General features: G+C 58.3%; 97 protein-coding genes and 7 pseudogenes. 66 read left to right on the plus strand and 38 right to left on the minus strand.

Annotation, left to right across the window (positions count from 1 at the left end; translation table 11 throughout):
- Positions 1-65 precede the first annotated feature (65 nt).
- The 27 genes from ATB1_RS00455 (at position 66) to ATB1_RS00580 (ending at position 20,121) form a co-directional block, all read left to right on the plus strand.
- Positions 66-932 (plus strand): DNA-binding protein, encoded by an 867-nt coding sequence (locus ATB1_RS00455; protein WP_042661768.1) that lies wholly within the window; start codon positions 66-68, stop codon positions 930-932.
- Between the two features lie 255 nt (positions 933-1,187).
- Positions 1,188-3,260 carry a hypothetical protein gene (locus tag ATB1_RS00460; protein WP_042661769.1) on the plus strand — a complete coding sequence of 691 codons (2,073 nt, stop codon included), beginning with the start codon at positions 1,188-1,190 and terminating at the stop codon, positions 3,258-3,260.
- A gap of 97 nt (positions 3,261-3,357) precedes the next feature.
- Positions 3,358-4,635: a hypothetical protein gene (locus ATB1_RS00465; protein ID WP_042661770.1), complete on the plus strand. Its 1,278-nt coding sequence runs from the start codon at positions 3,358-3,360 to the stop codon at positions 4,633-4,635.
- 291 nt (positions 4,636-4,926) lie between these two features.
- Positions 4,927-5,853, plus strand: coding sequence for a transcription initiation factor IIB family protein (locus ATB1_RS00470; RefSeq protein ID WP_042661847.1), 927 nt, complete (start codon positions 4,927-4,929; stop codon positions 5,851-5,853).
- 98 nt (positions 5,854-5,951) lie between these two features.
- Positions 5,952-6,836, plus strand: a complete 885-nt coding sequence (locus ATB1_RS00475; RefSeq protein ID WP_042661771.1) for a hypothetical protein — start codon at positions 5,952-5,954, stop codon at positions 6,834-6,836.
- Positions 6,837-6,977: 141 nt separating this feature from the next.
- Positions 6,978-7,166 (plus strand): hypothetical protein, encoded by a 189-nt coding sequence (locus tag ATB1_RS00480; protein ID WP_042661772.1) that lies wholly within the window; start codon positions 6,978-6,980, stop codon positions 7,164-7,166.
- Positions 7,167-7,272: 106 nt separating this feature from the next.
- On the plus strand, positions 7,273-7,653 hold the full coding sequence (locus tag ATB1_RS00485) for a hypothetical protein (RefSeq protein WP_042661773.1): 381 nt from the start codon (positions 7,273-7,275) through the stop codon (positions 7,651-7,653).
- A gap of 67 nt (positions 7,654-7,720) precedes the next feature.
- Entirely contained in the window at positions 7,721-8,383 is a 663-nt protein-coding gene (locus tag ATB1_RS00490) for a DUF6735 family protein (protein WP_042661774.1), read from the plus strand.
- A 75-nt stretch (positions 8,384-8,458) separates the two neighbouring features.
- A complete protein-coding gene (locus tag ATB1_RS00495) occupies positions 8,459-8,881 on the plus strand; it encodes a hypothetical protein (protein ID WP_042661775.1) in 423 nt (140 codons plus the stop codon).
- A 60-nt stretch (positions 8,882-8,941) separates the two neighbouring features.
- Complete coding sequence (locus tag ATB1_RS00500; RefSeq protein ID WP_042661776.1) at positions 8,942-9,748, plus strand: hypothetical protein; 807 nt, start codon at positions 8,942-8,944, stop codon at positions 9,746-9,748.
- On the plus strand, positions 9,745-10,251 hold the full coding sequence (locus ATB1_RS00505; RefSeq protein ID WP_042661777.1) for a hypothetical protein: 507 nt from the start codon (positions 9,745-9,747) through the stop codon (positions 10,249-10,251). The genes ATB1_RS00500 and ATB1_RS00505 overlap by 4 nt, the downstream gene beginning before the upstream one ends.
- Positions 10,251-11,186 (plus strand): hypothetical protein, encoded by a 936-nt coding sequence (locus ATB1_RS00510; RefSeq protein ID WP_042661778.1) that lies wholly within the window; start codon positions 10,251-10,253, stop codon positions 11,184-11,186. Before ATB1_RS00505 ends, ATB1_RS00510 begins: the two co-directional genes overlap by 1 nt.
- Positions 11,179-13,215, plus strand: a complete 2,037-nt coding sequence (locus tag ATB1_RS00515; protein ID WP_042661779.1) for an AAA family ATPase — start codon at positions 11,179-11,181, stop codon at positions 13,213-13,215. The genes ATB1_RS00510 and ATB1_RS00515 overlap by 8 nt, the downstream gene beginning before the upstream one ends.
- Before the next feature lie 197 nt (positions 13,216-13,412).
- The gene (locus ATB1_RS00520) at positions 13,413-13,904 is read left to right on the plus strand and encodes a hypothetical protein (RefSeq protein WP_042661848.1); all 492 of its coding nucleotides are present in this window, start codon (positions 13,413-13,415) and stop codon (positions 13,902-13,904) included.
- Between the two features lie 3 nt (positions 13,905-13,907).
- Complete coding sequence (locus ATB1_RS00525) at positions 13,908-14,273, plus strand: hypothetical protein (RefSeq protein ID WP_042661780.1); 366 nt, start codon at positions 13,908-13,910, stop codon at positions 14,271-14,273.
- Between the two features lie 78 nt (positions 14,274-14,351).
- A complete protein-coding gene (locus ATB1_RS00530) occupies positions 14,352-14,747 on the plus strand; it encodes a hypothetical protein (protein WP_042661781.1) in 396 nt (131 codons plus the stop codon).
- A gap of 79 nt (positions 14,748-14,826) precedes the next feature.
- Positions 14,827-15,228 (plus strand): DUF6166 domain-containing protein, encoded by a 402-nt coding sequence (locus tag ATB1_RS00535; RefSeq protein ID WP_042661782.1) that lies wholly within the window; start codon positions 14,827-14,829, stop codon positions 15,226-15,228.
- A gap of 23 nt (positions 15,229-15,251) precedes the next feature.
- The gene (locus tag ATB1_RS00540) at positions 15,252-15,530 is read left to right on the plus strand and encodes a hypothetical protein (RefSeq protein WP_042661783.1); all 279 of its coding nucleotides are present in this window, start codon (positions 15,252-15,254) and stop codon (positions 15,528-15,530) included.
- A gap of 49 nt (positions 15,531-15,579) precedes the next feature.
- Entirely contained in the window at positions 15,580-15,801 is a 222-nt protein-coding gene (locus tag ATB1_RS00545; RefSeq protein ID WP_042661784.1) for a hypothetical protein, read from the plus strand.
- 53 nt (positions 15,802-15,854) lie between these two features.
- The gene (locus ATB1_RS00550) at positions 15,855-16,154 is read left to right on the plus strand and encodes a hypothetical protein (RefSeq protein WP_042661785.1); all 300 of its coding nucleotides are present in this window, start codon (positions 15,855-15,857) and stop codon (positions 16,152-16,154) included.
- Positions 16,155-16,156: 2 nt separating this feature from the next.
- Positions 16,157-16,522, plus strand: a complete 366-nt coding sequence (locus ATB1_RS00555) for a hypothetical protein (protein ID WP_042661786.1) — start codon at positions 16,157-16,159, stop codon at positions 16,520-16,522.
- Positions 16,523-16,622: 100 nt separating this feature from the next.
- The gene (locus tag ATB1_RS00560) at positions 16,623-16,886 is read left to right on the plus strand and encodes an AbrB/MazE/SpoVT family DNA-binding domain-containing protein (protein ID WP_042661787.1); all 264 of its coding nucleotides are present in this window, start codon (positions 16,623-16,625) and stop codon (positions 16,884-16,886) included.
- Positions 16,883-17,296, plus strand: a complete 414-nt coding sequence (locus ATB1_RS00565; protein ID WP_042661788.1) for a putative toxin-antitoxin system toxin component, PIN family — start codon at positions 16,883-16,885, stop codon at positions 17,294-17,296. The genes ATB1_RS00560 and ATB1_RS00565 overlap by 4 nt, the downstream gene beginning before the upstream one ends.
- A 120-nt stretch (positions 17,297-17,416) precedes the next feature.
- The gene (locus ATB1_RS00570) at positions 17,417-18,103 is read left to right on the plus strand and encodes a DUF6166 domain-containing protein (RefSeq protein WP_042661789.1); all 687 of its coding nucleotides are present in this window, start codon (positions 17,417-17,419) and stop codon (positions 18,101-18,103) included.
- The gene (locus tag ATB1_RS22200; protein ID WP_198526005.1) at positions 18,103-18,258 is read left to right on the plus strand and encodes a hypothetical protein; all 156 of its coding nucleotides are present in this window, start codon (positions 18,103-18,105) and stop codon (positions 18,256-18,258) included. Before ATB1_RS00570 ends, ATB1_RS22200 begins: the two co-directional genes overlap by 1 nt.
- Positions 18,255-18,791, plus strand: coding sequence for a hypothetical protein (locus ATB1_RS00575; RefSeq protein WP_042661790.1), 537 nt, complete (start codon positions 18,255-18,257; stop codon positions 18,789-18,791). Before ATB1_RS22200 ends, ATB1_RS00575 begins: the two co-directional genes overlap by 4 nt.
- 169 nt (positions 18,792-18,960) lie before the next feature.
- Positions 18,961-20,121: a hypothetical protein gene (locus ATB1_RS00580; RefSeq protein WP_042661791.1), complete on the plus strand. Its 1,161-nt coding sequence runs from the start codon at positions 18,961-18,963 to the stop codon at positions 20,119-20,121.
- 1 nt (position 20,122) lies between these two features.
- On the opposite strand, the gene ATB1_RS00585 is transcribed toward ATB1_RS00580, so the two are convergent.
- On the minus strand, positions 20,123-20,710 hold the full coding sequence (locus ATB1_RS00585) for an NAD(P)/FAD-dependent oxidoreductase (RefSeq protein WP_042661849.1): 588 nt from the start codon (positions 20,708-20,710) through the stop codon (positions 20,123-20,125).
- A gap of 130 nt (positions 20,711-20,840) precedes the next feature.
- On the opposite strand from ATB1_RS00585, the gene ATB1_RS00590 reads away from it, so the two are divergent.
- Positions 20,841-21,257 carry a CoA-binding protein gene (locus tag ATB1_RS00590; protein WP_042661792.1) on the plus strand — a complete coding sequence of 139 codons (417 nt, stop codon included), beginning with the start codon at positions 20,841-20,843 and terminating at the stop codon, positions 21,255-21,257.
- A gap of 135 nt (positions 21,258-21,392) precedes the next feature.
- On the plus strand, positions 21,393-21,551 hold the full coding sequence (locus ATB1_RS22205) for a hypothetical protein (RefSeq protein WP_198526006.1): 159 nt from the start codon (positions 21,393-21,395) through the stop codon (positions 21,549-21,551).
- A gap of 44 nt (positions 21,552-21,595) precedes the next feature.
- On the opposite strand, the gene ATB1_RS00595 is transcribed toward ATB1_RS22205, so the two are convergent.
- The 5 genes from ATB1_RS00595 to ATB1_RS00615 all read right to left on the minus strand — a co-directional run bounded on the left by ATB1_RS00595 (position 21,596) and on the right by ATB1_RS00615 (position 24,818).
- Positions 21,596-22,111: a redoxin domain-containing protein gene (locus ATB1_RS00595; protein ID WP_042661793.1), complete on the minus strand. Its 516-nt coding sequence runs from the start codon at positions 22,109-22,111 to the stop codon at positions 21,596-21,598.
- A gap of 3 nt (positions 22,112-22,114) precedes the next feature.
- Complete coding sequence (locus ATB1_RS00600; protein ID WP_042661794.1) at positions 22,115-22,390, minus strand: glutathione S-transferase N-terminal domain-containing protein; 276 nt, start codon at positions 22,388-22,390, stop codon at positions 22,115-22,117.
- Between the two features lie 55 nt (positions 22,391-22,445).
- Positions 22,446-22,940 (minus strand): peroxiredoxin, encoded by a 495-nt coding sequence (locus ATB1_RS00605; protein ID WP_042661795.1) that lies wholly within the window; start codon positions 22,938-22,940, stop codon positions 22,446-22,448.
- Positions 22,941-23,016: 76 nt separating this feature from the next.
- A complete protein-coding gene (locus ATB1_RS00610; RefSeq protein WP_042661796.1) occupies positions 23,017-23,652 on the minus strand; it encodes a DsbA family protein in 636 nt (211 codons plus the stop codon).
- 143 nt (positions 23,653-23,795) lie between these two features.
- Positions 23,796-24,818, minus strand: a complete 1,023-nt coding sequence (locus ATB1_RS00615) for a succinylglutamate desuccinylase/aspartoacylase family protein (RefSeq protein ID WP_042661797.1) — start codon at positions 24,816-24,818, stop codon at positions 23,796-23,798.
- A 273-nt stretch (positions 24,819-25,091) separates the two neighbouring features.
- Here ATB1_RS00615 and ATB1_RS00620 point away from each other — a divergent pair, with 273 nt between their 5' ends.
- The 4 genes from ATB1_RS00620 to ATB1_RS00635 all read left to right on the plus strand — a co-directional run bounded on the left by ATB1_RS00620 (position 25,092) and on the right by ATB1_RS00635 (position 28,939).
- Positions 25,092-26,321, plus strand: coding sequence for a RimK/LysX family protein (locus ATB1_RS00620; protein ID WP_241767976.1), 1,230 nt, complete (start codon positions 25,092-25,094; stop codon positions 26,319-26,321).
- Between the two features lie 177 nt (positions 26,322-26,498).
- Positions 26,499-26,711 carry a hypothetical protein gene (locus ATB1_RS00625; protein WP_128081354.1) on the plus strand — a complete coding sequence of 71 codons (213 nt, stop codon included), beginning with the start codon at positions 26,499-26,501 and terminating at the stop codon, positions 26,709-26,711.
- Between the two features lie 79 nt (positions 26,712-26,790).
- Complete coding sequence (locus ATB1_RS00630) at positions 26,791-27,393, plus strand: helix-turn-helix domain-containing protein (protein ID WP_042661799.1); 603 nt, start codon at positions 26,791-26,793, stop codon at positions 27,391-27,393.
- 682 nt (positions 27,394-28,075) lie between these two features.
- Entirely contained in the window at positions 28,076-28,939 is an 864-nt protein-coding gene (locus tag ATB1_RS00635) for a hypothetical protein (protein ID WP_052367615.1), read from the plus strand.
- A 6-nt stretch (positions 28,940-28,945) separates the two neighbouring features.
- Here ATB1_RS00635 and ATB1_RS00640 read toward each other — a convergent pair whose 3' ends face one another.
- Both ATB1_RS00640 and ATB1_RS00645 read right to left on the minus strand, forming a co-directional pair.
- On the minus strand, positions 28,946-29,560 hold the full coding sequence (locus ATB1_RS00640; RefSeq protein WP_042661800.1) for a hypothetical protein: 615 nt from the start codon (positions 29,558-29,560) through the stop codon (positions 28,946-28,948).
- A gap of 422 nt (positions 29,561-29,982) precedes the next feature.
- Complete coding sequence (locus tag ATB1_RS00645) at positions 29,983-31,392, minus strand: FAD-dependent oxidoreductase (RefSeq protein WP_042661801.1); 1,410 nt, start codon at positions 31,390-31,392, stop codon at positions 29,983-29,985.
- 132 nt (positions 31,393-31,524) lie between these two features.
- Here ATB1_RS00645 and ATB1_RS00650 point away from each other — a divergent pair, with 132 nt between their 5' ends.
- A complete protein-coding gene (locus ATB1_RS00650) occupies positions 31,525-32,886 on the plus strand; it encodes an NAD(P)/FAD-dependent oxidoreductase (RefSeq protein ID WP_042661852.1) in 1,362 nt (453 codons plus the stop codon).
- A 68-nt stretch (positions 32,887-32,954) separates the two neighbouring features.
- The gene (locus ATB1_RS00655) at positions 32,955-33,839 is read left to right on the plus strand and encodes a hypothetical protein (protein WP_042661802.1); all 885 of its coding nucleotides are present in this window, start codon (positions 32,955-32,957) and stop codon (positions 33,837-33,839) included.
- 25 nt (positions 33,840-33,864) lie between these two features.
- Here the strand turns inward: ATB1_RS00655 and ATB1_RS00660 are convergent, their stop codons facing one another.
- The 5 genes from ATB1_RS00660 to ATB1_RS00680 form a co-directional block, all read right to left on the minus strand.
- The gene (locus ATB1_RS00660) at positions 33,865-34,830 is read right to left on the minus strand and encodes a patatin-like phospholipase family protein (protein WP_042661803.1); all 966 of its coding nucleotides are present in this window, start codon (positions 34,828-34,830) and stop codon (positions 33,865-33,867) included.
- Positions 34,823-35,686 carry an SDR family oxidoreductase gene (locus ATB1_RS00665; protein ID WP_042661804.1) on the minus strand — a complete coding sequence of 288 codons (864 nt, stop codon included), beginning with the start codon at positions 35,684-35,686 and terminating at the stop codon, positions 34,823-34,825. Before ATB1_RS00665 ends, ATB1_RS00660 begins: the two co-directional genes overlap by 8 nt.
- A gap of 103 nt (positions 35,687-35,789) precedes the next feature.
- The gene (locus tag ATB1_RS00670) at positions 35,790-36,779 is read right to left on the minus strand and encodes a sulfite exporter TauE/SafE family protein (protein ID WP_082256213.1); all 990 of its coding nucleotides are present in this window, start codon (positions 36,777-36,779) and stop codon (positions 35,790-35,792) included.
- A 122-nt stretch (positions 36,780-36,901) separates the two neighbouring features.
- The gene (locus ATB1_RS00675; protein WP_042661805.1) at positions 36,902-37,459 is read right to left on the minus strand and encodes a carboxymuconolactone decarboxylase family protein; all 558 of its coding nucleotides are present in this window, start codon (positions 37,457-37,459) and stop codon (positions 36,902-36,904) included.
- Between the two features lie 77 nt (positions 37,460-37,536).
- Complete coding sequence (locus ATB1_RS00680) at positions 37,537-37,962, minus strand: hypothetical protein (protein WP_042661806.1); 426 nt, start codon at positions 37,960-37,962, stop codon at positions 37,537-37,539.
- A gap of 241 nt (positions 37,963-38,203) precedes the next feature.
- Between ATB1_RS00680 and ATB1_RS00685 the strand changes: the two genes are divergently transcribed.
- The 4 genes from ATB1_RS00685 (at position 38,204) to ATB1_RS00700 (ending at position 42,645) form a co-directional block, all read left to right on the plus strand.
- Positions 38,204-39,478: a YncE family protein gene (locus ATB1_RS00685; protein WP_042661807.1), complete on the plus strand. Its 1,275-nt coding sequence runs from the start codon at positions 38,204-38,206 to the stop codon at positions 39,476-39,478.
- A 68-nt stretch (positions 39,479-39,546) separates the two neighbouring features.
- The gene (locus ATB1_RS00690; protein ID WP_042661808.1) at positions 39,547-40,572 is read left to right on the plus strand and encodes an NAD(P)/FAD-dependent oxidoreductase; all 1,026 of its coding nucleotides are present in this window, start codon (positions 39,547-39,549) and stop codon (positions 40,570-40,572) included.
- 377 nt (positions 40,573-40,949) lie between these two features.
- On the plus strand, positions 40,950-42,059 hold the full coding sequence (locus ATB1_RS00695) for a DUF3179 domain-containing protein (RefSeq protein WP_128081355.1): 1,110 nt from the start codon (positions 40,950-40,952) through the stop codon (positions 42,057-42,059).
- Positions 42,046-42,645, plus strand: a complete 600-nt coding sequence (locus ATB1_RS00700; RefSeq protein WP_042661809.1) for a hypothetical protein — start codon at positions 42,046-42,048, stop codon at positions 42,643-42,645. The genes ATB1_RS00695 and ATB1_RS00700 overlap by 14 nt, the downstream gene beginning before the upstream one ends.
- Positions 42,646-42,969: 324 nt before the next feature.
- Here the strand turns inward: ATB1_RS00700 and ATB1_RS00705 are convergent, their stop codons facing one another.
- The 6 genes and pseudogenes from ATB1_RS00705 to ATB1_RS00730 all read right to left on the minus strand — a co-directional run bounded on the left by ATB1_RS00705 (position 42,970) and on the right by ATB1_RS00730 (position 49,208).
- Positions 42,970-43,491, minus strand: coding sequence for a helix-turn-helix domain-containing protein (locus tag ATB1_RS00705; protein ID WP_042661810.1), 522 nt, complete (start codon positions 43,489-43,491; stop codon positions 42,970-42,972).
- Positions 43,492-43,603: 112 nt separating this feature from the next.
- A pseudogene (locus tag ATB1_RS00710) lies at positions 43,604-45,069 on the minus strand (Coenzyme F420 hydrogenase/dehydrogenase, beta subunit C-terminal domain).
- On the minus strand, positions 45,059-46,765 hold the full coding sequence (locus ATB1_RS00715; RefSeq protein ID WP_042661811.1) for a nitrite/sulfite reductase: 1,707 nt from the start codon (positions 46,763-46,765) through the stop codon (positions 45,059-45,061). Before ATB1_RS00715 ends, ATB1_RS00710 begins: the two are co-directional and overlap by 11 nt.
- Positions 46,766-47,317: 552 nt before the next feature.
- Positions 47,318-47,790, minus strand: a pseudogene (locus tag ATB1_RS22705) (DUF6789 family protein).
- A gap of 107 nt (positions 47,791-47,897) precedes the next feature.
- Entirely contained in the window at positions 47,898-48,413 is a 516-nt protein-coding gene (locus tag ATB1_RS00725; protein WP_042661855.1) for a redoxin domain-containing protein, read from the minus strand.
- A gap of 75 nt (positions 48,414-48,488) precedes the next feature.
- Positions 48,489-49,208 carry an NAD(P)H-hydrate epimerase gene (locus tag ATB1_RS00730; RefSeq protein WP_042661812.1) on the minus strand — a complete coding sequence of 240 codons (720 nt, stop codon included), beginning with the start codon at positions 49,206-49,208 and terminating at the stop codon, positions 48,489-48,491.
- A gap of 120 nt (positions 49,209-49,328) precedes the next feature.
- Here ATB1_RS00730 and ATB1_RS00735 point away from each other — a divergent pair, with 120 nt between their 5' ends.
- The 5 genes from ATB1_RS00735 to ATB1_RS19645 all read left to right on the plus strand — a co-directional run bounded on the left by ATB1_RS00735 (position 49,329) and on the right by ATB1_RS19645 (position 54,933).
- Complete coding sequence (locus ATB1_RS00735; protein ID WP_042661813.1) at positions 49,329-50,330, plus strand: DUF3179 domain-containing protein; 1,002 nt, start codon at positions 49,329-49,331, stop codon at positions 50,328-50,330.
- Positions 50,331-50,765: 435 nt separating this feature from the next.
- Complete coding sequence (locus ATB1_RS00740) at positions 50,766-52,187, plus strand: dihydrolipoyl dehydrogenase (protein WP_042661814.1); 1,422 nt, start codon at positions 50,766-50,768, stop codon at positions 52,185-52,187.
- A 146-nt stretch (positions 52,188-52,333) separates the two neighbouring features.
- Positions 52,334-52,639, plus strand: coding sequence for a putative quinol monooxygenase (locus ATB1_RS00745; protein ID WP_042661815.1), 306 nt, complete (start codon positions 52,334-52,336; stop codon positions 52,637-52,639).
- Between the two features lie 304 nt (positions 52,640-52,943).
- Positions 52,944-53,300, plus strand: coding sequence for a DsrE family protein (locus tag ATB1_RS00750; protein WP_042661816.1), 357 nt, complete (start codon positions 52,944-52,946; stop codon positions 53,298-53,300).
- A 391-nt stretch (positions 53,301-53,691) separates the two neighbouring features.
- Positions 53,692-54,933, plus strand: coding sequence for a histidine kinase dimerization/phospho-acceptor domain-containing protein (locus tag ATB1_RS19645; protein WP_052367620.1), 1,242 nt, complete (start codon positions 53,692-53,694; stop codon positions 54,931-54,933).
- A 33-nt stretch (positions 54,934-54,966) separates the two neighbouring features.
- Here ATB1_RS19645 and ATB1_RS00760 read toward each other — a convergent pair whose 3' ends face one another.
- Complete coding sequence (locus tag ATB1_RS00760; RefSeq protein WP_042661817.1) at positions 54,967-56,202, minus strand: nitrate/nitrite transporter; 1,236 nt, start codon at positions 56,200-56,202, stop codon at positions 54,967-54,969.
- Between the two features lie 111 nt (positions 56,203-56,313).
- On the opposite strand from ATB1_RS00760, the gene ATB1_RS00765 reads away from it, so the two are divergent.
- The 7 genes from ATB1_RS00765 (at position 56,314) to ATB1_RS00790 (ending at position 64,242) form a co-directional block, all read left to right on the plus strand.
- Complete coding sequence (locus ATB1_RS00765; protein ID WP_082256214.1) at positions 56,314-57,393, plus strand: nitrogen regulation protein NR(II); 1,080 nt, start codon at positions 56,314-56,316, stop codon at positions 57,391-57,393.
- A 119-nt stretch (positions 57,394-57,512) separates the two neighbouring features.
- Complete coding sequence (locus ATB1_RS22210; protein WP_198526007.1) at positions 57,513-58,571, plus strand: thiamine pyrophosphate-binding protein; 1,059 nt, start codon at positions 57,513-57,515, stop codon at positions 58,569-58,571.
- The gene (locus ATB1_RS22215) at positions 58,460-59,497 is read left to right on the plus strand and encodes a thiamine pyrophosphate-binding protein (RefSeq protein ID WP_241767979.1); all 1,038 of its coding nucleotides are present in this window, start codon (positions 58,460-58,462) and stop codon (positions 59,495-59,497) included. Before ATB1_RS22210 ends, ATB1_RS22215 begins: the two co-directional genes overlap by 112 nt.
- Positions 59,498-59,614: 117 nt before the next feature.
- Positions 59,615-61,309, plus strand: a complete 1,695-nt coding sequence (locus ATB1_RS00775; RefSeq protein ID WP_042661857.1) for a glutamate synthase-related protein — start codon at positions 59,615-59,617, stop codon at positions 61,307-61,309.
- A 380-nt stretch (positions 61,310-61,689) separates the two neighbouring features.
- The gene (locus ATB1_RS00780) at positions 61,690-62,172 is read left to right on the plus strand and encodes a dihydrofolate reductase (RefSeq protein WP_042661819.1); all 483 of its coding nucleotides are present in this window, start codon (positions 61,690-61,692) and stop codon (positions 62,170-62,172) included.
- Positions 62,173-62,191: 19 nt separating this feature from the next.
- Entirely contained in the window at positions 62,192-63,460 is a 1,269-nt protein-coding gene (locus ATB1_RS00785) for a M20 family metallopeptidase (RefSeq protein WP_042661820.1), read from the plus strand.
- Complete coding sequence (locus ATB1_RS00790; RefSeq protein WP_042661821.1) at positions 63,457-64,242, plus strand: sulfite exporter TauE/SafE family protein; 786 nt, start codon at positions 63,457-63,459, stop codon at positions 64,240-64,242. The genes ATB1_RS00785 and ATB1_RS00790 overlap by 4 nt, the downstream gene beginning before the upstream one ends.
- Positions 64,243-64,259: 17 nt before the next feature.
- Here ATB1_RS00790 and ATB1_RS22710 read toward each other — a convergent pair.
- Together ATB1_RS22710 and ATB1_RS00795 are read right to left on the minus strand one after the other, a co-directional pair.
- Positions 64,260-64,521: pseudogene (locus ATB1_RS22710) on the minus strand (MarR family transcriptional regulator).
- 81 nt (positions 64,522-64,602) lie between these two features.
- The gene (locus tag ATB1_RS00795; protein WP_042661822.1) at positions 64,603-64,950 is read right to left on the minus strand and encodes a helix-turn-helix domain-containing protein; all 348 of its coding nucleotides are present in this window, start codon (positions 64,948-64,950) and stop codon (positions 64,603-64,605) included.
- A 77-nt stretch (positions 64,951-65,027) separates the two neighbouring features.
- Here ATB1_RS00795 and merA point away from each other — a divergent pair.
- From merA to ATB1_RS19650, 3 genes and pseudogenes are all read left to right on the plus strand, one after another.
- Positions 65,028-66,484: pseudogene (gene merA, locus ATB1_RS00800) on the plus strand (mercury(II) reductase).
- Positions 66,485-66,617: 133 nt separating this feature from the next.
- Positions 66,618-66,857 carry a glutathione S-transferase N-terminal domain-containing protein gene (locus ATB1_RS00805; RefSeq protein WP_042661823.1) on the plus strand — a complete coding sequence of 80 codons (240 nt, stop codon included), beginning with the start codon at positions 66,618-66,620 and terminating at the stop codon, positions 66,855-66,857.
- A gap of 60 nt (positions 66,858-66,917) precedes the next feature.
- Positions 66,918-67,694, plus strand: a complete 777-nt coding sequence (locus ATB1_RS19650; RefSeq protein WP_198526009.1) for a DUF63 family protein — start codon at positions 66,918-66,920, stop codon at positions 67,692-67,694.
- 75 nt (positions 67,695-67,769) lie between these two features.
- On the opposite strand, the gene ATB1_RS00815 is transcribed toward ATB1_RS19650, so the two are convergent.
- From ATB1_RS00815 to ATB1_RS00835, 5 genes are all read right to left on the minus strand, one after another.
- Entirely contained in the window at positions 67,770-68,888 is a 1,119-nt protein-coding gene (locus ATB1_RS00815) for a redoxin domain-containing protein (protein ID WP_042661824.1), read from the minus strand.
- Between the two features lie 68 nt (positions 68,889-68,956).
- Positions 68,957-69,640 carry a haloacid dehalogenase type II gene (locus ATB1_RS00820; protein ID WP_042661825.1) on the minus strand — a complete coding sequence of 228 codons (684 nt, stop codon included), beginning with the start codon at positions 69,638-69,640 and terminating at the stop codon, positions 68,957-68,959.
- A 127-nt stretch (positions 69,641-69,767) separates the two neighbouring features.
- On the minus strand, positions 69,768-70,751 hold the full coding sequence (locus tag ATB1_RS00825; RefSeq protein WP_042661826.1) for a glutathione S-transferase family protein: 984 nt from the start codon (positions 70,749-70,751) through the stop codon (positions 69,768-69,770).
- 89 nt (positions 70,752-70,840) lie between these two features.
- Positions 70,841-71,560, minus strand: a complete 720-nt coding sequence (locus ATB1_RS00830; protein WP_042661827.1) for an SDR family NAD(P)-dependent oxidoreductase — start codon at positions 71,558-71,560, stop codon at positions 70,841-70,843.
- A gap of 46 nt (positions 71,561-71,606) precedes the next feature.
- Entirely contained in the window at positions 71,607-72,161 is a 555-nt protein-coding gene (locus tag ATB1_RS00835) for a winged helix-turn-helix domain-containing protein (protein ID WP_042661859.1), read from the minus strand.
- 131 nt (positions 72,162-72,292) lie between these two features.
- Between ATB1_RS00835 and ATB1_RS00840 the strand changes: the two are divergent.
- A pseudogene (locus tag ATB1_RS00840) lies at positions 72,293-74,568 on the plus strand (heavy metal translocating P-type ATPase).
- Here the strand turns inward: ATB1_RS00840 and ATB1_RS00845 are convergent.
- Positions 74,565-74,771 (minus strand): heavy-metal-associated domain-containing protein, encoded by a 207-nt coding sequence (locus ATB1_RS00845; RefSeq protein WP_042661828.1) that lies wholly within the window; start codon positions 74,769-74,771, stop codon positions 74,565-74,567. The pseudogene ATB1_RS00840 and the gene ATB1_RS00845 overlap by 4 nt on opposite strands.
- Positions 74,772-75,002: 231 nt before the next feature.
- On the opposite strand from ATB1_RS00845, the gene ATB1_RS00850 reads away from it, so the two are divergent.
- From ATB1_RS00850 to ATB1_RS00860, 3 genes are all read left to right on the plus strand, one after another.
- Positions 75,003-76,004, plus strand: coding sequence for a DUF6610 family protein (locus ATB1_RS00850; RefSeq protein ID WP_042661829.1), 1,002 nt, complete (start codon positions 75,003-75,005; stop codon positions 76,002-76,004).
- 76 nt (positions 76,005-76,080) lie between these two features.
- On the plus strand, positions 76,081-76,428 hold the full coding sequence (locus ATB1_RS00855) for a hypothetical protein (RefSeq protein WP_042661830.1): 348 nt from the start codon (positions 76,081-76,083) through the stop codon (positions 76,426-76,428).
- A 406-nt stretch (positions 76,429-76,834) separates the two neighbouring features.
- Positions 76,835-77,764, plus strand: a complete 930-nt coding sequence (locus ATB1_RS00860) for an ArdC-like ssDNA-binding domain-containing protein (protein ID WP_042661831.1) — start codon at positions 76,835-76,837, stop codon at positions 77,762-77,764.
- 100 nt (positions 77,765-77,864) lie between these two features.
- Here ATB1_RS00860 and ATB1_RS00865 read toward each other — a convergent pair whose 3' ends face one another.
- The 3 genes from ATB1_RS00865 to ATB1_RS00875 form a co-directional block, all read right to left on the minus strand.
- Positions 77,865-78,500, minus strand: a complete 636-nt coding sequence (locus ATB1_RS00865; protein WP_042661832.1) for an IS6 family transposase — start codon at positions 78,498-78,500, stop codon at positions 77,865-77,867.
- Between the two features lie 93 nt (positions 78,501-78,593).
- Positions 78,594-79,289 (minus strand): nucleotidyltransferase domain-containing protein, encoded by a 696-nt coding sequence (locus ATB1_RS00870; protein WP_042661833.1) that lies wholly within the window; start codon positions 79,287-79,289, stop codon positions 78,594-78,596.
- The gene (locus tag ATB1_RS00875) at positions 79,286-79,957 is read right to left on the minus strand and encodes a helix-turn-helix domain-containing protein (RefSeq protein WP_042661834.1); all 672 of its coding nucleotides are present in this window, start codon (positions 79,955-79,957) and stop codon (positions 79,286-79,288) included. The genes ATB1_RS00870 and ATB1_RS00875 overlap by 4 nt, the downstream gene beginning before the upstream one ends.
- Positions 79,958-80,185: 228 nt before the next feature.
- Here ATB1_RS00875 and ATB1_RS00880 point away from each other — a divergent pair, with 228 nt between their 5' ends.
- Positions 80,186-81,004 (plus strand): hypothetical protein, encoded by an 819-nt coding sequence (locus ATB1_RS00880; RefSeq protein WP_042661835.1) that lies wholly within the window; start codon positions 80,186-80,188, stop codon positions 81,002-81,004.
- Between the two features lie 146 nt (positions 81,005-81,150).
- Here ATB1_RS00880 and ATB1_RS23730 read toward each other — a convergent pair whose 3' ends face one another.
- Both ATB1_RS23730 and ATB1_RS23735 read right to left on the minus strand, forming a co-directional pair.
- Entirely contained in the window at positions 81,151-81,720 is a 570-nt protein-coding gene (locus ATB1_RS23730) for an IS630 family transposase (RefSeq protein WP_042661836.1), read from the minus strand.
- Positions 81,717-82,199: an IS630 family transposase gene (locus ATB1_RS23735; RefSeq protein ID WP_082256218.1), complete on the minus strand. Its 483-nt coding sequence runs from the start codon at positions 82,197-82,199 to the stop codon at positions 81,717-81,719. Before ATB1_RS23735 ends, ATB1_RS23730 begins: the two co-directional genes overlap by 4 nt.
- Positions 82,200-82,296: 97 nt before the next feature.
- On the opposite strand from ATB1_RS23735, the gene ATB1_RS00895 reads away from it, so the two are divergent.
- Positions 82,297-82,620, plus strand: a complete 324-nt coding sequence (locus ATB1_RS00895; protein ID WP_042661838.1) for a hypothetical protein — start codon at positions 82,297-82,299, stop codon at positions 82,618-82,620.
- A gap of 74 nt (positions 82,621-82,694) precedes the next feature.
- On the opposite strand, the gene ATB1_RS00900 is transcribed toward ATB1_RS00895, so the two are convergent.
- A complete protein-coding gene (locus ATB1_RS00900) occupies positions 82,695-83,105 on the minus strand; it encodes a helix-turn-helix domain-containing protein (RefSeq protein ID WP_042661839.1) in 411 nt (136 codons plus the stop codon).
- A 121-nt stretch (positions 83,106-83,226) separates the two neighbouring features.
- On the opposite strand from ATB1_RS00900, the gene ATB1_RS00905 reads away from it, so the two are divergent.
- The gene (locus ATB1_RS00905; protein ID WP_042661840.1) at positions 83,227-83,823 is read left to right on the plus strand and encodes a hypothetical protein; all 597 of its coding nucleotides are present in this window, start codon (positions 83,227-83,229) and stop codon (positions 83,821-83,823) included.
- 453 nt (positions 83,824-84,276) lie between these two features.
- On the opposite strand, the pseudogene ATB1_RS00910 reads toward ATB1_RS00905, so the two are convergent.
- Positions 84,277-85,532 (minus strand): annotated as a pseudogene (locus ATB1_RS00910) (Cdc6/Cdc18 family protein).
- A 709-nt stretch (positions 85,533-86,241) separates the two neighbouring features.
- On the opposite strand from ATB1_RS00910, the gene ATB1_RS00915 reads away from it, so the two are divergent.
- The 5 genes from ATB1_RS00915 (at position 86,242) to ATB1_RS00940 (ending at position 91,878) form a co-directional block, all read left to right on the plus strand.
- Positions 86,242-87,582 carry a type I restriction enzyme HsdR N-terminal domain-containing protein gene (locus ATB1_RS00915; protein ID WP_042661841.1) on the plus strand — a complete coding sequence of 447 codons (1,341 nt, stop codon included), beginning with the start codon at positions 86,242-86,244 and terminating at the stop codon, positions 87,580-87,582.
- Positions 87,546-89,357: an Eco57I restriction-modification methylase domain-containing protein gene (locus tag ATB1_RS00920; protein ID WP_042661842.1), complete on the plus strand. Its 1,812-nt coding sequence runs from the start codon at positions 87,546-87,548 to the stop codon at positions 89,355-89,357. The genes ATB1_RS00915 and ATB1_RS00920 overlap by 37 nt, the downstream gene beginning before the upstream one ends.
- A 4-nt stretch (positions 89,358-89,361) precedes the next feature.
- The gene (locus tag ATB1_RS00925) at positions 89,362-89,883 is read left to right on the plus strand and encodes a hypothetical protein (RefSeq protein WP_042661843.1); all 522 of its coding nucleotides are present in this window, start codon (positions 89,362-89,364) and stop codon (positions 89,881-89,883) included.
- A gap of 310 nt (positions 89,884-90,193) precedes the next feature.
- Positions 90,194-91,051, plus strand: coding sequence for a hypothetical protein (locus tag ATB1_RS00935; protein ID WP_052367626.1), 858 nt, complete (start codon positions 90,194-90,196; stop codon positions 91,049-91,051).
- Positions 91,052-91,065: 14 nt separating this feature from the next.
- Positions 91,066-91,878, plus strand: coding sequence for a hypothetical protein (locus tag ATB1_RS00940; RefSeq protein WP_198526010.1), 813 nt, complete (start codon positions 91,066-91,068; stop codon positions 91,876-91,878).
- Positions 91,879-91,971: 93 nt separating this feature from the next.
- On the opposite strand, the gene ATB1_RS00945 is transcribed toward ATB1_RS00940, so the two are convergent.
- The 3 genes and pseudogenes from ATB1_RS00945 to ATB1_RS00955 all read right to left on the minus strand — a co-directional run bounded on the left by ATB1_RS00945 (position 91,972) and on the right by ATB1_RS00955 (position 94,268).
- Positions 91,972-92,664 carry a helix-turn-helix domain-containing protein gene (locus ATB1_RS00945; protein WP_042661845.1) on the minus strand — a complete coding sequence of 231 codons (693 nt, stop codon included), beginning with the start codon at positions 92,662-92,664 and terminating at the stop codon, positions 91,972-91,974.
- Between the two features lie 113 nt (positions 92,665-92,777).
- Positions 92,778-93,276, minus strand: a pseudogene (locus ATB1_RS00950) (acyl-CoA dehydrogenase).
- A complete protein-coding gene (locus ATB1_RS00955; protein ID WP_042661846.1) occupies positions 93,273-94,268 on the minus strand; it encodes a ParA family protein in 996 nt (331 codons plus the stop codon). Before ATB1_RS00955 ends, ATB1_RS00950 begins: the two are co-directional and overlap by 4 nt.
- Between the last annotated feature and the right edge of the window lie 122 nt (positions 94,269-94,390).

Here is a 94,390-nt window from a genome sequence, read left to right on the forward strand (position 1 = left end):
AAACCGCGATGTAGCAGCATCGCGGTGTCGGCGCGTGAGCGCCTTCGGAACTTGGTGAAGTCCCAATGTCAAGTAACAGCTCTAGTAGCAAGGTCGTTACGGTGGATGAACAGGCATTCGAGAACGCGGGCGGTCAGGCGGTCGATGAAGACGGCTTCCCGGTCGTCGACGAGACGCCGGAGTTCGAGGCCACGGTCGAGCAGGAGACGCAGGCGAAGGTAGATGCGAACCACCCGGACGGGATCGCGGACACGAGCGAAGACCGGATTCACGGCGTCACCCTCGAACAGGAGGAGCGCATTCAGGCGCGGGAAGCCGAACTGGAGCGCATCAGTGCCCAGGCCGAGCTGGGAACGCAGGATGGTCGTGAGCAGCGCACGCGAGAGGTCGTCAGCGAGCTGTGTGGCCGTGACGAGCCGGACTCGGTGGAGCGCACGGATCCCCGGGAGAAGCTGACGCAGGAGGAACTCGCGGAGGTCAACGAGCAAGCGATGCGGATCAGCGACGAAGTGCAGGGCGGCTGGTCGAGAGCGGTTGTCGCGAAGCAGCTGGCTGAGAAGGTGGCACGCGGTCGGGACGTCACGAAGGCGGTGCTGGAGACCCTCGAGGAACTGAAGGCGGCGCCGGGGGCAATCGTGCCCATCGCGGACGTGCCGGACGTCCCGGTCGGTGAGGTGACGGTTGAAGGAACTGTGCAGACCCTTTGGGAACCGAGCAGTAGCGCGATTCAGCAAGTCGGGCTGATAGCGGATGACAGCGGGAAGATCAAGTTTACCTGCTGGGAGAAATCCGGGCAGACGGTGGTGCGTGAAGGTCAAAAGGTGCGGTTCAGGGCAGCAGCCAAGAACTGGTACGAAGGTCGGTGCTCAATCGCGCTGACCGGGTGGTCTGATATCCACTTCCCAGAGCGCGGTCGGTGGTGGGAAGCATAGCCAGTCGGAGCAGTCTTCTTTTTTGCTGTGTGCCGGGCCGACCCAGACCCCTCCGCCCCACCCTCCGCTCCGTGCTCGCTTCGCTGCGCGCGCAGCCACGACCTTGATCATAAATGGATGGTCATCGCCAATCCCCCGTCGATTGTCTTTCAGTCAAATTTGGAGTGAATGGCAGTGTTATCTACCACACGTGCAGTAGACACAGTGGTGCGGTCGGGCGTAGGTCTTTGTAGGTTAACCCGTATCAACATAGTAATGACAGATCGAGGGTACTTCAACCGGACAGAGTTCGGAAGTGACGGTGAGTGGCAGTCACCGGAAGAAGCAATTCGTGACCGCCACAACCCGGAAATCGCGTATCACCACATTGTGAAACTCGCTGGTTCAATCGACGCCGGAGTGGACAATCTCCCGGACGAGAAAAAAGCCGAAGCAATCACGTATGCGACGGTTGACCTATTCCGCGCGACCGTACAGTACGTCGAAGAGTTCGGGACGTATATGTACTCAGAAATCAAGTCCGACGAGAACTTCATAGAACTCTTGATCCGAACCAGCGCCGGAAATTTAAAACCGTTCTTCGAAAATTGCCGGGAAGGGGAACTTGACGCATACCTCGCTGGGGAAGGCCAAGGAGATGCAGCTGCATTCATCGACAAGGTCTTCGGGTATGAACCGATCCAGTCCGGCGACGTGACACTCCACGCAGAGTCCAAGGGTGCGGAAACCCTAGACGACGAAACCCTTGATACGTTAATTCAGAACTCAGAAGCGTTCATCGAATCTGAACTTCAAGCGATAGCGACGTACTATTTGAATATCCGTGAGGCGTATAACGCTGTGAAGCACGGGAACCGCGTCATGGTGAATGATACGTCCGTCTTCGCTATGGAGCCCGAGCACGGCAGCGACACGTCCACGTTCGACACAGCCAGTCTGAGATCTGCCACTGGCAGTGACGATGGAAATAATGAGGGCAATCCCGAGTGTGGTAGTACCAGTACGGTCGACACGGACCCAACGAGCAATTCAGAACATGACGGGGACGCAGGCGGTGAGAGGGAGGATCCCGGAGAGAATGATTCGGCGTCTGCGCCAGTAAACGTGTCCGTGGACGACCCGTACATCTCATTTCTCTGCAAAACCACCGGCGATGAAGGCGGTGACCCGTACATCCTCACCGTCCCAGCATCATTTCTAGAACGCTGGTCACTCGATATTGCCGATCGTGTCCACCGACTCTACCAGCACGTGTACGAATCAACAACTAGCAGCACTGGTGAAGGAACACCACCCGAATTTTACAAGCATCCGGACGAGCAACGATCGAACGACGACGAGTACTACTTAATCCAGAACCCGGACAGTACCGTCATTATTCCGAGCGACGCGGTCCCAGACACGATCCGAGAGTTCGAATTAGAAGACGGAGCAACCGTCGAACTCGTGTGCTCAGTTTCCCACTCCAGTGGCATCGTAAAATTCGATTTCGTTCTCGCTGCAGAACCAACCGAGGATCACCCGATCCGTGTCACCGGGGAATTGGAAACAATCGACCGCGTATTCCGTGAGCTCGGGACCGGTCACTTCCACTTCAGCGTTGAACCGGAACTTCTGAGCGTCGGGCAGTACCTTGACTTACTCGAAATCCGCGAATCTGACGGGTTCACAGAAATCGAAGTTGATCCACCGGGGCCGGACAACGTGGAAACCGGAACAGTTGACACGCCGTTCGAAGGGATCCAAGTCCCTGAACCGACTGACCGAGAATTCATCGAATACATTCATAGAATCAAAAAAGCCACGCAGATTCGTATCCCATTCCCCCCGTTGTACACAGACAAGCATTACCACCTCTACGAGGAGTACCAAGACGCGGATTTAGACAGGGACACAGCCGAGGAATTCTTAGCAGAATTACGCGGTATCGGTGAAGAAACCGGGCACATACAAGTTGTCGTGAGAAACTGGGCAGCACCGTTACAAAACATCAGAGGAAACGCTAACCGAGACCCGGAGCAAGAAGAACGGTTACTGCTCTCCGGAGCACGCCTCGAACTTGATGTGGACGGAGTCGAACAACGGCGAGGTGATGACGGTGAAACGTGGGAGTTCGCACCAGCCCCCTCCACGTTTACCGTGGATGAAGCAATCGAAGCAATCGAATCCGACGGGATTGACGGTGTTACCGAACTCCGCGATCCGGAATTAGATTCGAGTGAGGCTTCGTCATGGATCGGTGTGAAAATTCAGTTCGGAGAACGAGAGCCGTGGGGGGCGTTCGACGGGATTAACGTCGGGTTCTTTACCGAACCACAGAACGGGTAACACTGCTAGTATGAGTCCGAAGACAGGTGCGTTCTTCCAAGAGTGCTACCGCGTATATTTACAGCGATACAGGTCTCAGATCCAGTAGATACGTTGGATGTTCACCGACGCAATCGACGAGCGAACGATTGACATCGCCGAGCACGACTATTTTGACACGGTTCGCGTTGTCCTCACGGAAGACGGGCGTATAACCGGTGCAGTCACGGACACAGCCGGGGGAGAGCGTGGGATGGAGTTATTCCTACAGCACCGAGCAGACGGGACAGACTTGGAAATGCATGATGCAACCGGAACCGACCAACAGACCGGTGGCCGAATCGAAATCACGGATGGGTTCATCACACCAAATATCCCCGACCAGCACCACGAGCAGGATGATGAAATAGGATTCCGAGCCGGGACTGTTACGACGACGACCGCACCGGACGACGAAGCGATCGTTGGAAGTCCCGTGACAATCCGGTTCGATATGCTAAATTTCGATCCGCCGAGTGCATATTTGCCGCGTAGTAACGACACTCCGCTACTCGAACGTGATCGGTTTGAAGTATACGCAGCTGAACTCCCGGATACTGAAGACCGGATCGGGAAAATTAAAGAATGGCATCGACAGCTCCGCACTGGGACGTTGACGATCACGCAGGAAGTCAACGGTTCGCCAGTACACCAAGTCAATCACGCGGCCTGTACAATCGAACCGATTGCGTGGTTACTCGGATTCACGCAAGGTACCATGCCAGCCCCAATCCGAGCAACTATTACAGCTATTGACGGCGAGGAACCAGCATGGCAGTTCGAGAAATGGTTCTCAACGTGGCGGGCTGACATCGGCTCGGCATTCACTGGGCGGAATATTGTACGGGCGAACGATCCGTTCGTGTTCCTCGACCACGGATATGACCGGTTTGTAGGCCGCGTAGAAGAGTACAAGTACCGTGAGTGCCTGTCATGGTACTTCGATGCGTTACTCCAGGAACGGACAGTAAATGCGAAGACCGCATCAATCGCGTCTGCTATCGAAACGCTCGCCCGGCGGTACGCTGCCTTCGACGAAGATGTTGAGAGTGACACTGATGCGGTGATTGCGAATCTAGCAGACGAGCTCGGTGTCCCGGTGGATGACCTCGCATCATTCTCAACCGGATTCGATGAGTCAACGGAGTGGAATAACGCATATTTTTACGTCGGAACACGGAACGCTGTTGTGCATAATGACCGCGTGAACGTCCCGTTCGACGACCTTTTCACTGATTTCGAGGCAGCGCTCACGATGTTTCGGCGCCTCATCTTCCACGAATTCACACCGCCAGGTGAACGTGACCGTTACACTGAGTTGAACAACCTCGAACCGCGTGATAATAGGTTCGAGTAACAGTCTCAACTGGAATTTTCGGAGCTAGTAGACGTGGGGGGTGTCACAGCACCTGAGGAATCGAATGGCTAAATGGCTATTTTTTGGATGATCTCGGATTCGCCCTGAGTCGTTCCATATTGTCCAAAAGTATCATAAATAGTACGTACAATTGATTGTAGAGAGACAAGGCGGTGCGATTCAATCAGCTCAACTCTCGGCGTAGATCCTTCGGCCTTGTGAGTGTCTATTGTCCCCTCAATGGGTGAGGGGCTCGCCGTACTGGCGAGTTCCCTGAACACGGTGAGAAACATGGCAATCAGAGACATCTACGAAACTGGCTTCGACGAGGACGTTCAGACGGAGTCGAACCCTAACCAGTGTCCCGAATGCGACGGCCGGGTCACCACCAACACAGTCGAGACCGTCTGCGAGGACTGTGGCCTCGTCATCGACGAGCAGCGGATCGACCACGGGCCAGAGTGGCGGGCATTCGACGAAGACGAGCGCGAACGGACTGGCGCTCCGTTGACGGCGGCGCGGCACGATCGTGGGTTGTCGACGGAGATCGGCCGTGGGACCGATGCAAACGGGAACGAACTCTCAGGACAGAAGCGACGGCGGCTCGCTCGGATGCGGCGTGAACAGACCCGTGGGCGGTTTCAGTCGAAAGCTGAACGCAACCTCGCACACGGGCTTAGTGAAGTCCGCCGGATCAGTAGTGCGCTCGAACTATCCGAGACGATCCGTGACCAGGCCTGCCAGCTCTTCCGCAGCGCCCAGAACGAGGACCTCCTGCAGGGCCGGTCGATCGAGGCGATGGCCACCGCGAGCGTTTACGGCGCGTGTCGGTGTAACGGGCGGCCGCGAACGCTCGACGACATCACCGAGTCGGCGCGCGTCGAGCAATCACGGGTGACGAACGCGTACACGACGCTAAACACGGAGCTTGGACTGCTGGCCCAGCCCGTGACGCCCAGTGCGTTCGTCCCGCGATTGGCATCGGAGCTCAACGTCTCCGATCAAATCCGGCAGCGGGCTCGGCAGCTGGCGGAAGCATCCGAATCGACCGGGGCAACCACGGGGGTTCGGCCATCCGGGTTCGCCGCAGCCTGTCTCTACAAGGCCGGACGCGAAGACGGGCGGTGGCTCACCCAGTCGGACGTCGCTGACGTTGCGAACGTTTCGGTGGTCACCGTGCGGACCCACCGCGACGCGCTGGACGAACTGGCTGTGTAGTGCCCACATGCGATTTTCGATTGTGTGCCTGTAGACTGATTGATGTGAGGACCATTGTTTAAACCCGAAGACGAAGCATGATACGGCCAGACCACTCTATGACCGACCAGTACGCCGACTATGAAGCTCTCCGGCCGCTCGGCGAAGCGACCCACGTTCCCGACGACCAGCTTACCAGTAGTGGCGAGCCTCGGCGGCAGCGAATAGGAGACGTCGACGCCGGCTATCCAGACGACCCGACAGTAGTTGCGACTGAGTGTGAGTCCTGTGGAGCGTCGATCCCCGCCGACCGGTCGAAGTGCCGGTTCTGTCTCACGAACCATCTCGAAGCTGCCGACGAGCAGGGCACGTCGAATGCCGAACGGACACTCCTCCACGTCATCCAGCTGCTCGTCGAGGCGTCGACGTTCTACAGCGCCGTGGCAAAGGGATCTGCTGCGGCCACGCTCCTCGCGAAGGCAGATGGTGACCCAGTAGTCGATAACTGCAAGTTGATCTACGACCTCGATGAGGAACCTGCTCCACAGCTCGCCGACCAGTGGCCCTCGCTCCCCTCAGCGGTACGGGTCGCGTCTGAATGTGGTGAGCAGGTACTCGCGGCCGCAAGTGAGCGGACATCATGGACAGAGACGACACCGTCGCGTCAGAACGACGAACACGCGACGTTCCTCTACGACGAAACCGGGAGCGGAGTTCACGCCGAATCTCGTCTTGCAAGCCTTCGTAAGCGAGCAGACGATGACCTCTGGCTGGTGCCAGCGATTGCGCTCCAGCAATCCGCTGCAGAGACCAGTAGCGAATACTCACGACACGAGCGAGCGAACAGAACCCATCTCGAGTGCCGGGAGTGCGGTCGGGAGACCGAACATCGGTTTCGTGAGTTCGAGGACGTGCCCGACAACGACTGGACTGGCCAGCCACTGTGGGGCTGTCAGCGGTGCGGGACGCCCCGCTACGGGCCCGAACCCGAAGCCGGTCAGTAAAGACGGTGGCGGATTAACCAACAATTCTGGTCTCGGCTCGGTTTTGTTGGTTAACATAAGCCAGCTTGCGACCACCCTCAGACTGCCCTGCTGACTGCCCACCAGTGTTTTTCGACGCCGAGGATCGGCGGAGACGCACATATGGACCCACGAGACACACCCGGCTACAGGCTACACCGCGCGCTCAGCAATCTCACCAGTATCGACGGCGAGCAATTAGAACCGGGCGACCGAGATCGGATCAGCACAGCAACGACGCTTCTAGAGCAGGTAGAACTCCTCACCCGACCAGATACGATGGCGGACAGCGACACCAACGGAGAGTCCTGACCGCACGACGCATCGGCAATGCGGCGTCCTGTGGCCGCCACAGCCTGAGCAGTTGTTTACCCCCTGAAGGGATGCGGGGGCGCGAGACCGCTCCCGAGAACAACCCATGGCAACACTCCAAGCTGCAACGACATCGACCGGCGCGATTGTATCGGATCCACAGGCAGTCCGCGAACTCTGTGAGAACCACTGCTTCGGGACGCTCAACTGGGAGGTGGACGACGACGGCGAACTGATCATCTGGGGCTACGACAGCTTCGACGTGTACGAGGCCCGTGAGAACGGGCTTCCTGACTACGACGGTGGCATCGTCACCCACGAGTTCCTCCGGTCGCTCGCGGAGTATCTCGAGCCGGACGAAGAATTCGACATCCAGACAGCCGGATTTACCAAGTGCCGATTTCCCGTGCTGGCGAAACGGTACGTCATCTGCGACGGTGAGGTCCTTCACGCGGACCTCAGTTCTCCCGAGCCGATCGACGAGTAGCGTTGTTCGTCCCCCGGGAGGGGTGCGGGGCGTCCAGTCGTGGGTCGTCCTGCGAGGTGATTGTTCAATGGGCCACCGCGCACTCGTTGCGTACGAACGAACCGATGGACAGTACACGCTCCACTACTCTCATTGGGGTGCAGCGAATCTCAAGCTCAAGCGCCGAATCTCGCCTGAGTCGCCGTTCGGTGGCGAGGACACCGACTCCAAGTGGGCGAAACAACTGCTGGCAGAGCTGGCCGATGGCCTCGAGGCAGATGCCGTCGACGGCTACCTCGCCGGCGAAGACCGCCCGTCGACGGTCGTCGAGCCGAAGCCACGCGCCACCGGGCTTACCCTCGACGAGATCGTCGCGGACCACCTCGACTACCTCCACCACGAGGCGTTCTTCGTGGTGTCACCCACCTTCGAGGTGACCGCCTATCGGACGCTGTGGTTCGGCCTGCAGTACGATTCGGAGACAATCGACCACGGCGAGACGGTCGGGAACGGTGCGCTCGCGACCGTTCGGTGGCACGACGGCGAGCCGGTCGGCGACGGCCATCTGAAGGGGCAGTTCCGGGCACTGAAAGACGTCGTTGGCGATATGGTCAACAAGGGTGTGTTCACCCGGTCGACGGCTCGCCAGTACCTCACACAGAAGCTCGGCGAGTGGATCGGGAAGCGCCAAGAGTTGCGCATCCCGAGCGGTGAAGCACCGTCTCCGGACGCGACACTCAGCCGCTCGTAGGGCGATTTGCGTCGAAGCAGATGGTGGTTTTTCTGGGGCAGAAAGGACTGAGCCCCATCGTAGGCTCGTGATTTGATGCCCGAGAAACCAGACGACGACCCATTCCACGATTGCGAGTTAGGTCCCGCCGCTGTCCTCGGGACACGCACCTTCGAAGACATCCTGTTCACCGACGACACGGAAACACCGGTGAACGTGCTAACCGGCGAGACGCCTGCACATTCGCAGGCGACCGTCGAGGAAGCGAAGAAATTCGCTGCGAGTATCGACACGGACACACCACAAATCGCGCTCCCGGCCTCTGTCGAGACGCAGGTCGAGACCCAGAGCAAGCCCTACACCTCAGCTGCGTTCTTCCACTTCAAGGCGACGGGGTCGCTCGAACGACACCGTGCCTACCACGCCGCGTACGACTCGGATGCGTTCACCGTCGACTTCGAGGCCGACTACGAATCGGGCAACCTGACCATCACTGTCGAACGAGTGGAGGAGGCCTGAGAAAGGAAACTCTGGGGCAGGTCCACTTTTTTATATGTCAGGTGCATCCATGGAATCCATATGGAGGCTCAGCGGACAATCCAACGCCTCATCGATCACATAACATTCGGTCACGGGATCCATCTGTTCCTTCAAGTTCTTCTCCTTGAATTCGCCTCCGTCTTTCTTACCTTCCAGTTCTCCAGCTCCCTCCTCCTCCAAATATCAAACCCCAATTTCTTCATTGGCGTCTACGCCGCTACTTCTGTCATCTTCCTTGGCATCCTCATCCTGTTCACAGCCAAAATGAGGAAACGCACCTTTTCCCCACCACTCCAACAAGTGCGTCGCCTCGCCATTTCCATCCTTTGCTACATCGCCGCATCAGGCGTTGTCATCACATTTGGCTACCTCCTCCTCATTCTCGCCACAACCGGTAGAACTGGTATCGGCCGTCTGGATTACATCTTCTCCGTAATGCTCACTACCCTATTCGCCGCCTTACTCGCCGTCGGGTACCACGCACGGGTCGTTGACAAACAACCCGACCGCGAGACTATCACAGGGACAGTCACAGCGTGGCAAGACTCCCTCGCATGGGTCAGCGAGGACGATCGTAGCCACGCCAAGCAAGACGCATATGATGAATTCACTGATCGGATGAACGATTTATCAGAACTGTTATCGAACGCAAAGACGGTCCACGGGAGAGAGCTACGACGTGATTTCGAGGCATGGAGAGACGATTTTGAGACGCACAGTGAACTGTCGAAGGAAACCATTATCAAAGGACAAGGAGAGAACAAGAATGAACGTTTGGAGCAGGAGCATCAAAAACTGGAATCGATCCAACGAAGGCTCCGGATTATCGCTGGAGAACAGAAATGATTACCCGGTATAACTCGCCACAAGATGCCGTCCCGCACGAAGAAAATCTACTGATTCTCACCAAGAGCGGCGGCTGCTACGGCCAAGACTTCACCGACATCGTGCAGGAGATCCGGGACGGAATCCACGGCGACAAGCTCCTGATCCAGGAATACTTCCACTCACTAGACAACCTCGTAGACCGAGACAAATTGATTCAGAACAGCGTCTGGATCATCCATTGGCAGGAATGCCTTGAAAACGAACCGTATCCTCATCTCAAGCACTATCTTGAGACGCGGAGTTACCCAAATGAAGGCGAGATTATTCTTTGCGTCAACGGCTCTGACAAGGCGGAAACAGTTGGATCTCGCTATCCGCGAGTTTCCGTCGCTCCGTCAAAGGAATACCTCGTGGCGTACGCGCTGGGCCACCTGAACACGGCGAATCCGGCCTGTTCAGGTGGGACGAAAAAGGTGATCGAGTGGAACAACGAGGTTTGTGATGAACTGGGGGTGCCCTGATGCCGAACGAATGGAAAGTCCTCGAACGCGCAGTTGACCGGTTCGAATTGGATCCCGAGCAACGGCAGGAATACGTCCGGACCATCACCGAAGTCTACGGCGAGGCCATGGCGACTAGGAGCGAGTTTGAGGAATTCGGAGAGGAGTACTACTCGTTCCTGAATCGAGAGGTGTTCTCGGACGACCGCGTCATCTCAACCCTCAGCAGTTTCGGGCTCTCGGAGGAGCAACTGGCTGCATTCCGCGACGGGACGATCGCCAGCGACGAATTGGTGAAAACGTGGAACGAGCTCCGGTTCCGGATTGACGAGCTCATTGACTTCGCAATGCTACTGAAGCTGGTGAAGGATTACGGCGACCGGTCCGACACTGGAATGATTGAATCGCGGTACCGCCTACAGAAGCTGGTCTACCTCGTGAACCGTAGGATCGCGCAACAAGATGACTACGCTGCCATCGGAGAATTAGAAGGCGATCTCGGAATGCTTGACCGTACTGGATACCGTTACCGCTTCACGAAACGTAGCTCCGGCCCCTTCTCGTCCGACGTCTACGAAGATAAGAACCGCTTGTTCGCCTGGCAACTAATTGAGGAACCTGTTATCGGTCAGAAGGGGACGGGGGAGGTCGGAGAACACGAACGCCGCTATGGTGTCGAATTAGCGCCTGCGGGCGAAATCATGGTGAACGAGTTCTACGACCGGATCGAACACGCCGATAGTATGATGCTCTCATCTTGGAACTATGCCCAGCAAACGGTAATCGACGAAATCGCCCACATGACGCACGATGACTTTGTTCAGTATATTAGTGAGGGGGACCGTCTCCAGAAGGCCTCGACTGGAGCAGAACTCCTCGTCGGCCCGCGGAGAAAATTCAAAGCGAACGAAATCGAGTTCTTAGACGAGTTAACGGGGGAGTTCGCACATGCCTGAGCGTGAGGAGATCATTGTGAGTATCATTGAGGCGTTGGAGGCAGAGGACATGGAGCCGGATCAGATTGACGAGTGCCGCCAGCTGCTCGAAGCGAACTACCACGAACCGGAGTTTCCCGTTGATAGGGTAACGATACGGCGGATTCGGGCGCAACAGTTCCGAAATCTGGATGACCGGGTGGTCCGGCTAGATGACACTGATACAGCTCTCTACGGCCCAAATGATCAGGGAAAGACTGCGATCCTTGAGGCAATTCGGTTTAACCTGTTCGGCCGTCAGGAAAAACAACGAATTACACTGACCGACCCGATCCAGTCCGAGCAGGATTCGCTAGAAACAACCGGGAATTGGTCGGTCGATACGAACCACTATTTGGTTCAACGGCTTTTAAACCGGGACGGCCGCGGGTATTCAGGTGACGATCGGCCAAAGCTGAATACAGATCCATCGTCGGAGGATGACATCCCCTTCCAAGCCCGGAACACACAGCAGGATGTTTCCGAGGCGTTCGGTATCTGGCCGGTTGAATCCCGGGAGTTTGGTCGGTACAACATTTTCTCATTGTTCTGCTTGATGGCGCCAGAGTACAAGAAGTTCCTCCGCTGGCAGGACAAAGAGGATTTCATTGACCTTCTGTTCGGCATTAACCTAGCCGCTGTGATCAACCAGAGCAAGAAACGGCGATCTGAGAAGTATGAGCTGACCGAAGAAGAAGAAACAGCCGCAGAAGAGCTTAAAACCGCCCAGAGCCGAGAGAAGAAATTGGCGGAACGGCTGGCCGAATTACAGGAGAGCAAGAAGGAGATTGAAACAAAATTAGCGGATCGTCGAGCGGAACTTCGCTCTATCAATGAAACGCTAGAACAGGATAATGAGCTGGAACAGCTGGAGTCAGAGAAGCTGCGGCTGCAACGGCAAATAAACAACTTGGAGTCCGAAAAACGGGAGACACGCGGTGATTTGCGGGAAACCCGGCTGAGTATCGAGCGATATGAGGAGATGGAGATGGGGGAAGAGGTTCATTCAACAGCTCAGGACCTGCAGGAGATGATGAGCATCCCGGAACGGTGCCCAATCTGTACAAACGATGTCGATGATTCGCAACGCCGCCGGCTGTTGAATGATGGAGATTGTCCGCTGTGTCGTAAGGAGGTCCCAGACAAGAGGATTGAAACGGCCACCGAGCGGGACGTACGTGAATCAGCCATGGAACGCGAAGAGGTGGAAGAGCAACTGACCGAGTTGCGATCCCGGGAACGAAAACTCGAGGGGGAACTAGATCTTCTTGAGTCACGGGTTCAAGATCATCAGGAACAGCTGGAAACGATAGAATCACAGATCGCGGAGAGCGATGTCACCCAGTTAATCGACCGGCGGGATGAATTGGAAACAGAAATATCTTCGCTGGAGCGGGATGCGACATCGGTCCAAGTGGAGATCAATGCCAAGGAGGACGAACTTGACGACACTACTGGATGTATTGAAGATTTAGAAGGGGCGTACGAACGCCGCCGTGAGAAGGTGGAGAAACGACAAGCGTTGCAAACTTTCGAGCGGATCGTTCGTCGGCATATTGAGGAAGAGCGAACTGATCTCAAGAACAGCTTACGGGAGGAGATGAATAACCTTCTCTCCTACTTCGAACATGGTCGGTTTGCCGATGCCCAGAATGTTGTGTTCAATCCACAGGGGGGCTACGATTTCACCGTCGTGATCGAGGACGGGAATGATGTCCCGTCCGATCGGCATAACGAGTACTCGAACGAGGGGAAGATTCTGGCCTTACTGTTCCATACGGCCGTCTTGAAGCAGCTGGCAGAGCAGTCGAACACGCTGCCGATCCGGATGTTCATATTTGACTCTCCATATTTCGATATCCCGGACACAGGAAATGCACCCGATATTACAAACTTTGTATTGGCGTTGCCAGAAGAATTGCCGGAGTATCAGGTGATTGTGACGGTGACAGATTCAGCGTTATCGGATCGTTCAGCGCTGAATGAGAAATATCAGATTGAGGATTTCTGACTTAGACCACCGTTCATAGGGATTTAACAGCCAAAACAAAGGTAACAATCCGGGATCATTCCATCCGTTGAGCGTGCGGAAAATTCTGAAACGCACGTATTTCGAGATGGGTTTTTCGAGCGCCGGCGATGGGTGCCGGCGCAGCAGGAGCGAGCGAGCAACGACTCCCGGTGCGTCGGCGTTTCGAGGTGTTCGAGATGCACATGGTCATTTACAGTCTGGTAGAAGCATCGACAGAAGACGAAGCACTATCCACCGGAAAGTCGGTGTTCGACCGCCTAGTCGGCGCCGACCCACACGCCGGCGCCGTCTTCGACTACCACGTGACTTTCGATGAGGAAGACACGTCCGTTGCGGGGAAGGCGCGATGGGGTGATCTCCCGACCGCGGCCCCCGTTGACTCCGATGACGGCCAGGATCTCCTCGAGCGTGGCTGGAAGGCGACGAAAGAGGAGTTCGAGCGCAACCTCGACCGGGTGAAGGAAGCACTCGACGAACTCTCCGACGAGGAGATCATGCGCGACGAGGATCTCGCTCGGCACGCCTTCCACCAGGTCGGCGCCTACGACGGGCCGACGGTGTTCCTGTACAACGAGTATGCGAACGGTATCCGCCATCGCGAGCAGCTGGATCGAGTCCTCGAAGAAAGCGAGGAGCTCTGGATCGTGCCCGCCGACGTCCACTTCTAACAGATGTCCCGGATCACAAACTGGCGGCGCGAAAGTCGCACGCCGACGCTCGCGTATCGGAACACCGAGACCGGTGCGCGAGCCGTCCTGCACAGAGCGCCAGACTCCTACCGCTACAAGTGGCGTGGCGCTATCCTCGTCGACGGCTACCCGGTGTGGTCGCGGGGATACGAGACGAAGGACGCGAAAGCGTTCAGGAACGTTCTCCGCGACCAACCTACGCCCGAGCTGAGCTGCCCGGAGTGTCTGAACGGCGACGTAGTCGTCGGTGGGAAATCGGCTGACGGTGCGACGGTCCAGCGCTGGTTCGAGTGTCGAAACTGTGGGCACGAAGCACCCTCGCGAATCGTGTACGGCGCCGAGCGCTGAGGGACATACTCACAGTTACGGAGACGTTTATTTGTGGGCCGGGATGGGTGGCCCGTCTCAATCGGGCCAGATTCACAGATGAGTCTGGAAGTCATCGACCGGCACAGTAACGCACTGTTCGAGTTCCTCTGGTGTCCGGTCTGCGGGCACGAGGTATTCAGTCACATCCCTTTCGAGGGAGTGTTCTGCAAGAACTGCAACACGCAGGTTAAACTGCAAGAGTCACGGGAGACACGTGGCTACGAGGAGGCCGTCCTCGCCTGCTTCGACACCCACTCGACGTGGAACCTCCACGTCGACGAAAAGCTCCGTCGCGACCTACCCGATGGGTCGGCACGGGTGAAGGTCCTCGGCGCACCGGGTGCCTACAAGGTCGACTGGTGGAGTCCAGCACCCGGTGATGACTGGCAGCCGGTCGAACAAGGCGAGTTCGACGATGTCGACGAACCAGCCGATATCTCCCATCTCGCGTAGGGGATAGCAGTTCCTGTGGCTGTTTTTCGCCCCCTGAGGGGTGCGGGGGTGCTCGAACGAGTAGCTCCCGAACAGACCGATGAGTAGACCTAGCGACACACACTCGATTGAACAGACACACCCAGCGAGCGACTGCGACATCGCCTACGTCGGGTATCGGCAGAGCGGGCAGGCTATCGTTGAGAAACGTCCCGGCCAAGAACAGCTCACGCCAGAACGGAGTCTCGCGCTGGTGAATCACAGTCCCTCGGGATTCGAATGGGGATATGGTGGTAGTGGTCCAGCACAACTCGCGCTCGCACTCCTCCTCGACTACACGGATGACGAAGCGTTCGCCCTCGACCACTACCAGGCGTTCAAAACCGAGGTCGTGAGCCAGCTGGACTGTGCTGGGTCTGCTGGAAGCTGGCGACTCACCGGGGCCGAGATCGATGCAGTCCTTCACGAAACACCCGGCGAGCCGGCCGCACCGTCCATCTAAATACCAATCACCGAAAGAGATCCATGTCAGAACACACCCAACCATCTCGTGCGGATGATGAATCGACCGAAGCCACTGAACAGGCGACACGAACGGAGTACGTCGAACGCAGTGACATCGGCGTCTCCCTTACCGTGAAGCTTACTCGCGGGACGGGCACCCGCGATCAGGACAAAATCGTGGCCAAAGCGAAAGGTAAGACTCTCGAAGACGCTCGCGAGGACATGGAGATTCTTCGAAAGTACATCCACGATCTCGCTGAGGACGCCCGCCAGATCCAACCCGAGGAAGAAGACGAGTAACGGCGAGGGCCGTTTTTTGTCGCCTCAGCAGTGGCGGAGGCGACCATCAGTGAGCAATTCAGATAGTCAAACAACAGACGCAAGCGAGCTTTCGCCAGAACAACGGCTCGAACCCCCGAATACGCGGCTCATCAACGCTGGTATCGTAACGATCAACGATATGGAGACGCTGCGAGCCTGCGTCGCCTACGAGAACGCGAATCAGCAACGGGTCCCGATTCTTCGCCGGCTTGAAAAGCGGGCCAGCGAAATCCGCGCCCAAGACGATTGACCCAACGCCCGGAGGTGTCTGTCGGAGCCTCGGTGGGTGGAGGCTCAATCCAGATGAGCGATCGACCAGAGATCGAGATTCAACGACAGACCGCATTCGGTGACGATGGCCAACTCGAAGTAACCGAAACAAGCGTCGAGACCTCACTCGAGGACTTCGGCGCTGACGTGGATCATCGTGACCGGGATTCACGGCTCGATCGCCCCGAAGCCAGCGAGTTCGGTGTCGACGACCGACCGGAAGTCAAGCACTCGTCCGAGGGTGAGCAGTCCAGTCTCTTCGCCAATACAGCCGAGGACCAGCAGACGCTTGCCGGCGACGACGCAGCTGCTCGCTGTCTTTTCGAGGAGTAACTATGACACGACTCACCAACTGGACCCGAGAGAGCCGTACTCCGACCCTGGCGTACCGAAACACAGAGACCAACGCCCGAGCAGTCCTGCACCGTGCGCCGGATTCGTACGTCCACAAGTGGCGGGCCGCGATTCTCGTCGAGGGCTACCCCGTGTGGTCGCGCGGATTCGCGACAAAGGACACCACGTGGCTTCGGGACGAACTCGAAAAGCGCCCCCAGCCAGAGCTCCGCTGCCCAGAGTGTCCGAACGACGAGGTCGTCGTCGGCCAGAAGAGTGCTGACGGTGCGAAGATTCAACGGTGGTTCGAGTGTCGGGAGTGTGGCTATGAAAGCCGCTCAGCAATCGTCTACGGCCCCGAGCGGTGATTCTCGACAAGGGAACCAAACGACGATGGATGACGCAGTGGAATCAACCTGACCGGTGGGTTGAAGTCGCTGCGTAAGGAATTCTTACATAGAATCGCCCATGAGTACTGACGATCCTGAGGTAACGACGGTGACGTCGAAGGGACAGATCACCATCCCGAGTCGGCTACGCAAACAGTTCGGCCTCGAAAAGGGCACGAAGCTGATGGTCGTCCCGACGGACTACGGCCTCGTACTGAAGAAACTCGAGCTCCCCTCCGTCGAGAAGTTCCAGCAGCGGGTCGAAGAGCGTGCTGAGACGGTCGACCTCTCGATGGACGAGGTCAACGAGCTGGTGCATGATGCGCGGGGCGCCGATGAATGAGAGCGGTTCTCGATACGAACGTTCTCATTTCGAGCGTTATCGCAACTGGCGTCCCCCACGAGATAGTCGTCAAGGGGTTTAGCAGCGAGTATCAGATCGTCGTCTCCGTCGCGACGCTCACGGAATTTCGAGACACCCTGCTCAAATACCCGGAGAAGTTCCACATGGACGAAGAAGACGTCCAACAGGAGGTCGAAACGATCCGCTATTTCGCGGAGTTCGTCGACCCGGATGAAGAGATCACAGCGGTCGAGGCTGATCCTGACGATGACAAGTTCCTCGAAGCTGCCGTAGCGGGCAACGTTGACTACATCGTCTCCGGCGACCGCCACTTGCTCGATCTCGACTCGTTCCGTGGGATCGATATTGTCGAGCCCCGAACGTTCTACGACCGCCTCACGACCGAGTAATCCCCTGTGGCTTCCCGAAAATAGGTCGTACACGAGGGCTCTCCTCGAGTGTGCTCATCCAGTATGGTTTTTCGACCCCCCGAGAGAGGTGCGGGGCATCCGAACGCCCGCGTTCAACCGATGGAAACAGATTCGACCACCAATCCACGAGCGCCAGCACAGAACGAGAGCGAACGCAGTCAGCCAACACCAGCCGACGTCGAGTACGTCGGCATGCGCGTCGACGGGACGCCGGTTGTGCTGAAGCTCACCGACCACGAGCGCCTCACCCCGGATCGGAGCCTCAAACTCGTGCGACACAGCCCAGGGGGATTCGACTGGGGCTACACGGGGAGCGGCCCGGCGCAACTCGCCTGTGCGATCCTGCTCGACTACTACGACGACGAGAGCGTCGCCCACCAGCATTACATCCAGTTCCGCAACGAGGTGGTGAGTCAACTCGCGTGCGATGGCCCGGCCGACTGCTGGCACCTCACCGGGGAGGATATCGAGGCGGCACTCGCCGAATTCGAAGAGTGCCGAGCACTCACGCCAGATGGTGGGACGCCGCCATCGTCACTGCCGGCGAATTGGAGTGCGGTGGCCCGGACAGATCGGACAGTCATCCAGCGTCGGGATATCGACCACTACGTCGTCCTCGCTGAAGGGAGCGAAGAGTGGTTGATCATCCTCTGTGCGCAGGGGGACCGGGCGTATCCCGCCCCGCTTGACCATCGAACACTTCCGGTCGAGAACGATCCTGCTTCAGCCGTTCAGGCACTCGTCGCTGAGAGTAACGACCTCGTCGAGCCAGAGGAGGACATCTGATGGAGAACATCCGACTCTCGCGGGCCACGTACCAGCTCATCGAACGCGCCGTCACGGCGCTGGAGTGCATCGGCCGAGAACTCGAGCGATACAACGACCGGCAAGAGCGAACAGCTGGGAAAGACACAGATGAGACGAATCCCAGCGAATCATGACTGGCGAAGCGACGCTTGACGACTTCAAGGGCGAGACATCATCAGGAGAGTCCAGCTCGCTCACACTGGAAGAGCGACTCCTCACCCCGATCTCCCCGTCCATCGGTCTGCGGGTGACTCCCGGTCGCGAGGATCCGCTCTATCTCCAGAACCGGGGCACTGAGCGGTATCTCTTCCGCGACGATCATGACCGGTGGTTCATCCTTCAACCCTCGGCGAAGGACTCAGAAGAGGCGTTCGTCCGCTGGGTGTATCTCCCAGCAGACCGGCCCGAACGGCTGGCGCAGTCGGCACTTCGTCGACGGACTGTGATCGGCTACGATTATGTTCAGCGGTCGGCCGCACCAGATCCAGTTAGGTCGACGGTGACGGCGATGTTCGTCACGGAACGCTGGCCCGAGACGGCCTACGAGTGTGGGTCGTGTGAGGCGCTGTTCGACACGGCACGACAGCACGCCCTGCACTGCTGGGACGCACATCCGTGGGTGCCGAATCCTGAACAGGTGCGCCGTCGACGCCACGCTGACGAGTGAATTCAAGAGCCGAAGCCAGGTGTCGGGACCGTCCAGATGATTAACCAACAGTACTGGATTTCTGGGTAGAATGTTGGTTAAGAAGTTGTTTTTGCGCCCGTGAGAGGGGCGCAGGGCGCGTGATGAGAGCGCCGTCGCGAGTGACGAATTCGATTTCGAGGTGACTGCAATGAAAGACCCAGAATCCAGAACCGTGTTCGCTGGCGTCGACGGACGAACCGATACAGAACTACCCGACTGGTACCGCCGGAAGAAACCGGTCGACGAACCGAAGTCCTTCGCCGAGGCGATGCGTGACCTCCCGCAGGCCGTCGAGACGACAGTCGCATACCGGAATCCCTACTCCGACGAGTGGGTCGAAACGGAGCGCTTCAACGCCTTAGTCGAGCCGACGAGAGCGCGCGACGACGCGACAGACGACGAGCCCGACGCAGACCCACTATTTCACGTTCCGACGGACAGTTACGCGATCATCAATCCGGTGGACGTGTACAGGCCCTTGGAGGAGGTCCTTCGCGAGGAGACCATCGACGGAACGCCGCTCGGGAACGTGATGTTCGGCGAGATCCGGCGCTACCGGGGCGGCGGCGAGGTCCATATGGACATCATGTTCGACGGTCTCGAAGTCCGGCTGCCGGGGCGGTCGGACCCGATCACGATGGGTGTGACCTCCGGCTACGACTTCTTCGGTGAGCACGCCGTCTACGTGGAGGGTTTCGCTCAGGACGGGTACTGCTCGAATTCGATGCGCTCGCTCACCGACAAGGAGGTCATCAAGCACGTCGGGGACGTTCGAGACTTCCGGACCTGGTGGGAGGAGATCCTCGCCCAGGTCGAACTCGTCGCCGACGACCTCTTCGAGTTCATCCGTGACGCCCAGGACATCAACCTCGACTTCTCGGAGCTCCCGTTCACCGTCACGGAGTTCTACAGCCTGCTCGGCTTCCCGGATTACCTGGCCGAGCGCGCTGCGAGCGATGCCGAGGCCAACGCGGCCTCACCCGTCGAGATCGATATGTGGACGCTGCATTCCGGCGCGACGTACGCACTCACCCACTTCTTCCAGGGGAAGGAGGGTGCATCCCTCGATGGCTACGTCCGGACGGCCAACGATATTCTGTTCAATCCAGAGGGCACCATCGAGCGCGTCGAACGGGCCTACGAAGAGCAGCTGGAGGCGGACGGCAACGAGGGGGCACAGGCGTCGCTCGCCGGCGAGCGGGCGCTCGCGAGCATCGAACGTGTCAGCGACGACCTGCAGGAGAAAGTCGATCAGTTCAAGGAGCGCGAGGATGCACTCCGTGAGCGGTTCCAGGAGGCGATGGGGTAACCTACGAGGAGTCGACAAGAGAGCCGAAGAGTTCCTCGGCATCCCCCGGCACATCGAAGTCGTGGAAGTGTTCTCCTTTCTCTTTGGTGAGTATATTAAGTGCGGCAGCGGCGCCATCTCCAGCTGAAATGACGGCCTGCCACTCCTCAGCTCGAACCATCGCCCCCGTCGCGTAGGCGTTTTCGACGGACGTCTCCATCGTCACATCTACATCGACAATTCCCTCGTCGGTGTGTGCACAGTCGAGACCTTCAGCGATATCCCGATTCGCACCTGTCGCGAGCACGACGTACGAGGACTCATACTCGCCGTCGTCAGTCGTGACAGCAAAGCCGCCGTCAGTCGATTCAACGGCAGTGACCTCCGTTCCTTGGTGCCGGTCGACGCCGAAATCGTCGACCTGGTCGCGAAGGGTCTCGATATAATTCGTGCCGTCTATCGACCCAATTCCAGGGTAATTGAACAGATGGGCTTTGTGCATCCACGTCTTGTCGGTATCGAAGACAGTGGTTTCGAGGCCATTTTTTGCAGTGAATAGTGCGGCACTGAGGCCGGCAGGGCCGCCGCCGACAATTAGTACGTCTGCCATACCGATACTAACAATCACAGAGGGATAAGCGTGGAGGAAGATTCGGTAGCGGGTGTAACACTTCCCTGAGAGGATCAGTCCATTTCTGGACCGACGATGACCTTTTCGCCGGCGATGCCGTACGAGTCGTATGCCCGTTGAAACCGACGCAGATGTCCGAAGAATACTGGAATATAAGACAGTCGCTGTCGTCGGATGCTCGTCAACGCCGGGGAAGGACGCCCACGAGATCCCGAAATATCTCCAGGCACAGGGGTACAAGATCATTCCGGTCAATCCCACTACGGATGAGGTCATCGGACAACCTGCCTACGATTCACTCTCCGATGTCGCGGAAGACGTCGATATCGTGGATGTGTTTCGACCGAGTCCCGAGGTTGCTGGTATTGTCGACGAAGTGCTCGCCCGTGACGATGTCGAGGTCATCTGGCTGCAGCTCGGTATTCACGACGACGACGCGGTTTCCCGGGCAGAAGAAGCTGGGATACGTGTCGTCCAAGACCGGTGTATGAAACCAGAACACCAGCGACTGGTCGCCTCGACGTAAGACCACGGCGGGTATGCTGAGAGACGCAGTCCTACTCGAACCGTCCTGTTTCGGTCCTGCAGTCTACACATCAAGTAACGTAGGACATCTACCCCGACCCACCGGTTTATCCGACACCGACGAGTAGAGATTGGCATGCCTGCAACGCTCGAAATTGCGTGCGAAAACGAGGATTGTGAACTGGATATGGCCGAACTTCACTACACCTACGATATGCCCGACGACGTCACGGTTGAGGATTTTCAGTGCCCCTACTGCGGGCAGTCGGACACGCTTCGAGAAATCGAACTCTGAGCCAGGAATCCGTTCTCCGGTTCATTTATCGAGGTATGAACCGCTTAGCGGCCTGTGAGTTCGTCCTCAATTTCGTCGTACTCGGGGAACTCCGGCCATTCTTGGGCCACCCAGGTGTACTGAATCGTCCGTTCCTCGTCGATCAGGAAGACAGCGGGCCGTGGCTCGCTGATTCCTGCCATCCCGTCGAGATCGTTGACGATTCCGTACTCTTCGGCGACGCCGTTCTGTGGGTCGCTGAACAGTCGGTATGGCATCTCGCGTTCGTCGATGAAGGTCTTGTGCTCGTAGGGCGACGAGATCGAGAGGCCGACAATCGTGACGTCGAAATCATCGTCCCACGCACGGTCTCGTAACTCGTTCCAGATGTACGTCGCTGGAAAGTCCCCATCCATCGTGTAGAACACGAGGAGAACCGGCCCGTCCGCAGTGAGTTCCGACAGGGCAACATCCTCCCAGTACTCGTCGTTCACCAGTGGACGGACGAAATCCGGAGCTTGGGCTCCTGCGTCAGGGTGGTTCGACTCATCGAGGTCGACGACATCAAAATCGAGCTCCATCGGTTATGCCTCCGCTCCGTAGGTGTTGTCGAGATACTCGACGATGTTCGCGCTCTCGGACATCGTCACGCCGGTGTTTTCGTCGACGATCGCCGGCACTGTGCGCTTGCCGCTGATGCGCTTGACGACGTCACGTTCGGAGTGCATCGCTTCGACGAATCGCGAACGATAGTCGAGGTCGTACTCGTGGAGCTTGCGGACAACGCGCTCGCAGAACGGGCAGGCCTGGAGCCGATACAACGTAATCGATGGGTCGGTGGTGGGTGTAGATTCACTCATTGTAACTCAGTTTGAATTGGGGTGACGTGTGGGTAAACACTGTGCTGGCAGCAGTCTACGCGACCTGCCGAACCTCCGCCAGTAGCTCGTCGATCGACGGTCGGTCCGCTGGAGACGTTCCCCTGTGGACATATGATATGGATGGGTCGTTTTCCCGGACATCGACGACGAGGGCCTCGGGCATCCGTCCGATCATGTCGTGAAGATTCCCCAACACACCGAACCGAGACGGTTGATCGAGATCGTCACCCAATTGCTTCGCCGGATCCGCAAGGAGTGGAAACGGCAGGTCGTACGACTCCTGCCAGTTGCGGGCTTGTTCGACAGGTTCCGGGAGGACGGATACCACGAGAGCGTTTTCGGCTTCGAACTCGTCGTAGCGCGTTGCAACGTCCTGTACCTGTTGTCGGCATTTTCGGCAGTGGTAGTCTCGCTGGAGCAACAGAACAACCGTATTGATATCGGGATTCGAGATCGTATCCTCGAGCCGGAACGGTGACGCCCCCGCTCCGGCGTTTTCTAACTCGAAGGTTGTGACACTCACAGACATTGGTTCCGGTAGGAGGAGTTCAGCAGTAAACAAACGGGGGGCGTGCAAAAAGGGAACACACTCGAGAATGGCGAACTCACGTGCCCTCGACGAGTCGCTCTAACTGTTCCGGCGGCACTGCACCCCTGGCACCATATCCATCGTAGACGAACGTCGGCACGCCCGTCACACCGTTCTGTTGTGCTTCAGCAAATTGATCTCGGAGCCGGTCGCGGAGTTGCTCGTCCGCGACTGCAGTTCGAATCTCGCCACCGTCCAGTCCGCATTCGTCCGCAATAGCGGCTAAGACATCGACATCGCCGATGTCCTGTCCCTCGATCCACAGGGCCTCGAAGATCGCTTCGTCGAAGGCGAGCCACTGCTCGGGATACTTTTCGTTCACGTAGAACGAGGCGACCTGTGCCTCGAACGAATCCACGTTCTCCGGAAGATCGTCGAGATCGAGCATCTCGTCCGCATCGTACTCCTCTTTCAATCGGGCGACGTTCTGTCGTACCTGGTCGAAATACGCTTCGTCTTTGCCGTCGTCGACAGAGTGGTCGATCTCGCCGTCGGGGCCGCGTTTCTGACTCCGAAGATCGAACGGTTGCCAGTCAATCTCGAGATCGCGGTCGCGCGTTTCCTGACACTCCTCCAATGACTGACGACCAAGGTAACAAAAGGGACACACGTAATCCGTATACACCGTGATTTGACCGCTATTTTCAACCATTGCGTATCAGTATGGCCGGCCACCGGATAAGAATCCCAGTGAGCAGAAGGTTACCCTCGTAGGAGTTCGATGAAACCGGCTCCACCACGCGAAGCTCATTCTGTACTCACGGATCTGGACTCGATGAGATACACAGAGTCAAATCACTTGTGTGGAACTCCACGTTGATTCTCGATGATTCGTTCCTGCATTTCTTCGAGCTTGATGAAGTGACAGAGTGGGTTCCCTGGATAGACGACCGGGTTTTCCAGGATCCCCACGAGCAGTCCGGTGAATGGGGCCTCAACGGTCGTTTCATCGGATTTGAACGGATTCGTAATCCGACAGATCGTCTCGCCTTCATGGACTAACTCCCCTCTTTTGTAGTTCATCTCGACGATCCCGCCGGCATCGGCCCGGAGCCACGTCTTTTCACTCCACCCCTCAATAACCGTTCGCCATCCCGGCCACCGAACCGTTTCCTGTTGATAAATCCCATATTCAGCGAACACGCTCCGGACGCCTTGGAGGGCGTGGTCGATCAACTCCCGCTCGAAGCGATGTGCTTCCCCCATCTCGAGTGTAATCGTCGGGATGCCGTCGTCGGTCGCCTCCCGACGCAGCATCCCCGAAGAGCCTTCACCGGCCATGATGAGATTTGTTCCGAAAGCGCGAGCGAGGCGCGCAGCCCCCTCGTCGTCCATGTCGGCGCGGACGTGGAACATATTCGTCCGCCCACGCGTCGAGGTGTGAAAGTCCAGACCGAAATCACAGGGCTCGATGAAGTTATTGTAAATCTGGTAGGCGATCCGGTTCGAACTCGTACTGTTTTGTTTTCCGGGAAAGGCTCGATTCAAATCCCGTTCGTAGATCGGCAGATAGCGCTCCTGGGCAGTAAATCCCTGCACGTTCAAAACAGGTAGACAGACGATTGTCCCACAGACGTCCGTGTGGTCCCATTCCTGCGCGACTTCCCGCACGACTTCGATGCCGTTGAGTTCGTCGCCGTGAATCGCCGCCGATAAAAATACCGTGGGGCCCGGCCGTGGTCCGTTGATGATCGTGACGGGAATGCGGACTGGATCACCTAGGTACGTTTCGCTCACTGGATATCGGAATTCCTCGGTTTCGCCCGGATCGACACGCCCGCCGTCGAAGGTGAACGGTTCAGTTTCTTGATCGGCCATCAGTCCCCGGATGATGAACCGTATCAGGTTAAATCGAGAGAGAGGTTGTAACTGTGTTACACGGTCGCAGAACCACGAATAGGGGATACCCTCAATGATGAGTGAGCAAAGCCTATGACTGCCTCTTCCAACTCTGTCCAGCCCGAGGAGGTGACTGATTCGGGACGGTCTGTGAGTGGCGACTGTGCCACGGCCGTGGACGGAACGTGTCGAATCGGTGTCCTGAGTGCCCACAACAGCAAGGAAACCAAAGCGATCCTGAACGCTGTTCGGATGCTGGGTCACGAGCCGGTGTGGATTCGTGACGAGAACATCGCCTCCTGGATCGAAGATGGACGCGTCCAGCTATCACCGAATGTCGACGTCCTCGTCAACCGTCTCCTCCTCACCAAGAGCGACCATCAGCTCGAGGATCTCCAGCTCGCCGCGCTCTATGGGGAGACAACACCTGTAGTGAATGCGCCCGAGGCCGTCGCGAATACACTTCACAAGTATCGGGCAGGGGCGAAACTAGCGACAGCCGGACTTCCAGTTCCAGACGCCTACTTCGGTCGGTCTCCGCGAACGTTCGAGGACTGGCCAGACTATCTCTCCGAGGAGGCAGCGCACAAGCATACGATCGGGACGAACGGCCAGCAGATGTCTATCGTCTCGCCGGACGACCCTGTCAGCCCGATGATTAACGACGAGCGCTCGTTCGTACAGGAGTTTCTCGATCACCCGAACGAGCGACCATCCGACATTCGCGTGTACGTCGTCGGCGACGAAGTCGTCGGTGCGATGCGCCGCTACGCGCCCGAAGGAGACTGGCGGACGAACGTTGCCCTCGGTGGTGATGTCGAAGGAATCACAGACGAACTCGAGGAGCGCCCACGTCAGCTCGCACGGGAAGCGACTCGCGTACTCGGGTTAGACCTCGCAGGCGTCGATCTGATGCCGATCGACGGCGAGTGGTTCATCCTAGAAGTCAACGCCACGGCGGGGTTCAAGGGACTGTTTTCCGCGACAGGCGTGTCGGCAGCACCGTATATTGCTCAGCTGGCGATCAGCCGGGCTGGCGGCAGCGTCGACGAGTCACGAGTCACGGAACTCGAATCGACCCTGGATGACTCCGTCCCTGATTGTAAACCGCCGCTCGTCGAAGGAGGAGACGATGAAGGCGTCCTCGGGTATACATCGCGCATTCGGATCAACGGTCGAAGTGGGGCCGAGGAGACGATCGCGAAGTCCGATACGGGGGCGAAGCGGACGAGTATCGATACCGATCTCGCCGGTCGAATCGGGGCTGGACCACTCGTTGGCACCACGGACGTCCGGTCCGGAACGGGAAGCGACACGGAAACCCGGCCACTTGTGGATGTTGACCTCTGTCCGAATGGTCGGTGGCGAACGGTGACAGCTAGTATCACCGATCGGACGGAGATGACCTACCCGGTTCTCCTCGGTCGCGACGTTCTTCAAGCGTACACACTCGACATCAGCCAGACAGTTGAGGAGGAGTGAGATGTCGAGCAACCGATCAGCCGGTGCATACCGAAGCCATCAACCACCTCCGGAACGAGGGAATACGTACGACTCTTTGAGACCAGTCCAACTGTCAGTTTCGAACGGGTCCAAAGACACAGACAGCCCTCGATTATGGCCGTGAAAAGACGAGTCGTTTTGGAACAGCTCGCTTCGTTGAGCGATGCCGACGGAGGAGAGACAACAACGAAAACTACCCTCGCAGCGACACTCGATACCGACGAACACACGCTGGACGCCCATTTGGCTGGTCTCGCCGCGTGTGACTTGGTTCGAACATACCCGGATGGGCGCGTACGAGTCACGATCACTGGTGAAGAGTTGCTGGAACTCGATACCGAGGAGCTGGTGATCGTCGACCCTGAATAGTGGCAGTGTCACAGTCGAGGGGGCAGTATTTATCGGCTCGGCGGATAACAGTCGATATAAATGGAGGATTCGACGATTGATGTCTGATCGAAGTACAGCGCAGTCCGACGACGAGGCTGACGAAGTTCAGTACGACCCGAATTCCGGTCGATACGATATCTACGAATGCGCCGTCTCCGATTGCGACAACGTCGTTCTCGTGGTCGGAAGCGACGATCCACCGATGTCCTGCCACGACAAACCAATGGAGCGGGTTACAGAGTTGGATATGAGCGTGAAACCCCCGGACGTGAGACAGGTTCTCCTCCAGGCGTTCGGCCTTCCGAAGGCCGGACTGGATATCTGTCTGTGCGTCATCGGAGAGGGGCCACTTTCGGCGAACGAAGTTGCCGAACAGCTCGGGTACGACCGGAGTACGGTCACGCGGTATCTCAACAAACTCGTCGAACTGGGATTGCTCAGGCGGTCTGAGCTTAATCGAGAAGGTGGCGGCGTCGTCAAGGTGTATCACTCCGTCGACCTCGAACGGATGCGTCGGGAGACGCTCATTGGGTTCTACGTCTGGGCTGGGGAGGCAGCCTCCCTCATTGAAGACGCGAACCTGACAAAACAGGACTATCTTGAGGAGAACCCCGATCAGGAGCTACCGGAGGTCTTCTGGGAGTCATTCCCAGATAGGTAATTGTTCGGATTGAACACCCCGCAACGTTTACACCAACCACAGAGAGCGGTGATGAATTCGTTACAGTTTCCACAGGAATCACATAATGGCTCATATGACCTTTGATCCGATAGCCACGTCGAGTGCCGGCTCCAAGACACGGCTCAAGCGTCGACACGCTTGATGAGCGGTCACGCCGCAGTTCTCGGTCTCTTGAACCTCAGCGCGGAGTGGGTGCATTTATTCTAGTATTGAATACTTACCACCAATGACTCGGCGTCGAACGGTGCTGGAGGCCAGTACTGCGGCCCTGCTGTGGCTCGCAGGCTGTGGAGGCCGTGGATCCGATTCGACGCCCACGTCTGAGTCGAGATCGGCGTCAGCTACCGACATCCCTTCTGGTCCGTACTGGTACACCCATCCCCAGCCGACTGGCAATCGGTTTATTTCTGGGGCTGCGGATCTACGGAACACCGAGCCCGTACGGCTCGCTGTCGACGGTCGGCCAGTGTGGTTGGTTGCCCATCCAGCCCCGGAAGGGAGTTACTGGACTGTCGTCACGGCGGAGGGTACCGCTACCCGATTACAGGTTTACGACGGGTCGATATCCAATGAGACGCGCCTGCATCAACAGGTTCCTGAACGCCAGCCGGTAGTTACAGACGGCGACACCGAGCCGGAGCTTCTCGACCATCCGTCGATCATGAGTCAGTACGCCGGCCAGATGGTCGCGCCTGGGGAGGGGATGTCTCGCCGGCTGTTCGTGGCAGCGAACGGTGATTTCGTCGTCGACGGCGACGACCGCTCTCGTCTTGCCATCGACGCACCGACCGATGTCCGACCAGCAGCAATCGGAGACGGGACATACGTCGTCTACGGTGACGTGACGGACCGCTACGGGCACGGCGCGCTCGGCGACACACTGGAACCGTCATCCCTCGTTGTAGTTGACCCGACGGCTGCGGAGGTGGTCGCTCGAACGGTACTCGATGCTCCCCTTGTCTTCGAGGGGTTGCAACCACTCGTCGCAGATCTCGACGGCGATGGTGAACCGGAGATCGTCACCACGATTGCCGACTCCGAGAACGGGGCGCGCATTGCTGTCTACTCACCGGCCGGCGAGCAAATCGCAACGGGACCCGTGTACGGCCCAGGCTGGCGTCACCAGCTCGCAGTCGCACCGTTCGGTCCCGATGGTACCTCGGAACTCGCTGCCGTTCTGAAACCGCACGTCACCCACACGCTGGAGTATTACCGGCTCGAAGACGGTGATCTAAGTGTTCGGGCTACCGTCGATGGGGTTTCGTCCCACACGTACGGGTCCCGCAATCTAGACGGGGCCGTCGCAGCCGATCTCGATACTGACGGTACTGTGGAACTCCTCGTCCCGACGACCGACCGTCGCCGACTGGTTGCCCTTTCTCGCACAGCTAGCGACGCGCGGATCCAGTGGGAGTGGGAGTTAGGTGCCCCGCTGACGAGTAATCTCACTGGCGTGGGGCTCGATGACGGTGGTGTCGCAGTGGGCGCCGCCACTGCCGAGGACGTATTCGTCTGGTCTGCCTAATCAACGTTATTCGGGACAATCACTAGCGTCGAACGATTGCCTCTCAGGTCCTTGGTCTCTCAGCCGCGTTTCTCCCGAATCGAGATTGACCACTATCGCCAGTCCCCCGTACTCGTGTGTCTGATCGTGTCCACGGACAACGGCACAGGTCACGTCCTCGGGAATGTCGATCGTCTCGGACCGCGTAAATGGCTGTTGAGAGTGTGCATGCAGCAGTTCGCGCCGACCGAGACGTGTCCCGTCTAGTCGTTCGACCTGCCACCAGTTTGCGTAGCCTTCCTCACCGTCGTCATCGTGATGCAGAGTCACGTCGAACGTGTACGTGCCGTTCTGCTCTTCAAAAGAGACGTCGACGACGTTAGCCTCTCGTAAATCAAGGTCGTCAGTTCCGGCGCTATCGGTGGTTTCTGCATCAGAAGTACTCTCGGTTCCTAAGTCGTCGCTCGTAGACGTCTTCGAGGTATCGCGCGCCCCCGTCGTTGCCTCGTCGGTCGTGTCTTGATCAGCCTGCCCGGGACGTGACTCTTGCCCGCTGTCTGCGCAGCCAGCCAGTGCGGCGAGGGTAATCACGCTCCCCCGACTCAGAAGACGACGTCGAGAGAGAGAACGCGTTGTATTCATGAATCAAGCATTCGTCGGGAGGGCAAATAACGCCACTCGTTACCCGCTTACAACATCCGGGTCATACCCCTTCATCATACACAAATTGCGAGAAGCCGATCAGCGATCGTTCTGAACGTATGCGACTGGGTCGTCGGCTGTGGCCGTATTCTCGAATGGAGCAGCCTCCATCATCGGCCGAAGCTGCTCCTATGACCCGCTCCGCACGCAACTCTCGCCAAAGCCCCCTACGTACGGTCCAAGGAACATTCCGGCGATGGCGATCTGGATTGGATGGTTCCTGATTCCGACGCTCGCGTATGCATCTCCCGGGCAGTTTCCCGACACGATGGAACCTCCTCAAATCAGCAGATTTCGTGAACGACCGGTGAACCAATCACGGTCCTACTACGAGCGACGCTATTAGAAAAAAAGGAGAACACTCACCGTCTACTGTCGACGACCTTCGCCGCCGTCAGAATAGGATCCCAGGTCGTATTGAACGGTGGTGCGTATGCGAGGTCGTAGTTGGACAATTCGTCGACGGTTATCCCCTCGGTTACGGCACTGACCAGCGCGTGACTCCGGTGGACCGCTCCCTCGCCATACTCGGAAACAAGGCTGCCACCGAGGACTCGACCGGACGGTCCGTCGACAGTAAGCGTCACGCGGACGGTTCCGCCCTCCGGGTAGTAACCTGCCCGTGACTTGGCCTCGATCGTTTCCGTGACGGGGTCGAAGCCCGCATCCCGTGCCGTCTCGTGATCGAGGATACCCGTTCTGGCGGCCTCTACCTCGAACGCCTTGACCGCCGCCGTCCCGGCGACTCCGCCCCCCTCCGTCGGCGTACCGGCGATGGTTTGGCCGATGGCTCGGCCGTGTCTGTTGGCCGTCAGCGCGAGCGGGACGTACACCTGTTCACTGGTGACGACGTGTTCGGCCTCCGCACAGTCACCCGCTGCATACACATCGGGCAGATTCGTCTCCCGATAGGCGTCGGTTGCAATCGCGCCCGTCTCGCCGAGTTCGATCCCCGCATCCTTTGCGAGATCGGTCCGAGGGCGGACGCCCGTCCCCACGAGGACCATCTCGACCGGGACGCGGTCGTCTCCGGTGACGACCGCTTGTACTGCATCGTCACCAGCGAGTTCGCGTACTTCCGCGTTCAGGTAGATGGCGACGTTCTGCTCGTTGAGGTGGTCGAAAACGGCCTCGCTGGTGGCCGCGCTGAACTGCTTGAGAATCCGGTCGCCGCGCTGGAAGAGATGGACCTCGAATCCATTCTCGGCGAGCGCCTCGGCCATCTCGACACCGATGTATCCCCCACCGACGATCCCCACGGGTCCGTTGCACGTCTCCAAAAACTGGCAGGCCGGGCCGCGGTCCGGTTGTTGGAGCTCACCCTCTGAGCGGGCCCGCCCAACGTACTCGCGGAGGTCCTTGCCGTCGGACATCGATCCAAGGGTGTAGACACCAGTCCGATCGAGGCCGTCAATCGGTGGGGCAACCGCTTCCGAACCCGTCGCCACGAGCAGGTGGTCGTACTCTTGGACAACCTCGCCGGCGTCACTCCGAGCCGTGACGGTCCGGTTCGAGGGATCGATGTCGACGACCTCGTGCCCGATCCGGAGGTCGATGTCCCGGTCTTCGCGAAATTCCTCCGGGGAGACCGATACGAGATCCTCTAATGACTGTATTTCTCCTTTGATATAGTACGGGAGTCCGCAGGCACCGTACGACACCCATTCGCCCTGCTCGAAGACGATTACGTCCACATTGGGGTCATCACGCTTCGCTTTACTGGCTGCTGACATCCCGGCGGCGTCACCACCAACGACAACGAAAGTAGACATAGAAACTGCAACGGACGACCGGATAATAAACGCGTCTCGCGTGTGTGGCGCGATTCCAGTGTCGGAAGCGTCCGTGCAATCGAATCGAACCGCCGGGAGACCTTCTTTGTCGTCAGTGTCATCGAGAGAGATATGGCTGACTTCGATGTCCTCGTGATCGGCGGTGGAACGGGTAACAACGTGGCTGCAGCGGCAGCCGACGCCGGGCTGGAGACGGCACTCGTCGAACCGGGTCCGCTCGGCGGGACGTGTCTCAATCGGGGATGCAACCCCTCGAAGATGCTCATTCAGGCCGCCAACGCGGTGAACCATGTCCGCGACGCCGGGAAGTTCCACGTCGACGCCACCCTCGACGCTGTCGACCACACCGCCGTCGTGGATGAGATGGACGAGCTGCTCGGCGGCATCGCCGAGGACATGGAAGCGCGCTACCGCGAGAAAGAGAACCTCACGCTGTTCAAGGAGCGTACGGAGTTCGTCGACGAGAGGACAGTCAAACTCGACGGTGAGGCCGTCACAGCCGAGAAAGTAGTCGTCGCCGCCGGAAGCCGACCGATCGTGCCGCCGATCGACGGTCTCGATGACGTGGAGTACCTCACGAGCCAAGATGCCCTCTACCTCCGAGAGACGCCGGAAAGCCTCGTGATCCTCGGGGGCGGGTACATCGCCGTCGAGTTGGGGTACTTCTTCGACGCGATGGGGACGGACGTGACGATCGTCGAGATGATGGACTCGCTAATCCCTCGTGAAGACGGCGACATCGCCGAGGCGTTCACCGACATCGCGGCCGACCGCCACGAGGTGTACACTGGCCACCGAGTGACGGCCGTCGAGGAGGCGGGTAGGGGGTACGCCGTCCACGCCGAAACCGAGGCCGGCGACGAGACGACCGTCGAGGGGAGCGAGGTGCTGGTTGCCCTGGGGCGCCGGCCCAACAGCGATACGCTCAACCTCGAGACGGCGAATATCGATGTCGACGACCGGGGGTTCATCGAGACCGACGAATACCTGCAGACCACCGCCGAAAATGTCTGGGCGCAGGGCGACATCGCCGGCAATGCCCTGTTCAAACACTCCGGAGACTACGAAACCCGGCACACGGTCGCGAACGTTGTCCACGGGGAGTCGCGAGCCATCGACCTCTCGGCGATGCCGCACACGATCTTCACAGAGCCACAGATCGCCGGGGTCGGGGCGACCGAAGAGGATCTCGACGACGAGGGCACCGAGTACGTCGTCGGACGTGCTGATTACGCGGATTCGGCGATGGGCCGGGCGAAGAAGCTCGATCACGGGTTCGTGAAGGTGCTCGCCGCACCGGACGGCGAAATTCTGGGCGCTCACGCCATCGGCTACGAGGCCTCAACGCTACTCCACGAGGCGGTCCTCGCGATGCGGACTGGAGCGACCGTCGACGATGTCGCCGGGGCGATCCACGCCCACCCGACGCTGAGCAAGGTTGTCGAGTCGGCGTTTCAAGATGTCCCTCTCTGAACAGCTCCATCGGACGGCGCATCTCGGCACCCACTTGTAGATGGTATACCGCCTCAGTCGATGACAGGATGACGTTGAAAACGTTTCAGGCGCGGTTAGCTTCGTTATTCGAACTCGGAACGAATCTTCGAGCCGCAGCCATCGATCTGTTTTCACAGGAGTTCTCCTATTCGACGGGGTACTTCGCTACGATACTGAACGGCTGTCTATTCGCGCCGTCGTTGCTTACCTTCTGGTTCGTCAATGGTCTCATCGACTTCTCCACCGCCATCACTATCGGTGCGGTCGCCACACCCGCCAGCCTACAGATACGATTGCTCGCATACGTCCTGCTGATTCCGACGTTCTTCCTCCTCAGGGTCGGCATCCATCTGCTCCACCCAGCACACCGGCGACAGATTCTGGGGGGATCGTGTCCAAACGCACGACTGTTGAGCCTCGACTGGTTCAGTATGGGAATTCTCGCGACGGGGCTCCCGCTCGCGTTACAGGACATCGGCCCATGGGTGGGGATGAATATCGCGTTCCTGCTGGGTCTTTTTGTCCTGCCACGCGCTCTCTCTGCCCAGCGAGGGAGACTCGTCAAGCTCATCGCGATTGGCCTCGGCGTCGCGCTGTTCCTCTATGCGAAGTACGGGCAGGCGATGACCGTGCTACCGCCACCACAGATGGTCCTAGGCCCAATCGCAACGTTCGCACTCGGAGACAGGGCTACAGAGTGGCTCCTTCGGCTGGTCAATAGCTTCCTCTTCGGCCCCTTGGTCGTGGGCACCTTCGGGGTGTTCATGAACCATGTCCTGACGCGTCCGGAGCTCACCGAGATTCCACTTCTCCGTCACACGCTCCCCCGACGCGATCCTGATGCCGTCGTCGCGACGAGCGCAGCCCTGGGAACTATATTTTATTTATTAGTCGTCTTGGCGGCAACCGGACACGCCGTTCTGGTACCGTAACAGCCAGCGAAAACTCAAGGACGGATTACAGCTCGGCTGCAAACTCCGTCGCACGTTGCTCACCCAGTTCCATCAGCTCCTGAAGGAACGATGGGTTCCGATCGACCTTCGTCGAGCAGTGGTACGCCCGTCCCATCGCAATCCGTCGGATTCTGGTCTTGGAGAAGTCACTCTCTGGGAGGTGACCGGCATCGATCCAGTCGTTGACACGCTCGATCACTCGCAGTTCCTGGTTCAGCGAGATGTTGCCCGCGAGTTCGTTGCGGCGGTCGGCGATCTCCTCGAGGGAGGTGGGCTCGCCTTCGCGTTCCTGCGGGTTGATCTGGATCACCCACAGCTCGTCTGGCTTGCGGGCGGCATCGCCCGTCATCAGATCGTCGATCGGAGGATTCTGGCTGAACAACCCGTCCCAGTGGTAGTGCCCGTGGATCTCGACAGCTTCGAACAGCGTCGGAACTGCCGCAGAGGCAAGGACGGCGTCGGGCGTGACCGCTTCGTTGGTGAACGTCTCGAAGACACCGGCGTTGATATTGACCGTGCCGACGACGAGTTCCGGCACCTCGCGCTTACAGAGATCGGGAACCTCCTCGAAGTCGATGTGTCGTTCGAGGACCTGCCTGATCCGTTCTTTCCCAAGTCGTGATCCAGGAGCAAAGTATGGACTGACCTGAGGCACCGGAAGCCCGCTCGCCTCGATCCGTGAGAGCCCGACGACCCACTGGTTAGTCATCCGATCGGTGAGGTCATCGGCCGCGAGATCCTCCCAGAGCGCGTCGAGCAGTTCGACCGCGCGCTCTTCGCCCTCGGTGACGAGTCCGTACCACGTCGCGAGGGCGTTGAACGCACCCCCCGACGTGCCGCTGATGCCGACGAGTTCGTACCCATCGTCCCACTCTCGAAGGAGCTCTTTCAGTACGCCGGCAGTGAAGGCCGTGTGGCTGCCACCGCCCTGGCAGGCGATGGCGACCTTGGTTGGTGCGTCCTCACTCATAGGTCGTGGTGTAGCCGCCGTCCCAGAGCAGGTCACCACCGTTGAGGTGTTTGCCGTGGCGCGAGAAGCCGAATACGAAGAGGTTGGCGACCTCGACGGGAGTCATCATCTCTTTCGTGCGGGCCTGTCCGAGCATCACGTCCTCGACGACCTCTTGCTCGGAGATGCCACGCTCCTCGGCGGTGTCCTCAATCTGGTTCACCATCAGCGGGGTGAGGACGTACCCGACGCTGACCGAGAACCCTCGAAGCATCCCCTCACCCTCGGCGGCGATCGACTTCGTGAGTCCGTTGAGACCGTGCTTGGCGGTGATGTACGCGGGCTTGTCCTGGGTCGCGTAGTGGCCGTGCACGGAGGACATGTTCGCAATCGCACCGACCCCGTCGTCGGTCTCCCGAATGTGAGGCATCGCGAACTTGGCGGTCAGGAACGGGGCCCGAAGCATGATATCGAGAAGCAGGTCGTACTTCTCCATCGGGAACTCGGGAATCGACGCGATGTGTTGCATCCCGGCGATGTTCGCAACATAGCGCAGCTCCCCGTGGTCGGCGGCTGTGTCGATCATCGTCTCGACGTCTCCGTCGTCGGTGAGGTCGGTCGGAACGGGGTGGATCGTGCCCGACGCGTCAACGTCGTCGGCAAGATCGACCGTCTCGTCGAGTCCGTCCTCGTCGATATCGGCCCCGACGACGGAGAGCCCGTTTGCTGCGAGTGCGACCGACGTAGCCTGACCGATCCCGGAGGCGGCACCCGTGACGACAGCGACGGTCTCCGGACCGAAGTGGGGGTCATCGAGCACGAGAAGGTCGCTAGCAGTCACCTCCGGTTCTGAGAGGTCGAACGTGTTGGTAGACATGCTCACACAGTAGTACGTCGACAGCGCGTAAAGAGGTGTGTCGAGCGTGTAACGCAAGAGCAACGCGGGTCAGCGTTCCTTCGGGACGACCGGTCGTTCACCTCTACGCGAGCAATTCGCTCGCGAGCACGATCACGCCGACGATGGCGAAGACGACGCCGAGCGCCGGCTCCATGATTTCGCTGGGAACGTATTTCCCGACTCGGGTGCCGATCGTCCCGCCGATGAGGACACCGGGGATCGACCATGCGACGACGTACCAGACGGGCGTCGCAGCGAGCGCGTGGACGGCGGCCCCGGCGATCGCAGCCACTGCGAGGACGAACACGCTCGTCGCGATTGTCACCCGTGGGGGGAGGCGACACCGGACAATTAGCTGGGTAGTCGTGATCTCTGGGAGGCCGGCGCTGATTAGCCCCGTAATGAACCCGCCGGCAGTCGCCAGGCCGAGGCCGGGCGGACGCCAACAGGTATCGTAGGTGTACGTCTCACCATCCTTCGTCTCGATGGTCGTCTTTCCACGTCCGGTGTTCTTCTTTTTCAGGAACTCGCCCTCACACTCGCCCGGGACGCACTCCTCGGGCGGGTCGTAGTATACGAGGAACGCGCCTAGGAGGAGGAGACCGGCACCGAACGCGATCGTGAGGAGCGCCGTCGGCACAACGTGGGCGGCGAGCGCACCGACCACGACGGCCGGGACCGCCCCGATCAGGAGCCACTTTGCCGTGGCGTAATCGACGACCCCTTGTCGGACGTAGTTCAGCAATCCGTTGCCCATTCCAAATACCTCTGTCATGAGTCCCGCTCCGATCGCCTGCGAGGGGGACAGCCCGACGAGTAACATGAAGAACGGACTGAAGAACAGCGCCCCGGAGACACCCGAGGCGAGCGCGACCATCGAGAATACGATGGAGGCTGGGAATACCCACCAGTGGGCGAGGAACTGGTCGACTGGAAAGCCAGCCGGGACTGGAAGCGATTGTAATGCGACCGTCCCAAGCTCGATGCCAGTCCCCACTCCGAACAGCGGCAGGGTGAACACTCCCGACAGTCCGACAACACCACCGAATGCGAGAACGGGAGACCGTTTCATGCTCGGAGCCTCCAGTGGGAGTGTCGTTTCTTCGGACACATGAGCGGCTCAGGTTGCTGGCAATCCTGAGCCCAGAGAGGCAGTCCACCGTTAGAGTTACTGGTATCACCCATCCCCGCCATCTATTCGAAGAGTGCCGACACGGTTTCCTCGTCAGGGGTCCAGCCGACGAACTCGCCGCCTTCGAACGGGAGATCGACGGAGGCGATGTAGTTACACAGCCCCACGTAGAAATCCACGAGCAGACCGAGGGCAACGATCTCGCCAGACGAGTAGTGACGGTTCAGGGCATCGTGAATCTGGTCGGTGACGGTTCCCGACTCGACTGCACGGGCGTACTGGAGCAGGACGAACTCGGCGTCGTCGAACACGGAGAGGTCGTTCCCCCCGATGGCTTGCATCTCCTCGATCGTGACCCCCTTGTCGCGGGCGATATCGACGTGCTGGTGCCATTCGTAGCGAGCCCCACGGGCGCGGGCCACGGTCAGAATGACCAGCTCCTTGCGTCGCTGGCCGAGTTGGTCGTACAGGACGTTCAGGTACTCCAGCGTCGCCTCAAGGACTTCCGGGTTGTGCGCCCACGCCCGGAAGATGTGGCGATCGCCGAGGTACTCGTCGGTGAACAGGTGGTGATACTCCTCTGGGATGTCGTCTAATTCGAGTAGCGGGAGTCGGGACATGTGTGTCTGTGTAGTATGATGGCTGTAATCCTGGGCCTTGGGGGGACGTTCGCTTCGTGTCGTGACTCGGTGTCCTCTTAGGCGAGGATGCCAGCGCCGAGGAAGGCGCCGAGAACGACGCCGTAGATGACGTGGACGGTGCCGAACATCATCATCATACCCTTATCGGGTTCCATCCCGATGACCATCCGCATCCAGAACATCATCCCCCCGATCATGAGGACGATGCCATAGACGAGCCCGAGACCGATGGCGACGCCGATAGAACCGAGACTAAGCCCGATCAGCGGAACGCCGACGGCAAAGACGGCGCCGGCAACGATACCGTAGATGAAGTGTAACGCCATCCCGGGCATCGCGTAGTCCTCGGGATCGCCACCAGCGAACTTCGCGACGAGGCGCGCCGTCGGCGGCGGTCCGCCATCTCCCATCACCATCATCGCGATGGTCATAACGATCGTTGCAACCACGCCGCCAGCGAGTCCGGCAATAACTGATGCCATGAGTTCAGTTCTATCAGACGCAAGGTATCTACAAAACCACGATGCGGGCGTTGAAGAGAGACGCACACTCGCGAAAGTGTCTGAAAACGTCGACACGGAGAGGTCGATAGCTCCCGATGCAGAGACAAAACGAAACAGAAAGAATTGGGTATCGAAAATCAATCGACCTGTGCTCGCGTGGCTGGGCAGTACCGGTATCTCGGTCAGGGTTGACTATTACATGCGGAGTCAATAACTGAATATGACCGAAGAGGAGACAGACCCCGTGCTCTATCCAAATCGAAGAGATTCGCCCACCTCAGCGGAGGGCGTGTCGCGTCGACACTTGCTCGCCGGGAGCGCAACTGCTGGAGCCGTCGCGACAGCGGGATGCATCGGCGGAGACGGTGGTGGCGACACCGCCAAACAGCCGACAGTGTTCGTGTTCAACACTGGCGACGGCACAGTGAGTCTGATCGACCCTGAGCGTGACGAACTCGTCGACACGCGTGCAATCAGCCTCTCGTCGTCGTTTCCCTCGAACCAATACACGCCGGGCCTGACTGACGAGGCAGACGACTCGCTATGGCTCAACGTCGGACGCGGAGTTCGGGGCCTTGCGGTCGGGTCACTCTCGGAGACGGCAGCCGTCGAGACTGAGTCCGGCGCGAACTGGCTCGAACAGACGCCCGACGGGAGCCACGTCATCGTCAGCGCCAGAGAACCCAGTCATACCCAGTTCCGACTCGACGCCGATCCGACGGCAGAGACGTTCGGCGAGGTGACTGCCGAAATCGACCGGACTCCGGAAGGTGGACGCGGTGACAGGGACGGTCCTGGCCCGTGTGACATCACCATCCATCCGGATGGGAACTACGCGTACGTCCCGGATCTCTTCGGAGACACGCTAACCGTCCTGTCGATCGACCCGTTCGAGATCGTCACACAAATCGACGTAGAACCAGTTGGAGATGGTCCTGCTCGTCCGTGGATGGGAACTGTCGCACCGGATGGACGAACCTTGCTCGTCGAACACAACGAGGCCAATGGGGGTAGTGAGAGTATCTGGACGCTGGACGATCCAGCCGCACCGAGCGAGATAAGGAGACTGACGGTCGAAGACGGATTCGGACGACGTCCGTTGACCAGCGAGATCGGCCCGGACTCCGAGATAGGATACGTGTTCACGCCGGGCTCGAACGACGTGACCGTCGTCGACCTCACCGACGGGACTGTGACCACGCGACTCGACCTTGGTGGATCAGCATTCGTCGGGACGTGGGACCCCTCACGGACGAAGCTCTACGTACCCGTCCAGACCGCCGACGAGGTGGCGGTGATCGATCACGAGCGCAGGGAAGTAATCGAGCGAATCAGCGTCGGGCCGAGTCCGTACGGAGCGACTTCGGCTCAGGTCCGGCCACAGAGCGATCCGTCGGCTTCAATGGCTCTCGTACTGGCTCGACTCGGCATTTCCGCCGAGCAACCTGAGACGACCTACTGTATCGGAAACTGCGCGTGCGGCCATCGATTGTGAGGGGCCTACGCTTTCCGAGTGAGCTGGGGGACGCGGAACTTTTGCTATTCGATTGAGACACCGTACATATGGCGTCAGATTCCACAGAGCAGCACGAGTACGAAGTCGTCGTGGTCGGCGGCGGTCCCGCCGGAATGACGGCAGCCCTGTACAGCACGCGACTTGGACACGATACGGCCGTCGTCAACCGTGGTGGTGGACGGGCGGCGATGATGCAGGAGGTCCACAATTTACTCGGCGTGAAAGAAGAGACGAGTGGAGCGGAATTTCTCGGAATCGGTCAAGAACAACTCGAGGGGTACGGGTGCGACATCCACCGAGACATGGTCACGACCTGTTCGCGGCCCGATTCGGACGGCATCCGACTATCCGGTAACAGCGCAGAGTACGAAGCCGACCGTGTCGTTCTCGCGACCGGGTTCAACGACGTTCGGCCGGAGCCGCCATTGCCGCGGACCGGCCGAGGGCTCCACTATTGTCTGCACTGCGACGCCCACATGTTCGTCGACAAGTCGGTGTACGTGATGGGGCACGCCGAGAGCGCCGCTCACGTCGCGGCTATCATGCTGAACTTCACCGACGAGGTCGACTTGCTCACCCGAGGTAACGACCCCGAGTGGAGCGAGGAAACCGCCGAGATGCTCAAAAACCACCCGATCGACGTCGTACACGACGACGTCTCGGGCGTCCAGAACGGCGAAGACGGCTGGCTGAAAGCCCTCGAGTTCGAGGACGGGAGCGTTCGTGAGTACAAGGGCGGATTCGCCATGTACGGCGCCGAGTACAACAACGGGCTCGCCAGGGAGCTCGGGTGTATGATCAACGACGACGGCACGATCGAGATGGACGACCACGGACGGACATCGGTCGACGACGTCTACGCCGTCGGCGACTGTACGCCGGGGCACAATCAGATCCCGGTCGCGCTCGGTCAGGGTGCGAAAGCCGGGATCGACGTACACTTCCAGCTCCGAGATTTTCCCCGAGATCCCGACCTTCTCAAGGAGCAAGGCCCAGTACGCTCCGAAGAGGTTCCCGGGATTCCGGACGAACTGCTCGAACAGGCCGTCGACTTCCACACGTACGGAAAGTGAACTGCGTCCGTCGAACGCTGCCACCGTTGGTATCTTGACCGGTTCACGGTAGAGGCGGTGGAAGCGGGCAACCCTTCGATAGAACGTTGGCACAATCCGTCCGGAGGTCGGCAACTGGCCGATCGTTGTAACGCAGCCTGCGCAAGCGCACGTGGTACTCGTCCGACCTCGACGTACGCAGGAGCGCCTACCTCGTCGCCGGAACCAAGGTTGGCCAGATGAGGGCCGGTTCGAGCTAATTAAACAACCGCTCGGTCGGGCCGAACTATCGTTCCTCTATACGCTTCGGGTGAATACAATAAGTAACCAACCACCGTGTGTGTGCAAGTCACACGATCGCTCAAGCGTTAATCCGATCTCACCCGTTCTGTTCACTAATGGGATTCACTCGACGTCAGTTCGTCGCAGTAGCTGGACTCAGTGCGCTCGCGGGGTGTACCAGCGGTGCAGACCCTGGATCTGAGGAAACCCCGACCACGACAGCAGAGTCGAGTGCCGCCGGATCAACGTCGGTCACCGACGGAGGCGTCCCGACTGCCGAGGAGACACTGATACTGCCGATGGATCCCAGCGAACTCGAATCACTCGCGGTCTCGGGGGGACCACCCAAAGACGGGATTCCATCTATCGACGATCCGTTGTTCGTCGGATCTGACGACGCCGATTTCCTCGAACCCGGTGATCCCGTGTTCGGCGTCGCACTGAACGGTGATATCAAAGCATACCCACAGAAGATTCTCGTGCAACACGAGATCGTCAACGACCGCCTTGGAGATCTCGCTGTCGCGGTGACGTACTGTCCGCTGACCGGAACTGTCCAAGGATTCGAGCGCGGGGAGACGACCTTTGGCGTCTCCGGCCGCCTGATCAACAACAATCTCGTCATGTACGACCGGGCAACTGAGGCCTGGTGGCCCCAGATTCTCGCTACGTCGATACCTGGGCCATGGAATTCGGCTCCCGGAACCAAATCGCTGCGGGAGTTCAGACTCGTGTGGACGACTTGGGAGCAGTGGCAGGATCGCTATCCCGATACACAGGTCCTCTCGACGGAGACGGGATTCGCAAAAAACTACGGTAGAGACCCGTACGGGTCCTACAATCCGCCCGGAGGGTACTATGCCAACGAAAACACGCTCTTCAAAACGCTCGAAGAAGACGACCGATTCAGCCGCAAACGCGTGTTCATGGGTGCCCGGACTGCAGACGGAGCCGTCGCGTTCGACAAATCGACGCTCCTCGAGGAACGGATAATGACGGGCGAACTGAGCGGGACGCCGGTAGTCGCAGTCGCCGACCAACGCCTGGATACCGGATACGTCTACCTGAACCCTGACGAACGGACCGTCACGACCGACGGCAGTGCGGTGCTAGTTGGGGATTCCTCGTACGAACCGAATGCCCTGCCGCTCGCGGGGATCCACACGTTCGATGCGATGTGGTTCGCCTGGCACGGATACTACCCAGACACCAATGTCTACGCGTAACAACGTCCCTTTCGGGCGGCTCGGAGCAGCGGTCTCTCGAACGATTGCAGCCGCGACGGAGGTCTTCCGCCGCCCTGATGCGACGCTCGTCGTCGTCGGGACGGCGGTTGGATATCTTTTGATCTATCTATACGCACTTGGGCACCTCGCACCGGGTATCGGAGGGTTCGACGTGACCGTCGTCTCTGGAGCTCTCGAGAAGTTCTTCCAGCCGGAACTCGGTCCGTTTTCGTTCACTCCCGTCGCTCGCGTGTCGGTCGGCCCAGTGACCTACTTGTTCTCGCTCAACACGGTTTTAGGTCTCGGTATCGCCAGCCTGGTCGGTCTAAACCTCGGTCTTACGTATCTCGCGTGGCGCCAGCCAGCGGCCTGCGGAATCGGGTCCTCGTCGTCCGGATTCCTCGCGAGCATCCCCGCCGTTCTGTCGGGAACTGCCTGCTGTGGACCAGTCGTCCTCATCGTCCTCGGAATCCAAGCATCGGGCATCATCGTGACAGCATTCCAGTTCCTGTTGCCGATCGCCGTTGTGCTGTTGGTCGGGAGCCTCGTCCTCGTCGGTCGGCAGATCGATCCGGCGAGGCTCTAAGTAGAATTCTACTCAGTGTCTTATTGAACAATACAGAGAGAATAGTTATCAGATAGTCACGCTAAACTACTGGATGATCAAATCATCAGCAATAAGCCGAGGTACCGGGACTGGCATTGGAATCGGTCTCGCTCTTGGTGCTGGAATTGGTATTGCAATAGATAATATCCCCGTCGGAATCGGAGTCGGGTTCGTCCTTGGAGTAGCAATCGGCAAGTCGTGGGAGAACCGCCAAGAATAGTCCGCGAAGCTGGCACACTTACTTTGCGGCTGTGTCAGCAATAAAGATGTTGGGCTAATAGAATTTCAACAAAGCCGCCGTTTTCACTCCTGATAGATTTTCCACTGAGGGTCCTCTGCATCAGTCTTGACGATAGCCTCGACCTTTTCTCGACTCAATGAATCGATAAGTGAGGTAGCCCCGTGGACCCAGAATATGAATGCTCCCAATAGATTTCGTCTCACCGCAGCCGGGTCATTCGGTGTGTATACATAGACCTGTCCGCCTTCTTTGAGGATCCGCCGCTGTTTGTCAACTACGCCGAGGTCGGCAAGATGGTTGAGATGCCGGGAGACGACACTTCTGTCATAATCAATCTGCTCAGCAAGCTCTGCTACGGTCTGTTCGCCACCTTCCATAACACAAAGACAAATGTCCAACTCGGTTTCGGACATATCGAAGACGGTCCGCATCAACTGGTTGAGCGATGGTTCGCTGACGCCAATATTTTCGTCACTAACCCGCGTCATCGCTGTGTCGCAGCAAATTATCCCTTCCTGACCGATACCGAGGTTACCGCAGGAGTCGCATTCGAAAAGCGTAGCCGAGGAAACTTCGTTTGTCATAGTACAGAACGAGAGCGCCGACTCTCATAAGTCTCGACAACGATTGTTCGTGCGGTGGACAAGCATATCGAGCGATATATGGCCGTTATGTGTACCAGATTGCGTGCGAAAATCAGTGATCTGCCTCGTGTGGATTCCGTTCGGTTCCGTACCACTCGGCATGGTCCGTATACTCGATGAACCGTGGAGCGTCAGGATCGAAGGGCCGGTGGAGCGACTCGAAAGCCTTCTTTTTGTCCCACGACTGGAGACCTCCGATTGCTGAGCGGTCTTCTAGGTCGTGGTAATCGAGGTCTGGTTCGGTGAGTTTCCACGCCTTCAGTCCCTGTTCGGTTCGGATGATGACGCTGGAGTATTCGTCACTCGAACCCACTGAGCCGACGGTCAGATCCGCGCAGTAGCCGGTGAAGTCCGCACACTCATCACAGCCCTTCAGCGCTGCACCGTGGAATTCCTCGATGTCCTCTTTGAGCATCATCTCACCCCTCTTGTCGTAAACCATCATGTCGCCGTGGAGAACGTCCATCTTACCGATGTCCGTCGGATCGATACCACGTTTCTCTTGGAGTTGCTCGCCGATGAGACGTTCGTAGTTGAAATTCTTCGTACACATTAGAGCGATCGTATACTCGATCGCCCTGACTCCCTCCTCTTGGCTGGCGTAGTCCCAGTCAAAATCCTGCAACGCACGAATTCCCTCGATTTCACAGGGCGTTCCGACGAGCGCCAACGAGAGCTCTCGAGGATCTTTTTCGGGGAATTTTTCGCGCCACCGATCGACATTGAGATTACCGAGCGCCATCGTCTGATTGTAGAAACTCCCCGCGTTTTCGATGAGTTCCGTAGGCGTAGTGGCGAGCAGACTTTCTGCCTTCCAGGGTTCGTCTTCGCTCTCGGTAGCGATGAGTGCGCCGTCGATCTCGTCCGCCTCCAGTAAGTGGAGAAGTACACTCGTCACGAGCCCACCGTCTTGGGCTTTCTTCTGCCATTCTTCGTCGACCTTCGCCGAAAACTCCGTGATCGTATCGCCAGCACCCGAGACGTTGTCCTCGCCGCCAGTGATCTTCCACTGCCGTTCGTACCTGAGTCCCCCGCGGGGGCAGAAGTCCCAACAGAGCGAACAGCCTGTACACATCTTGACAAGTTCTGGTAAGTCGTCTTCACCGATACCGATCGAGTCTGACGGGCAGGCGGCGACACAGGTACCACACTGAATACAGCGTCCCTCGTCGATAACGGCCTCATCGAGTTCCATGAACCACGTCTTGTCGTCGGGTTCCTCGATGTCGTTCATCTCGCGACGAATCGAGTAACCAGGTGTATCAAGATCGACACCGTCAGGCACCTGTACACGTCTGCCCGAGCCTTCTGGGAGATATCCTGGCTCTTTCCCTCGGCCGGCGTTTTGAAAGTCAAGTTGATCAGATTCCCTTCGCTGTCGACGTTACTGGGACGGGCACCCCCGTCAGCAGCAGCTGGACGATTCCTGCAGTCACATCCCTCGTTACAGCTGCAGGAGACACCATCGGTGCTGGCGTCGGGAACGCCGGGAAGAGGACCACTCTCGTCAGTCCCCATGGGCGACACCTCCGGAGACGTTCGCGTCAGCCCGTTGCATGATACTCCGGAGCCGGGCGTTGCTGGTTCGTCGGGTCCACTCGTAGAAGCGTTCGGCCTCAGTGCGTTCGTCGCCAAAGACGTCAAACAACTGCTGGAGCGCAGGTACGACAGCGCGGGCGGGAACCGCGTGCTCGACCCAATCGAGGAATTCGTTGTTCGGACCGAGGCTCCCGCCGAGTCCGAAATCCATCCCCTCGACGATGTTGTCGCCCTCTTCGTTGGTCGTTCCTTCGGGATCGTCTATTTTGACGGTTTCACCACGGAACCCGATATCGGCTATTTGCGGCTGTGCACAGGAAGCCGAACAGCCCGACATGTGCATTCTGACCACGTCGAGATCGTCGGGTACGTCGACATGACGATCCAAGGAACGAGCCCATCGGTAGACACGCTTTTTTGTCTCGATGATACCGTAGTTGCAAAACTCTGAACCCGTACAGCCGACCGCACCGCGGGCGAACGGACCTGGATCGTGTTCGTACTTTCGAGCGAACGGTTCGTTTAACAGAGCTGTGAGATTGTCCTCGGGAATATGCGTGATGAGGAAGTTTTGGTCAGTGGCGAGTCGAATAGAGGTGCCTTCGGTACCGTACTCTCGGGCAGCCCTGGCGACCTCGGAGAGTTCGTCACCCCCCATGCGACCCGCGATGACGTTGAATCCGATGTAGTAGAGTCCCTCTTCGCGCTGTTCGTGTACCCCCACGTGGTCGCCTCGGTACCCTCGCGTGAGATCCTGTCCCCGCGAGAGCAGGTCAACGTCACAGCGATCACGCACTGCCTCCTCGAATTTCCGTGGTCCCATCTGCTGGACGAGATATCGCATCCGGCAAACGCCCCGGTTGTTGCGATCGCCGAGTTCTTTGAACGTCTGTGCGACCGCACGGCAGAACTCGACGGTGTCCTCGGGCTGGACGAAGACATCTAGATTTGACGCCATGCGGGGTCCATCGGAGAGCCCGCCACCGACGCGGGCGTGGAAGCCGTATACTTCCTTACCGTCGACGCTCCTACGAGCCGGTATGAGGCCAACGTCGTTGATCTGCGACTGAGCACAGTCCTCCCGACAACCGGTAATGGTCATCTTGAACTTCCGCGGAAGGTTCGCGTACTCGCGGTTCTCGGTGAAAAAGTCCGAAACCGCTTCGACGACAGGCTGAGCGTCGAAGCACTCGTGTTCATCGAGACCTGCCGCTGGACAACCAAGGACGTTGCGAGCGCTGTCGCCACATCCCTGTATAGTCGTCAGGTTGACCTGGTCATAAGCCTTCCAGATGTCGGGCATATCCTCGATTTTAATCCAGTGCATCTGGACGTCCTGTCGCGTCGTTATATCGAGAAAGGCGTCCCCCCAAACGTCATTTTGCTCTTTGCCGCCGTACTCGTCGGGTGCGGTGGCGTACTCGTCGGCCACCTCACCGATGACCTCAGCTTGTTCGGGTGTAAGATATCCACCGGGCACCTTCGTACGGAGCATAAAGTACCCTTCCTGACGGCCGTGGGCATACATCCCAGCCCACTTCAGCCGCTCCCACTCGCCATCGCCTGCTCTCTCTTCAATCTCCTCAAACGAGAGGCCATCAGCCGCGTACTCGTAAACGTCCTCAATAATATCGAGAGGATGTTTCTCCTGCTTCCATTGCTCGACTTTGTTCATTGGTATCACACACCGTGACAGCTAGATTCGTACGAGTGCTGATGTATGTCGTTGTCCCCGAGATTCCTGCCCTAGTCGTGGATGGACGAATTTGCGCGTTATAGCCCGATTAGAGCCACTATAGCTTCTGAATCTCCCTTAGAAGGGCTCATGCTCACGAAAGACCAGAATAAATTGTACTCACAACCAGCAACAATGTCCGGTACAATCAACGTGGATTTTGATGACCGGCTGGCTCTGTTCGTCATCGACGATTGTTTCACCCACGCGCTGCATGCTGCACATTAGCTGAAACAACCCAATGTTTGACGATTTCAAAACGGCTGCGGTAATCCTATTCTTTCGGTGATGATCTCGGTAATCAATTAGACCGTTATATTTAGCGTTCGAGTGTCTTGTCGATGTTGTGAGTGAAATGCCTCTTAAACGAACTGGAGCAATCGTGACTTCCGAAGAGCCTGCACTCGTTCAAACTACCAATCGAATCTATAACTCCCAGAGTGATTCTACAGAGCCAAAACGGCAGTTTCTCCCTGTTTCAGCTAAGTAGAGTCAGAGTCTGTCTTTAGTCGCAATATAAACGCCACCCAGCACGAGTCCATACACTACGTGCCAGATGAGAGACGGCGGCGCGAAGTTGGGAAACGGAGGCGAGGCGGGGGAACCAACGGTGCTGAGCCAGACTGGCATGAGAAGTGCGGCCAGAACAGCCCAAGTCACGATGCCCCAAGCGAGACCGAGGCCGATGATATTGCGTGAGGAGTCGAGCTCTAGGCTGCTAGCAATCCCAGCGAAAATGATACCCAGGACTGTACCGTGAAATACGTGGACAGCTACCCCTACAGGGATATTTGGTGGCGGAGCAGCGTATACAACGACGGGATCGCCACCGCAAGTACCGCGTCGTTCATCGCGAGCATCAACACACCCATGACGATTCCGCCTGCTATTCCACCAACGGCACCCGCCTTCCAGTTAACCGACTGTGAATCGGTCTGGACTTCACGCCTAGTTTCAGTGGCCATAGTAGGGGAAACCGTCCAGTGTTCAATAAAAAGAAGGAGAGCATGTGGGACTAACCCAGAGTCCCGAAATGTTTATTAAGGTCTTCGAGCTCCTGTCGCCTAGACCCTCAGGTCGACTCGTCGGCATCCTCGATAGCGCATTGATTGTCGCGGAAGTTGGTTGCTTTCCGCAGTGCTTCGAGATTGGGTTGTTCCTCCGGGCTACGAGCTGACCACGCGTACTGGACGGTTCTGTCAGGGTCGACGACGAACGTCGCTCGCTCGGGAACATCTCGATGTCCCTCAAACTCCTCGGCCAATACGCCATATGCTCGACTGACCTGCCCGTCCGTGTCAGATAGGAGCGGGAACTGAATGTTGTTTTTCGTCGCATACTCGCGGTGGGAGTAGGCCCCATCCGCCCCTATGCCGAGGACGACCACGTCGTCCAGGAGCGTGAGCCAGTCAGCATCCCGGAGCGAACACCACTGCTCTGTACACGCCGGATGGAAATCGAATGGATAGAACACAAGAACCACCGCCCACCCCCGATCAGTGTACTCCGAGAGACCGTGCGTTTCGACCGTCCCGGCGGCCGCTCCGGGAAGCGTGAAATCCGGTGCCTCCTGTCCTACACGGATCATGTGAAATACTAACACAACTACGGACTTCAAGAAGCGGGGGGCGTGCAACAGTATCACACAGAGGCAGCGTTCGACCTACTGGTCGAGCAGAACCCAGTCATCGTCTCCGAACGGGCGGTCGTACTCGATGTCGAGTCGCTCGTAGACTGTTCGAGGGATGCTGATATCCGCAAGGTACAGCTCTCCTGTCGGTGCGTCGAGTCCTGTCTTCGGAAGTGCGAGTGTCACCGTGCGGTCCGGGACAACCGCCGTTCCAAGCGGTTCGCCGGTCGTCGCGTCGATCCCAGAGGGGATATCAAGCGAGATCGTTGGCCCCGTCATTTCATTTATTCGGTCGGTGAATTCGGCCGCCGGTGAGCGAACCGCTCCGCTGAGCCCGTAGCCGATCAGCGCGTCGACGATCACCGCCTGGTCGCTGGAGTCTGCGAGAGAATCGACGCCGGTAGTGAGCGAGAGTTCCATTTCATCGAGAATGTGATACTGATGAGCAGCATCGCCACTCAGTTCTGCAGCGGATCTGTCCAGAACCACCCGTACCGGAATTCCACGATTCGCAAGATGTCGTGCACAGGCGAGACCGCCGCCGCCATTCCCGCCGTTTCCAGCGACGATTATCGCCTCGCCGTTTCCAACGTCGCGGACGTGCCAGGCGAGTATTCGACCCGCGTTCTCCATCATCTGGAGCACCTGTAACCCGACGTCCTCAACGGCAATACGGTCGACATCACGCATCTCCTCGGCGGTCACGGCGGGGACGGCCCGTCCGGTCGATGTACGAAACGAGTTCCGAGCCATGGCTCACCTAACACGGAGCAGCATCAAATACCCCGCCAGTAGTATTCGATGCAGTCCGAACGAAGTCTCTTCGAAGAGGCTGTTCACAGAGGTTATTGATGTTCCCCCTGTTCTGTGTGTATGCATACCCAGGACGTCCTCCCGCGGGACGCCATTCCGAGTATCGACGACCCCGTGTTCGCTACGGAATACTTTGGAGAGGATGATGACGAGGTGATTGTCGTCGAAACCACCCCGGCACGAGCGTATCCAGTACGGATTCTCAGTTATCACGAGATCGTCAACGACGCCCTCGGTGAAGACGGGCGACCCGGTGATGAGTCGAACAGCTCCGGAGACTCGACAGATGGCTCACGTCCGATTGCGGTCACGTGGTGTCCAATCTGTGCGAGCGCAGTCGTCTACGACCGACGGGTCAACAACCGCGTATTGACGTTCGGGACTTCCGGGAAGCTTGCCGACGACGCCCTTGTAATGTACGATCGTGAAACCGAGTCGGAGTGGAAGCAGCCACTTGGTCGGGCAATTGACGGTCCACTCAGTGGACAAGAGCTGCCCGTCGTGCCGGCGTCGATGATGTCCTGGCAGTGCTTTCGGTCGGAGTACCCGAATGGAATCGTACTCCAGCCGGTTCACGGCGGCGAGGGTGACCCTCGTGGGAACTCGCCACGAGCAGTGTACGAGATGACCTCCTACGAGCGGTACGACGCTGCTGACGGATTCGGACTCCGTGAAATGCGAGGTGAAGGACGGAAACGCACGTGGGGCCGCGACGATATCGACGCCAAGACGGTCGTATTGGGGATCGTCAACGACGGTGACGCAGTTGGATATCCGGTGCCCCAAGTTCAGGCCGCAGGGGGCGTCGTCACTGACACAGTGGGACATCTCGACGTGCTCGTCGTAAGTACTGACGGCGACATTCACGCGTTCGAGAATCCCGGATACGACTTCGAGGTGCGCAGCGGCACACTGTACGCTGATGGCGTCTCGTGGGACATCCAGACGGGGCAAAGTGAAGATGGTCGTACTCTATCTCGGGCCCCAGCACGACGCCTCTACGCGTTTGCCTGGCAAGATGACCACGGTCCGGAGAGTTTCTACGGGCTTATGAATCCCTAAGTGCGGTTGACAATCCCATAACAGTCCCACCCGCTGTTGTGAAACACTATTGCAACCCCGACGAATCCTTATGTGTGTTTTCGACAGACACCTGAAGGGGGCATTCTGTCACACGCTCCGCCCCTCTCTTCGATGATGAGTGACGATTCACGCCTTGGTGTGTGCCCCAACTGCGGTCACGACATCCGACCGATCGACGAGTTGATCACGTTCGAGCGGTCCGACGATTCCATCGGGATGTTTGCCGAGTGTCCTTCTTGTGAGGAAGTCGTGGAGCCGAGGTAGGACACTCTGCGAAGCGAGTTGACACAGTAACAACGGGTCCTCGGATAAAATCGACGACTCAGCTGGCACTGTGTCTTGTCCCGTCGCGAGTGTGGGAAAAACCCGAACACTGGCGCAGGTGATTATATTCGCGGATGTAGAATACGGTATATGAACGAAGTCGATTTCCTGGTCATCGGTTCGGGCTCTGGACTGGACGTTGCGAACGCCGCAGCCAACCGCGGCCAATCCGTTGCAGTCGTGGAGAAAGGCCCGCTCGGTGGGACGTGTCTCAACCGCGGATGCATCCCGTCCAAGATGCTGCTGTACCACGCTGACGTACTCGAAACGATCGAGAGTGCCGACGCGTTCCACATTGATGCAGAAATAACTGATGTGGACTTTGCAGAGATGGTTCGCGAGGTCAACGAGGACGTGAGTGGCGACGCCGACTCCATCCGGAACGGACTCCGTTCCTCCTCTCAACACGATCTCTACGAAGGTGAAGGACGATTCGTGGACGAACGCACCGTCGAAATTGTCAGCGGTGTTGACGAAGATTCTCGAATTCGAGCTGAGACTGTGCTGATTGCCGCCGGGACGCGGCCGGCAATCCCCGATATCGACGGGATTGACGACGTGGACTATCTCACCAGCACGGAAGCGTTGCAGTTGGAAACCCCACCGGACCACCTCGTAATCGTGGGGGGTGGCTACATCGCCGCCGAGCTCGGTCACTTCTTCGGGACGTTTGGGAGCGATGTGACGATTATCGGGCGACGCCCGAATCTCCTCCCGGAGGCCGACGAGGAGGTTGCCGAGGCGTTCACCGACCGATACGCCGAGCGGTTCACCGTTCACACCGGACATGCAGCGACAGCTGCCTCGGAGAGCAATGGGACTGTGACCGTCGAGGCACATCCCTACGAGTACGGAGACGACGGCGGAATACGCGAGGATGAGTCAGTGACTGTGACGGGAGATACGCTACTCGTGGCCGCAGGCCGCACTCCGAACTCTGATAGACTCAATCTCGACGCAGCAGGGGTCGAAACCGACGAGCGAGGCTTCGTCGAGACCGACGAGTATCTCCGGACGACCGCTGAGGGAGTCTGGGCCCTCGGAGATATCGTCGGCGAGTATCTCTTGAAGCACAGTGCGAACCACGAAGCCCAGGCCGTCGCCCGAAATCTCTTCGGCGACGACCTCCAGCCGGTCGACTACACTGCAATGCCCTTCTCCGTGTTTGCGTCACCAGAAGTCGCAGGTGTGGGTGTACACGAGTCTGCGCTTCAGGGAACGGGCACGGAGTATGCGACGCGGACCTATCAGTACGACCAGACAGCACGTGGAAGTGCAATGAAAGCCGACGGCTTCGTCAAGGTCATCATCGACTTGGAAGGTGAGATCCTCGGGTGTCATATCATCGGGCCCGAGGCCTCCGATCTCATCCAAGAGGTCGTCGTCGCGATGAAAGCCGGATCTGGGACAGTCACGGATATTCGCGAATCCATCCACATCCATCCTGCACTCTCGGAGGTGATTCAGCGAGCGTTTTCGGGGCAGTTCTCCCGAGGCGGCCACTCGCACTGAGTTTACTGGCTCCCTCAATGGCTACCCCGAGGAGTGATCCGGGGAGATGCCCTGTGTGGAAGCTATACTAAACCCTCCACAGGTGTGCGGCTTCGTTACACAGTTGGTGAACAGATAATCACCTGTCCGTCCTCGATACAGGTGGCATGTTAGTTGTCCACGCAACGTTTCCGATCGCTGCGGAACATCACGAGAGAGCGACTGAATTAATCCGCGAACTGGCCGAGAATTCGCGGAAGGAGAAGGGTATCATCGACTACCGAGTCGCGACCGACGTCGACGACGAGAACCTGTTCCGGTTTTTCGAACAGTACGAGGACGAAGCAGCGTTCGGAGCACACGCTGAGTCCGACCACTTCAAACAATTCGAAGCTGAACTACCGGATCTCCTCGCAGGAGAGCCAGAAGTGACTCGCTTCGAGGTTGAGTCAGCAACAGCCGTCGAACTCTGAGCCGAGACACGCGCAAAATTGATGACGGCGTCTCGCTTCCGGAAAACGTTCGAATAAGTTCTCGATGGCCTCGAAGCGTACGTCGTCGCAAACCGAGGTGCCGTTACAAAAGGCAGTCGGATGGGTGTCCCTCTGGGTGACGGTATCTCAATCCTCAAAACCACAGCCAGAGAAGACTTTTACTACATTTTCGATGTCGTGAGTCTCACCAACCGGAAGGGGTATTTAAACCACGTTCGCAGACGTATCACCGTTGCACGGCCGCAGACGAACTATAATCTCCGCGGTAATACTCACTATCGCAATGGCAAAAGCAGCAGTTGTGATTCTGGCTGGAACAGAAGGACACGAAAATCTCGGTCGTGTCGTGAACGGTCTGGAGACGGCCAAGGAATTCGCTGAAACAGATGGGGACGAGATAGAACTGATTTTCGACGGGGCCGGAACCCAGTGGATTCCCGAACTCGAAGATCCTGATAGCGATCCCCACGAGCTCTATCAAGCAGTCAAAGACAATGCATCGGCCTGTGACTACTGCTCTGGCGCATTCGGCGTCGATGACGCTGTGAACGACTCCGGAGTGGTCCGACTCGACGACCACGACGGCCACCCGAGTATCCGGTCGCTCGTCGACGACGGCTACGAAGTCATCACATTCTAACAATCGAGACGGGTCCCCCCACCCTCTCTGCCCACGTGGACGGATCAACCAATGAGCCAACCATTTTTGGAGTTCACGGGAACTCCGAGAAAATAGTCTGAACACACGATACGCCACCAATGTTTCCATCTGCAGGTGACGAGCTTCGAATTAAGCCCGGAGGGATTCTGATCGCTGTGGTTGCGTTTGTTCTTACGCGAACCCTCTTGATCGGGGTGATTTATACTGGCTCAAATTCCTCAAGTGTAGCTACGATATTACGACTGGTGCCCCTCATTATCGGACTGGGGCTAGTCATCTACGGCGTCAGTCTTGCTGTCAGTACCGTGACAGAACCTACGCTCGAACCGTCGCGACCTGGTTTCTCATCGGGAGCTTCGGAATCTTTGCAATGGTCGGTCTCGGGGCTATCGAACCGTCCAACATCCTCTCGACGTTTTCATCGAATACAGTCATCGCTAATGCAGTGCTTGGTGGCGGAGCAGGGGGTATCATCGTAGGGATACGGTCGGCGAGAGACAAGCGACGCCAGCAATCACTCTCAAGACAGTCCGACCAAATCGTATTGCTTAATCGACTCCTCCGCCACGAAATTTTGAACGCGATTACGGCAATCCGAGGACATGCAGAACTGCTGAGTAACGGCGATAGTACCGATCGGAGTTTCGAGGCGGTTCGGGACGGGGTCGATCGAATCGAAGAAACGGTAGATCAGGTGGGTTTTCTCATCCGAACCGTCGGCGAGACTGCAGGAACACTCACCTCAGTTGATCTTGCCGCTATCATCCAAGAAAGTTCAAAACAGCTTCCAGACGACGCTACGGTCTCCGTAGAAGAACCTCCATCTGTCCAAGTTCGTGCGGACGAGTACCTCGAGACGCTGATTACGGAACCAATTCGGATGGCACTCGAACGGACCTCGACAAATGAGGTTTCGGTGGCAGTCAATCCCAGAGAAAACACGGTTGACGTTTCCGTTTCGGCCACTGGACAGTGGCTCAGTGAGGCTGCCCGCGAAGTGCTGTTGGAGGGAGTGCCAGAGCAGGAAAACCAGAATCTCGACTACGGAATACCAATCATTAGATTGCTCGTGGCACAGTATGGGGGAACGATCGACATCGTCGAAGATGGGACGAGCACTGCAGTCGTTATCACACTGCTCCGGACATCGCAGCAAGCGCCAGAGAGTGATCGCCCGGGAGTCAGCGTGGCTAACCTTCGGAACGCAGCTCTCGCGGGTATCGTGGCAGGGGTCGTTATGGGATTGATTCTCCAGCTTGTCGCGGGCGAGATGGGCATTATCGGCGCACTCTACGGAGTTCAGACAGTTGCTGTCGGGTGGGTAACTCACCTGTTCCACAGCATCGTATTCGCGACTGTGTTCGTCGCTGCGGTGGCCGTCGATAGTCTCAAGCAGTACGCTGAGAACCTCGCTGGAAGCATCACGTTAGGTGTCCTGTACGGCGTGTTCCTGTGGCTCGTCGCCGCCGGCGTCGTCATGGGGGTTTGGCTCAATCTCGTCGGAATACCGGCGTCGATTCCGAACCTTGGCATCGTATCCCTCGTCGGGCACACAATCTGGGGAGCTTTGATCGGCATGCTCGTCGCTGTGCTCCCTACAGAAATCAATTGAGGAAGTCACCTCTTGGGGCGAGAGCGAGAAGGGTCACCCGCGACCGCCAGCCAGTGCAGCTGCCTCTGGAAGCCGTCGGAGCCACAGCATCGCAACCGTCCCGACGAACGGTCCGATGACCAATGGCGAAAACGCCCACTGCCAACCGACGACACTCGCAATAATCGGTGTGATCTGAATCGACCCCACTGTGAGTAGAAAGCCGATAGCGGTCTGCAGCGTCAGGGCTGACCCGACGTAACTGTCCTCGGCGAGTTCGGAGACGGCCGCCGAGAATTGCGCAGAGTCGGCGACGATGACGAATCCCCAAATCAATAGGAACGGGACGAGGACGAGCAGGTGCCCACCAAACACGAAGCCGGCACCAATACAGGCTGTGCCGCTGACGACCATGCTTCCACTCGTGACGGTCGTCCGTCCGATTCGGTCTGCGAACACACCGGCGACGACGGCACCGATACCCCCTACCGCAATGGTTCCGAACGCAAGTAGCGCAGCGAGTGTCGGTGCCGGGTCGCCGCTGGCAGCGAAACTCGCAGCCAGATACACGGGAATCCACGCCCAGACGGCGTATAATTCCCACATGTGACCGAAATATCCGAGATTGGCGAGCATCGTCCCGCGGTCACCGAGCATCCGCCGAACGGCTCCGGGATCGAACGGTGCTGCCGGAGCTTGGTAGGGGCCTGGACGCACAAAGAGAACGAGCACACCACTGACTGCTGCGAGCCCAGCCGCACCAAGTAAGACGAGTCGCGGACGGCCGACGCCACCGATCGCCCGAAGCAGATGCGGCATCGCCGACCCGATCGTGAGTGCACCGACGAGCGTGCCGATAGCGAAACCGCGTCCTTCCCGAAACCAGCCAGCCATGATTTTCATGCCTGTCGGGTACACACCGGCCAGTGCGACACCGGTGAGAAACCGTAACAGAACAGCCGGGAGGAACGACGACACGGCAAGGGCGATAAGTGCAGTCGCTCCCACGCCGATGGCGGCTGAGACAGCAAACAGGTACCGCGGTGGAATCGTATCCGAGAGGGTGAGTGTCGCAGAAAGCACGGCGCCGACGACGAACCCCAGTTGCACCGCGTTCGTCAACCATGCCGTCTCAGCGCTCGAAAGATCCCAGAGGGCCGCGAGTTCCGGCCCGACCGCTGATGCACTGAACCAGAGCGTCATCGCAAGCAGTTCAGCAACAGCAAGAACGAGGAGGACACGGTAGCGACTCGTTTTCGTCGGTTGCTGCTTCTGTGACGCCGTATCCATCACGCTGGTAGACTGATCATAATAAATAAAAACTCACGAGGGGGTTCGGGTGTATTGCACACCGCAGCGCGTATTATATATGCAGAAGACATCCGTACCCACACTAGGAAAATGACCGAGGATCGGGAGCGGGATGACCCTCCGAGTGACCTTTCGGCGGGTCCGTCCGCCGCTACAGGTTCGTCTCCTGAAGAGCGGTATCGCAAGATTTTCCAATACAACAACGACGCAGTGATGGTCGTCGATCTGGAGACAGAATCGTTTCTGGACGTCAATCCCGCAGCCTGTGAGCTACTCGGGTACTCCCAAGAGGAGCTCCTCTCGATGCATCCACACGATATCCACCCGGATGACATCGAGCGCGTCCGGGAGGAGTTTATTTCCCAAGTGTACGAGGAAGGATCGGGATTCACCGACGATCTGACCTGTCTCACTAAAGACGGGGAAGAGGTTCCGACCGAGATTTCCGGGGCCGCACTAGACGCCGGCGAAGATGGAACCGATCCGACACAGATGATCGCGATGCTCCGTGACATCTCCGACCGCGTCGAACACCGGCAGGAACTAGAGGAAAAAATCGAACGGCTGGATCGGTTTGCCAGCATCGTCTCACACGACCTCAAGAACCCTCTTTCGATCATCAAAGGCCATGTGACCCTTGCCCGGGAGAATGGCGACCCCGAACACTTCGACGCCATCGAGGACGCCGCAGACCGAATGGACGAGATGTTGTCTGAACTCCTGCAGCTCACCCGGGAAGGACACCTCGTCGGCGAGCGAACGGACATCGAGTTGGAGCCCCTGGCACGAGAGGTCTGGATCGACTGTGAACTCGACCCAGCGACTCTCGAAATCGAGTCATCGAGGACACTTCACGCGGATCGAGACCGCCTCCACGAACTCTTCGCAAACCTCTTCGAGAACGCATACACTCACGGTGGGGAGTCCGTCACCGTCCGTGTCGGAACGCTCGATAGAGACGATAGTGACGGGTTCTACGTCGAAGATGACGGCGAAGGGATCCCAGCGGACGAGCAAGATACCGTATTCGAGTGGGGACATACAACGACCAGCGACGGGACTGGCTTCGGCCTCGCTATCGTCGCCGAAATCGCCGAGGCACACGGCTGGGAAATCACTGTCTGTGATGCCGAAGCGGGAGGAACTCGCTTCGAGATCGAAGTCTCATAAACCAGAGCGAGGGTGAACGGGACATCGCTCAGCAATCAGTATATAAATACTGTGGAGGGTTGGAACAGAACGTAACGCCCGCGGCGTGATTAAGCCCGTTCTCCGCGGGTCGCAATTACATGGGCGCAAACTCGTCCCCGAACACGCCACGCGGGGATCTGACGTGGTACAAGGCACTTTCTCCCGGTGAACTACCTGAGGGCCGAGTCAAGGCTATCAGCTGTGGCGATACGACCGTCGCTGTCACCCATCACGACGGTGAATATGCTGCGCTCGATAACAACTGTCCCCACCAAGGCGGTCCTCTTGGCGAGGGATCGATCGAGACTGGCTGGCTTCGTTGCCCGTGGCATGGGTGGGATTTCGACCCGCTTACCGGCGAGACACCCGGTCCTCACGACGACTGCGTCCAGACGTTTCCGGTCGAGGAACGCGACGACGGCATCTACGTCGGCTTTCCGGAAAAAGAATCTCACGAGCGGACGGTCTCCGACGTTATCGCCGAGACACTGGTCAACTGGGGCGTCCGGCAGGTCTGGGGGATCGTCGGCCACTCGAATCTCGGCCTCGCCGACGCACTCCGCCGTGAGGCCGACCAGGGGAACCTCGCGTACTACGGTGTCCGTCACGAGGGCGCTGGCGCATTCGCCGCGTCGGCCTACGGAAAACTCACCGGGCGTCCGGCGGCGTGTTTCTCCATCGCCGGCCCCGGCGCGACGAACATGCTCACGGGGCTGTGGGATGCGAACGTCGATGGTGCTCCGACCATCGCGCTCACGGGCCAGGTCGAGTCACAGGTCCTCGGCACGGGCAACTTCCAAGAGGTCGACCTCGAAGCCGCCTACGGCGACGTCGCCGAATTCGAGGCGACCGTCCTGCCGGACAGCCAACACGCAGAACTTGCGACCCGAGCGGCCAAGACCGCGATCCTCGAACGAGGGGTCTCGCACCTGATCTTCCCGGACGAGATACAGACCCAGTCTGCGGAGGGAGTCGAGCCAGGCGATCCCGAGGGACGCATCACGAGCGCGACATCAGCCCGCCAGAGGACGCGCTCCAGGATGCTGTGGGCCTGCTCGAAACCGCCGAGCGGCCGGTCATTATCGCCGGCCACGGGGCTCGCTTCGAGATGGATGGGATCGTCGACCTCGCCGAACGATTCGACTGTCCAGTCCTGACGACGTTCAAAGGGAAGGGACAGATTCCCGACTCGCATCCGCTCGCCGGTGGTGTCCTCGGCCGGAGCGGGACGCCCATCGCGAGCCACTTCATGAACGAAGCAGACCTGCTGGCTGTCTTCGGCGCGAGCTTCTCAAATCACACGGGGATTGCGGAGTACAAGCCGACGATTCACGTCGACTACGACGCGATGACCCTCGGGAAGTTCCACAGTATCGACGTACCCGTCTGGGGCGAGATCGGCGTCACCGTCAACGAACTGCATGATCGCATCGGCGACGCCGAGGCGGAGAGTCAGCGCGAAGAACTCGCCGACCGGTGGGAAATCTGGCGCGAAGAGAAAGCGACGCGCCGCGCCCAGACGCCCGAGCGAGGCGTCAACTATGCCACCGCCTTCGACGCGATGACGCGGCTCATCCCCGACGACGCGATCATCCCCGTCGACGTCGGGAACAACACCTACGCGTTCGGACGGTACTTCGAACCGGAACACCAGTCAGTCCTGATGTCTGGCTATCTCGGCTCGATCGGCTTTGCGTTCCCGGCTGCGCTGGGCGCGTGGACGGCCACACAGGAACCCGAGTCGCCGTTCGCCGGTCGCAAGGTGATCTCGGTCTCCAGCGACGGCGGCTTCGGACAGTACATGAGCGAGTTCACGACCGCCGTAAAGTACGACATGGACGTCACGCACGTCCTGTTAAACGACGACGAACTCGGGAAGATAAGCAAGGAACAGCGCACGGGCGGCTGGGACGTCTGGCAGACCGACCTCGTCAATCCGGGATTTGCCGAGTTCGCCGATAACTGTGGTGGCCACGGCGTCTTCGTCGACGATTCCGACGTACTCGACGACGCTCTCGAAGAAGCAATCGCGTACGACGGCCCCGCCCTCGTCGAAGTCCTCACCGACTCGGACCCGGTGTGAACATCTCCGACACGATACTCCAGTTATGACACTCAATACACCCACTACATCGATTTCCGGTCAGCAGTCATCGAGTCGTATCGAGCGTCGAACTAACCAAGCGTGGGGGTGCGCGTCGTGAGTCGCTCCGACGAACAGACGGCCGAACAGGTCGCCGTCTGGAGCGACCTTCCCGACCGTGAACCGACACACGCCCGCATCGAAGGCGTCGATCTCGTGGTCATCCGGTACGACGACGAGGTGTCCGTCCTCTACGGCCGCTGTCTCCACCGTGGGGTTCTCCTCGGCGACGGCCACGTTGAGAGGCACAATCTCATCTGTGGCGTCCACGGCTGGGATTATCGGTACGACACCGGGATCAGCGAGTACGACAACTCCGAAGTCCTCGAAAAGTTCACCGCGTGGGTCGACGAGAACGACGACGCCGTCTTCGTCGACGCCGCGGAAGTCGCGGCCTGGGCAGAAGACAACCCACAGCCGTACGATCCCCCCGAGAGCGGCGACGGCGGCGACGGGACGATGCAGGGCGTCACCGACGACATCGACGGTGGCACGGTCGACCCCGAGTTCTACGGCGACCCCGACTACGAGAAAGAGCCGTACGCACACTACATCCAGAGCCTCGCCCAGAAGGGGCCCGAGGGAATCGGTGAACACGGGGACGTCTCGGCGATGGGAGTTCCGCGATCAGAACTCCCGTCTTGGGACGACCTGCAGATTTTGACTGCCCAGCTCGCCCGTACTCCACTCGACGACGAAGCACCAGTCGATACCGAGCTCGTGATCGGACCGAACGCGGAGAATCCGGTCCACCTGGATATCCCGATTTTCGTCAGCGACATGAGCTTCGGTGCGCTCAGCGAGGAAGCCAAGATCGCAATCTCGCAAGGGGCAGACCGAGCGGGCACAGGCGTCTGTTCTGGCGAAGGCGGGATGCTGCCCGAAGAACAGGAGGCCAACTCTCGGTACTTTTACGAATACGCGACGGGGAAGTTCGGCTGGGACATCGACCTCGTCGAACGGGTCCAAGCGTTCCACTTCAAAGCGGGTCAGGGTGCGAAGACCGGAACCGGTGGCCACCTCCCGGGCGAAAAGGTACAGGGTCGGATCGCCGAGGTTCGTGATCTCGAACCCGGGACGGACGCCGTGAGTCCGGCACGATTCGACGACCTCCGTACCCCGGAGGAGTTCGCCGAGATGGCGGACCACGTCCGGGAGGTCGGAGGCGGCATCCCGATCGGATTCAAACTCTCCGCCCAGCACGTCGAGGAGGATATCGACTTCGCCCTAGAGGCCGGTGCCGATTACCTGATTCTAGACGGGCGAGGCGGTGGGACCGGCGCCGCGCCGGACGTGTTCAAGGACAATATTTCGGTGCCAACGATGGCAGCGCTCGCCCGAGCACGACGTCACTTGGATGCCCGCGAGCGGTCGGACGTGACGCTCATCGCGACGGGGGGGCTCCGGACGGAGTCGGATTTCATCAAGGCGATGGCGCTCGGTGCCGATGGGGTTGCAGTCGCTAACTCGGCGATGCAAGCGATCGGCTGTCTCGGGATGCGGGCCTGTGACTCGAACAACTGTCCGGTCGGTATCGCCACCCAACGAGAGGACCTCAGGAATCGCCTCGTGATCGATTCGGCCGCCGACGGCTTGCAGAATTTCTTCGAAGCGACCGTCGAACTGATGAAGGTGATGGCCCGTGCCTGTGGGCACGAGAGTCTCGCCGGGTTCGAACGGCGTGATCTGACGACCTGGAAGAAGGACATCGCCGAACTGACCGGCGTTGAGTACGCCGGTGTAAGTCGATAGGTCAGATTCCACCCCGTATATAAATTCGCCGCGGGTGTGTCATCTCGTGATCAGTACACAATAGAGATTAATTCTTCATTATATTAGAACAAGTATGGATGGCAGCCACTCTCAGCAAAAGCCGTCTCCAGATCGAAACGAAGCCATTCCCGAATCCTATGCTGTATACGCAGACAGCCAGCGTATCCACGTATGGCAGTACCGCGTGGATGTCAGTAACCCAGACGGAGAGTGGCATTTCGTCGAAACACTAGACCGAGAGGACGATCCCCAACTTTCCCTGGAACAGGCGACACTACTGCCACCTACCCGGGAAGGATACTGGATTTACGCCAGATCGTACGACTGCGAACTAGGCTGTGAGTAATCGGAGAACTACTATGGAACTTGTAACTGTCGCCGCAGTGGCGGAAAACGGCGTCATCGGTCGGAATGGAGAGCTACCGTGGCCGAGCATTCCGGCCGACAAACGACAGTACCGAAACCGAATCGCGGACTGGCCCGTGATCCTCGGGCGGCGAACGTTCGACTCGATGCGTGAGGATCTTCCCGGAACGGTACAGGTCGTATTGAGCCGGTCGGTGTCCGAGTACGACGTCGAATCAGCACACCACGCAGGAGGAGTCGACGACGCGGTCGCAACCGTCGAGTCGCTCGGATCCGACCGCGCCTACGTCATCGGCGGGGCAGGCATCTACGACCTGTTCCAGCCCGTTATCGACCGAATGGTGCTCAGCCGAATCCCCGGTAAATACGACGGTGACGCCTCGTTCCCGAAATGGGATAGGAATGAGTGGACTGTCGTCGATCGAACCGCCTACGACGATTTCACCCTCGAGGAGTGGGTTCGAAAGCGGAGCTAACAAGCATCACTGACCAGCTATGGATACGTCTAATCTGCCCACGGTCGTTGCCGAGTACCTCTCCGCCAATCGTACAGAGCTGTTCGAGTTCACGGAGACGCTCGTCAGCTACGAAACGCAGAACCCACCTGGCCGGACGGTCGATATCGTCGAGTGGCTCGAAGACACGCTCGACGAGCCGGCGGTGGCCGTCGAGCGCTTCGAAGTCGACCCCGAAAAGCCAAATCTCGTCGCTACGCTCCCCGGCCGAACCGACCACACACTATGTTTCAACGGCCATCTCGATACCGTGCCGTTCGACGAGAGCGACTGGACGTATGATCCGCTAGGTGAGCGAAACGACGAGCGCATCTACGGGCGTGGAGCCACCGATATGAAAGGAGCCGTAGCCGCGATGCTACAGGTCGCCCTCGCCTACGCCCGTACCGAGACCGAGCCACCAGTGACTCTCAAATTTGCGTTCGTGAGCGACGAGGAGACGGGCGGAGACGCCGGCCTCACGACGTTACTGGAGACGGACGAATTCAACCCCGACGCCTGCGTTGTCGGCGAAACCACTGCCCGGAACGGGCGCTACTCCGTCTCTGTTGCCGACCGTGGGAACATCTGGCTGACGCTAGAGGCGACCGGGACCGCCGCCCACGGTTCGCGACCGATGATCGGAGAGAACGCAATTGACCGACTAACAGATGCGATCGAGCAGTTGCGACGCGACTTCGGACAGCAGAAGCTCTCGGTCGATGCAGCGATGGACGACATCATCGAAGAGTCCGTCGACTTCTATGAACCGGAGGCCGGAGCCGACGCTACCCGCACCCTGTATCGGTACCCGACGATCAACCTAGGCATCATTGAGGGCGGAACAGCGATCAACACGGTGCCCGCCTCGGCGTGTGCCCGAGTCGATATCCGATTGAGTGCCGGTGTCGATACCAGGGACGCACTCGGGGGGATACGGAACTGCTTGGCCGGGATGGATGGTATCGAGATTACGGACATCTCGTGGACCCGTGGTTCGTACGAACCGCTTGGGAGTCCGATCGTCGAGGCGAGCGCCCGGGCAGCTGAACACGTCGTCGACGACCAAGTCTACCGACGGAGTGCGACCGGTGGTGGCGACGCTAAAGTGCTTCGACACAACGGGATTCCGACCGTCGAGTTCGGCTTCGGAACCCAGACAGCACACGGAACGGACGAGTACACGACGACGGAGGCCTTAGTTCGAAACGCCGTCAGCTACGGAACACTTCCTGTCCTGTACGAGCAACTTACGAGCAGCGACGGATGATTGCAGCTATTGGGGGGACGACAGTCGCACTGATGACGCTCGTTATTCTGCTCGCCGGGATGACGAATGGGCTCGCTGGATTCGGATTCGCCCTCGTCGGGACGATGGCGCTCGCAACGGTAATCGACCCGGCGACAGCGGTCGTCTTCATGATCATACCCATTCTCGCGGTGAATCTCTCACTTGTCCGTGATCTCTCCCGAGAAGAGCTTCGAACGTGTAGTCGACGGTTTGGCCCACTCATCGGGGCAGCGCTGGTCGGCACGGTTGTCGGGATGGCCGTCCTCACTCGCATTCCGACCGCCCCCCTACGTGTGGGTCTCGGACTTTTGACGCTCGGCTTCGTCGCGACCGCTCAACGACGGATCCCGCTCCCAGAGTGGTCGGCAGGTGGGATCGGTACGTTCAGTCGGACACGAACTGGGATGCTCGGTGTGGGCAGCATCTCGGGACTGCTGTTCGGCGGAACGAACGTCGGTGTCCAGCTGATCGCGTATCTTCGGAGCTTCGACCTCTCTCATGGATTATTCGTCGGCGTCGTCGCGCTCGTGTTCCTGGGACTCAACGGGATCCGTGTTGGTGTGGCGAATTTATTCGGACTGTATCCTAGCCGGCTTGTCCTGCTCGTGTCTGTCGTCGCTGCCGTTCCGGCCGTCATCGGAGTTAGTGTAGGGAAGCGACTTCGCGTCACAGCCAGTGAGCGCTCTCGCAGACTCGTCGTGCTGGGACTGTTGACCGTGGTAGGAATCCGCCTAGTCGGTGGTGGAGCCGGAATACTCTGAATCGCGATGTCAGTATGTCAGTCTAGCTCCACTTCAAGCGAATAGATCCGCTGTCTGGCATCCATAAACGAGATACGTGACGTGACGAGTCCGTTTCTCTTCGAGCTGGGTAAGTGCATAGCGAACGGTTCGCGTTGGAAGAAGTGTCGACTCAGCGAGTGCCGACTGGGTACTATCGCCCTCATATTCGAGTGTTTTTGCGACGAGCTTTGCACTCGGCGGGAGATCCTGAAGGGCAGTCGACGGTGCTTGAGTGGATAAAGACGACTGGTCTGGCATCAATAGCAATAGATAGGATGGGATTATCTTAACCAACTACCGAAGGTGCAACGCGGTTGCACAACCGTTCCCCGTCATCAATCACTCGTCCGTCGAGGCCCACTCCAAGAGAGGTTCGAGCCGAGTTCTCACTGCGTCACCGTCATCGGTCAGCGAGTACTCGACACGGGGTGGAATCTCGTTATATTGGGTCCGAGAGATCAGTCCGGCCTTCTCGAATTCGCCCAACCGTTTCGAGATGGTCGAGGTACTCGCGCTCGAGAGGTGCTCCTCGATCGCCCCAAACCGGAGTGACTCGTGAGCGCCAATGATGCTAATCAGCTGCATCGCATATTTTTGGCTAAGCGTGTCGATGACACCGGTCAGTGGACAGTAGCACGTCCCGTCGACATCACACGTAGGAGTGGGTGATGGTGTTGAATCTGCCATAGCTTCGTGGCCTCCGACCTACTCCATAGCTTTGGACTCCACAGTACAATTACTTCGCGTTCTAAACTCAGGACACGATGGAGGATAACCGTTCGTATGACCTCGTGATCCTCGGGGGCGGAGCCGCTGCCTTTGCTGCTATCACGGAAGCGAGTCGACGAGGGCGTTCGACAGCATTAGTGAATACAGGACTCCCAATCGGCGGGACCTGCGTGAACGTCGGCTGTGTCCCGAGCAAACACCTCCTCGCTGTCGGCGAGAGTGCTGCCGCACCGCAGGAGAATCCGTTCGAGGCGGTCAGGTACAGCGACGACGAGCCGACAGTCGACTGGGCGGAGGCACTCGACGGCACTGACGCTCTGGTCGAGCGGTTCCGACAGGAGAACTACGTCGACGTCGCGGAGCACTTCGAGACGGATATCTACGAAGCTATGGCCAATTAGTAGCCGACACGACTATCGAGGTTATCGACGGCGCTGACGAGGGCGCACGCATCATTGGAGAGAAGGTGCTCGTCGCGACTGGAAGTTCACCGTGGGCGCCACCCATCGATGGCCTCGACGATGTCGACTACTACACCAGCGAAACCATCCTCGAGGAACGGAATATTCCCGAAAGTATCGTGATACTCGGTGGCGGGTACATCGCTCTCGAGTGGGGGCAGATACTCCACCGTGTCGGCGTCGAGGTGACCATCCTCCAGCGATCCGAGCGCGTACTCTCTGGCATGGAAGGCCAGCTCGGACGAGAGATGCAACACGCGTTCGAAGACGAGGGAATCAACGTAATCACGGGTAACGATTTCCAGCGCGTTCACACGCCAACAGCTGACGGCGGGAGAGATACGATCCAATCAGGTGTCGCCGTCGAGACAACCGTCGCCGGCACCGAGCGGACAGTCACTGGCAACGCGCTGTTCGTCGCGACCGGTGTCCAGCCGAATAGTGAGGGCATCGGTCTAGAAACGGTGGGGGTCAAAACGAACCCCGACGGGACGATCCACGTCAACGAACACTTCCAGACCACGAACCCGGACGTGTACGCTGCTGGCGACGTGATCGGCGAGCCGGAACTGGAGACGGTCGCCGCCAAGGAGGGCAACAACGCGGTCAAGAACGCCTTCGGCAACGAGAGAGTTACGATCGACTACGACACGGTGCCAGCAGTCGTGTTCACGAGCCCGGAGGTCGCCTCTGTCGGGACGACTGAGCTAGAGTATATGGACGAGCACGGCACTTGTTCGTGCCGGACCGTCCAGATGGACGAGGTGCCGCGAGCGAAGGCAGTCAAGGACACGGATGGCCTCGTCCAGGTCGTCAAACACCACGAGACCGACGAGATCGTGGGTGTTCATATGGTCAGTCCACGTGCCGCCGACATGATCATGGAAGCAACGCTAGCTGTGAAGTTCGGTCTGACCGTCGACGACATCATCGACACCGTTCATCCGTTCCCGACGTTCTCCGAGGCACTCAAACACGCCTGTCAGGCGTTCCGTCGCGATACCTCGATGATGAGCTGTTGTGTCGAATAAATTCGTGGACACAAATCTTGGGCCCGGCGGTTCCTTCCCTTGTGCAAGCGAGCTGTATCGACGCTCGTGCGACTACATTCCGGATCCGCGACGGGGTTTTAATACAATCTCACCTGTTTTCGAGTGAGATTCGATGCTGGAACTCTATCGGCTCCCTGGCTGTCCGTACTGTGCAAAGGTAGAGCGCAAACTTGACGAGCTTGATCTGGAATACAAGACTCATAACGTCCTGCCATTCCGGTTTCTCCGATTCAAGGTGAAATCGGTGAGTGGTCAGTCGGGTGTGCCGGTTCTCGTCGATCCCGAACATGGAATCAAGGGGATGGCCGAGAGCGATGACATCGTCGCCCACCTCGAGAACACGTACGCCTGACGTGGGGACTGGAACCGATTAGTCTGTAGAACTCGCTGAACGCAATCATCTGCTATCACCGTGTTGAACGAGACGAGTATCGCGTTCGCGGCTACCGGCGTCTTGGTCGCTGGAGTAACGTGGGTTCTTTATCACCGAAGAGTCGCTGTGACCGCAGCGGAAATCGGAGCGACGCTTCCGTGGTTTGCCGTCATCGGTATCGCGGTTGCTGTCGGTCGTTCAACGTCCGTTTCGGGGTTCCCCGCGGGGTTCCTCCAGAGTCCAACAGTGTACCTCGTCGTTGGGGCGCTCGTCGCTGGTCTGTGGGTCATATTTGACTTCGCCGGAATCCAGCAGCGCTCGCGATGGATGGCCGCGAGTGGCGTCCTCATGACCCTGATCGTCGGAGGAGGGACAGTCATCACAATAGGAGCGCCCCAGCCGCGCGTTCTCGTTTGGAACGGTGTAGCGGTCGTGCTAGCGGTCGGAGTCACCGTACTCGTCCTGTGGACGGTTCCGAGTGGATATCGATCCACCCCCGGCTGGCTCGGCGCTGGGGTACTCTTTGCACACGCCCTCGACGCGACGACTACCGGCGTCGGGCTCGAGAAACTCGGGACGACCGAACGAAATCCGATCTCTGCCGCGCTCATTCAGATGGGAGAGGGAGCTGGTGTATCCGGTGTCCTCCTCTTTTTAGTCGTGAAAGTCGCGGTTGCTTTGCTCATCCTGCGGGCGCTTGACTCCGACGTGGATCCTGCCGGGCGAGAGACTATCTCGCTGCTCGTGGTCGCAGCCGGTGCTGGTCTCGTTCCTGCCGTCCACAATCTCACGCTTTTTGCGCTTACGGTCTCCTAAACGGTTCGTGTCCGGTTCGCGCTACGGTACGTCGTCACGACGAGATGGTTTTCCAAACTCCACTAGCGCGGGTAGTCACTCGGACTCCACCCGACGTCGTTCCGGATGCTCGTACTCGAACTCCTCTGATCGGATCATCTCCAGGGTCTCCTCGATAGACGGACGATCACCCCAGAATGTCCCGTAATACGCGAATCGGACGGTTCCAGCCGGATCGATGATGATCGTCGCGGGTCGATTGATATACTCGGCATGGACGGCGTAAGCCATCGGGTCGACGCCGTATTTTGCGCCGACAGCCCCTGCACGATCGAGGAGGTGTGGCCACCAAATCTCCTCGGCGTACGACTCAATAAACGACTCCTCAGCGAACCAGTACTCCGGCTCAAGCTCCCGTCCAACCATCACGCGACCGCGATACTGGCCGTGACATTCGATTGTCGCTACGTTGATATCCGCCTCCTGCAGTTCCTCGCGAAGCTCGATCAGTTCGTCGAACTCGCGGTGACAGACCGGACACCAGTCGGCAAACACCCAGAGCAGGACCGTCCACTCGTTGTCTCCGATCGAATCCGCGAGGTCCCAGATCCGTCCGCCAGTATCCGGCAACTCGAATGACGGCGCAGACGCACCGACTGCTAGCTGTTCGAACGTGCCCTCGTCGAGATTTCGATACGCAGCCTCCAGCTCGGGTTCGGCGACTGCGCCCTTCTCGATGCGGTCGATCGAAAGTTCGGCTTGATGACGGACGTCTTTCGAGTCGTCGTTCGCGTGCCGGTCACGTAACAAGTCCAGCGACTGGGTAGCCCCGATTTGCCCCAACGCGACGATTGCCTGCGATCGTGCCAGTGGGTTCGGATCCTCACGGACCACCCGTTCGAGCGACTCCACCTCGCTCTGGGCTCGCAGAATCCCCAGCGCCGTTGCACAGACGTAGCGTACCTGTACGTCGTCGTTCTCAAGACCCACAGCGATTTCAGACGTTTTGGCGTCCCCGAGCCGAACGAGGTCGCGAACGGCGAGCAGTCGGACGCGCCAATCGTTGTCGTCGAGATCCGCAATACCGTGCTCTTCAAGCAACCGATCGACCGTGAAGCTTGTCTCATCAACAGGGTGGAACTCGTGCGTCTGGATACGGTCGAGTACCGTCTCTACGGACAGTTCATTAGAGGAACTCGCTTCGGTGTCGTTCATACACCCACGAGGCGGCCGGACCAGAAAAGGATACGCGACGGCGAAACGGGATTGATCACTCAGAGAACTCAGACGCCGAGCGTCTCGGCCAGGTCGTAGAACGTCTCGATGGTAAGATCTGGGTCGGGACCGAACGGCTCCCACGGTGTCGATTTGCGATCAACCCAAGCGGCCTGCATGCCGGCATGCTGAGCCCCCATAACGTCGAACCAACCAGCCGTTACATGAACGATTTCGTCGATCGGCGTGCCGGTGCGGGCGGCCGCGTGGCGGTAAATCTCTGCGGCCGGTTTGAACGTCTTGACCTCGTCAGCGCTGATCGTGTCTTCGAGGATGCCACCGATGTCGGCGTGGTCGACCATCGACTCAAGCATCTCGGGATTGCCGTTCGAAACGACGTAGCAGTCGTATCCACCATCACGGAGCCGCTCGATTCCATCCCGGACGTCGTCGAACACATCGAGTTCGTGGTATACAGCGAGAATCTCATCTCGCTCCGAGGTAGAGATATCCACACCGGAAGCATCAAGCGCGTATTGGAGCGCATCCCGATTCATTTCGTAGAACGGTTGATACGCATCGATCGCGTTGGCGACGAACGTATATTCGAGTGAACGAGCCCGCCAGAGCTTCGAAACCGGTTGTGGATCCTCAACCCGGTCGGCGAGTGCTTTCTCCGCGGCGTCTACATCTACGAGGGTACTGTACGAATCGAAGGTGACTGTCGAAACTTGGGCGGAGTCGAATCCCATGTAACACCTACTGTGAGTCAATAGCATAACACTCCGGAAAGTGACAGTGGTGGTCGCGCTCAACCGCTCGAGGAACTGGGAGCAATAGCCGCCACTCGATACATTTTGAAAATATCTAGATTGGAGGCTAGGACGGTCGGGCCGTGGTTTCGTCGGGACTCGAGAGCCGATCCCGGTCGTGGGGTTGGTCGTAATCGAGCCCCGGGCCGATCGGCGTGATCTCCCCCTGGTAGTAGCCGTCGTCTTTGATGTGCTCCATCCGCACCGTCTCCGCGAAGCCCGGCGTCTGGTAGAGATCGCGCAGATACGGCCAGAGGTTGTCGTACTGGTGGAGATACTGCTTGTTACACTTGAATGCCGTGTGATAGCACTCGTCGAACCGAATCAGCGTCGGGAACAGTCGCACGTCGGCGAGCGTCAGCCGGTCGCCGGCGAGGTATCGCTGGTCGGCGAGGACCTCGTCCCAGTGATCCAGCGCGTCGAAGACGTCGCTGACGGCCTCGTCGTATGCCTCCTGTGCCTCCGCGAAGCCGGCCCGATAGACGCCGTTGTTGATCGAATCGTAGATCGAATCGATAATCCTGTCAATTTCGTCTTGGTAGCCTTCGGGATACAGCTCGCGCCCCTCGTCGCCGTAGTCAGCGAACTCGGTGGCGAACATCCGCATAATCTCGATGGATTCGTTGTTGACGATGGTCTCGTGCTCTCGGTCCCAGAGAACCGGCACGGTCACCCGACCGGTGTACTCGGTGTCGGCCGCGACGTACACGTCCCGGAGATATTCACACCCGTTGACCGTGTCGGGAGTGCAGCCGTCTTTCTCGGGGGTGAACTCCCAACCCTCGTCCTCGCGCCACGGGTCGACGATATCCATCGAGACGACGTCGGTCAACCCGGCGAGGCGGCGCGTGAGCGCGGCCCCGTGTGCCCACGGACAGTTCCGCGCGATGTAGAGGTGGTACCGCCCGGCCGCCGGCTGGAATGTGGTATCCTGGGCGTCCCGAATCCAATCACGAAACGAGGTTTCGGCCCTATCAAACGCGCCACTTTCGTCAGTATACGGTCCGATATCGGTCTTCCAGTCCCCGTCGACGAGCATATTCCTGCCCATAGGACGGTGGAGGGGCTTCTCGCATACAATCCTGCCGCCCAGTCGTGCTCAGCCAGCACAACCGATGACTTGTTCCGTTCCCACAGCAGTCAGATGAATTCGGAGTTCTGCGGACCGTTCGTGATGTGGACCTCGAACGGCTGTGTACTGACGTCGTCCTGTTCGACGAGGTGCCAGTAGGTCTCGGCCATTTCGTCGGGGTCGAGGAAGGTCTCATCCTCGCGGTCGGGGAATCGGTCACGAACGCCCGGCGCGTCGATCTGCCCGTCGATGACGACGTGCGCGACGTGAACTCCTTCGGGGCCAAACTCCTGGGCGATATCCATCGCCATCCCGCGGGCGGCGAACTTCGCGGCCGTGAAGCCGATTGCGCCGCCGAGGCTCCGCACCGCAGAAGTCGCACCTGTGAAAATGACCGCCCCGCCGCCCGTCTCGAGCATGTCGCCGACAGCTTCCTGCGAGCAGACGAACGCACCGCGCCCGTTGACCGCCCACGCCCGTTCGAATTCCTCGACGCTCACGTCCATGAGTCCCTTCCAGGAGGCGGCACTGGCGTGGTTCACGAGGATGTCGACCGCCCCGAATTCATCGCGCACCGCCTCGAACCCGTCTCGGATCTGATCGACGTCGGTCAGATCAGTCTGGACGGCCAGCCCCTTTCCGGCGTCCGGAAGATCCTCAGCGAGTTCGTCGATGTAGTCCGCCGAGCGAGCAAAGAGAGCGACCTGACATCCCTCGGCTGCGAACTTTCGTGCAAGTGATTCACCGAGTCCTGGACCGACACCTGCGATGACTGCTGTCCGGGTCATAGAACGATCTACGAACCGGACCGGCAAAGCCGTGGTGACGGACCGGTCACTGGTCAGTCGACAGCCGAGCACCGAATTCACCACTCTCACCCAGTTCGATGAGCGCGCGATTGAGGAGTTCTCGAACGACGAACTCCTCGTAGTGTTGCGTCTCGCAGTATTCACACGGCTTCATCTCCCGAGCAACGGCCTGGATCTCCTCGCCGTGTTCCGCAGCAAGTGCCTCTATCAGGCCGGCCAGTTCCTCGGTCGTCGTCTCCTGTGCCGAAGCAAGTAGCTCTCCACTGCGTTCCGGAAGATCGTACGAAAAGACTCGCGTATTCGACTTGTAGTACTTCCGCGTCCCGCCGCCAGCTTCCTCAAGTCGGGCGATCTCGACCATCCCCGCATCCTTCAGGACGTTCACGTGGTGGCGCACCGTCGTCTCGGCTTTCTCCTCGCCGCGACGATGCAGTTCGTCGTGAATCTCCTCGATCGTCAGTTCCTCGGCTGCGAGCATATCGAGGATCTTCGCCCGGACGTCGTTCTCCAGTGCCTTCGCTTTCTTCGGATCCGTTGTCACGACTTCGCGGATCGGCACGTCAGATTCGAGGAGCGCCATTCGTGTGAGGAGATAGGCGGACAACGACAGTAAGAGTAACGCCACTCACCCGACAATGGTATTAGATTTTCGAGACCGCTATAATATTCGTCGTAATGGTTATCCGCGTCCCACGATAACTAACAGCCACGATGGGAACGACACAGAAACAATTCAATGTCGGGGGGATGTCCTGCTCGTTCTGTGCGGAGAGCATCAAGAAGGCCTACAGCCGGACCGATGGCGTCGAGGACATCGACGTGAGTCTCGCCCACGAAGAGGTCCTCGTTCAATACGACGACGACCGTCTGAGCGAGATCGAGGTGAAGGACACACTCCGAGATCTCGGATACACCATCCGTGACCCGGACAAAGCGAAACGATACAAACAGCAGCAGGCCGAACTCGCCGACGGAAAGCGGCGACTGCTGCTCGCCGGCAGCGCGTCCATCGTCGTCGCTGCCTGATGGGGTGGATGATCCTCGTGATGGGACGCTTCGAGTCGGCATCCCTCGTGATGGATCTGGTGACGCTGGGGCTGGCGCTCGGGACGATGTTCGGGCCTGGCCGCTATATCAAAACAAAAGCCTTCCAGAGCCTCCGCCGGGGTATTTTCAACCAACACGTCCTTTTAGAGGCAGGCGCGTTCGCCGGGCTCCTCGGTGGATTGCTCGGCCTGTTTGTGTTCCCGAGCTTTCCAACGGTTCACTTCTTCGCCGTCTCCGTCTTTATTACCACCTACCACATCCTCTCCGAGTACACCAGCCTCATCGTGCGGACGCGCGCCTCTCAAGCCGTCCAGAGCCTACTTGACCTCCAGCCTGACACGGCACGCCGCATCAGTGATGACGGTGATGTCGAGGAAGTCCCGGTCGACGACCTCGACATCGGTGATCACGTCCGGGTCAAGCCTGGCGAGAATATCCCCGTCGATGGGACGGTCGTCGATGGTGAATCAACGGTCGACGAGTCAGTCGCCACCGGCGAGTCCATCCCCGAGGAGAAGGCCGCCGGCGACGCGGTGATCGGTGGCAGTGTCAACGAGACCGGGACGCTGCTCATCAAAGTAACTGCAACCGGGGAGGACGCGTTCCTAAACCAGGTCGCCCGCGAGATCGAGGAAGCTCGGGCAATGAAGCCCGGCATCATCCAGCTCGCCGACCGCGTGCTCAAGTATTTCGTCCCCGGTGTCTTGACGATCGCCGGGTTGTCGTTCCTCTTCTGGGTGGTTGCCCCACTCGCGTGGGGGGCAGCCCCCAACGTCCAGCGGGGGGCATTCGCGGCGCTGGCCGTTCTCGTCCTTGGTTATCCATGCGCGCTCGGGATGGCGACACCGCTGGCCCTGATCCGGGGCGGCGGGAAGGCCGCGAACCGTGGCATCCTGATGCGGTCGGGCGACGCATTCCAGGTCTTCCCCGACGTCGACCACATCGTGTTGGACAAGACCGGCACCATCACCGTCGGCGAACCCACCGTCAGTGAGGTCGTCGCGTTCGTTGCCGACGAGGTGGATGTACTCACCACTGCGGCCAGTGCGGAGGCGTTCTCCGAGCATCCTCTCGCTGATGCGATCCTCGAGTTCGCCACCGAGCAAGATGTCGAGTACGCTGACCCCGATGATTTCGACTCCGTGACTGGAAAGGGCGTCCAAGCGACCGTGGACGGCGACGACGTGCTAGTTGGCAAGCCGGGCTGGCTCGGCGACGAAGGGGTCGACCTCTCGGCAGCCCACGACGACATCGAGCAGCTCCAGCATCGCGGCCTCACCGTCGCCGGCGTCGTCCGTGGCGGCGAACTGGTCGGCCTGATCGGCATCGGTGACGCGGTCAAGAGCGACGCCGCCGAGACCATCCGGCGGATTCGCGACGCCGGCATCACGCCCGTGATGATCACCGGGGACAACGAGCGCACCGCGAACGCGGTCGCCGACGAGGTCGGCATCGACCGTGTTATGGCCGACGTGCTGCCCGACGAGAAACGCGAGGAGATCGGCCGCCTACAGGAAACCGGCCACCGCGTGGCGATGGTCGGCGACGGCATCAACGACGCCCCCGCACTCACGCAGGCGGATATCGGAATCGCCATCGGCGCCGGGACGGATATCGCCATCGAGTCAGCGGATATCGTCCTGATGGGCGACCGACTCGGCGGCGTGATGGACGCCTACGAGATCGGGCGGGAGAGCTATCGGAAGACCCGCCAGAATCTCGCGACGGCCTTCGCGTTCAACGGCGTCGGCGTCGCCGCCGCGACGACCGGACTCGTTCACCCCGTGTTCGCGATGCTCGCGATGGTACTGTCTGTCTCGGCCGTCCTCGCCAACAGCTTCGCTGGCCAGCTCCTCTCTGGCGAGGGCGTCAACACCGAGTTCGCACTCGAAGAACACACGGACGGCGACGTGAGAGACGGCCGGGCGGCAGCCGATTAGGCCACTACGTCGTACCCAGCCTGTTCAATTGCCGCGTTCACATCGTCATCGGAGACCCCATCCTCGATGACCACATCGACAGTATCCGCTTCGTGGTCAGCATCAACTCGAGTCACGCCATCGAGGTTTCGCAAGGCGGTCTCCACGTTCTGTTCGCACCCGTTGCACGACATCCCGGTCACGGAAAGCGTCTTTCGCTCCATATGTACCCGTACCCACTTGCGGGGAATGACCGTTACGGTAACCGTCGTATCGATTTTATCCTTATTAGAGGGGAGAGGATTTCGTACGGAGAGTTGTTTTTGTCAACCAATCTCTGTAGTTAACCAACAACCCACCAGTGAGTTCACCGATTGTTGGTTAACGAGAGCGGCCAGTTTTTCAACCCCCTGAATGGGCGCGGGGCGGCCAGCAGCGGCCTCGCCAACCCAGTCATGTCCCTCGAAATCAGTTCAAACGCCAGTACGGCTAGCGACATCACTGCCGCCAGAGAAGCCGATAGCGTGGCGTTCCTCCATCGGGCGCCGTACGCCCTGGATGCATACGAACTCGGATTCCTGCCTGGGTTCCGGGAGGACTGCGGGTATCAGCAAACCCAATTCAAGCAGCTGGACATCCCCGTCGGGATGCTCGACAACGACTTCCGGAATCCCGATCTGGATCGATACGTCGCCCGATTTTTCGAGCACGAACCCCACGTCGGCGTGATTGGTGATGCGTACGAGGTGGACGACGTCGACGAGTACGTGGCCGCCGCTCGTGAGATCCAGGCGAGCTATCCCGATGCAGAACTCGTCATCGTCCCGAAGTGCCGCGAGGTGATCGATGCGATTCCGAACGATATCGTGCTCGGCTACTCGCGGGGATACGCCGACCGATTGGCCCACGAGTTCACCGAACCGACCGACTGGCGTGGCCGTCGTGTCCACATCCTCGGTGGCAGCCCACCGAAACAGTGGGACGTCATCCAGCAGCTGACCCGACCGACCCTCACGGACGAGCCACCGGCCGACATCGTCGGCCTCGACTGGAACGGCCTCCATCGCGGGGCGCAGTTCGGTGAGTTCTGGACGGCGGATGGTTGGGACGACAGCGGTCGCGACACCGACCACGTCACGGTTCGCAAGACGGTCCGCCACAGTCTCGCCCGTCTCAAGGAATTCTGGCAGTCTCAAGGTGTTTGGCCCGAATCGACACCACAGGACGACTCCTTCGAGATCGAGTATGAGGGGCCATCGCCAGGGGATCTCGATGGTGCTGCGTGTACCGAATGCGAAGCCAACGTCTGGATGACTCAGCGCGGTCCATTCGTCGCCGAGTACGATACTGGGGCTCTCTGTGGCTACTGCAGCTACGACTGCTACTTCGCCCACCGCCATCGAAATAACCTTGAGGAAGTCGCCGGCGAGCAGAGCGTCTACCTCCCGCCGGCGTGACGCAGCGAGCTGTTTTTCGCGCCTCCAGAGAGGGCGAGGGCTCGATCCAGAGAGTCCTCAGAGATGGTGATTTTCCGTGAGTCAACAACAGCGTCCGAACGATGTCTCGATTGACGACATTCCAGTCGACGTATCGAACACCCAATCAGGCGAGGTCGATCCCGCTGAGGTACCCGAGGAGATCCGGTCGATCACTCGTGGACTCGCGAGCGAGCAGCCGCCGACGAATCCGCTCGTCGTCCTGAAGGCCGCCCGCTGGTGGTATATACATGGCAAGGGCGGAACCGATCCTGCGTTCCAGTGGGCCATCGAGTGGGCACGACACCTCGCGGCGGACACGCCGAGCGATGTCGACCAGTTCGACGCGTTCCTCGAGTATCTCGTCACGGTCGGCTTCGCTGACGAGAAGACAGCGCTTCGATAACCGATCCCCCATTCACACTGCGGGGTGTTTGACCGGGGGCTATCTCGAACAGAAACGAGTCTGACCGCAACCTGTTCAGATAGAAGAACATTCACTTAGAATTGGTAGCACACAACGTCTTCTCCACCACAGGTCGGACACGTTTCGGCGTCCTCGGAAAGGGTCGTTCCGCAGTGTCGGCACTCATACAGGGTAGACGGGCTGGACGTGCGAGTACCAACGACCCCGCGGAACGTTTCGACGAGACCCATTCTCTCGGTGATTGTGTCGCACTGGTTGTTAATCCCAGCGTCCGATAGCAACCCCGGTATAAACCCCGCAGTCGCGCCGTCGTTTATTGTGCGCCGCCGAGGGGTGCGGCGCGTCCTGACTCGGAGACGTCGTCGTACTCGATGTGATGCAATCCATGATGACAGCCAGTGAGTCGGGGGTCTCGTTCGAGGAGACTGACACCCGGCACGACGAGATGCACAGTACCATCGAAGACTGGATCGACGAGCTCGTCGCAGACATCGACGAGGCAAAAGCCAGCCAACAGTTCCAGGAGTGGCTCGATGTCCAGTCCCGATTCCACGATTACTCCCATCGCAACACCCTCTTGATCAAGCTCCAGTGTCCCGAGGCAACACGCGTAGCGGGCTACAATACGTGGCGGTCGGAGTTCGACCGGCACGTCCAAGAGGGCGAACAGGCGATCTGGATCTGGGCACCCATTATTACGAAGCAGTGCCCTGAGTGCGGGAACTCGCCGAGCTACCACGAGCAAAGCGACTGTGACTACAATGAGACACCGCCCGAGGAGTGGTCCAAAGGACTGGTTGGATTCAAACCAACGGCAGTCTTCGATGTGTCTCAAACCGAGGGCAAACCGCTCCCCGAGTTGGAAACCGAGGCCACAGGTAACGCCGACGACCTGGTGCCAGCGCTCCTTGATGCGGCAGCTACTCTCGATATCGACGTCCGTGTCGTCGACGCTGCTGATTGGGAGCATGGCGACGCGAAAGGCGTCTGCAAACACCGGAATCTCGACGAGTGCCAACCCGTCGTCGAAGCGAAAGCTCGCTCGAATCAGGCCGACCTCGCGGTGACGCTGATTCACGAGTACGCTCACGCACTGCTCCATTTCGATGTCGACGACGAACCCGAGCGTGCAAAACGCGAGATCGAAGCCGAAGCCGTTGCGTACATCGTCGGGCGATATTTCAACCTGGATACGAGCGGTTCAGCGTTCTATCTTGCCGCGTGGCAGGACGACGATGCGGAGAGCATTCAGGAGCGTCTCGGCCGGATCAGTTCGACCGCGCAGGAGATCATCGGGACGGTCGCCGAGAGCTGAACACGCCTTCTCCGACTGTTAACCAACGCCGGGAATGCTTTGTCCACACTGTTGGTTAATTCGTTCGGCGTCCGACCCTGCGTGTTTCGATCGGTAGTGTTCAGATTAGCTGATTCCATGCGAAGGCGAAGGTCTGGAGCCAGGTTTCGGCGGTCGTGGCGGCGGCGTGGCTGAAACAGTTCGAGAACTGTCTTGTTCGGCGTTTTACCTCACGAAAGACACGTTCAACGGCGTTGCGACGGCCGTGGGTTTCGTGGCGAAAGGTGAGGCCGAGGCGGTGGAGCGCGGCGTGGAGCCACGGACCGCGATCAACGAGGAACACGGCGTCCTCGACGTCGTGTTTCTCGCAGAGGTCGGCCAAGAACGACTGGGTGAGCGCAGTCGTTCGGGCCGGATACAGCTTGAGATGCAAGAATTCGTTCGTCTCCGGATCGACCGCCGCGTACAGCCAGAATTGCTGGTCGTCGAGTTGGATCACGGTTTCGTCGACCGCAACCTGATCCGGAGCTTTGCCGCCGCTGGGCTGTAAGTCGGCTTTCTGGACCCAGTTGTGCACGGTGGAGCGAGCCCGATCGACACCGAATTCATCTAAGACAGAGACAGTATCCGAAAGTGAAAGGCCGGCCGCGTGCAGCTCGATACTGAGCTTCATCAGCGGCTGCGGTGTCTCCTCTTTCTCCACAAAGTCTAACTCGATTCGGTTGCTAGGACCGTCGAGGCGGTCGATTTCGGGCATTGATCACACGAAATACGACCGCCTCGTCCTTCACTCCTAATCTGAACACCGCCGTTTCGATCGGTCCCAAGACATATCCATCGACAGTCGATATTATCGTTCAGAATCGATTCGGCGCTGCTGGTCACGAAGGAACTCAACGACGGCGTCGATATCCTGTTCGGGAACCGTTTGTTGTTCGAAGACTCCTTTGAATGCATCTGCGAAATCCTCCGACGTGAGGCGGTTGAGGACAGTCTCGATGCGACCAGCGAGCTTCTCGGACTCCCCGCGATGCAGATGAGTCGCGATCCGGTCGAAATCCGCGCCAGCAGCCAGCACCACCAGATCCCGAGAGTCTGCCTTGCGGCCACTGTGGAGTTTCACCGCGAACAGCAACTCCCGTTCCGGAATCCTGGCTGTTACCGGACGCCCGGTTCGCAGTTCCTCGGTGACAGAGTGCTGGGCTAGATAGCGATACGACCACTCAGCTTCCGTCTGGCGACAGCCCAGCGCATCCACCATCGCGTCGAACCGAACCGGATTCCCGATATCTTTCGTAAACCGGATAGTCCGGCCCTCGTAGAGCTCGTTTCGCTCGACATCGGCCGTTTTCTCGTAGCCGCGGTCGGTGAGAAGGTCGGTGTAGTCGTCGACCGCTTGGGCCGGAATGACGACGTCGACGTCCGTGGTGAAGCGTTGATTGAACGCCGCGATCGCCCACCCACCGACGAGCACGTACGGCAGGTTGCCGTCAATGACGGCCTCCAGAGTGTCCAGCAATTCGTCTTCGCGTTCACCGAGACTCATGCATTGAGACGCGGATCCTCGTGGGACGCGTCGATATCGCGGTCATATTCATCGGCGATCATCTCCAACGCCGGCTCGTAGTTCACCCGGTACTCCAACATGTGCTCGATTGCCTCATCCAACGGAATGACCGGATTGCCGTCGACCCACTCGCGAGTGATCTCCCCACTCGTCGGGAACAACACGTACGAGACGGTCGCCTCGTAGTCGGTCGCATCCGGCCGCTCTTCGATCCGACTCGGAATCCCGAACTCATCAAAGAACGCCGTCCACTGTTCGACATCCCGGTCGGCGACCTGGATGAAGATCGGATAGTCGTCGTGGCCGCGGGCGATCTGATAGCCGCCGTGGGTCCAGACGTAGACGCCGTCGATTTTCGTGTACGCAAAGGGCATCCCAGCGAAGTTCGGAATGACGTAGCCGTCGTCGATCGAGGGAGGAACCGAGCGGGAAATAGCGGCGACGAGATCGTAGTAGCGATCCCTGACAGCGTAATTCTCGATGTAGACGCCGTCCTCGCGCCGGATGAAGCCTGCGTCCTCCAACCGCTCGATCCAGTCGTAGACCCAGGAGTAGGAGCCGTCGATCTTCTGGGCGATTCGACGGATCGAGTCGCCCGGCTGGGCCGCAACCATGATCTTCGCCGCGGTCTCGTCGACGTACTCCATCATCGCTAGTTATCGGTATCGCATCTAACGGTATTAGTCTTGTCCCCTGTATTCCCTATAGAATTATCGCTATACAGATATACCGTCCGCGGCTCCGGCAGTCCGATCCGGCTCAGCATTCGAACAGAGATGGAGCAACCACTAGAGAAGACGACTGACCGCTGTTCGTTGGTTACGTTTATTTGCGCCCGCCGAGGGGCGGAGGCGCACTCCCGTCTTCACCGACCCATGACCAACCGATATCTAACGACCGTCCTCGACGAGGCGGAACGAGTCGCAGAGTACCACGAGCAGGTCGCCCAGTCTACCGACCACCCAGAACACGAGTATCTTCGGTACGCCGTCCTTCGGCTCCTCGAAGGCGAGGCTGACGAGATCTCGGTGGACGTGTCGCAGATCGACGGTGTGACCGTCGGCTACGGAGAGGACGAGGCGATGTACGAGAGCTGGGGCGACGACGTCGAGTGGTGGGAGATGATTCCGCCGCAGGCGGAGTGTACCCGCTTCCGGGTGTTCTATCCCAGTGAGTACGAGGCCATTCCCCGGATCATCGTCAACATGATGGCAGCACTCGGGGCATGGCGTGTCTGGACCGGGAGCGCAGCCGCCTGCGGCTCCTACGACCATCGCGAGCGTCGCGAAGTCCACTATCTGTGGCCGGAGGGGCACCCGGTCGAGACCCTGCTTGCGAATCGGCTCCACGGTCCCGAAGCTGCGGTTGCCCCAGACGGCGGCCGGACCGGCGACGTGCTCGATCGGATGGTCGTCACGGAGCACTCAACCCAATACGACGATCTCGAGCCGCGAACCAGACGTGCCGTCGACGAAGCGATGGCCGTCTCGCTGCTCGAAAAGGGTGGCCGGTACGAGGTCCGATCAGCGTCCGGTAACTGGTACGAAGTCGACGTGATCAGCGAGTCGTGTACCTGTCCAGACTGGCGGAAGCATACGCCCGAAGGCGGCTGTAAACACCTCCGGCGAGTCGATCACGAGATCAAACAGGGACAGGTCCCACGACCTGATGGGCGCCTCCCTTCGAACTCGTAGAATCATCCGGAGTTCGGAGTCCTCGGGTGGGCTGTAACATCAGACGAAACTCATTGATGGAGAGTTTCGAATTATGTTACAGCTGTTGGAAGACCGGTGAGAGCCGTTGGTAGCGGTTTAACCAACAAAACTTGGTCTTTTCAGTTCTAATGCGACTCATCAAGCTCGAACCCAGCCCATCTGACAAAGGACTTGAGGAGTTCCGGACGGTCTTGCACTGCTCGGAGCGACTGATCGAGTCGCGCTTTTAGCGCGGCGAGATCAGTGGGTACGTAATTCGCAAGATCGTCGTATTTCACCGACTTCCAGACCTGCTCAACGGGGTTGAAGTCTGGCGCGTATGTCGGAAGGAACTGGATGTCGATGGCGACCTTGGGAGCCATCGGCCATCCAGGTGTCGTCATCATCCTTGCTGTCGGTTTGTGTGCCGGATAATTGTCCCAGATGAGGATACAGTCTTGTCCTCGTTGGTTGAATAAATCGCGGAGCAAGAACGCCATTTTCTCGCTGTCGACGCTTTTCTCAGAGAGCCAATAATCCAAGGCGGTCGCGCCAGTTTTCGGCGCGACCGTCAAGGCTGCAATCGCACGTATACTTTGCCAGCTACCCGAATTCCGGTGGATCGGTGTGTTCCCACGCGGTGCCCACGTTCGCCGAACTGTCGACTGCATTCGGACGGTACTCTCGTCGAGAAACACGAGCGCAAGATCATTCACTCGCGCTTTTTTTCAAGTGTCGGAATCGTCTGTTGTTTCCAGCGACGAACCGCATTCGCGTCGCGCTTGATCGCGCGACGCTCAGGCTTCTGGCAACTCCAGCCCATTTTCTGAAGATACCGCCAGACGGTTGTTTGGCCGACAGAGACGCCGAATTCTTGTTCAATCACCACCGCGATGCGTTTGAGCGTCCAGAGATCAGTATCGAACCCGTGGGCTTGCGGCCCCTCTTCGAGGAGGGCCGCAAGCGCCACTAACTGTTCGTCCGATAACTTGGTCGATGGGCCGCCTTTGACCGGTTTTGAGGTGAGGCCAGCGTCGCCACCGGCTTCGTAGGCGTCTCTCCAGCGATAAACCGAACTAGGCCAGACGTCAACGACTTGTGCAACCTCGGAGACGCTGTGACCTAGCCGAAGCAAGGCGACGGCAAGCCGTCGCCGAGCTTCTAACTCTGTTTGGCTCCCAACTGGGCGTGTCACAACGCTAGAAATACGCTCTCAGAGGATATCTCGCTTTCTCGCCCGGAAAGACCAAACAATGCTCCTTGCGTCTGTGTTGGTTAATACAGATCGGCCCATGTCCTACGAGCCACCGACGCCCCCAGCGGACCTGCCCACCGACGTCATCGACACACTCAACGACTATTCACCCGAGCTGCTCCGAGACGTTGCCCACTATGCCGAGGACCTCGCCGAGCATCGCGAGCGCGAGGCCCGCCTTGCCGAAGCGAAGGAGGAAGACGAGATCGACGAGCGACCCGATGACCTCCCGGATGATGTCCCGACGAAGGCGACGATCACGATCAAGGAGATCAACGACAACCGCTACTACTACTGGCAGTGGCGGGAAGGAGATCGCGTCACGTCAAAGTACAAATCCCCAGTGAATCCGGACGAGTAGACGAACTCGTACCTCAGTCGGATGGCCAGTTGTTCGGGGAGACACCCCGTCTGCGAAGTAAAAGACGGACGCTGTTAGCGCTCGGGTCGCGGAGCGGTCTCGTATCGTTTGATGTCGTCGGTCTTCTCCACTCGGTCGTAGATCTCTTGGAGCGTGTCTTGCGCTCGGAGGAGCTTGTGTTCCTCGAGGAACTGCCGTCCACTCTCACGGATTCCGTAGAACTTGTACGGGAGGTCGTTCTGCCGGCGGTCCTCGGGCAGGAGTACTTCCTCGACGATGCCGGCGTCGACGAGCTGCTGGAGGTGCTGACGAATCGTCGTCTGGCTCTTGCTCGGGTTGACATAGTCGAGTTCCTTCAGCGTCGGCAGTTCCGCCGGATGGCCGAGGATGTCCTGGAGGAGCGAGAACCGCGTATCCTGGGTGACGACGTTGAGCCGCTCCCGAACGGACTCTAGGTCGCTTGGCGTGTGGTCGGAGGTACTCATTACTTCTCTGTTCGTGTAGTGCGTGCAAAAGCGTTTCGCTCAAATACGAATCGGTCTATGGCGATACGGTGGCCGATGAGGTCGCCACATTGAAGCAGGGTACGGGAGAATGCCTGGCTAGATGAGTGAGGATCCGGTCACTGTCGACGAACTCGCCGAGAAAGCCGACGAGTATCTGCACGAGGCCTCACTCACGCCAGAAGAGTACGAAGCGCTGAAACAGAGTGTTGCGGAGCTCACGCCGATTTTCTCAGCTGAGAATTCGTATTTCGTTCTCGGCAGCTACGGGAAACCCGAGATACGTCGTCTCCAGCTCGTGAAAGATCGCCTCAACCGGCAGCCCGGTGCGTACGCGTTCCTGATGGTCGACATCCGGAGCGAGTGGACGAACACCTACCTCAAGTTCCGGCTGCTCGCTGATTACACCGACGTCATCGTGGGCGTCGCCGAACACGCCCAAGGCGGCTTCCTCGTCGAACAGGGCTACTTCACGGCCCTTGAGGAGTACTTCGCGAAGACGCACGTGTTCAAACGCGAGTACAACACGGCAGATGCGGACGCGGTCGATACAAACGTCGACGTCGAGAATCCCTACAGCGGAATGCAGACCGCGATCTTCGAGATGCTCGACGATGCTGGGCGTCTCTACCGGTGGGCGACTGAAAACGACCTCGTCGAGTGTACCGAGGCTCTCGTGAGTGATCAGGAATACCCGTAGACAGAGACGAATCGGTAACTCACACCCCCGACGTTTCTGTCGTTGCTCCATGAAATCCTGTTCACCGAAGGCCCAGACAACGAATGAACTCGAAGAGGAAGACACGCCCCGTTTTCGAGTAGTAAGTGCGGGGAGAATCCGTGCAAGATTAGATCTTCGAACCACTAATCCCCACGGGATAAGTAGTCCACTGGAGAGCGATTACAAATGCTCGTAAATGAAATTTTGTTTAGATTTCGTCAGACACTCCACTATTGCCAGTAAAATCGGAGGAGAAGACGCTATTAGATGAAATTGGCAACGGTGGTCCCGGTAGTAACTTGTAGGATTGATTGGAACAAGAGAGTTACTGGCAACACCGGAGAGGGTACTGGAGAAACTGGCACTAACGGTTGAGTGGTTACTGGCAAAAGTGGAGAGGGTATTGGCAGTACTGGTGTTGGCGGTCCGAAGTCACTCCAGAACCCGATGCCGCTTCGCGGTTTCACGAATGTCGTCGAGCTCTCCGAGTTCACTTTCGAGTGCATCAAGGGCCGACGACAGCGAGACATCGAGTTCGTATTCGTTGTAGTTCCCACGTCCACTCGACGAGTCGACCAACCGTAAGATCCCGTGGAGGCTCAAATCCGACAAGTGGTCGTGTACACGCCTGCGTTTCAGCGGTTCACTGCCATGATTTCGAAGAACTGCTTGATACCGCTCATAGATCAGTTTCGTCCGTTCAGGCGTTTCACCTTCTGCTGCTAGCTGGCAGACAGTCAGCAGCACATACTGCCCCTGCCGGGTCAACGAATGCATCCCTTCGACCACCTGTTGTCGCTGGATCTGATGTTCGCCCTCCCGGACGTGCTCTTCGGTGATTTTCGCCTCTCCACCGGCCATCGCATCGTTTTCGGCGATATCAGCTGCTTTCCGGAGTAAACGTAGCGCCTGTCGAGCGGATCCCGAGTCCTGTGCAGAGAACGCTGCGCACAACGGAATTACATCCGACTCGAGGACATCGTCGTAGAGCGCGATGTCGGCTCGTTGCTGGAGAATATTCTGCAGTTCATTCGCGTCGTACGGAGGGAACAAGATCTCCTCTTCGCAGAGAGTGTCCTTGACTTTCGGAGAGAGGTTTTCTCGGAACTTGAAGTCGTTCGAGATGCCGACCACACCGATTTTCACATCGAGATCCAATTGCGAGCGTGCTCGTGGAAGCTCGTACAGAATATCGTCATCCGAGCCGATGTTATCGATCTCGTCCAGGACCACGAGAATAGTCCCACCGATCGACTCGAGGTCGTTGTAGAGTTCGTTGAAGATGCGTTTTTGTTGATACCCGGTTTCGCTCATGGGTTCGCGCGTCGACGAGACCGTGGTGAGGGGGTGAGAAGGAGAGCGAATTTCGTTCACGAGATTGACTGCTACCTGATAGGACGTGGTGCAGCCGGTACAGTTGAGTTCGATAACGTTGAGATCGACGTCGTCGTACTCTTCGGCGGATTCCTGCAGCTCCTCGAGAAGATCGTGCGTCGCAGCTGTCTTCCCGACGCCGGTAACACCGTAGAGAAAGACGTTGTTCGGTTGCCAGCCTGAATGACGGGACGGAGAGCGGCGGCATATTCGTCGAGTTCTTCGTCCCGCTCCTCGAGTGTCTCTGGCTGGTAATCATCCCGGAGGACGTCTTTGTCCTGGATGATGAACGATTCTCGATTGAATCGGCCCATAGGCGGACTCAAGACCAAGAACCATCATAAAACCATGGGTTCCAGTATCACCACTAACCCACCACTCGAACCAGTTATGCCAGTATTGCATCCGCTTATAAAACACACACACTCCACTATTGCCAGTGAACCTTCGCAACAACTGGAGGGGGTCAACGACCCGCTCTCTAGTAAGCGATACTCTTAATACAAAGTACGTAAAACCAAACCCGCACTAGCGAAAACTCAACTAACTGTAGTTGGTTTAGATTACAGTAACTAGACTAGAGGCGTGACAGTTACTGTCCTCCCGCCCATTCTCTCCTCGTTACTGGCAATGGTGGAGTGAGAGAGGTACTTAAACGACGGCATTATTGGCAATACTGGCAACACCGGTCGCCTTCTCCCTGTTACCATCGTTGCCTTCCCGGTATTCCAGTCGAAATCTTCCCTTCCGGATACCAATCGAGGACTGTGGGAGCCACACGCCTTTCCACATACTGGATCGACTCACCCTGATCCTCTGTCCCTCATCGAGTTCAAAGTCCAATCAATGCAGATCACCTTTAACCAACAACCCTCATCAACAGTTGGTCTGTTGGTTAACCCACTCGTGACCGATGATCGACTTGAGCTCAACACTTGTCAGTAGAATCTTGAGGGAACAGGGAAACTATGATAACACCTCAACAACCACTCCTCAAACACTTCGAAAATCTCGGTTCCTTCCATGTCTAAGCAAACAGAAACACCGCCATCCGCCCTCTCAGACGGCGACTTCGTCAACCGCGTCATCACGGAATACCTAGATCTCTACGACGAGATCAAAGACGGTGACCGTGCCGAACACGATCTCATGCCGCGCGTCGTCGATCACCTCTTCATTGGTGCGCTCGGTTGGGCCAAGAAAGACTACACCCAGGAAGACGACTGGAACGATGTTCGATTCTACGACGAAGACAGACACCCTGCAATCATCGTTGAGGGAAAACGACGCGACGTAGATGTCGAGCAAGGAATCGAGCAGGTATTCCGGTACGCCTCTGAAACGCCGTACGCCGAATATCTAATCTCCACTAACGTAGACGAGTTCATTCTGTACGAGCGAACCGACAATAGCCGCGCCGACACCGCCACTCATCATGGAGTCTCGGCCCGGAAGGTCGCCAACATCAACTTCGAAGCGATTCGGAATCTCGAACGAGGCGGGTCACTGGCGGATGAGTTGAGTGCTGCCCAAACCCAAGAGATTTCTCAGCTACGCCGGTTACAAAAGGGGTTGGTCACGCGGGAGGAGCGCTACGACGATTTCTCAGTCGCTCACCCCCAGGATGTCGCGAGCGATGAGGGCTTCCAGAACCTCCTTACTGCACTCTCAACGTGTCTGGAAGACCATTTGCTGCCGTACACGCTCAACGCGTTCGACTACTTCATGGATCGATACGAAGAGTACGACCGCGAATCTAGCGATCTTGAACGTCAGATTGAGCGCCTGAAGGACAGCGGGCACGACGACAGTGAAATCGCGGACCTTGAGAACCAACTCGCCGACCTGCGTGAAGAGTACGACATTTACGCGCAGTTCTACGAGGATTACCGGACGTGGGTCCGTCTGTCGAATCGACAAGACAATGACAATGACGAGAACAAGGACGTATTCTGCCGAGAATCAGTATATGTCCAGCTAAACAAGGTCTTGCTGATTCGGATTGCAGAAGACAAAGACCTCGTCAACCGGATGATTAGCGATGGTGGTGTTGAGGACTATTTCGCGTTCTGGGAGGACTTCACCAGGTACGTCGACCGCACCTACATCGACCTGTTCCAAATCGCTTCTGAAGAGATGGGAGAAGTGTACGACCGGCTCTACTCACGTCGAATTTTCGATTGGGAAATCCGAGACACCACCAACCCCGAGCTCGATGAGGTGATTCAGCGCACGTTGTGGCATCTGAACCACTTCGAGTTCTCCAGCGTAGACCGGGACGTTCTCGGCCACCTCTACCAAGAGCACCTTCCACCAGAAGAACGAAGATGCTCGGGGAGTTCTACACCCCAACCGCAATCGTAGACCTCATCTTGGACAGCGTCGGGTACACCGCTGACAATCAGATCGAAACGGATGAGTACGATTTGCTGGACCCTGCGTGTGGGTCCGGGACGTTCTTGGTGCGGGCAGCAAACCGCCTGTTGGACCGGTTAGACCGGAAGGGAGTACCGCCTGAGGACGCCCTCGAAATTGTTCGCAACCGACTGCATGGGTTTGACCTGAATCCGTTCGCATGCCATATCGCGGAGATGAACCTGCTGTTCCAGGTGATTGATTTGTACCGGGATGTCAAGGAGGAGAACCCGGATTATACGCTGGGCAGGTTCCATATCTATCAGACTGACTCATTGCGGTCTGAGGAGGTGCAGGGAAGTCTGACCGCGCATCACAGTAGCGAGGTGCAGCGTCAGTACCGTGAAGAGCGCCAGCAGGCCAACCAGATGAAATCTCGGGAGGATTACGGTGTTGTCGTCGGGAATCCGCCGTACGTCCGTATTCAGAACATCCCGGATGGTCCAGCCAAGGATGACTACGATGACTACAGCACTGCGCACTACAATTATGACATCTACGTGTTGTTCATGGAGCGCGCAGCCGGGTGGCTTTCCGATGACGGCACGCTCGGGTTCATCACCAGCAACAAGTTCATTCGCAATCGATACGGAGAGAAACTCCGGCAGTTCATCATTCAGAACTACCAACCCAGAGAGCTCATCAACTTCGGTGATATCAGCGTCTTCGAAGGCATTCAGGCGTATCCACTCATCTTCATCGCCGACCGCATCAACAAGGACACTAGAGCACGTTCCCCTGATGAATTCACACCAGAGGAGTACGCATTCACCTATGGTCAGGTGACTGAGGCTCTCCCGGAAATCAAGCAAACTGCGGTCGCTTCCGAAGCGACCGACAGTGAGAGTGGGTTGGAGACGGAGCCTGAGATCGCTGCCGAAGATCAACTCAGAGACCTCATTCGGCGGTATCTCCCCGATACGCCTGGTGGCGAGCCGCCAAGACCCAATAGTACAGAGGCTGTGTCTGAGGAGGTTGAGGAGGCTGTTGAAAAGCAAGAGACGCCTCCGATTCAGGTGTACCCGGTCAGGTCTGAACTGATAGCTGGGGACGAGTGGAAGTTCATCCCGACGGACGAGCACGACGTAATCCATCAGATGGATGAGGGTGCGAAAGAGTTCCAGAACTTCTCTGGTGATCGGATTGCAAAGAACGGGGTGCAGACTGGTGCAAACGACATTTTCCTTGTTGATTCAACCACCATCAGGAAGTACGGAATCGAGGACGAGATCTACAAGCCGTTTGTCGCCGGAGAGGATGTACAGCGCTGGCATTCCGATGCCAAAGAGGATGAGTACTTGCTGTACACAACGCCGGAGATGAATCTCGACAACTACCCCGGCACGAGGGAATACCTCAAGGACAACCGTGAGGAGTTGGAGGATCGGTACACGGTGAAGCAGGGGAAGAAGTGGTATCAGCTGGCGCGACACCGTCCTGGAACGTTCGACAATGAGAAGGTGGTGACGCCGGACATTTGCTACTACAGCAACTTTTGGTTCGACGAGTCTGCGGACATGTACGCGCTCAACACCACTTACTGTCTCGTGCTCGAGGCCGTTGACGGGTACTACTTGGCGGGCGTGCTGAACTCGGATGCCGTCCAGTTCTATCTTCGCCGATCGGCCCCGAAGTATGGGAACAACTACATGCGGTACCAGCGCGATTACATCTTCGGACTCCCTATCCCCGATCCACGCGGAAAACGACGATACGGTCGTTGACGAAGTGATCTCTCTGTCGAAGAGTCTGCATGAGATTGCTGAGAGCTACCAAGAGGCGAAGGCTCGGGTGTCGTCGCCGGAGGAGATTCTGAACGGGTATGACGTGGGTTCGCTGTCGTTCGCGGCGTACATTCAGAGTCTGGGGTTGGGTGATGAGGATGGTGAGGTGTCGCCCTCGCAGAATGGAACGGAAGTAAGGGTGAACGTGCAATCGTCGGTGGAGTTTGTGTCGGATGAGACTGCGGAGGCGTTCACGACTTTGGTTCGTGAGATGGATGTAGAGACAGTCGGGGAACTAGAGGATCTTGAGTTGCCGACGAGTGCTGATGGGCTGCTGGCAGCCGCTGAAGCGTACGAAGAGTCGCAGTCTGTCGTGGAGTCGACGCCCGATCAGGCTAGGGAATTGGAGGCAGAGTTGAACGAGCAGGTGTACTCACTGTACAGCCTGAACACTGAGGCACGAGAGTTAGTAGATAAACGCGTTGATAAGCCGGAGAATCCGTTAGAGGCCAAGGTACGAGAGTAATCTCTATGCACCGCTTCACGACGGGCGATCTCGTTCGGATTGATATTCCAGATCAGGACGATACGGACTTCGAACGACTCCATGGCCAGGAAGGAGTCGTTGTTGCTGTGTTGGAGGATGACGCTGGATTAGAAACAGATGACGACCGCGATAACGTACTCTACAGAGTTGAACTATCCGAGAGCGGGGAGCGCGTCGACGTTCGTTGGCGAGATCTACGCCCCCGATAATTCACTTACCGACCGAGTGTGCGTGCGTCACACATATACATTCATAATCCCGCAATCATGATTCAGTTATATATTCACGCATGGCAACCCCAGAAAACCCTCTCACCCAGTCAGCAACCTATTCTGGGAAAGTCTACCGCCTCACCAAAACCCAAGGGAAACTTGACCTCCCAACCCTCCAAGACCAACTCAGTAACAAAACAATCCATCTCGACACACCATCGGAATACCAAGAAGACGAGGATCTCATCAAACCCGACGTCTTCACAGAGAATGGAAAAATCAAGATCATAACCACCATTGAAGATGTTGAACTCACCGAGAACAGTGCCATGAGGGCTCTCTCTGGGAATATTGTTCTTGATGAGACGGGGGCTGTGGTGTTCCGAGAGAAACGAGTATTAGTATTGGATACCGAATCCGTCCGGTTCGTCGTATTTGAGGATGGCGAATGCTACTACATGGTGTTGATTGCGGGGCGAAATCTCGTCGAGAACGTCTTGCACATCATCGCCGAGGAGCTGGAGGAGCTGGACCTTTCGCTAACAGAAATCACACTTACGTCTGATGACATCGACCACATTGCGGACCAACTGGCCGAAGAACTACTTAATACCACCTTCCAAGACTACCCTCAGTCGTCGATCAACAAGAAGTACATCTCTGGGCGTGGGTACCAAACAGAACCTGAGTATCAGGAAGAGAAACGGCGTGGGTCGGTCCGGACGCACATGATGGCCACAGAGGAGATAGGGAAAGGAGAGAAGGTCATCAGTATCTCCGAGGACGCCCTCGTTCGCAGTTACTCCAAACTCGAGCTCCAGACGTACCTGATCATGATCAAGGAGTACATCCTGCCCCACATCAGCACGCAGGCAACGGTGACTGATTTCAACAGATCGGATACGCAGTCGACAGTAACCGACTTCAGTAATTGAGACATAGCAAGTAGATGATGCCATTCCCCGGACAACAATCGTTGCTTGAACTTGTCGGGGATCTCTCTCTGATTGCGGTTAGTCTGTTCGTGGCAAAGGCAGTGATGAATGCGATTTTCGCTCGAGTAATTGGGGACCGTCTCATTGATCGGTGGGTGTCGCAGCTGAAGAAACGAGTGAAGGCGTATCAGACCCGATTCAAGAAAATCAAGGCTGATCTGGAGTTCACTGCGTACCTCAACTCCGATCGGTCAGTGGGGGATTCGCGTCAAGAAATTGAGTCGGCGGTCCGGAGTAGTATTGCTCGCAGTAAGGGTGGTGCAGAGGTCGAGGAGTTCCACTGGCTGGATGAGGGTACCGCTGAAGTGACTCTCTCTTATCTCAACAACGACCCGTTCACAGTCACTTTAGATTTGATTCAGGAGAATCACTCATTCGACGATTCTAACGTGAATACCGTCTCGGATGCCGAACTTGGTAGCATTGGTGTGACGGTCCGCTTCGAATTTGATTTCCACAATCTCAAAGGCGTGCTCATCGATATCGGCACGTTCTCGCAGTTTCTCCGAGAGGGGCTGCAGCAAGAGTTCAATGTCAGGAACGTCACGGAAAGCCGGTTCACGGTAGGGACTCTAGAAAACGATCTTACCTTAGATGAGTGGATTCAGGAGCGCCGATTTGAGGCGAGTTTGTTGCTGAAGGATGAGCGCGGGGAACGATCCATCGAATTCCACGGGAATCAGGCAGTTATAACGGCGCCATACCCAGAAGTAGACGATCAGACAGCGGAGTATATTCGACTCACACTACTCAATTATTACCTGTGAGATGCGGGGAGTTGAATACTGAGACGATTTAGCCGCCGTCGAGGACATACTAGTGGCCGCCCTTAGTGAGTGCCTCAAGGTGTCCGATATGCACTACTCCGATCGCCGAAACTCATGATTGACCCGTTCAGCCTCCCGGTAAGCGACGCCGAGGTCGAGGTCGTCGTACATGCGGTCGAACATCGCGAGTGCCGACTCGAAGGTAGCGTAGTGGTCGCGCATGTACTCAATCGTATCTTCGCGGGGGATGACTGGATAGCCTTCCACGTCCTCGATTTCGAGCGATGGGTGCGGATCGACGACGATCTGGAGTGGCCCATCCAGTTCGTCTCTGGGCTGGCGCTCGAAGTCGGTTGGCAGCCCGAACGATTCGAAGAACGTTTCCCAGGCGTCGACGTCCTGCTCGCGAACAGCGATGAACAGCGGATAGTCGTCGGGTTCCCGACCAACTTGGTAGCCGCCTTGGGTCCACATGTAGACGGCGTCGATCCGTGTGAACGCGAACGGCCAGTCACCGAACTGTGGGACGACGTAAGCATCTTCGATCGAGGGAGGACTGACGACGGCGCTGGCAGCGACGAGCTCGCGTGCGGCGTCTCTCACGCGTTCGTCGACGACTGAGAGGCCGTCGTCATAGCTGACGTAGCCTGCGTCTTCGAGCCGATTGACGGTCTGTCTGACCGTCTCGTAGGGTGTGTGAAGGTGCTGGGCGACGCGGCGGATGGAGTCGCCACTCTCGATGGCGAGGAGGACCTGGGCCGCCGTGTCGTCGAGAACTTCGTACATCTGATGATTACCAATAATCCGGTAACAGTTAAGATGCTTACTTGACTGCGTGTTATGGAGATCCCTCTCAGTTCTGCTGATGGAACTCGTGCCTCAAGACAGTAGAACCTATTTCACCCGAGCGTACCGAACCCCTCGTCCCGCATCAAGTCAGCAACCTGTTCGGGATTGTGAAATGCCGCGAGGAGGGCGAACTCACGGGCATCTGTTTTTGAGATCTCGTTCGTTTCGAGGTGTTCGGCGAGTTCATTCCGGAATTTGGCTTCTTGGTCGGCTACTTTGTCTCGAACATGGATTTCGAGACGTGTGTCGCGTTCGTCGCCAACATTACTCCGCCGGACGAAGTACGGATACTTCTCCGCTCCGGAGTCGGAGGCTGCTGGCTCTCCCGTCGACAGCCGATCCGATCCCGATTCGCTCGATGTACTTGTTGTCTCAGACGGTTTGCTGTCCGACGATGCAGATGGGGGATCATCCGGTGATGTCGGACTCTGTATCTTCGGCCCGCCCATCTCGAGTTTTTGTGGATTCAGCGGCCGTTTCCGCTTCCTCATCTTTCTCATCGTCACCACCGAAATCGAGATTTCCGGAGCCGGATTTGAAGTTGCTCATACGGTTGTCGCCTCCGTCGTATCGTCTTTTTCAAGATTGATTGTCCTCTTCTTGTGATCCTGAATATCGAGTTCCAGTACGGGGTCCACGTCAGCACCGAACGTGTCGGTCGCAATGAACCAGGCGAGTTCGTACAATTTCCCCAGCGTCTCGATTTCCCTGTCACGCACTCGTCGCTGACCGGGTTCACTCACCATCTCACCGTCTTTTTCAAAGGTCTTCCACCGTTCTTCGACAACCTTGAATGCCGATCCTCTGGCTTCCCACATCGCGTCCATGAGGCTTTCCCGATTCCCAATAGTGACCGGTGTGGCGAATGCCTCCGTGTTCTCGAACTGTTGCTGGTATTGCTGGTGAGCGTTCGTTTGGCCCACTCCAGAAGGGACGACACAGGACAGCCCGATTTCGATATCGAGCTGGTTCTCCATGTTTCCGACGAGCTCCTCGAGTCCTTCTAAGCTCAGATTTCCTTTCCCAGCTGGTTTGACGGGTGCGACAAGCGTTCGGAGTGCGAATATCGCATTATAGAGCAAGTCCTCTGCCCGAGCGTTCGGATCGATGAGGATGGCATCGTATTCTTCCTGCAGTTTCTGTTCATTCCAGAGGAGTTTGTACAGGAGTTCAAATCGAGGGTATTCTTCGCGACTCATGTTCTGCATCCCCGTTTCGTAGGAAATCTTCTGCTCCAGATTTGACGTAAAGTCGCCAAGCATATCGTGGCTCGGAATGATATCGACGCCTTCTGCTGTTGTTTCGATCAACTTGTGAAAGTCACCATCAGGCATATCGAGAATGTGCTTGACTAGATTGTCGGCGTCTGGATCGCTTCGGCGCTCGCCGACGTTGAACAGGCTAGTCAGGTTACCCTCTTGTGGATCAAGATCAAGCACGAGCGTATTTAGCCCCATCCGCTCCAGCGCGACTGCGATATTGGCCGTCATGGTCGTCTTGTACGTCCCACCTGATTCTGAGTAGACTACGGCCGTGATCATATGTCTCGGATATCACCTCCTGTCGCATAAATCTGTGTCAGACGTTCGTGCCGGTAATCTGTACCGAGTATCTGTTACAGACATCTGTAATGTATATCTGGGGTGGGGTTGTGACGTGGTTT

The sequence above is a fragment of the Haloferax sp. ATB1 genome (genome assembly GCF_000730175.1).

Bases quoted from the DNA above. Each gene is read 5' to 3' on its own strand.
- ATB1_RS00455 (WP_042661768.1), top strand. From the start codon at position 66: ATGTCAAGTAACAGCTCTAGTAGCAAGGTCGTTACGGTGGATGAACAG.
- ATB1_RS00460 (WP_042661769.1), top strand. From the start codon at position 1,188: ATGACAGATCGAGGGTACTTCAACCGGACAGAGTTCGGAAGTGACGGT.
- ATB1_RS00465 (WP_042661770.1), top strand. From the start codon at position 3,358: ATGTTCACCGACGCAATCGACGAGCGAACGATTGACATCGCCGAGCAC.
- ATB1_RS00470 (WP_042661847.1), top strand. From the start codon at position 4,927: ATGGCAATCAGAGACATCTACGAAACTGGCTTCGACGAGGACGTTCAG.
- ATB1_RS00475 (WP_042661771.1), top strand. From the start codon at position 5,952: ATGACCGACCAGTACGCCGACTATGAAGCTCTCCGGCCGCTCGGCGAA.
- ATB1_RS00480 (WP_042661772.1), top strand. From the start codon at position 6,978: ATGGACCCACGAGACACACCCGGCTACAGGCTACACCGCGCGCTCAGC.
- ATB1_RS00485 (WP_042661773.1), top strand. From the start codon at position 7,273: ATGGCAACACTCCAAGCTGCAACGACATCGACCGGCGCGATTGTATCG.
- ATB1_RS00490 (WP_042661774.1), top strand. From the start codon at position 7,721: ATGGGCCACCGCGCACTCGTTGCGTACGAACGAACCGATGGACAGTAC.
- ATB1_RS00495 (WP_042661775.1), top strand. From the start codon at position 8,459: ATGCCCGAGAAACCAGACGACGACCCATTCCACGATTGCGAGTTAGGT.
- ATB1_RS00500 (WP_042661776.1), top strand. From the start codon at position 8,942: ATGGAGGCTCAGCGGACAATCCAACGCCTCATCGATCACATAACATTC.
- ATB1_RS00505 (WP_042661777.1), top strand. From the start codon at position 9,745: ATGATTACCCGGTATAACTCGCCACAAGATGCCGTCCCGCACGAAGAA.
- ATB1_RS00510 (WP_042661778.1), top strand. From the start codon at position 10,251: ATGCCGAACGAATGGAAAGTCCTCGAACGCGCAGTTGACCGGTTCGAA.
- ATB1_RS00515 (WP_042661779.1), top strand. From the start codon at position 11,179: ATGCCTGAGCGTGAGGAGATCATTGTGAGTATCATTGAGGCGTTGGAG.
- ATB1_RS00520 (WP_042661848.1), top strand. From the start codon at position 13,413: ATGCACATGGTCATTTACAGTCTGGTAGAAGCATCGACAGAAGACGAA.
- ATB1_RS00525 (WP_042661780.1), top strand. From the start codon at position 13,908: ATGTCCCGGATCACAAACTGGCGGCGCGAAAGTCGCACGCCGACGCTC.
- ATB1_RS00530 (WP_042661781.1), top strand. From the start codon at position 14,352: ATGAGTCTGGAAGTCATCGACCGGCACAGTAACGCACTGTTCGAGTTC.
- ATB1_RS00535 (WP_042661782.1), top strand. From the start codon at position 14,827: ATGAGTAGACCTAGCGACACACACTCGATTGAACAGACACACCCAGCG.
- ATB1_RS00540 (WP_042661783.1), top strand. From the start codon at position 15,252: ATGTCAGAACACACCCAACCATCTCGTGCGGATGATGAATCGACCGAA.
- ATB1_RS00550 (WP_042661785.1), top strand. From the start codon at position 15,855: ATGAGCGATCGACCAGAGATCGAGATTCAACGACAGACCGCATTCGGT.
- ATB1_RS00555 (WP_042661786.1), top strand. From the start codon at position 16,157: ATGACACGACTCACCAACTGGACCCGAGAGAGCCGTACTCCGACCCTG.
- ATB1_RS00560 (WP_042661787.1), top strand. From the start codon at position 16,623: ATGAGTACTGACGATCCTGAGGTAACGACGGTGACGTCGAAGGGACAG.
- ATB1_RS00565 (WP_042661788.1), top strand. From the start codon at position 16,883: ATGAGAGCGGTTCTCGATACGAACGTTCTCATTTCGAGCGTTATCGCA.
- ATB1_RS00570 (WP_042661789.1), top strand. From the start codon at position 17,417: ATGGAAACAGATTCGACCACCAATCCACGAGCGCCAGCACAGAACGAG.
- ATB1_RS22200 (WP_198526005.1), top strand. From the start codon at position 18,103: ATGGAGAACATCCGACTCTCGCGGGCCACGTACCAGCTCATCGAACGC.
- ATB1_RS00575 (WP_042661790.1), top strand. From the start codon at position 18,255: ATGACTGGCGAAGCGACGCTTGACGACTTCAAGGGCGAGACATCATCA.
- ATB1_RS00580 (WP_042661791.1), top strand. From the start codon at position 18,961: ATGAAAGACCCAGAATCCAGAACCGTGTTCGCTGGCGTCGACGGACGA.
- ATB1_RS00585 (WP_042661849.1), bottom strand. From the start codon at position 20,710: ATGGCAGACGTACTAATTGTCGGCGGCGGCCCTGCCGGCCTCAGTGCC.
- ATB1_RS00590 (WP_042661792.1), top strand. From the start codon at position 20,841: ATGCCCGTTGAAACCGACGCAGATGTCCGAAGAATACTGGAATATAAG.
- ATB1_RS22205 (WP_198526006.1), top strand. From the start codon at position 21,393: ATGCCTGCAACGCTCGAAATTGCGTGCGAAAACGAGGATTGTGAACTG.
- ATB1_RS00595 (WP_042661793.1), bottom strand. From the start codon at position 22,111: ATGGAGCTCGATTTTGATGTCGTCGACCTCGATGAGTCGAACCACCCT.
- ATB1_RS00600 (WP_042661794.1), bottom strand. From the start codon at position 22,390: ATGAGTGAATCTACACCCACCACCGACCCATCGATTACGTTGTATCGG.
- ATB1_RS00605 (WP_042661795.1), bottom strand. From the start codon at position 22,940: ATGTCTGTGAGTGTCACAACCTTCGAGTTAGAAAACGCCGGAGCGGGG.
- ATB1_RS00610 (WP_042661796.1), bottom strand. From the start codon at position 23,652: ATGGTTGAAAATAGCGGTCAAATCACGGTGTATACGGATTACGTGTGT.
- ATB1_RS00615 (WP_042661797.1), bottom strand. From the start codon at position 24,818: ATGGCCGATCAAGAAACTGAACCGTTCACCTTCGACGGCGGGCGTGTC.
- ATB1_RS00620 (WP_241767976.1), top strand. From the start codon at position 25,092: ATGCTGGGTCACGAGCCGGTGTGGATTCGTGACGAGAACATCGCCTCC.
- ATB1_RS00630 (WP_042661799.1), top strand. From the start codon at position 26,791: ATGTCTGATCGAAGTACAGCGCAGTCCGACGACGAGGCTGACGAAGTT.
- ATB1_RS00635 (WP_052367615.1), top strand. From the start codon at position 28,076: ATGAGTCAGTACGCCGGCCAGATGGTCGCGCCTGGGGAGGGGATGTCT.
- ATB1_RS00640 (WP_042661800.1), bottom strand. From the start codon at position 29,560: ATGAATACAACGCGTTCTCTCTCTCGACGTCGTCTTCTGAGTCGGGGG.
- ATB1_RS00645 (WP_042661801.1), bottom strand. From the start codon at position 31,392: ATGTCTACTTTCGTTGTCGTTGGTGGTGACGCCGCCGGGATGTCAGCA.
- ATB1_RS00650 (WP_042661852.1), top strand. From the start codon at position 31,525: ATGGCTGACTTCGATGTCCTCGTGATCGGCGGTGGAACGGGTAACAAC.
- ATB1_RS00655 (WP_042661802.1), top strand. From the start codon at position 32,955: ATGACGTTGAAAACGTTTCAGGCGCGGTTAGCTTCGTTATTCGAACTC.
- ATB1_RS00660 (WP_042661803.1), bottom strand. From the start codon at position 34,830: ATGAGTGAGGACGCACCAACCAAGGTCGCCATCGCCTGCCAGGGCGGT.
- ATB1_RS00665 (WP_042661804.1), bottom strand. From the start codon at position 35,686: ATGTCTACCAACACGTTCGACCTCTCAGAACCGGAGGTGACTGCTAGC.
- ATB1_RS00670 (WP_082256213.1), bottom strand. From the start codon at position 36,779: ATGAAACGGTCTCCCGTTCTCGCATTCGGTGGTGTTGTCGGACTGTCG.
- ATB1_RS00675 (WP_042661805.1), bottom strand. From the start codon at position 37,459: ATGTCCCGACTCCCGCTACTCGAATTAGACGACATCCCAGAGGAGTAT.
- ATB1_RS00680 (WP_042661806.1), bottom strand. From the start codon at position 37,962: ATGGCATCAGTTATTGCCGGACTCGCTGGCGGCGTGGTTGCAACGATC.
- ATB1_RS00685 (WP_042661807.1), top strand. From the start codon at position 38,204: ATGACCGAAGAGGAGACAGACCCCGTGCTCTATCCAAATCGAAGAGAT.
- ATB1_RS00690 (WP_042661808.1), top strand. From the start codon at position 39,547: ATGGCGTCAGATTCCACAGAGCAGCACGAGTACGAAGTCGTCGTGGTC.
- ATB1_RS00695 (WP_128081355.1), top strand. From the start codon at position 40,950: ATGGGATTCACTCGACGTCAGTTCGTCGCAGTAGCTGGACTCAGTGCG.
- ATB1_RS00700 (WP_042661809.1), top strand. From the start codon at position 42,046: ATGTCTACGCGTAACAACGTCCCTTTCGGGCGGCTCGGAGCAGCGGTC.
- ATB1_RS00705 (WP_042661810.1), bottom strand. From the start codon at position 43,491: ATGACAAACGAAGTTTCCTCGGCTACGCTTTTCGAATGCGACTCCTGC.
- ATB1_RS00715 (WP_042661811.1), bottom strand. From the start codon at position 46,765: ATGAACAAAGTCGAGCAATGGAAGCAGGAGAAACATCCTCTCGATATT.
- ATB1_RS00725 (WP_042661855.1), bottom strand. From the start codon at position 48,413: ATGATCCGTGTAGGACAGGAGGCACCGGATTTCACGCTTCCCGGAGCG.
- ATB1_RS00730 (WP_042661812.1), bottom strand. From the start codon at position 49,208: ATGGCTCGGAACTCGTTTCGTACATCGACCGGACGGGCCGTCCCCGCC.
- ATB1_RS00735 (WP_042661813.1), top strand. From the start codon at position 49,329: ATGCATACCCAGGACGTCCTCCCGCGGGACGCCATTCCGAGTATCGAC.
- ATB1_RS00740 (WP_042661814.1), top strand. From the start codon at position 50,766: ATGAACGAAGTCGATTTCCTGGTCATCGGTTCGGGCTCTGGACTGGAC.
- ATB1_RS00745 (WP_042661815.1), top strand. From the start codon at position 52,334: ATGTTAGTTGTCCACGCAACGTTTCCGATCGCTGCGGAACATCACGAG.
- ATB1_RS00750 (WP_042661816.1), top strand. From the start codon at position 52,944: ATGGCAAAAGCAGCAGTTGTGATTCTGGCTGGAACAGAAGGACACGAA.
- ATB1_RS19645 (WP_052367620.1), top strand. From the start codon at position 53,692: ATGGTCGGTCTCGGGGCTATCGAACCGTCCAACATCCTCTCGACGTTT.
- ATB1_RS00760 (WP_042661817.1), bottom strand. From the start codon at position 56,202: ATGGATACGGCGTCACAGAAGCAGCAACCGACGAAAACGAGTCGCTAC.
- ATB1_RS00765 (WP_082256214.1), top strand. From the start codon at position 56,314: ATGACCGAGGATCGGGAGCGGGATGACCCTCCGAGTGACCTTTCGGCG.
- ATB1_RS22210 (WP_198526007.1), top strand. From the start codon at position 57,513: ATGGGCGCAAACTCGTCCCCGAACACGCCACGCGGGGATCTGACGTGG.
- ATB1_RS00780 (WP_042661819.1), top strand. From the start codon at position 61,690: ATGGAACTTGTAACTGTCGCCGCAGTGGCGGAAAACGGCGTCATCGGT.
- ATB1_RS00785 (WP_042661820.1), top strand. From the start codon at position 62,192: ATGGATACGTCTAATCTGCCCACGGTCGTTGCCGAGTACCTCTCCGCC.
- ATB1_RS00790 (WP_042661821.1), top strand. From the start codon at position 63,457: ATGATTGCAGCTATTGGGGGGACGACAGTCGCACTGATGACGCTCGTT.
- ATB1_RS00795 (WP_042661822.1), bottom strand. From the start codon at position 64,950: ATGGCAGATTCAACACCATCACCCACTCCTACGTGTGATGTCGACGGG.
- ATB1_RS00805 (WP_042661823.1), top strand. From the start codon at position 66,618: ATGCTGGAACTCTATCGGCTCCCTGGCTGTCCGTACTGTGCAAAGGTA.
- ATB1_RS00815 (WP_042661824.1), bottom strand. From the start codon at position 68,888: ATGAACGACACCGAAGCGAGTTCCTCTAATGAACTGTCCGTAGAGACG.
- ATB1_RS00820 (WP_042661825.1), bottom strand. From the start codon at position 69,640: ATGGGATTCGACTCCGCCCAAGTTTCGACAGTCACCTTCGATTCGTAC.
- ATB1_RS00825 (WP_042661826.1), bottom strand. From the start codon at position 70,751: ATGGGCAGGAATATGCTCGTCGACGGGGACTGGAAGACCGATATCGGA.
- ATB1_RS00830 (WP_042661827.1), bottom strand. From the start codon at position 71,560: ATGACCCGGACAGCAGTCATCGCAGGTGTCGGTCCAGGACTCGGTGAA.
- ATB1_RS00835 (WP_042661859.1), bottom strand. From the start codon at position 72,161: ATGGCGCTCCTCGAATCTGACGTGCCGATCCGCGAAGTCGTGACAACG.
- ATB1_RS00845 (WP_042661828.1), bottom strand. From the start codon at position 74,771: ATGGAGCGAAAGACGCTTTCCGTGACCGGGATGTCGTGCAACGGGTGC.
- ATB1_RS00850 (WP_042661829.1), top strand. From the start codon at position 75,003: ATGTCCCTCGAAATCAGTTCAAACGCCAGTACGGCTAGCGACATCACT.
- ATB1_RS00860 (WP_042661831.1), top strand. From the start codon at position 76,835: ATGATGACAGCCAGTGAGTCGGGGGTCTCGTTCGAGGAGACTGACACC.
- ATB1_RS00865 (WP_042661832.1), bottom strand. From the start codon at position 78,500: ATGCCCGAAATCGACCGCCTCGACGGTCCTAGCAACCGAATCGAGTTA.
- ATB1_RS00870 (WP_042661833.1), bottom strand. From the start codon at position 79,289: ATGAGTCTCGGTGAACGCGAAGACGAATTGCTGGACACTCTGGAGGCC.
- ATB1_RS00875 (WP_042661834.1), bottom strand. From the start codon at position 79,957: ATGGAGTACGTCGACGAGACCGCGGCGAAGATCATGGTTGCGGCCCAG.
- ATB1_RS00880 (WP_042661835.1), top strand. From the start codon at position 80,186: ATGACCAACCGATATCTAACGACCGTCCTCGACGAGGCGGAACGAGTC.
- ATB1_RS00895 (WP_042661838.1), top strand. From the start codon at position 82,297: ATGTCCTACGAGCCACCGACGCCCCCAGCGGACCTGCCCACCGACGTC.
- ATB1_RS00900 (WP_042661839.1), bottom strand. From the start codon at position 83,105: ATGAGTACCTCCGACCACACGCCAAGCGACCTAGAGTCCGTTCGGGAG.
- ATB1_RS00905 (WP_042661840.1), top strand. From the start codon at position 83,227: ATGAGTGAGGATCCGGTCACTGTCGACGAACTCGCCGAGAAAGCCGAC.
- ATB1_RS00915 (WP_042661841.1), top strand. From the start codon at position 86,242: ATGTCTAAGCAAACAGAAACACCGCCATCCGCCCTCTCAGACGGCGAC.
- ATB1_RS00920 (WP_042661842.1), top strand. From the start codon at position 87,546: ATGCTCGGGGAGTTCTACACCCCAACCGCAATCGTAGACCTCATCTTG.
- ATB1_RS00935 (WP_052367626.1), top strand. From the start codon at position 90,194: ATGGCAACCCCAGAAAACCCTCTCACCCAGTCAGCAACCTATTCTGGG.
- ATB1_RS00940 (WP_198526010.1), top strand. From the start codon at position 91,066: ATGATGCCATTCCCCGGACAACAATCGTTGCTTGAACTTGTCGGGGAT.
- ATB1_RS00945 (WP_042661845.1), bottom strand. From the start codon at position 92,664: ATGTACGAAGTTCTCGACGACACGGCGGCCCAGGTCCTCCTCGCCATC.
- ATB1_RS00955 (WP_042661846.1), bottom strand. From the start codon at position 94,268: ATGATCACGGCCGTAGTCTACTCAGAATCAGGTGGGACGTACAAGACG.